The 113812-nt window shown below is 58.4% G+C and carries 92 protein-coding genes and 1 pseudogene; 35 read left to right on the top strand and 58 right to left on the bottom strand.

Annotated elements, in window-relative coordinates; genetic code table 11:
- Positions 1–952: 952 nt before the first annotated feature.
- From HNQ83_RS11440 to rfbD, 5 genes are all read left to right on the top strand, one after another.
- Positions 953–1642, top strand: coding sequence for an SGNH/GDSL hydrolase family protein (locus HNQ83_RS11440; protein ID WP_175389052.1), 690 nt, complete (start codon positions 953–955; stop codon positions 1640–1642).
- A gap of 689 nt (positions 1643–2331) precedes the next feature.
- Positions 2332–3396, top strand: a complete 1065-nt coding sequence (rfbB, locus tag HNQ83_RS11445) for a dTDP-glucose 4,6-dehydratase (protein ID WP_175389053.1) — start codon at positions 2332–2334, stop codon at positions 3394–3396.
- Positions 3393–4262, top strand: a complete 870-nt coding sequence (gene rfbA, locus HNQ83_RS11450) for a glucose-1-phosphate thymidylyltransferase RfbA (protein ID WP_175389054.1) — start codon at positions 3393–3395, stop codon at positions 4260–4262. The genes rfbB and rfbA overlap by 4 nt, the downstream gene beginning before the upstream one ends.
- A complete protein-coding gene (gene rfbC / locus HNQ83_RS11455; RefSeq protein WP_175389055.1) occupies positions 4262–4807 on the top strand; it encodes a dTDP-4-dehydrorhamnose 3,5-epimerase in 546 nt (181 codons plus the stop codon). Before rfbA ends, rfbC begins: the two co-directional genes overlap by 1 nt.
- Positions 4804–5676 (top strand): dTDP-4-dehydrorhamnose reductase, encoded by an 873-nt coding sequence (rfbD, locus tag HNQ83_RS11460; protein WP_175389056.1) that lies wholly within the window; start codon positions 4804–4806, stop codon positions 5674–5676. Before rfbC ends, rfbD begins: the two co-directional genes overlap by 4 nt.
- A 242-nt stretch (positions 5677–5918) precedes the next feature.
- Here rfbD and HNQ83_RS11465 read toward each other — a convergent pair whose 3' ends face one another.
- The 20 genes and pseudogenes from HNQ83_RS11465 to mtnA form a co-directional block, all read right to left on the bottom strand.
- Positions 5919–7034 carry an acyltransferase gene (locus tag HNQ83_RS11465; RefSeq protein WP_175389057.1) on the bottom strand — a complete coding sequence of 372 codons (1116 nt, stop codon included), beginning with the start codon at positions 7032–7034 and terminating at the stop codon, positions 5919–5921.
- 314 nt (positions 7035–7348) lie between these two features.
- Positions 7349–9907: a glycosyltransferase family 4 protein gene (locus tag HNQ83_RS11470; RefSeq protein WP_175389058.1), complete on the bottom strand. Its 2559-nt coding sequence runs from the start codon at positions 9905–9907 to the stop codon at positions 7349–7351.
- A gap of 55 nt (positions 9908–9962) precedes the next feature.
- Positions 9963–10997: an FkbM family methyltransferase gene (locus tag HNQ83_RS11475; protein WP_175389059.1), complete on the bottom strand. Its 1035-nt coding sequence runs from the start codon at positions 10995–10997 to the stop codon at positions 9963–9965.
- A 118-nt stretch (positions 10998–11115) separates the two neighbouring features.
- The gene (locus HNQ83_RS11480; protein WP_175389060.1) at positions 11116–11859 is read right to left on the bottom strand and encodes an ABC transporter ATP-binding protein; all 744 of its coding nucleotides are present in this window, start codon (positions 11857–11859) and stop codon (positions 11116–11118) included.
- 18 nt (positions 11860–11877) lie between these two features.
- Positions 11878–12678, bottom strand: coding sequence for an ABC transporter permease (locus tag HNQ83_RS11485; RefSeq protein WP_175389061.1), 801 nt, complete (start codon positions 12676–12678; stop codon positions 11878–11880).
- An 894-nt stretch (positions 12679–13572) separates the two neighbouring features.
- A complete protein-coding gene (gene cysC / locus HNQ83_RS11490) occupies positions 13573–14172 on the bottom strand; it encodes an adenylyl-sulfate kinase (protein WP_175389062.1) in 600 nt (199 codons plus the stop codon).
- A 24-nt stretch (positions 14173–14196) separates the two neighbouring features.
- Entirely contained in the window at positions 14197–15564 is a 1368-nt protein-coding gene (locus HNQ83_RS11495; protein ID WP_178131936.1) for a phosphomannomutase, read from the bottom strand.
- A gap of 127 nt (positions 15565–15691) precedes the next feature.
- A complete protein-coding gene (locus HNQ83_RS11500) occupies positions 15692–17134 on the bottom strand; it encodes a mannose-1-phosphate guanylyltransferase/mannose-6-phosphate isomerase (RefSeq protein WP_175389063.1) in 1443 nt (480 codons plus the stop codon).
- Positions 17135–17958: 824 nt separating this feature from the next.
- A pseudogene (locus HNQ83_RS11505) lies at positions 17959–18294 on the bottom strand (NAD-dependent epimerase/dehydratase family protein); the annotation flags it as partial.
- A gap of 155 nt (positions 18295–18449) precedes the next feature.
- Entirely contained in the window at positions 18450–18689 is a 240-nt protein-coding gene (locus HNQ83_RS11510; RefSeq protein ID WP_175389064.1) for a LapA family protein, read from the bottom strand.
- Between the two features lie 27 nt (positions 18690–18716).
- Positions 18717–19013: an integration host factor subunit beta gene (gene ihfB / locus HNQ83_RS11515; RefSeq protein ID WP_003369729.1), complete on the bottom strand. Its 297-nt coding sequence runs from the start codon at positions 19011–19013 to the stop codon at positions 18717–18719.
- A gap of 140 nt (positions 19014–19153) precedes the next feature.
- Entirely contained in the window at positions 19154–19432 is a 279-nt protein-coding gene (locus HNQ83_RS11520; protein WP_175389065.1) for a hypothetical protein, read from the bottom strand.
- Between the two features lie 216 nt (positions 19433–19648).
- Positions 19649–21343, bottom strand: a complete 1695-nt coding sequence (gene rpsA, locus HNQ83_RS11525; RefSeq protein ID WP_047527094.1) for a 30S ribosomal protein S1 — start codon at positions 21341–21343, stop codon at positions 19649–19651.
- 119 nt (positions 21344–21462) lie between these two features.
- Complete coding sequence (gene cmk, locus HNQ83_RS11530; RefSeq protein WP_175389066.1) at positions 21463–22152, bottom strand: (d)CMP kinase; 690 nt, start codon at positions 22150–22152, stop codon at positions 21463–21465.
- Positions 22149–24356: a bifunctional prephenate dehydrogenase/3-phosphoshikimate 1-carboxyvinyltransferase gene (locus HNQ83_RS11535; RefSeq protein ID WP_256668948.1), complete on the bottom strand. Its 2208-nt coding sequence runs from the start codon at positions 24354–24356 to the stop codon at positions 22149–22151. Before HNQ83_RS11535 ends, cmk begins: the two co-directional genes overlap by 4 nt.
- Positions 24357–24384: 28 nt before the next feature.
- A complete protein-coding gene (gene hisC, locus HNQ83_RS11540; protein WP_175389068.1) occupies positions 24385–25497 on the bottom strand; it encodes a histidinol-phosphate transaminase in 1113 nt (370 codons plus the stop codon).
- 12 nt (positions 25498–25509) lie between these two features.
- On the bottom strand, positions 25510–26604 hold the full coding sequence (pheA, locus tag HNQ83_RS11545; protein ID WP_020800126.1) for a prephenate dehydratase: 1095 nt from the start codon (positions 26602–26604) through the stop codon (positions 25510–25512).
- The gene (gene serC / locus HNQ83_RS11550; RefSeq protein WP_175389069.1) at positions 26604–27689 is read right to left on the bottom strand and encodes a 3-phosphoserine/phosphohydroxythreonine transaminase; all 1086 of its coding nucleotides are present in this window, start codon (positions 27687–27689) and stop codon (positions 26604–26606) included. Before serC ends, pheA begins: the two co-directional genes overlap by 1 nt.
- A 212-nt stretch (positions 27690–27901) precedes the next feature.
- Positions 27902–30571, bottom strand: coding sequence for a DNA gyrase subunit A (gyrA, locus tag HNQ83_RS11555; protein ID WP_175389070.1), 2670 nt, complete (start codon positions 30569–30571; stop codon positions 27902–27904).
- Positions 30572–30933: 362 nt separating this feature from the next.
- The gene (gene mtnA / locus HNQ83_RS11560) at positions 30934–32010 is read right to left on the bottom strand and encodes an S-methyl-5-thioribose-1-phosphate isomerase (RefSeq protein WP_175389071.1); all 1077 of its coding nucleotides are present in this window, start codon (positions 32008–32010) and stop codon (positions 30934–30936) included.
- A 108-nt stretch (positions 32011–32118) separates the two neighbouring features.
- Here mtnA and HNQ83_RS11565 point away from each other — a divergent pair, with 108 nt between their 5' ends.
- The 5 genes from HNQ83_RS11565 (at position 32119) to HNQ83_RS11585 (ending at position 36899) form a co-directional block, all read left to right on the top strand.
- The gene (locus HNQ83_RS11565) at positions 32119–33450 is read left to right on the top strand and encodes a TRZ/ATZ family hydrolase (protein ID WP_175389072.1); all 1332 of its coding nucleotides are present in this window, start codon (positions 32119–32121) and stop codon (positions 33448–33450) included.
- 57 nt (positions 33451–33507) lie between these two features.
- Complete coding sequence (gene ubiG, locus HNQ83_RS11570; protein WP_175389073.1) at positions 33508–34206, top strand: bifunctional 2-polyprenyl-6-hydroxyphenol methylase/3-demethylubiquinol 3-O-methyltransferase UbiG; 699 nt, start codon at positions 33508–33510, stop codon at positions 34204–34206.
- Positions 34207–34210: 4 nt separating this feature from the next.
- The gene (gene mupP, locus HNQ83_RS11575) at positions 34211–34882 is read left to right on the top strand and encodes an N-acetylmuramic acid 6-phosphate phosphatase MupP (protein WP_175389074.1); all 672 of its coding nucleotides are present in this window, start codon (positions 34211–34213) and stop codon (positions 34880–34882) included.
- A 164-nt stretch (positions 34883–35046) separates the two neighbouring features.
- Entirely contained in the window at positions 35047–35787 is a 741-nt protein-coding gene (locus tag HNQ83_RS11580; protein ID WP_175389075.1) for a YciK family oxidoreductase, read from the top strand.
- Positions 35788–35972: 185 nt separating this feature from the next.
- Positions 35973–36899 (top strand): GGDEF domain-containing protein, encoded by a 927-nt coding sequence (locus HNQ83_RS11585; protein WP_175389076.1) that lies wholly within the window; start codon positions 35973–35975, stop codon positions 36897–36899.
- Positions 36900–37036: 137 nt separating this feature from the next.
- Here the strand turns inward: HNQ83_RS11585 and HNQ83_RS11590 are convergent, their stop codons facing one another.
- Together HNQ83_RS11590 and HNQ83_RS11595 are read right to left on the bottom strand one after the other, a co-directional pair.
- On the bottom strand, positions 37037–37798 hold the full coding sequence (locus tag HNQ83_RS11590) for a TenA family transcriptional regulator (protein ID WP_178131938.1): 762 nt from the start codon (positions 37796–37798) through the stop codon (positions 37037–37039).
- Between the two features lie 78 nt (positions 37799–37876).
- Entirely contained in the window at positions 37877–40336 is a 2460-nt protein-coding gene (locus tag HNQ83_RS11595) for an EAL domain-containing protein (RefSeq protein WP_175389078.1), read from the bottom strand.
- A 214-nt stretch (positions 40337–40550) separates the two neighbouring features.
- On the opposite strand from HNQ83_RS11595, the gene HNQ83_RS11600 reads away from it, so the two are divergent.
- Positions 40551–44720, top strand: coding sequence for a hypothetical protein (locus tag HNQ83_RS11600; protein ID WP_175389079.1), 4170 nt, complete (start codon positions 40551–40553; stop codon positions 44718–44720).
- Between the two features lies 1 nt (position 44721).
- Here the strand turns inward: HNQ83_RS11600 and HNQ83_RS11605 are convergent, their stop codons facing one another.
- From HNQ83_RS11605 to HNQ83_RS11625, 5 genes are all read right to left on the bottom strand, one after another.
- Entirely contained in the window at positions 44722–46539 is a 1818-nt protein-coding gene (locus HNQ83_RS11605; RefSeq protein ID WP_175389080.1) for an ATP-binding cassette domain-containing protein, read from the bottom strand.
- Positions 46532–47134, bottom strand: a complete 603-nt coding sequence (locus HNQ83_RS11610; protein WP_175389130.1) for a DsbA family protein — start codon at positions 47132–47134, stop codon at positions 46532–46534. Before HNQ83_RS11610 ends, HNQ83_RS11605 begins: the two co-directional genes overlap by 8 nt.
- Positions 47135–47173: 39 nt before the next feature.
- Complete coding sequence (locus tag HNQ83_RS11615) at positions 47174–48115, bottom strand: rhodanese-related sulfurtransferase (protein ID WP_175389081.1); 942 nt, start codon at positions 48113–48115, stop codon at positions 47174–47176.
- A 138-nt stretch (positions 48116–48253) separates the two neighbouring features.
- A complete protein-coding gene (locus tag HNQ83_RS11620) occupies positions 48254–48553 on the bottom strand; it encodes a BolA family transcriptional regulator (RefSeq protein ID WP_052964137.1) in 300 nt (99 codons plus the stop codon).
- Between the two features lie 12 nt (positions 48554–48565).
- Positions 48566–49090, bottom strand: coding sequence for a DUF2059 domain-containing protein (locus tag HNQ83_RS11625; RefSeq protein WP_175389082.1), 525 nt, complete (start codon positions 49088–49090; stop codon positions 48566–48568).
- A 191-nt stretch (positions 49091–49281) separates the two neighbouring features.
- On the opposite strand from HNQ83_RS11625, the gene HNQ83_RS11630 reads away from it, so the two are divergent.
- Positions 49282–50676, top strand: a complete 1395-nt coding sequence (locus HNQ83_RS11630) for a class II fumarate hydratase (protein WP_175389083.1) — start codon at positions 49282–49284, stop codon at positions 50674–50676.
- Between the two features lie 103 nt (positions 50677–50779).
- Here the strand turns inward: HNQ83_RS11630 and HNQ83_RS11635 are convergent, their stop codons facing one another.
- Positions 50780–51739, bottom strand: a complete 960-nt coding sequence (locus tag HNQ83_RS11635) for a DMT family transporter (protein ID WP_175389084.1) — start codon at positions 51737–51739, stop codon at positions 50780–50782.
- A gap of 210 nt (positions 51740–51949) precedes the next feature.
- Here HNQ83_RS11635 and HNQ83_RS11640 point away from each other — a divergent pair, with 210 nt between their 5' ends.
- Positions 51950–52144, top strand: coding sequence for a DUF6316 family protein (locus tag HNQ83_RS11640; RefSeq protein WP_175389085.1), 195 nt, complete (start codon positions 51950–51952; stop codon positions 52142–52144).
- Between the two features lie 137 nt (positions 52145–52281).
- Here HNQ83_RS11640 and HNQ83_RS11645 read toward each other — a convergent pair whose 3' ends face one another.
- Positions 52282–53466, bottom strand: a complete 1185-nt coding sequence (locus tag HNQ83_RS11645) for a thiolase family protein (RefSeq protein WP_175389086.1) — start codon at positions 53464–53466, stop codon at positions 52282–52284.
- A 102-nt stretch (positions 53467–53568) separates the two neighbouring features.
- Complete coding sequence (gene pap / locus HNQ83_RS11650; protein ID WP_175389087.1) at positions 53569–55092, bottom strand: polyphosphate:AMP phosphotransferase; 1524 nt, start codon at positions 55090–55092, stop codon at positions 53569–53571.
- 209 nt (positions 55093–55301) lie between these two features.
- Here pap and mnmC point away from each other — a divergent pair, with 209 nt between their 5' ends.
- Entirely contained in the window at positions 55302–57284 is a 1983-nt protein-coding gene (gene mnmC / locus HNQ83_RS11655) for a bifunctional tRNA (5-methylaminomethyl-2-thiouridine)(34)-methyltransferase MnmD/FAD-dependent 5-carboxymethylaminomethyl-2-thiouridine(34) oxidoreductase MnmC (RefSeq protein ID WP_175389088.1), read from the top strand.
- 5 nt (positions 57285–57289) lie between these two features.
- On the opposite strand, the gene HNQ83_RS11660 is transcribed toward mnmC, so the two are convergent.
- Positions 57290–62098, bottom strand: a complete 4809-nt coding sequence (locus tag HNQ83_RS11660; RefSeq protein WP_175389089.1) for an NEL-type E3 ubiquitin ligase domain-containing protein — start codon at positions 62096–62098, stop codon at positions 57290–57292.
- Between the two features lie 295 nt (positions 62099–62393).
- Here HNQ83_RS11660 and HNQ83_RS11665 point away from each other — a divergent pair, with 295 nt between their 5' ends.
- The 4 genes from HNQ83_RS11665 (at position 62394) to HNQ83_RS11680 (ending at position 67676) form a co-directional block, all read left to right on the top strand.
- On the top strand, positions 62394–64166 hold the full coding sequence (locus tag HNQ83_RS11665; RefSeq protein WP_175389090.1) for an N-acetylglutaminylglutamine amidotransferase: 1773 nt from the start codon (positions 62394–62396) through the stop codon (positions 64164–64166).
- Positions 64167–64169: 3 nt separating this feature from the next.
- The gene (ngg, locus tag HNQ83_RS11670; protein WP_175389091.1) at positions 64170–65915 is read left to right on the top strand and encodes an N-acetylglutaminylglutamine synthetase; all 1746 of its coding nucleotides are present in this window, start codon (positions 64170–64172) and stop codon (positions 65913–65915) included.
- 161 nt (positions 65916–66076) lie between these two features.
- On the top strand, positions 66077–67267 hold the full coding sequence (locus HNQ83_RS11675) for an osmoprotectant NAGGN system M42 family peptidase (protein ID WP_175389092.1): 1191 nt from the start codon (positions 66077–66079) through the stop codon (positions 67265–67267).
- Between the two features lie 181 nt (positions 67268–67448).
- On the top strand, positions 67449–67676 hold the full coding sequence (locus HNQ83_RS11680) for a YheU family protein (RefSeq protein ID WP_110967037.1): 228 nt from the start codon (positions 67449–67451) through the stop codon (positions 67674–67676).
- On the opposite strand, the gene csrA is transcribed toward HNQ83_RS11680, so the two are convergent.
- The 3 genes from csrA to HNQ83_RS11695 all read right to left on the bottom strand — a co-directional run bounded on the left by csrA (position 67665) and on the right by HNQ83_RS11695 (position 69222).
- Positions 67665–67856: a carbon storage regulator CsrA gene (gene csrA / locus HNQ83_RS11685; protein ID WP_175389093.1), complete on the bottom strand. Its 192-nt coding sequence runs from the start codon at positions 67854–67856 to the stop codon at positions 67665–67667. The two genes, HNQ83_RS11680 and csrA, sit on opposite strands and share 12 nt — an antisense overlap.
- Positions 67857–68009: 153 nt before the next feature.
- A complete protein-coding gene (locus HNQ83_RS11690) occupies positions 68010–68342 on the bottom strand; it encodes a YnfA family protein (protein ID WP_137804459.1) in 333 nt (110 codons plus the stop codon).
- A 64-nt stretch (positions 68343–68406) separates the two neighbouring features.
- Positions 68407–69222, bottom strand: coding sequence for an SDR family oxidoreductase (locus HNQ83_RS11695; RefSeq protein WP_175389094.1), 816 nt, complete (start codon positions 69220–69222; stop codon positions 68407–68409).
- Between the two features lie 280 nt (positions 69223–69502).
- Here HNQ83_RS11695 and HNQ83_RS11700 point away from each other — a divergent pair, with 280 nt between their 5' ends.
- On the top strand, positions 69503–69661 hold the full coding sequence (locus HNQ83_RS11700) for a DUF3309 family protein (RefSeq protein ID WP_170948722.1): 159 nt from the start codon (positions 69503–69505) through the stop codon (positions 69659–69661).
- 61 nt (positions 69662–69722) lie between these two features.
- On the opposite strand, the gene HNQ83_RS11705 is transcribed toward HNQ83_RS11700, so the two are convergent.
- From HNQ83_RS11705 to HNQ83_RS11750, 10 genes are all read right to left on the bottom strand, one after another.
- Positions 69723–71822: an LTA synthase family protein gene (locus HNQ83_RS11705; protein ID WP_175389095.1), complete on the bottom strand. Its 2100-nt coding sequence runs from the start codon at positions 71820–71822 to the stop codon at positions 69723–69725.
- A gap of 371 nt (positions 71823–72193) precedes the next feature.
- Positions 72194–72799, bottom strand: coding sequence for an START domain-containing protein (locus HNQ83_RS11710; protein ID WP_175389096.1), 606 nt, complete (start codon positions 72797–72799; stop codon positions 72194–72196).
- A 42-nt stretch (positions 72800–72841) separates the two neighbouring features.
- Positions 72842–73096 carry a YkgJ family cysteine cluster protein gene (locus HNQ83_RS11715; protein WP_175389097.1) on the bottom strand — a complete coding sequence of 85 codons (255 nt, stop codon included), beginning with the start codon at positions 73094–73096 and terminating at the stop codon, positions 72842–72844.
- A 164-nt stretch (positions 73097–73260) separates the two neighbouring features.
- On the bottom strand, positions 73261–73734 hold the full coding sequence (locus HNQ83_RS11720; RefSeq protein ID WP_175389098.1) for a translation initiation factor 2: 474 nt from the start codon (positions 73732–73734) through the stop codon (positions 73261–73263).
- 98 nt (positions 73735–73832) lie between these two features.
- On the bottom strand, positions 73833–75272 hold the full coding sequence (locus HNQ83_RS11725; RefSeq protein ID WP_175389099.1) for a PLP-dependent aminotransferase family protein: 1440 nt from the start codon (positions 75270–75272) through the stop codon (positions 73833–73835).
- 211 nt (positions 75273–75483) lie between these two features.
- Complete coding sequence (locus tag HNQ83_RS11730) at positions 75484–76296, bottom strand: OmpA family protein (protein ID WP_175389100.1); 813 nt, start codon at positions 76294–76296, stop codon at positions 75484–75486.
- A complete protein-coding gene (locus HNQ83_RS11735) occupies positions 76293–76649 on the bottom strand; it encodes a DUF4398 domain-containing protein (RefSeq protein ID WP_175389101.1) in 357 nt (118 codons plus the stop codon). The genes HNQ83_RS11730 and HNQ83_RS11735 overlap by 4 nt, the downstream gene beginning before the upstream one ends.
- A gap of 9 nt (positions 76650–76658) precedes the next feature.
- Positions 76659–77483: an ABC transporter substrate-binding protein gene (locus tag HNQ83_RS11740; RefSeq protein WP_175389102.1), complete on the bottom strand. Its 825-nt coding sequence runs from the start codon at positions 77481–77483 to the stop codon at positions 76659–76661.
- Positions 77484–77676: 193 nt separating this feature from the next.
- Positions 77677–78606, bottom strand: coding sequence for an electron transfer flavoprotein subunit alpha/FixB family protein (locus tag HNQ83_RS11745; RefSeq protein WP_175389103.1), 930 nt, complete (start codon positions 78604–78606; stop codon positions 77677–77679).
- On the bottom strand, positions 78607–79356 hold the full coding sequence (locus tag HNQ83_RS11750; RefSeq protein ID WP_008017740.1) for an electron transfer flavoprotein subunit beta/FixA family protein: 750 nt from the start codon (positions 79354–79356) through the stop codon (positions 78607–78609).
- A 547-nt stretch (positions 79357–79903) separates the two neighbouring features.
- On the opposite strand from HNQ83_RS11750, the gene HNQ83_RS11755 reads away from it, so the two are divergent.
- Positions 79904–81568 carry a 4Fe-4S dicluster domain-containing protein gene (locus HNQ83_RS11755; protein WP_175389104.1) on the top strand — a complete coding sequence of 555 codons (1665 nt, stop codon included), beginning with the start codon at positions 79904–79906 and terminating at the stop codon, positions 81566–81568.
- A gap of 124 nt (positions 81569–81692) precedes the next feature.
- Here the strand turns inward: HNQ83_RS11755 and HNQ83_RS11760 are convergent, their stop codons facing one another.
- The 6 genes from HNQ83_RS11760 to HNQ83_RS11785 all read right to left on the bottom strand — a co-directional run bounded on the left by HNQ83_RS11760 (position 81693) and on the right by HNQ83_RS11785 (position 88841).
- On the bottom strand, positions 81693–83111 hold the full coding sequence (locus tag HNQ83_RS11760) for an amino acid permease (RefSeq protein ID WP_175389105.1): 1419 nt from the start codon (positions 83109–83111) through the stop codon (positions 81693–81695).
- A gap of 841 nt (positions 83112–83952) precedes the next feature.
- Positions 83953–85185: a 23S rRNA pseudouridine(2605) synthase RluB gene (gene rluB, locus HNQ83_RS11765; protein ID WP_175389106.1), complete on the bottom strand. Its 1233-nt coding sequence runs from the start codon at positions 85183–85185 to the stop codon at positions 83953–83955.
- Positions 85186–85508: 323 nt separating this feature from the next.
- The gene (scpB, locus tag HNQ83_RS11770) at positions 85509–86504 is read right to left on the bottom strand and encodes an SMC-Scp complex subunit ScpB (RefSeq protein ID WP_175389107.1); all 996 of its coding nucleotides are present in this window, start codon (positions 86502–86504) and stop codon (positions 85509–85511) included.
- 11 nt (positions 86505–86515) lie between these two features.
- Entirely contained in the window at positions 86516–87214 is a 699-nt protein-coding gene (locus tag HNQ83_RS11775; protein ID WP_170948721.1) for a ScpA family protein, read from the bottom strand.
- A gap of 120 nt (positions 87215–87334) precedes the next feature.
- On the bottom strand, positions 87335–87964 hold the full coding sequence (locus HNQ83_RS11780) for an L-threonylcarbamoyladenylate synthase (protein WP_160108930.1): 630 nt from the start codon (positions 87962–87964) through the stop codon (positions 87335–87337).
- 13 nt (positions 87965–87977) lie between these two features.
- On the bottom strand, positions 87978–88841 hold the full coding sequence (locus tag HNQ83_RS11785; RefSeq protein WP_175389108.1) for a PHP domain-containing protein: 864 nt from the start codon (positions 88839–88841) through the stop codon (positions 87978–87980).
- A gap of 87 nt (positions 88842–88928) precedes the next feature.
- Between HNQ83_RS11785 and HNQ83_RS11790 the strand changes: the two genes are divergently transcribed.
- From HNQ83_RS11790 to HNQ83_RS11815, 6 genes are all read left to right on the top strand, one after another.
- A complete protein-coding gene (locus HNQ83_RS11790) occupies positions 88929–89525 on the top strand; it encodes a septation protein A (protein ID WP_175389109.1) in 597 nt (198 codons plus the stop codon).
- A gap of 1 nt (position 89526) precedes the next feature.
- Positions 89527–89826 (top strand): YciI family protein, encoded by a 300-nt coding sequence (locus tag HNQ83_RS11795; RefSeq protein WP_175389110.1) that lies wholly within the window; start codon positions 89527–89529, stop codon positions 89824–89826.
- A 121-nt stretch (positions 89827–89947) separates the two neighbouring features.
- Entirely contained in the window at positions 89948–90361 is a 414-nt protein-coding gene (locus tag HNQ83_RS11800; RefSeq protein ID WP_175389111.1) for a translation initiation factor 2, read from the top strand.
- Between the two features lie 7 nt (positions 90362–90368).
- Positions 90369–91046 (top strand): response regulator transcription factor, encoded by a 678-nt coding sequence (locus HNQ83_RS11805; protein WP_085723408.1) that lies wholly within the window; start codon positions 90369–90371, stop codon positions 91044–91046.
- Between the two features lie 125 nt (positions 91047–91171).
- Complete coding sequence (locus HNQ83_RS11810; protein ID WP_175389112.1) at positions 91172–91621, top strand: LTXXQ domain protein; 450 nt, start codon at positions 91172–91174, stop codon at positions 91619–91621.
- A 235-nt stretch (positions 91622–91856) separates the two neighbouring features.
- The gene (locus HNQ83_RS11815) at positions 91857–93200 is read left to right on the top strand and encodes an ATP-binding protein (RefSeq protein ID WP_175389113.1); all 1344 of its coding nucleotides are present in this window, start codon (positions 91857–91859) and stop codon (positions 93198–93200) included.
- 108 nt (positions 93201–93308) lie between these two features.
- Here the strand turns inward: HNQ83_RS11815 and HNQ83_RS11820 are convergent, their stop codons facing one another.
- On the bottom strand, positions 93309–93875 hold the full coding sequence (locus tag HNQ83_RS11820) for an NAD(P)H nitroreductase (protein ID WP_175389114.1): 567 nt from the start codon (positions 93873–93875) through the stop codon (positions 93309–93311).
- A 121-nt stretch (positions 93876–93996) separates the two neighbouring features.
- Between HNQ83_RS11820 and HNQ83_RS11825 the strand changes: the two genes are divergently transcribed.
- The gene (locus tag HNQ83_RS11825) at positions 93997–95451 is read left to right on the top strand and encodes a TrkH family potassium uptake protein (RefSeq protein ID WP_175389115.1); all 1455 of its coding nucleotides are present in this window, start codon (positions 93997–93999) and stop codon (positions 95449–95451) included.
- Here HNQ83_RS11825 and HNQ83_RS11830 read toward each other — a convergent pair.
- Complete coding sequence (locus HNQ83_RS11830) at positions 95408–96469, bottom strand: AraC family transcriptional regulator (RefSeq protein WP_218585536.1); 1062 nt, start codon at positions 96467–96469, stop codon at positions 95408–95410. The two genes, HNQ83_RS11825 and HNQ83_RS11830, sit on opposite strands and share 44 nt — an antisense overlap.
- Positions 96470–96629: 160 nt before the next feature.
- On the opposite strand from HNQ83_RS11830, the gene HNQ83_RS11835 reads away from it, so the two are divergent.
- On the top strand, positions 96630–96941 hold the full coding sequence (locus HNQ83_RS11835; RefSeq protein WP_175389116.1) for an Mpo1-like protein: 312 nt from the start codon (positions 96630–96632) through the stop codon (positions 96939–96941).
- 16 nt (positions 96942–96957) lie between these two features.
- Positions 96958–97548 carry an HD domain-containing protein gene (locus tag HNQ83_RS11840; RefSeq protein WP_175389117.1) on the top strand — a complete coding sequence of 197 codons (591 nt, stop codon included), beginning with the start codon at positions 96958–96960 and terminating at the stop codon, positions 97546–97548.
- Between the two features lie 115 nt (positions 97549–97663).
- On the opposite strand, the gene HNQ83_RS11845 is transcribed toward HNQ83_RS11840, so the two are convergent.
- On the bottom strand, positions 97664–98479 hold the full coding sequence (locus HNQ83_RS11845) for a UDP-2,3-diacylglucosamine diphosphatase (RefSeq protein ID WP_047292436.1): 816 nt from the start codon (positions 98477–98479) through the stop codon (positions 97664–97666).
- A gap of 146 nt (positions 98480–98625) precedes the next feature.
- Between HNQ83_RS11845 and HNQ83_RS11850 the strand changes: the two genes are divergently transcribed.
- Together HNQ83_RS11850 and HNQ83_RS11855 are read left to right on the top strand one after the other, a co-directional pair.
- Positions 98626–99384, top strand: a complete 759-nt coding sequence (locus HNQ83_RS11850) for an AraC family transcriptional regulator (protein ID WP_175389118.1) — start codon at positions 98626–98628, stop codon at positions 99382–99384.
- A gap of 76 nt (positions 99385–99460) precedes the next feature.
- Positions 99461–100354, top strand: a complete 894-nt coding sequence (locus tag HNQ83_RS11855; RefSeq protein WP_175389119.1) for a DMT family transporter — start codon at positions 99461–99463, stop codon at positions 100352–100354.
- Here the strand turns inward: HNQ83_RS11855 and HNQ83_RS11860 are convergent.
- The 4 genes from HNQ83_RS11860 to recQ all read right to left on the bottom strand — a co-directional run bounded on the left by HNQ83_RS11860 (position 100348) and on the right by recQ (position 105279).
- On the bottom strand, positions 100348–100635 hold the full coding sequence (locus HNQ83_RS11860) for a SelT/SelW/SelH family protein (RefSeq protein WP_175389120.1): 288 nt from the start codon (positions 100633–100635) through the stop codon (positions 100348–100350). The two genes, HNQ83_RS11855 and HNQ83_RS11860, sit on opposite strands and share 7 nt — an antisense overlap.
- 152 nt (positions 100636–100787) lie before the next feature.
- Entirely contained in the window at positions 100788–102461 is a 1674-nt protein-coding gene (locus HNQ83_RS11865) for a FimV/HubP family polar landmark protein (RefSeq protein ID WP_175389121.1), read from the bottom strand.
- Positions 102462–102588: 127 nt separating this feature from the next.
- The gene (locus tag HNQ83_RS11870; protein WP_175389122.1) at positions 102589–103023 is read right to left on the bottom strand and encodes a MarR family transcriptional regulator; all 435 of its coding nucleotides are present in this window, start codon (positions 103021–103023) and stop codon (positions 102589–102591) included.
- Positions 103024–103152: 129 nt separating this feature from the next.
- Positions 103153–105279: a DNA helicase RecQ gene (recQ, locus tag HNQ83_RS11875; protein WP_175389123.1), complete on the bottom strand. Its 2127-nt coding sequence runs from the start codon at positions 105277–105279 to the stop codon at positions 103153–103155.
- 407 nt (positions 105280–105686) lie between these two features.
- Between recQ and HNQ83_RS11880 the strand changes: the two genes are divergently transcribed.
- The 4 genes from HNQ83_RS11880 to lapD all read left to right on the top strand — a co-directional run bounded on the left by HNQ83_RS11880 (position 105687) and on the right by lapD (position 109468).
- On the top strand, positions 105687–106274 hold the full coding sequence (locus HNQ83_RS11880; protein ID WP_175389124.1) for a YecA family protein: 588 nt from the start codon (positions 105687–105689) through the stop codon (positions 106272–106274).
- Between the two features lie 10 nt (positions 106275–106284).
- Entirely contained in the window at positions 106285–106680 is a 396-nt protein-coding gene (locus tag HNQ83_RS11885) for a YbaN family protein (protein ID WP_175389125.1), read from the top strand.
- A 120-nt stretch (positions 106681–106800) separates the two neighbouring features.
- The gene (lapG, locus tag HNQ83_RS11890; protein WP_175389126.1) at positions 106801–107505 is read left to right on the top strand and encodes a cysteine protease LapG; all 705 of its coding nucleotides are present in this window, start codon (positions 106801–106803) and stop codon (positions 107503–107505) included.
- Between the two features lie 22 nt (positions 107506–107527).
- Entirely contained in the window at positions 107528–109468 is a 1941-nt protein-coding gene (lapD, locus tag HNQ83_RS11895; protein ID WP_175389127.1) for a cyclic di-GMP receptor LapD, read from the top strand.
- Between the two features lie 134 nt (positions 109469–109602).
- Here lapD and HNQ83_RS11900 read toward each other — a convergent pair.
- Positions 109603–113812 (bottom strand): S-layer family protein (locus tag HNQ83_RS11900; protein WP_175389128.1); only part of this gene is annotated, 4210 nt, incomplete at its 5' end.

Raw genomic sequence — 113812 nt, forward strand, 5'->3', positions numbered from 1 at the left:
TGATGCTCCCGCTTCAATTCAATAACCGTGTTGCACTCAGATCCTGCAACCAGCCACCACCACGGCACTTTAGAATCTCACGAACGATATTAAATGAGAATGTAGAGCCACTACGCTGCATTCCACAAACAACCACAAACATTAACTATCATCCCCTGTAAAGCCGGCTCGTTATCAAGACTCACATACGAGACAGCAGCAATAACGTTATTGAGGGCACTTTGAAGCCCCCAGCTCTTCTTCCGAATCCTTAAGCACTCAACACATAAATGCCGAAAACATCACAACTTCTGCCACTGCGAGCACCTCTCAGCAGTTATTTCACACATTATAGACATAACCTTTCTGCGCTCGTTAACAAATTCGGCGCGCTATTCATAGCCTAGGCAGAACGAGTAAAGTGAGCATCCGTACCACCCATTTCCACTGCGCGCATTCGAACAGCTGCACCATGTGGCGCCTGCCGTTGATTTTGCCACCTACACCCTGAAAAAGACCGGAATCAACCTGAACATTGCCCGACCAAAACCGCGCTGTAGATACTCCCTCCTCACAATCGACCCTACCCAAACGAGGCGCAGACAATGCCGATGGCTCGCCGGGATTGCGGACGACCAAAATGCCCATCAACAAAGCCGAACCGTTCCAGCTGAGTTGCGACGAGACCTTTTTTTGTTGTATTCCTGGTTTGCTACCACCACGTGACACTGGCATGACTCATGCCTGAGCCAGACCATAAACGCTACTGGCTGTCAATCTTGAAGCGCGCCATCGGGTCATTCAGAGCCCTGAAAAATAACGACAATTGGGCCCGTGCACCGAAGAAACTACAGCTTTTGCTGCGGAAGCAAGAGGCATAACTCCCCCCAGGAACAATCCAATATCAGTTCACCCCACCGAAAAAATGATAGCATCCAGCACCCTAAAATCGTTAACAAGGCACTCATTTGGCATGAAGGAAATACTGGTTATCGGAGACTCTCATGTATCAGTTTTCAATAGCGAATACATGACCTCAAAATTCCCCAAGCATAAATTTGAAGTAATATCCGTAGGTGGAGCTACTGTCTCAGGCCTTATAAACCCTAACGCGACAACTCAAGCAATGCCACAGTACCTCGAGGCTCTAAAATCCACAAAGGCCAACACTGTAATTGTCATGCTTGGCGAAGTTGATACCGGATTTGTCATATGGTACAGATCACAAAAACACGGCACACCGGTAAACTACATGCTCCAGCAAGCACTGGACAACTACAAAAATTTTATATCAGATATTGCAAAAAAATTTACGCTAATCTGCATAAGCACACCACTACCCACCATACGGGACAATACAGACTGGGGAGAAGTTGCCAATCTTCGACGCGAGGTAAAAGCAACACAAGCCGAAAGAACCGAACTGACTCTAGCCTTCAACGAGTCAATGAAAGTTTTTTGCCTAGAAGCCGGATTATTCTATCTATCTCTGGACGAACAATCCATGGATGAAAATGGGCAATTAAAACTAAGCCTGAGAAATTCCGACCCAAACGACCACCACTATGATCCAACAGCACACGCAGCGATGATTGCTCCTTTGCTGAGCACTGCACTAAGCGGTAAACATAGATGGTACTGGCCATTCCGCTGGAACCGCTGACCTCCTCAGCACTTCAGAGCCGGGCGAGACATCTTTCTCGCCTTACCGCACCCGACCAAAAGCGCGATCCCCCCCCCCCACACGCACTTTTAAAGACGCAGCGGAAACATGCTGTACTCCCAATTCTTTTCTGGAGTCAGCCCCCTCCCCTGACGCGACCCGATGGCAAAGCCCGAAAAGTATAGCCATTTCAAGTCCACGCCAGATCAGCCTGCTCGGTGATTTTATCGACACCGAATTCGCGACTATCAAAGCCGAATATGAGGTGGCGCAGCCCGCAACAGTCGAAGTAAAAGCTAGCCGACCATCCGCCACTGTATCGGCAGGATAATTTTTGACCGCTCATGACCGCCTGCTGCGCGCTCAACTTTGGCGCAATGCGCATACAAGTGCGCCGTGCAATTACAACTGCCGCTCAATGCACTGCACGAAACCAACGAGAAGCCGGTACCCATGTGAAGTGGTAACAGCCCCGGGCAGGCACCGCCACCTCCAGGAAAAGACAATTGCGCCTAAGACACCTACAGTCATAGCAGTTCTGTCAATTTTTAGCGCATCGACGACCAGCGTGTATCCGCGAGCATCCCGAACCGAGCGCCCCGCCCCGACTTCGATACCGATTGAGTGCAATTGATGGAGCGCTTAAACTATACGGTGCAACCGCCCCCGAGCACGAGACCTTCGACACTATGCGAATTTTGATCACCGGCGGTGCCGGCTTTATCGGCTCCGCCCTGATACGCCACATGACCAGCCACACCCAGAATGAGATACTGAATCTAGACAAACTCACGTATGCCGGCAACTTGGAGTCGCTGGCAATGGTTGAGCAGCATGAGCGCTATAGCTTCCTTCAGGCAGACATCACTGACAGCCAGAGCGTGAGTCAGGCCTTGGCCGAATTCCAGCCTGATGCCATCATGCACCTGGCCGCCGAGTCCCATGTTGACCGCTCTATTGATGGCCCTGCCGCTTTCATCCAGACCAATATCGTCGGCACCTATGTCTTGCTGGAAGCCACTCGGGCTTACTGGTCGGCACTATCAGAAGACCGGAAGCAAGCATTTCGTTTCCATCACATTTCCACCGACGAGGTGTACGGCGATCTGCACGGAGTGGACGATCTGTTCACGGAGACCACGCCCTACGCGCCTAGCTCACCTTATTCAGCCAGCAAGGCGGCCTCCGATCATCTGGTCCGCGCCTGGCAGCGCACCTATGGGCTACCGGTGTTGATCACCAATTGCTCGAACAACTACGGGCCTTTTCACTTCCCCGAGAAGCTGATTCCACTGGTGATCCTCAACGCACTGGAAGGTAAGCCACTTCCGGTGTACGGCGACGGTCTGCAGGTCCGTGATTGGCTATTCGTCGAAGACCATGCCCGCGCCTTGCTGAAAGTGGTAAGCGAGGGAGAAGTCGGTGAAACCTACAATATTGGCGGTCACAACGAGCAGCGGAATATCGATGTAGTACGTGCCATCTGTGCTCTGCTGGAGGAGCTTGCACCGAACAAACCGGCAGGCCTGGCTCACTACGAAGACCTGATCACTTTCGTCAAAGATCGTCCTGGCCATGACCAGCGTTACGCCATCGACGCCAGCAAAATCCAGCGTGAGCTGGGCTGGATACCGCAGGAAACCTTTGCTAGCGGACTGCGCAAGACCGTGCAATGGTATCTGGAAAACCTCGAATGGTGCCGCCACGTACAGGACGGCAGCTATCAACGCGAACGCATGGGAGCAAATACATGAAAGGAATCATTCTCGCCGGCGGCTCCGGCACCCGCCTGCATCCGATTACCCTCGGAGTGTCCAAACAGCTACTGCCCATCTACGACAAGCCAATGATTTACTACCCGATCTCAGCGTTGATGCTGGCGGGCATTCAAGACATCCTGATCATCTCAACGCCTTCCGACCTACCGCAATTCGAGAAGATGCTCGGTGACGGCAGCCAGTTCGGCGTTCGCTTCAGCTACGCCGAACAGCCCTCGCCGGATGGTCTGGCCCAAGCTTTCCTGATTGGCGAACAGTTCATCGGCAGCGACCGGGTGTGCCTGATCCTCGGCGACAACATTTTCCACGGTCAGTCCTTCACCGAAACACTCAAGCGTGCAGCAGCCCAGCCCAAGGGCGCCAGCGTTTTCGGCTACTGGGTGAAGGACCCGGAGCGTTTCGGCGTAGTCGAGTTCGATGCCGAGGGGCGAGCCCTTTCCATCGAGGAAAAGCCCCAACAGCCCAAGTCAAACTACGCAGTGACCGGCCTGTACTTCTACGATAACGACGTGATCGAGATTGCCAAGGCGGTCAAACCCTCGCCACGTGGCGAGCTGGAAATCACCGACATTAACAATGCCTACCTAGAACGTGGCGACTTGCGCGTGGAGCGCTTCGGCCGGGGCTTTGCCTGGCTCGACACTGGCACGCATGAGAGCCTGCTCGAAGCCTCGCAATATGTGCAGACCATCGAACATAGACAAGGTCTGAAGGTCGCGTGCCTAGAGGAGATTGCCTATCATCAGGGCTGGATTAACAACGAGCAATTGCTCTCCCAGGCCCGGGCATTTGGCAAGACTGGTTACGGCCAGTACCTCTACAAACTAGCGGGAGAGCAGTAGTGAACGTCGTTGCCACCGCTATCCCCGAAGTACTGATTCTCGAACCGCGGATATTCGGCGACGAGCGCGGATTCTTCTATGAAAGTTTTAACGCTCGCGCCTTTGCCAACGCCACCGGGTCGCAGCGTGAATTTGTCCAGGACAACCACTCGCGCTCAGCCCAGGGCGTGCTCCGCGGTCTGCACTATCAGGTGCAGCAGGCTCAGGGCAAGCTGGTACGCGTCACCCACGGCGAGGTCTTGGATGTTGCCGTGGATATCCGTCGTAGCTCGGCCACCTTTGGCCAGTGGGTCAGCGTACGCCTGTCGGCCGAGAATAAACGCCAACTATGGGTTCCGGAAGGCTTTGCTCACGGATTCGTGGTGCTCAGCGAGCACGCCGAGTTCCTCTACAAGACCACTGATTACTATGCGCCCACCCACGAGCGCTGCATTCGCTGGGACGATCCCATGCTGGCCATCGATTGGCAGCTCGACGGCGCGCCCCAACTGTCGGCCAAGGACTTGGCCGGTCTGCCCCTGAGCGAAGCTGAGTTGTTTCCATGAAGATTCTGATTATCGGCCGCAACGGCCAAGTTTCCCGCGAGCTGCAACTAGCTCTGGCCGACCAGGCCGAACTGCTGATTCTAGGCCAGGACCAACTTAACCTGGCCACCAGTACTAACATCCGCGAGCGGGTAGAGTCACTCGGGCCGGACCTGATTATTAATGCCGCCGCTCATACAGCAGTGGACCAGGCCGAGAGTGAGCCGGACCGGGCCTTCGCCATCAACGCCATCGCACCCGGCTTGCTGGCCGAGGCTGCGGCACGGCTAGGCGTGCCACTGATCCACTACTCCACGGACTATGTGTTCGCTGGCGACAAGAGTTCGTCGCCCTACACTGAGGATGATGCCCCCGCCCCGTTAACCGTCTACGGCCAAAGCAAGCTGGCGGGCGAAGAAGCCATTCGCGCTGTTGGCGGCCAACACCTGATTCTACGCACCAGTTGGGTATATTCACTGCACGGCAAGAACTTCCTGCTGACCATGCAGCGCCTGTTGCAGGAGCGTGATGAGCTACGTGTGGTTGCGGATCAGATTGGCGCGCCAACCTGGGCCGGCACCATTGCCCGCACTACCGCAGAGCTGATTACCCACTGGCAAGCCGGTCGAGCAGGTCCTTGGGGCACTTACCATCTGAGTGGGCTGGGTGAGACATCATGGTTCGGCTTCGCCGAAGCCATCGCCGCACAACTGCGTCAGCAGGACAAGCCCTGCGGCCGACTTGAGGCAATCCCAAGCAGCGCGTATCCGACACCGGCACAGCGTCCGCTCAATTCACGCCTGGACTGTTCGCGACTGCAACGGGACTGGAGCGTCCACCTACCCGACTGGCACGCGGCGCTACTGGAATGTCTGAGCAGCCCGCGCTGATTTTGCATCGGACATAGTGCCCCCCTTCAGGCACATCTTACTCGAGTGTGTGTGCACCACACACTCGAGGGCCAGCTACCCGCTATACGGTAGAAGACCTTAAAGCCTTACTGCCCGGGATTGCTCGCCAGCCTCTTATGACGAATACAAACCTCACCACATACTAACAGGAAGAGGCTTTTGGGGCAGATACCGCCTAAGCCAACAGGAGTCGTCCTGGCCAGTAATAGCTGCCCTGGCAATCACGCCTGTTCCTTTTGCACTTTAAGAGTCCTTGCATTGATCATTTTGCAGAGGCTTCTTGCCACCTTGATGGAAGGCTTTTCTACCAACAGGAAAAATATCCAAGCAACCAGTATGGATAAAGCGGCCGCTGCTAACGAAGTAATAAATATTACAGGAGCAGAATGGTTACTTGTATATTTGGCCACCAGAACTATGACCGCACCACCTATTGTTCCGTGCAGCAGGTAAATCGAGTACGAGCTATCCGCAAGGCGGTGAACAAACTGAGGAACTTTTACCCTATCCTTAAAGACTAGTAGCATGATAAATATGAAGTACGCATAACTGAAATTTATCAGATACGAATTATTTGCCGGAAGAAATATCACATGTATCAACTGAATACCGGCAAGTATAGCCGCGTACAGTAAAATCAAAAGAGCAAAGAACACTTTAAGCCCAATCACCTTACTGTACAGAAAATATGTCACCTGCCCAACGATGAGATAAGGCAAATAGGCTACACACGCGGCAAATAGAAAGAACTCGTTGCCAAACTTTCCGCGCACAGCATATACACAAAATACAACCGCCACCTGGATAATTATCGCGGCACAGGGGTTATTCTTCAGAATAGGAAGCAGTACAAAGGTGAATGCATAAAAAATGATTTCTATGGCCAATGTCCATGCCACACCGAGAATCACTATCTGCGGGTAAGTCCAATAATTTGTCAGAGTAAACGCAGAAATAATTTCCCAAAATGAGAAGGTTTGGTTAGTGGTGATATATGTCATTGCGCAGGCGATGAGAACCGCAAGGATCAATGGAGGGTAAATCCGAAATATTCTCTTAACCAAGAACTCTGTCTGACTCTCGCGCATGGATACGTGAGTGATAATAAATCCAGATACTATGAAAAATATGGCAACCCCAATCCAACCAAAGTCTTGAATGATCCCCAGTGGATTATCTATAGCGGTCTGAACGAAAGAGACAGGAAAAGCGGGGGAGCCAAAGTTTTTTACTGGCACCATTGAGAAAAGATGGTCGTACACAACCATGAGACTCGCCACTGCTCGTAACAGGGTTATATTTGAGAAGCTTTCTAGATTTGCCCTGACTTGTTGCATTATTGTTCTCGTTAAGAATCAAATTAATAAATATGCGAAACTTCTCTTGGCCCGATCCAGGAGCATCACGAATGGGCTTGGTTGTTTGGTAGGTGACTGCTCCATGAGTGATAGGGACATTCATTACCCGCGCTTGGGGACATTGAGGCAAAACACACCCCTGAATTCACCAGCCTTGGAGCTAAGGGTGTAGAGGCTTACTCTTGTTAAAACCTCCATCACCCGTCGCAGACTACCTACATCAAGAGCGACTTCCCAGGCACTGGATTCGTAACGCATCCATGCCTGAGAAACATCCACACTCCCCTATGAGTCTATTTGCGAGCGTCCAAACTCGCATGAATATCAGCGCATCGCGACTCCTGAATCCTTGCGATACTTTCCGCAGAGTACATTTCCTTGATTCTCTTTGCAGCCAAAGAACCGATTCGCTCAGCAAGGGCGGGATTGCTCTGAAGTTCGACCATTTTCGCCGCTGCATTTGCCAGGTTTGGTTCGGCCCAGACTTGACCCTTCTGATATGGGCCAAAATCCCTGTCGAGTTCTACCACTGTGTAATCCACAGGCAACGAGTTCTCCTCGTCCATGAAATCCTCATTACCCGACCAACGTGTAGCGATCACTGGCTTACCCAAGTACATAGCCTCGGCAATCGGCAGACCGAAGCCCTCTGCACGATGCAGACTGACATAGCAATCGCAGTTGTTGAACAGGTTGTTTAGGGTATTACGATCAAGGTAGTCGTGGATCAGCTGGATCCTTGGCTCCTTATCCATAGCTGCAAAAATGGCTTCGGACAACATCGGCTGATGATCGAGATTGGATACCTTGATGACGAGCTTGACCTTGGCCTCGGGTTTATCTTCAAAGGCTTGGAGGAAGGCGGACACCACCCCCATAGGGTTTTTTCGCTCGGGAATGCTAAGCGCATCGGACATGTGCAGGAAGATGAAGCAGTCTTCCGGCTGATGCAGGTCCGCCCTGGTGAGGGGAGTATCAATTCGCACGTCAATGGCCGGGGGAATCACATGCACGGGCTTATTCGTGTGTTTTTCGATGGCCCGGCGGTTGTACTCAGTGGAAACCCAAATCTCGTCCACCTGCTCATAGGCGAAGTGCAGAAAGTCAGGGAATTCCGGCATCTCCCAGTACCAATAACCAATGGTGTAGCGCCCGTCAAACAGATTTTCACCGAGATGCTCGCGGGCAATCTTGCTTTGGTCCGCGTTCACATGCATCAAGTTGATGGGATAGAGGGCTTCATTGATGTGCCCTTCGATTACTTCACCCATGCGAGATATGTTACCCAATCGATAGTCGATCAGGGAAAACGGCAGCTTGGATTGCTTGAGCGCACGCAACGAGGCGCGTGCAGCCTCCCCTACCCCGCTTTCAGCATACAGGTAGCCGATGAGGTTAATACCTGCGTCGTCACTATTTGGAAGAGCCGGCGCGCGCTCGCTTGATGAAGCGTTCGCGACTGACGGACGCGGGTAAGCCTTGCGCAGTGCCCAACCGGCATAAGGTGCCAGTGCGATACGCAAGTTTAGGGGGATATGTTTACGCTTTTGCCAGGCAAATCGGAACAGGGTGCTGCTCAATCGGCCGACCAGAGTTCTGTGCTGCAGATCTGCCTGCACACGCACGCGCTCTAGTTCGCTTCGGACGGGTTGAAGGTAGATCTCACTGAAGCCAGAGTCGCGGGCAGCGGATTCCAAGAGCCACTCACCGAAGCGAGGACTGTCAATGCTTTCGACTGCAGGAAAGGCATTGCGCAGATCCGCACGGGATTCCCAGAGAGCAATTGCCAGAACGGTGAGTGCAATGCCGTCGCGGGATGGTGCGACCAAACGGTTCAACTCGGCATGAATGCGCGGGCATTGGCTGGCGTCAAAGAAATTGATGTCAGTCAATCGGTTGCTGGTACGGATCAGACGCCTTGCTGCGTCGGGTACAGGCACACCGTCAGCAAACTTGCTGAACGCATATGGGAGCCGCTTGAAACGCTCGATCCCGTTCCGCTGTAGGGCCTGCTCATAGAAAGTGCAAATATCGCGCAGGGCGGAGCTGGCATTCTTGTTGAAGCGATTCTGATGCTTGCTCAGAGTACTCGCTTCGATCGAGAAGCCGGAGAAATGGAAAAAGGTCAACGGCCGACCATCGACCGTGTAATTGCCATCCGCCAGACGCTCGAGGGTACGGTGGTTAAGGTTCCAGTAGGCGATGTTCCAGCTAGGGTCACGGTTAACGTATACGCCTTCGAACATCGACGGGACAAGGTCCATCCACTTTTGGTCCACGAACAAGTTGCGCGGTAGATCGACCACGCACTCCTTGTACAGCTTGTCCTGCCACCATTTAGCTAGCTTTAGCGTTTCCTCACAGGTGCGAAGTGCAATGTAGCCGAGATTGTACGAACCAGCCTGAAGTATCTGCAGTTCGGTTGGGGCCTTGCCATCATCCAGGATGTCGGTCAGGTGCGGGGTCAACAGTACATTGTGCTGGTCGAGCAGGGCCAGCATTTCGTCCAGTGAGCGAAAGATACGAATGTCGGGGTCGAAATAGATGACCTTGCGGTAGCCCCGCTTCATCAAAAGCTCGATGAGATAGGGCTTGATCGCGGTGTTCAACTCAAGAATCGAATATTGGTAAATGAAGGTACCCAACTGGGGAATGTCCAGTTGATCGATCGCGACGATATCGTCCGCTGCCGGGCAGTCCGTTTCTGCCGTTTTGGCGTCGCAAAGGCCAAGCACCAAGTCTGCTTGGGGGCAATGCTCCTTGAGACTTTCGAACATTGTGTTTGCATAGTGCAAGTAATTGTTCGAAACAATCGTGAAGATACAGGTGTCTCGATCTGTATTTGGCAACATATGGGTTCCAGAGTTTCTCATTCTGCTAAGGTTTTCGTTTGACGACGATACGGGGCTAGTCTTTCGAGCGTGTCAATAGCTCGATTTCGTCCAACTGTTCGTCGAATCGGGCCCGCAGTTCTTTGTAAGCGTCAGCGGCGTCTTGTAGCGCCGCATCCTTCTGTTTGAGCAGTTGCTCGAAATTTCCAATCTGTGCTTTATAACCTTCGCCCTGCTCCGACAGATACCAGTCAATCTGGCTCCGCAGATCATTGTAGGCATCAGCGGCCTTTTGAAGCGCCGCATCTTTTTGTTCGAGCAACTGCCCGAAATTCCGAATCTGCGTGTTTTTATCTTCAACCTCATCCTCTAGATGATGGCAAGCCTGCTCAACGAGATATTCTCGATAGGTCTTGAATTCATCGAATACATTGGGTGGGGTACTGCAACGCGGAATGTCCACCGGGTAGTCTTTGCGGTAATAGAAACGATTAAGGCCGTCGAAATAGAACAGGCAATAATACGCGGATATCAGGCTCTCCCATTCTTGGTGCACCGGCTCATGAGAGTCAGGATGTACCGACTCGACCAACAGAATGCGAGGATTAACCACGGCGAAATCGGCGCTGGCCAATACGTCTTTCTCGAAGCCTTCGACATCAATCTTCAGAAAATCGACGCGGCGCGAACCAACATGCTGCTTCCAGATATCGGCAAGCGGAACCACTTCGACATCAATTTCTTGAGTGACGCGACCGGTGTCCTGATAATGCCTGGCCAGAGTGCTATCTAGTGTAGATGTACCCTGATCTGCAGTGACGTAAAGCGTTTGCTTGCCAGGTTTGCAGCCTACGCAGATATTTAGGTTGGTATCTCGTTCTCGCAAGCGCTGAAATACGCCGAATAGCTCAGGCTGGGGCTCGACGTTAATGCCGTGCCATCCGCGAAGGTAGAAGTGTTGAGTGACCGAGTCATGAATCGGATGGCAGGCGCCAATATCCACATAGAAGCCGGTACTCTCATTTGCGAATATGCGCTGGAGAATGACATCTTCATAGTTTTGCGCATAGCTGATCATCTCATTGTTTTGTACAGCAGAGTCGTCAGTCATGAGGTGCTCCTGAACTGGCCGCACACGGTCAGCGGTAGACTTCGGTGAAAACGGGATCTTCACGACCCCAAACGGGCTCATCAACCCAACCTTGATGGTATGGAGGGCGGACAAGTGCTCAGTGCCCGAAATAGGCGGATGTCACGGTTTCGGGGTCTGAGTCCATTCGTATTTTGCCATGCTCCAGCCAAATAACACGGTTGCACATGTGCATCATCAGTTCTCGAGAATGACTTGCAATCACAAGAATATTCGTAGCTTTGACGAGCTCGGTCATTCGTGCTTCCGCCTTGTGCTTGAAGCCTTCATCACCCACAGATAACCATTCATCCATGATCAGGATTTGTGGCCTAACAGTCGTAGACACCGCAAATGCCAAGCGCAAGTGCATACCTGATGAGTAAGTTCTAACCGGCATATCGATAAATTCGCCGAGTTCAGAAAACTCAATGATTTCATCAAGTTTGTTTGCGATATCGCTCTTTTTCATTCCCAGAAGCGCGCCACGCACAAAGATATTTTCTCTGCCCGTTGCTTCGGGGTCGATGCCCAGGGAAATATCGATAAGTGAGCCGGTCTCACCCTTGATTTTAGCGGTTCCAGACGACGGAGAGTACACGCCACTGAGCAGTCTCAGCAGCGTACTTTTGCCCGCGCCATTATGACCCACCAAGCCAACACGGTCTCCGTCGCGGAGTGTGAACGTCAGATTTTCCAAGGCGCGCACGATAACGCGACCTTGGTCGTTTGCCCCAAGCTGACCACCCGTCGCAACTTGGATCAGGCGCTTTTTCAGCGAACGCCCACTTGCGTTGTAAATCGGAAAATCAACGCATGCATTCTCAAACTCAATAGAAGCCATAGTGTGTGTATTCTTCCATTAAAGCCAGTAAGCAATACGGCGCTTATAATATCCATAGAACATTATTGCCAAGCCCCACCCTAATACAGCCATCCCTCCGGCCACGTACCAACTTAGCGCGCTGACATCCTGACTCAGCAGTGGTGCCCTGACAATTTGCATCAGGTGGTAAAAGGGATTGAGATCGAGCAGATAACTACTCGACCGTTGTGGCAACAGGCTAGGTAGCCACATGATCGGGGTCAGATAAAAAGCAATCTGCAAAACACTCGCGATGATCTGGGCCAAGTCACGATATCGAGCACACAAGACGCTCAGAATTAGGCATATCCATGCCAGATTCAATGTCAATAGAACTAAACCTGGAATACACAGAAGTGCTTCAAGCCCTATCGTCTTTTGCACCGCCAAGAGGACCAGAGGAAAGATGACGATATTATGCCCAAGTATGATTATGTTTCGCCACAGCGTTCGCAATACGTGAACAAATAAAGGAATAGGGAGCTGTTTGATAATCCCTTCCGCGGCAATCAAACTGGTACAACCTTCAGTTATAGTTGTTGAGATAAAGCTCCAAAGGATTATTCCGACAGCAAGGAATGGAAGAAACTCGTCGATCGGAGAGTTAAATATTTGCCCGAATACGATACCAATCGTACCAATCATTACACTCATACTGATTGCAAGCCAGAACGGCCCGATCGCTGATCGCCTGTAACGCTGGCGGACATCTTGCCAGCCGAGCATACCGACAAGCGAATAACGTTTGGCCGCCGCTGCTATGTCCATCAGGGCAACGTTTATTGAGCTGTGGCGCATCTGGAACACCGAGTTATCAAACAGCCGAAGATTGTAACCTTGGATGGGGTGCTGATGTCACTTTTTTCGCGCTCGGCTCCCGCTGTGTGTTGGCGCCAACTGAAAACAGGCCCACCCCGCCGATTGAAATTGACCTAGGGTGGATTGCTGCTTTTTTTGCACCAACAGCCACGGACATGCTTCACAGCAGGGAGACGTCATGCTGGTACATACACGCATGCTCCGGATCGTCGCATCAATCCATCATTCCCATTTTTAAGCCGAAAGCCGAAGCTCGGCGTTGTGCTCTCAATACTTTTCTGGAGCCAGCCTTCCCGTGTTGCGCTCCAACACCAAAACCGGAAAGACACACTCCACCGCAAGCCCCTGGTTTTTTTTGGAAAACCCTCGCAGGCCTTACCACCCAGGAAAGATGAATATCAACGTCGTAGCGCCTGACTACACCGAGCAAAGGACGCACCACTGCGCCTGCTGAAAAGTTATCGTTGCTAAATTATGACCGATGATTCCCCCCCAACACCCTGGCCCTGCGACCGGACGAGGAGCGACTGGAGAGCATATTCATTTCACGGCGCAAGCTTGTCGATACTGAGAAGGTGCAAACCTAGGGCAAGGCTTGACTGCTCAGCAGTACACCCAAACGAGTTACCGCCGCCACCCAACCCTAAAGCCTGATCGAGACCTCCTGGATCAACGACCTGAAGCCCGATACACCATTAAACTCTGCAAAACCTTGATCGATCTGCATCTAGCGTTAGCGGCATTGATGCTTTTTATTTTTAAGATTCACGAGCAAAAGAGGTATAACTATTAATGCAACGGAGCCTTTCACTGCTAAATTCCGGAGTGTTCCTCTTTGCGCAATCAGCAGTGTGAATTTTGATGTGAACTTTCCTATCTTGACTCTATAGCCGCAATCAAAAAGTCTGCAATCTTTTCTGGCGAACTGATCGACGAGTCAATTGTTGCATTTGGCGCTTCCGGGGACTCATAGGGGCTATCTATGCCGGTCATATTTTGCAACGCCCCATTTCGAGCCTTTTTGTAAAGCCCCTTGGGGTCCCGTTGTTCACAAACAGCCAAAGGGGTCTTTACATAAACCTCGAAAAAATTTTCGACTCCAATTAGCTCTCTCGCCATTCCTCGTTCAACTTTGAACGGTGAAATGAACGCTGTAATCACAACCAGTCCTGCATCCAGCATTAATTTGGACACTTCCGCTATTCGGCGGATATTTTCGTTGCGATCAGCCTCACTAAAACCTAAATCCCTGCAAAGCCCTGAGCGAATATTGTCTCCATCTAAAATATAAGTACGCTTACCCTCAGCGTGAAGCTTTTTTTCCAAAGCGTTCGCAATAGTAGACTTCCCCGACCCTGAAAGCCCAGTCAACCAGATAACCATTCCAGCATGACCATTAAGATTTTCTCTATCCGCCCTGGTTACACAGAATGAATTTTTATATATATTACCAACTTGATCCTTTGCAACCATATAGCACCTTAAATGTCGGGCTGATTATTTTGCAGCCTCTATCAATGCTTCAATTTCCTTCAAACGCGCCCACATCAAGTCACTATCCCCCCTGGCCTCAACGTTTAGTCGCAGCAAAGGTTCAGTATTGGAACTGCGCAAATTGAATCGCCACTCATCAAAAGAAACGCTGATACCGTCAGTCATGTCCAGTACGGGGGACTGAGCCCGATAATGAGCCAACACATGCTCGATAGCTTTGGCGACATCGACTACTTTGTAGTTGACCTCCCCTGTACATGGGAACGCGGCAATACCCTTATCGACCTGCTCGGACAACGATTTCCCGGTACTCGAGACCAACCCCACCACCAACAGCCACGGAATCATCCCGCTATCACAATACGCAAAATCACGGAAGTAATGGTGGGCACTCATCTCTCCGCCGTACACTGCGTCTTCCTCGCGCATGCGCTCCTTGATAAACGCGTGCCCGGTTTTACTCTGTACTGCGATGCCGCCTGCCTGCTGGACCTGCTCGATGGTATTCCATGTCAGGCGCGGGTCGTGAATAATCTTGCTTCCCGGATATTGCTTCAACAACATCTCAGCCAAAAGCCCGACAAGGTAGTAGCCCTCAATAAATCGACCATTTGCATCAAAGAAGAAACAACGATCGAAGTCACCATCCCAGGCAAGGCCCATGTCGCATTGGTTGGCCAGCAAGGCCTGACGTGTCAGTTCACGGTTTTCGGGAAGCAGTGGATTTGGTACGCCATTTGGAAAGTGGCCATCAGGCTCTTCATTGATGAACACCCACTGAAGCGGCAAGCGAGCCGCTAACGCTCGTAACACGGGACCCGCAGCGCCGTTACCCGGGTCAGCGAGAATTTTGAGAGGCTTCAAGGCGCTGACGTCGACATAGGTGAGCAAGTGGTCTATGTAAGCGGTCTTGTCGAGGGCTTGGCGAACCTCGCCTTTTACCACTGCGATTTCGCCAAGGTTGCCCTGCTCCACGCGTAAACGGATGGCATCAAGCCCAGTGTCACCACTGATCGGCCTAGATTCGGCCTTGACCAGCTTCATGCCGTTATAACCCTTAGGGTTATGGCTGGCAGTAATCATCACGCCACCTTCGACCCTATAGTGGCTTGTTGCAAAGTAGACTTCCTCGGTGCCACAGAGCCCGATGTCGATTACATCAGCACCCGCCTCAGTAATGCCGCGCATCAGCGCCATGGCGAGGGACGGGCTTTCCAGCCTCATGTCCCGGCCGACAACGAAAGTTTTGCCTTGCAGTTCGGCTACCAGCGCACGCCCTATGCGGTATGCGATTTCTTCGTTGAGCTGAGAGGGAACCTGACCACGTATGTCATAGGCTTTGAAGCATTGCGTCACGATAGAAGGATGCATTCTACTCACTAGCTGATATGTCCAATGCCGCCCTGAGGCGGCAATGGCAAAAATGGATCACCAAGGCCTGAGCCGCTGGCGTGCAGCCCCCCCTCAAGTCGCGGGGGGCGCATCGGGTTCAGTTTCGTTAGTTGTCGACTCGACCGTAGTTGTCTTCGAAACGGACGATGTCATCCTCCCCAAGATAATCACCGCTCTGAACCTCAATCAGCACCAAATCGATCACCCCCGGGTTTTTCAGGCGATGTTTATGACCCGCACGGATAAAGGTCGATTCATTGGTATGAAGCATCAGCTCTTGCTGATCATTGACGACTACCGCGGTGCCACTAACCACAATCCAGTGCTCGCTGCGATGATGGTGCATTTGCAGCGACAGAGAAGCACCAGGCTTCACCACAATGCGCTTGATCTTGAAGCGCTCACCGTTCTCCAACGTGGTGTATGTGCCCCAAGGACGATGCACAGTGCGGTGAAGCAAGTGGACCGTGTGACTGCAGGCCTTGAGCTGATTGACGATATGCTTAACATCTTGCGCGTGATCTTTATGGGCGATCATCATCGCGTCCGGGGTGTCAATGACCAGCAGGTCCTCAACACCAACCAATGCCGTCAGACGCCCCTCACTGTTCACGTAGTTGTTACGCGAACCGTGAGACAGTACTTCACCTTCAAATCGGTTGCCGTTCTCATCAGGCTCCGTCAGTTCGCTGACCGCATTCCAGGAGCCGATATCACTCCAACCTATATCACACGGAACAGTCGCAACTTTGGACGATCGCTCCATGAGGGCATAATCGATGGAGATATCCTTAACTTCTGCAAAAGCGTCAGCGTCAAGTGCCAAGCAACGGTATTTATTAGAAGAGGTCAGCCGAGAGACTTCGATTGCTTTCCTCACCGCCTCCACGACATCTGGAGCATGTTGGCGCAGCTCTTCCAGAACTGTGCCCACCCGAAAACAGAACATTCCGGAGTTCCAATAGTAGTTACCTGCACTGATATAACTTTGCGCAGTACCCAGATCAGGCTTCTCGACGAAACGCGCCACCTTCAGACCGCCTTTCAGCGGCGAATTCTTTTCCGCCTCGACGTAACCAAACCCGGTCTCAGGGTAGGTTGGCTGAATACCAAAAGTCACCAACCAACCTTCGGCGGCAAGCTTCATGGCATTGGTCACGGCCGCGGCAAAAGCCTGTTCGTCTTGAATCAAATGGTCAGCAGCCAGTACCAGCATCTGGGCATCAGGCCCATGACTGGCTTCCAGTTGCAATGCGGCCGCAGCGACAGCAGCTGCCGTGTTACGACCGAAAGGCTCCAGAATGAACGCTTGAGCAAGCTTGTCATTATTGACTGCGCCGTACTCGTCCTCAGTCTTGAACAGGAGTTCGCGGTTGGTCACCGTAAGAATCTCCACAACACCCTCCAGGCGCGAGGCGCGAAGAAAGGTCTTCTGGATGAGATTCTGGCCATCTGGCAGCTCCATGAACGGCTTCGGATGGGCTTCTCGAGAAACGGGCCACAACCGGCTGCCCACTCCACCAGACAAAATTACGGGAATCAGTTCCATGCTCTAAATCCTTAATCCCCCTCCTGACAAGTACAGCCAGCAAGCGGGGCTCAGTTATGTTTCCAGTCATTCTTGCATCGTAACCAATGCAAAATATTGCTTGAAGCGAATGCAAAGGTGACAGCTCAATATCGATCCACACCTATCGAGTCTTCCCGAACCCGCCTCCCTGATGTCCTGCTCTACCCCAATCAGAAGCTCCTGTCTCGGCCTTTCCCCTGTGGAAACAGCTCGACATGGAAATCCTCTGTGAAGGGAGCAAGCCAATTGAGATCGAGATGCAATGCCGAACCAGGTCAGATATGTCTGCCGATCATTCTACAGGGAGTATCGAGAATTAATAACTCATGCACCGACGGGAGACAAAAAATCATTTGAGAACAAATAAACGCTCTACGAGCCATCAAAATAACATCAACTTTCACACCCCATCAAATCTCTGATCTTGGCATCTTCAGTAGCTTTTGAAAATAATCCCCATATGCAGTCTTTTCGAGGCGCCCTGCGTAAACTGACAGCTCGGTGCGCCCCTGCTGTAGGGGATTTCATCCAGACAAGCAAATTACCAACCCTGACGCATCTCAAAGGCGCACACGAAGTGACTCGCCTCAAGCATCGCCCCCGAAATACCGGTATTCCAGCCAGGCGAAACCACGACCTGGAATTTCGACCCTGAACACCTTCCGCCCCAGATGAGCAAGATTGGCACCAGTGATTTCAAGCTTGCCTCTTTCCAACAGCGTTATATTCTTGACGATCTCGACCAGCTGATTGAGATAGAAGCACAAGCCATTGACTACGAAGCTCGACTTGAGGCTGGCCGGCTTTCTCGAAACGTGACTAGGACCACAGTTGTTCGAGCAGTTGGCAATCAGCATCCGCAAGCCATAGATTCGTACCCAAGCGCGAACCAGGTGAGCGGCGCTCGCCTTGCTGATGCTTACGCAAAATGCGATCAATTTGCTCACGATCGCAGGTATCGACACGCTCGAAATATAACGCGGGTTTTGACTGACTTCAGTCAAGGACGCAAGGTTACCGGCGCAAATCAGCGTATCGACGTTGGCAGCGGAGTCGTTAGCACTGGAAATAAGATGGCGAATGACTGCCGAACCAACAAAGCCAGCGTCACACGTGACTAGAATTCCACATAAAACCATACCCCTGAGTGACTGACAGCGCCGTCAGCCTGGGGTGCAGTGCTTTTGTCAAAGCCAGAGCGAACCAAATAAACCACTCGCCGCAACTCAAGCAGCACTCAAGGCTTCATGCTGATGAGCCAAATGGATGTGGACACGCAGTGATGCACATTCAATCAAGCAAGTCGCTTGCGAGAGGCTCTGGAGATTCGTCCCAAGAACCAGCTGACAACCGGCCCAACCACCATACCAATCAGTAACGCAACAACCATGACCACCGATACCGGAAGCTGCGGCCCCGCCCAGCCAAGGAATAGCAGGGTAACGGATTGCTGATTTTCAAGAACGAACGCCAGGATCGCCAGAACCAGCAACAGGACGAACACCACGAGCAATACACGCTTGAGGTTACGCATGAGCAGCTCCTTGCAGGACGGTGACGATCAAAGTCCCTCCTCCTCGTCTTCGTTCACACGATCGCGCAGTTCTTTCCCTGGCTTGAAATGCGGAACGAACTTGCCATCGAGGCTGACGGACTGACCGGTTTTTGGATTGCGTCCTACGCGCGGGGCGCGATAGTGCAGAGAGAAGCTGCCAAAGCCGCGGATCTCGATGCGATCACCGGTGGCCAGACATTGGGACATTTGCTCAAGCATGGTCTTGATGGCCAGCTCCACATCCTTGGATGAGAGCAGCCCTTGATGGGTGACAATTCGTTCGATCAACTCCGACTTCGTCATATTTTTCCCTTCTTTTTCAAGCAGCTAGGAAAATCGCTCCAACGGTTTTAGCATGCCCCAACGAATTTGAACAGTCCAAGTTTTGACATCCCCCTGCACACCGCGCAATACCCGGTTTTCAGACCAGCGAGCCATTGCATTCACCTGCATATAACCAGCATGGTGCGCGTCAGGTATCCCGCCGGATTGAAGCCGAAGGGGAAGTCACCCTCATCCTTGGCATCATCAGACCTTGTCACAACCTTGTAGCCAGCCCCCTTGCACTCCTTCGCCGCTCGTTTGCGGCACTTCTCCCAGCCCGAACCCAATCCCGAACAATCAACCTCAATACCACTAACCCCGCGTACCGCATGAGTCTTGGCATTAGTTGTACATCCCGCCAGTATCAGTAGCGCTAGCGCAACAATGAGCCTGTTCATTCAGTTCCTTATGCCTGGCACCATGCCGAGCGGCGTTCACTTAAGGCCAAGACTAGCTGCAATTAAGGGATTGATCCCGTTAAAGAAAGAGACATCCTTTAACGGCCATTTGTTTCAAGTTCAACCGAAGCCAGGCCATACACCCTAAGACCCCGGTCAAATTCCAGGCACAAAAAAGGGCGACCTAAGTCGCCCTTTTTTACAGAAAGTCAGAACTTAGTTCTGTTTTTCCGCTTGTGCAGCACGCAGCAGGTCACCCAGAGTGGTGGCTACTGGAGCATCCGTAGCTACTGGCTTGTCGCGCAGGCTCTGGATAGCTTCTTTCTCGTCTTCAACGTCTTTCGACTTGATCGAGAGCTGGATTACACGGCTCTTGCGGTCAACGCTGATGATCTTGGCTTCTACTTCTTCGCCTTCTTTCAGAACGTTACGAGCGTCTTCAACGCGATCACGGCTGATTTCGGAGGCTTTCAGAGTCGCTTCGATATCGTCGGCCAGAGTGATGATGGCGCCTTTAGCGTCAACTTCTTTCACGATGCCTTTAACGATGGCGCCTTTGTCGTTCTCTTGAACGTACTCGGAGAACGGATCGCTTTCCAGTTGCTTGATACCCAGGGAGATGCGCTCGCGCTCTGGGTCAACCGACAGGATAACGGTGTCCAGCTCGTCGCCCTTCTTGAAGCGGCGTACGGCTTCTTCGCCCACTTCGTTCCAGGAGATGTCGGACAGGTGAACCAGACCGTCGATGCCGCCGTCCAGACCAATGAAGATACCGAAATCGGTGATCGACTTGATGGTGCCGGAGATTTTATCGCCCTTGTTGAACTGGCCAGAGAAGTCTTCCCATGGGTTCGACTTGCACTGCTTGATGCCCAGGGAGATGCGACGACGCTCTTCGTCGATGTCCAGAACCATAACTTCCACTTCGTCGCCGACTTGTACGACTTTCGAAGGGTGGATGTTCTTGTTGGTCCAGTCCATTTCGGAAACGTGTACCAGGCCTTCAACGCCTTCTTCCAGCTCAGCGAAGCAGCCGTAGTCGGTCAGGTTGGTTACACGAGCGGTAACGCGAGTGCTTTCTGGGTAACGGGCTTTGATAGCAACCCATGGATCTTCACCCAGTTGCTTGAGGCCCAGGGAAACACGATTGCGCTCGCGATCGTACTTCAGAACCTTGACATCGATCTCGTCGCCAACGTTGACGATTTCGGAAGGATGTTTGATACGCTTCCAAGCCATGTCGGTAATGTGCAGCAGGCCATCGACGCCACCCAGATCGACGAATGCGCCGTAATCGGTGAGGTTCTTGACGATACCTTTGACTTGTTGGCCTTCCTGCAGGGATTCCAGCAGAGCTTCGCGCTCGGCGGAGTTCTCGGCTTCCAGGACGCTGCGACGGGAAACGACAACGTTGTTGCGCTTCTGGTCGAGTTTGATGACCTTGAATTCCAGCTCTTTGCCTTCCAGGTGCGTGGTGTCGCGCACTGGACGGACGTCAACCAGAGAACCTGGCAGGAACGCACGGATGCCGTTAACGTCGACAGTGAAGCCGCCTTTAACCTTACCGTTGATAACGCCCTTGACCACTTCTTCGGCTGCGAAGGCTGCTTCCAGAACGATCCAGCATTCAGCGCGCTTGGCTTTTTCACGGGACAGCTTGGTTTCACCGAAACCGTCTTCAACCGAGTCCAGAGCAACGTGAACTTCGTCACCGACGTTGATGTTCAGTTCGCCAGCGTCGTTGTAGAACTGCTCCAGCGGGATCAGTGCTTCGGACTTCAGGCCAGCGTGAACGGTTACCCAGCGAGCTTGGTAATCGATATCAACGATAACACCGGTGATGATGGAGCCTGCCTGAAGGTTCAGGGTCTTTAGGCTTTCTTCAAAGAGTTCCGCAAAGCTTTCGCTCATTTTAATTCCTGTTGATGAGGGCGAAAAAAACGCCCATCTCCACATCCCAGACGATGTGGGTTAGTTTCATTTAAAAGAAGCACCACAGGACTTTGACTGGTCCCCTGCGGCCCTCTTGGTCACCCGGCGATATCGCGAATGGCGATCTCGCTCATGATGCGCTCCAGCACCTGGTCGATGGATAATTCCGTGGAATCCAGCTGTATGGCGTCAGCCGCCGGTTTGAGCGGGGCTACCGCTCGCTGGGTGTCACGCTCATCGCGCGCACGTATCTCATCTAGCAGACTCGACAGACTAACACCATCGACTTTGCCCTTCAACTGCAAGTATCGACGGCGCGCGCGCTCCTCGGCACTGGCGGTGAGGAAAATCTTCAGCGGCGCGTCCGGAAAAACCACCGTGCCCATGTCGCGGCCATCGGCCACCAGGCCTGGTGCTTCCTGGAAGGCGCGCTGGCGCTGCAGCAGCGCCTCGCGCACTGCGGGCAATGCAGCCACCTGAGAGGCACCCGAACCGACGCTTTCCGTACGGATCACATCGCTGACTTCGTCGCCTTCCAGAATGATGCGTTGCAGCTGACCGTCCGTCGCCGCGATGAATTGCACATCCAGATGAGCGGCCAGTTTTTTCAACAGCTCTTCATTGGTCAAGTCAACGCCGTGGTTGTGCGCAGCGAAGGCCAGCAACCGGTAAAGCGCACCGGAATCCAGCAGATTCCAGCCCAGGCGCCTGGCCAGTATCCCGGCTACGGTGCCTTTTCCGGAGCCGCTTGGCCCATCAATGGTGATGACCGGTGCAATGTTTTTCACGACTGAGCCTCTTGGGCAACGCGGATACCGACCTGCGCGCACAGCGCGAGGAAGTTGGGGAACGACGTCGCGACGTTGGCGCAATCATGGATGCGGATCGGCGCAGAGGCACGCAGCGAGGCAACGCTGAACGCCATGGCAATACGGTGATCGCCGTGACCGTGGACTTCGCCGCCACCGATCTGGCCGCCGTCGATGATGATGCCGTCCGGAGTCGGTTCGCACTTGACGCCCAGCGCCAGCAGGCCATCGGCCATGACCTGGATACGGTCCGACTCCTTGACCCGCAACTCTTCGGCACCGGTCAGCACGGTACGCCCTTCAGCGCAGGCAGCCGCTACGAACAACACCGGGAATTCGTCGATGGCCAATGGCACTAATTCTTCCGGAATCTCGATACCTTTGAGTTTAGCTGTACGCACGCGCAGATCAGCTACCGGCTCGCCGCCGACTTCACGCTGGTTTTCCAGGGTGATATCAGCACCCATCAGACGCAGAATGTCGATCACCCCGGTGCGGGTCGGGTTGATGCCGACGTGCTCGAGCACCAGCTCCGATCCTTCGGCGATCGAGGCCGCTACCAGGAAGAACGCCGACGACGAGATATCACCCGGCACTTCGATGTGGGTCGCGGTCAACTTGTTGCCGGACTCGACCGAAGCGGTAGCGCCATTGACGGTGACCGGGTAGCCGAAACCGCGCAGCATGCGCTCGGTATGGTCACGGGTCGGTGCAGGTTCGGTCACGGTGGTTTTGCCATCGGCGTACAGCCCCGCCAGCAGCAGGCACGACTTAACCTGGGCGCTGGCCATTGGCATGGTGTAGGTCAGGCCTTTGAGCTTGTTGCCACCACGAATGGTCATCGGTGGACGGCCTTCAGCGGCTGTCTCGATCACAGCGCCCATTTCACGCAGCGGATTGGCCACGCGATTCATCGGACGCTTGGACAGCGAAGCGTCGCCGGTCAAGGTGCTGTCGAAGTTCTGCGCGGCCAGCAGGCCGGACAGCAGACGCATCGAAGTCCCCGAGTTGCCCAGATAGATCGGGCCCGGCGCAGGCTTCAGGCCATGCAGGCCGACGCCATGGATGGTCACGCGACCGTGATGCGGACCTTCGATCACGACACCCATGTCACGGAAAGCCTGAAGCGTTGCCAGGGCGTCTTCGCCCTCGAGGAAACCTTCCACTTCGGTGACGCCTTCAGCCAGGGAGCCGAGCATGATCGAACGGTGGGAAATCGATTTGTCACCTGGTACGCGAATCCGACCGGACAGGCGGCCACCAGGTTGAGCCAGGAAAATCAGATCGTTGGAATTCATAGCGTCCACATAGGCCCTGCGGGCCAGGATTTTACTGAAATGCTCGCGGGCAACCCGGGCGCGAGTGAAAACGCCCAATAATTGGTGCCCATCCCCTGCATCGACCGCGTCGCGCAAGGCGTCGAGATCGCTGCGAAATGTATCGAGTGTGCGCAGGACAGCTTCGCGGTTAGCGAGAAAGATGTCGTGCCACATGACCGGGTCGCTTCCGGCGATTCTTGTGAAATCACGGAAACCGCCCGCAGCGTAACGGAAGATCTCAAGGTTTTCATTGCGCTTGGCCAGTGAGTCGACCAAGCCGAACGCCAGCAGGTGCGGCAAATGGCTGGTTGCCGCCAGGACCTCATCGTGACGCTCGACCTGCATGTGCTCGACATCGGCACCCAATTCACGCCACAAGCGGTCAACCACTGCCAAGGCAGCCGGATCGGTCTGATCCAGCGGTGTCAGAATCACTTTGTGGCGACGGAACAGCTCGGCATTGGAGGCTTCCACCCCACTCTGCTCGGAGCCGGCAATCGGATGGCCCGGCACGAAACGCGGCGGCATGCCGCCAAATGCTTCAGTCGCGGCGCGCACGACATTGCCCTTGGCACTGCCGACGTCGGTCAGAATTGCCCCACCCAGGTCCATGACGGCCAGTCGAGCGAGCAGTTTTTCCATGGCGAGGATCGGCACGGCCAACTGGATAACGTCCGCCCCCTGGCAAGCAACCGCCAGGTCATCTTCACAGCGATCCACCACGCCCAACTCAACCGCCAGTTTGCGCGACTGCGGATCGAGATCGACCCCGACTACTTCGCGGCAAATGCCACTTTCACGCAAACCCTTGGCGAACGAACCACCAATCAACCCGAGACCGACCACCACCAGGCGTCCGATCATAGGTTCAGCAGATTGCAACGCAGTGACATCAACCACGGGCCAGAACCTTGGTCAGCGCCTCGAGGAAGCGACTGTTTTCCGCCGGCAGCCCGATAGTGATGCGCAAGTGGTTCGGCAGGCCGTAGTTGGCCACCGGACGCACGATCACGCCTTCGCGCAACAAGCCCTGGAACACAGGAGCCGCTTCGCGCCCGACATCGACACAGATGAAGTTGCCCTTGGACGGAATCCAGCTCAGCCCTTGCTCGCGGAAACCCGCTTCCAGTTGCTGCATGCCGGCTTCGTTCAGGCGACGACTTTCAGCCAGGTACTCGGCGTCCTGCAACGCGGCACAGGCAGCGGCCAGGGCCAGGCTGTTGACGTTGAAGGGCTGACGCACACGGTTCAGCACGTCGGCGACCACAGCCGTGGACAAACCATAACCGACTCGCAGCGCAGCCAGGCCATAGGCCTTGGAGAACGTGCGCGAAACCAGCAGATTCGGATAAGCCGCGAGGAAATCCAGACCGTCCGGCAGGTCGCTGCCTTCGGCGTACTCGATGTAGGCCTCGTCCAGCACCACCAGCACATGCTCCGGCACATCTTGCAGGAATTCGTCCAGTGCCTCGGTATCGAACCAGGTCCCGGTCGGGTTGTTCGGGTTGGCGATGAAGACCACACGGGTATTGGCATCGATGGCCGCCAGCATGGCAGGCAGGTCGTGGCCCCACTCCTTGGCTGGAATCACTTTGGCCTGGGCACCCACGGCCTGGGTCACGATCGGGTAGACCGCAAACGCATGCTCGCTGAACACAGCATTCAGGCCTGGCGCCAGATAGGCGCGCGCGACCAGCTCTAGAATGTCATTGGAACCGTTGCCCAACGTCACCTGATTCAGCTCGACCCGGCACTGTTCGGCCAGCAGGGTCTTGAGCGCAAAACCATTGCCATCGGGATAGCGGGTCAACTCGGCCAACTCCTCACGGATGGCGGCCAAGGCCTTTGGGCTGGCACCCAACGGATTTTCGTTGCTCGCCAGTTTGACGATGCTGGCCGGATCGAGATCCAGCTCGCGAGCCAATTCGTCCACAGGCTTGCCCGGAACGTAAGGCGAAAGTTGTTGCACGCCCGGCTGTGCCAGAGCGAGGAAATTGCCACTCATTTGCTACCGCCCTTAGAGAACTGCTTTCGGGTAGGAACCCAGCACCTTGAGTGCCACTGCTTCCTGACTGATCTTTTCCAGCACACCTTTTACCAGCGGATCGCGGTGGTGGCCGACAAAGTCGATGAAGAACACGTAGGTCCATTTACCGCTGCGCGACGGACGGGTCTCGATTCGCGTCAGGTCGATGCCGTTGTCATGGAATGGCACCAGCAATTCATGAAGCGCACCCGGCTTGTTGCTCATGGAGACGATGATCGAGGTCTTGTCGTCGCCAGTCGGTGGCACTTCCTGGTTGCCGATCATGAGGAAACGCGTGGAGTTATCCGGACGGTCCTCGATCTTCTCGGCCAGACGGGTCAGCCCGTACAAACCGGCCGCCATGTCGCCGGCAATCGCCGCCGAGTTCCACTCGCCCTTGACCCGCTTGGCCGCTTCGGCGTTGCTGGACACCGCCACGCGCTCGACATTCGGGTAATGCGCATCCAGCCACTTGCGGCACTGGGCCAGGGACTGGGCGTGGGAGTAAATACGGCTGATGCTGTCGGTCTTGGTGTTTTCCCCGACCAACAGATGGTGGTGAATCCGCAGCTCGACTTCACCACAAATCACCATGTCGTGTTCGAGGAAGCTGTCGAGGGTGTGGTTGACCGCGCCCTCGGTGGAGTTTTCCACCGGGACCACACCAAAGTTCACTGCACCGGCCGCCACTTCCCGGAACACTTCGTCGATCGCCGCCATCGGCTTGCTGATCACCGCGTGACCAAAGTGCTTCAGGGCCGCCGCCTGGGTGAAAGTGCCTTCCGGGCCGAGGTAAGCCACTTTCAATGGCTGCTCGAGGGCCAGGCACGAGGACATGATCTCGCGGAACAACCGCGCCATCTCTTCGTTGCCCAGCGGCCCCTGGTTGCGTTCCATGACACGCTTGAGCACCTGAGCTTCGCGCTCAGGACGATAGAACACCGGCACTTCGCCTTCGGCCAGCGAGGCCATCTTTACTCGCGCGACTTCCTGGGCGCAGCGCGCACGCTCACTGATCAGCTCCAGGACTTTCTCGTCCAGGGCGTCAATGCGCAGGCGCAGTGCCTTGAGTTCTTGCTCAGACATTAGCCGTGTTCCTTCTCGAACTCTGCCATGTACGCCACCAGCGCGTTGACCGCGTTGATGTCGACGGCGTTATAGATGGAGGCGCGCATGCCGCCCACGGAACGGTGCCCTTTGAGGTTCAGCAGGCCACGTTCGTCGGCTCCGGCCAGGAAAGGCTTGTCCAGACGGTCGTCCGCCAGGCGGAACGGTACGTTCATCCACGAGCGGTCCGACTTGTTGATCGGATTGCTGTAGAGACCGCTGGCATCGATGAAGTCATACAGCGTGCGCTGCTTCACTTCATTGAGCTTGCCGATGGCTTCGACGCCACCCTGCTCTTTCAGCCACTCGAACACCAGGCCGGACAGGTACCAGGCCAGGGTTGGCGGGGTGTTGTACATCGAGCCGTTATCGGCCGCGATCTTGTAGTTGAGCATGGTCGGGCATAGGGAACGGGCATGACCCAACAGGTCTTCGCGAACGATGTTCACCACAATGCCGCTCGGACCGATGTTTTTCTGGGCGCCGGCGTAGATCATGCCGAAGCGCGAGACGTCCATCGGACGCGAGAGAATATCCGAGGACATGTCGGCCACCAGAGGAACGTCACCGGTTTCCGGGACCCACTGGAATTCCAGGCCACCGATGGTTTCGTTCGGCGCGTAGTGAACGTAGGCCGCGTCCTTGGACAGCTTCCACTCGTTCTGGCCGGGGATGGCGAAATAGTCGTAAGGCTTGGCGGTCGCGGCAACATTGACGTTGCCGTAGCGCGACGCTTCTTCGATGGCTTTCTGCGACCAGATACCGGTGTCGATATAGTCGGCAGTGCGGCCTTCCGGCAACAGGTTCAGCGGAATCTGAGCAAATTGCTGGCTGGCGCCGCCCTGCAGAAACAGCACTTTATAGTTCGAGGGGATATTCAGCAGATCACGCAGATCCTGCTCGGCCTTGGTCGCAATGGACACGAACTCATCACTGCGATGGCTCATTTCCATGACCGACAGGCCCTTGCCGTGCCAGTCAAGGAGTTCACCCTGGGCGCGCTGCAGGACAGCTTCGGGAAGCGCCGCAGGACCAGCGCAGAAGTTATAGGCTCTCTTGCTCACATCCAATCTCGCTCTGATTTGGTGATATCTGCATTCAATCAACCGCTGCAGGAGCGAGCTTGCTCGCGATGAACTTGAAGGCGCCGCGTTTAATCAGAAAACCTGCGTCATCGTTAACGTCCATCGCGAGCAAGCTCGCTCCTACAGGGGCATTCATTTCCTTCGGGACAAACAACGAGGGGGCGAATTTTCATCCGCCCCCTCATGTCCACTTACTCTTGTGGCTCTTCGTCAGCAGCGGCATCGAGTTGCTGGTCTTCGGCAGCGTCGTCATTCACGACCTCACCGACAAACCCTGCACCCTCTTCACCTTCAAAACCTTCGCCTTCGAGCTCTTCACCCTCGACTTCCGAAGGCTCCTGAACCCGCTCGAGGCCGACCAGGGTTTCATCCTTGGCCAGTTTGATCAGGGTCACGCCCTGGGTGTTACGACCCAGGCTGGAAACTTCGTCGACACGGGTACGCACCAGGGTGCCCTGGTCGGAAATCAGCATGATCTCCTCGCCGTCGAGCACCTGGACCGCCCCGACCAGACGGCCGTTACGCTCGTTGCTGACCATGGCGATAACGCCCTGACCGCCACGCTTGTACTCAGGGAACTCGGTGATCGCCGTACGCTTGCCATAGCCACGCTCGGAAGCGGTAAGGATCTGGCTGCCTTCTTCCGGAATCAGCATGGAAATCAGCTTCTGGCCTTCTGGCAGGCGCATGCCGCGAACACCGCGAGCAGTACGGCCCATGGCGCGAACATCGGACTCCTTGAAGCGCGTGACCTTGCCGCCATCGGAGAACAGCATGACTTCACGCTCGCCATCGGTGATGGCAGCCGAAATCAGCACGTCGCCTTCGTCCAACTCCAGCGCGATCAGACCGACGCTGCGCTGACGACTGAAGGACTCCAGAGGCGTCTTCTTCACGGTGCCGTTGGCGGTAGCCATGAAGATGTAGTGACCTTCGGTGTATTCCTCGACCGGCAGCATGGTGGTGATGTATTCACCGTCATCCAGCGGCAGCAGGTTGACCAGCGGACGACCACGGGCCGCGCGGGACGCTTCAGGGATTTCATAGGTTTTCAGCCAGTACACCTTGCCCTTGCTGGAGAACAGCAGCAGCGTGGTGTGACTGTTGGCGACCAGCAGGTGAGCGATGTAGTCCTCATCCTTGACGCCGGTGGCCGACTTGCCTTTACCGCCACGACGCTGGGCCTGGTACGCAGCCAGTGGCTGGGTCTTGGCATAGCCGCCGTGGGAAATCGTCACGACGCGGTCTTCTTCCGGAATCATGTCGCCCAGGGTCAGGTCGAGACGGGCATCGAGGATTTCGGTGCGACGCACGTCGCCGTATTCGGCACGGATCACTTCCAGTTCTTCGCGAATCACTTCCATCAGGCGCGTGGCGCTGTTGAGGATGCGGATCAGCTCACCGATCTGGTTGAGGATCTCTTGATACTCGGCCAGCAGCTTTTCGTGTTCCAGGCCGGTCAGACGGTGCAGACGCAGCTCCAGAATGGCTTGCGCCTGCTCTGGCGACAGGAAGTACTTGCCGTCGCGCAGGCCGTATTGCGGATCGAGGTTTTCCGGACGGCACGAATCGGCACCGGCACGCTCGACCATCGCGACCACGGCGGAGGATTCCCAAGGGGTGCTGACCAGCGCTTCCTTGGCTTCCGACGGGGTTGGCGACGCCTTGATCAGGGCGATGACCGGGTCGATGTTCGACAGGGCAACCGCTTGACCTTCCAGAATGTGGCCACGTTCACGCGCCTTGCGCAGTTCGAACACGGTACGGCGGGTCACGACTTCGCGACGGTGACGGACGAAGGCTTCCAGCAGGTCCTTGAGGTTCAGGATCCGCGGGCGACCGTCGATCAGCGCGACGATGTTGATGCCGAACACGCTTTGCAGCTGGGTCTGGGCGTAGAGGTTGTTGAGGATGACCTCTGGCACTTCGCCGCGACGCAGCTCGATCACGACGCGCATGCCGTCCTTGTCGGACTCGTCACGCAGCTCGGTGATGCCTTCGAGTTTCTTCTCTTTCACCAGCTCGGCGATCTTCTCGATCAGACGGGCCTTGTTCAGCTGGTAAGGGAGTTCAGTGATGACGATCTGCTGACGGCCACCGACCTTGTCGATGTCTTCGATGATCGAGCGGGCGCGCATGTAAATGCGGCCGCGACCGGTGCGGTAGGCTTCGATGATGCCGGCGCGACCATTGATGATCGCAGCGGTCGGGAAGTCCGGACCGGGGATGTATTGCATCAGCTCGTCGACGGTCAGCTCGGGGTTGTCGATGAGCGCCAGGCAACCGTCGATGACTTCACCGAGGTTGTGCGGCGGAATGTTGGTCGCCATGCCCACGGCGATACCGCTGGAGCCGTTGACCAACAGATTGGGAATACGGGTCGGCATGACCGCCGGGATCATTTCGGTGCCGTCGTAGTTCGGCACCCAGTCCACGGTTTCCTTATGCAGGTCGGCCAGCAGTTCGTGCGCCAGCTTGGTCATGCGCACTTCGGTGTATCGCATGGCCGCGGCGTTGTCGCCATCCACCGAACCGAAGTTGCCCTGACCGTCTACCAACAGGTAGCGCAGCGAGAATGGCTGCGCCATCCGAACGATGGTGTCGTACACCGCGGTATCACCGTGCGGGTGATACTTACCGATCACGTCACCGACAACACGGGCAGATTTCTTGTACGGCTTGTTGAAGTCGTTACCCAGCTCGCTCATCGCGAACAGCACGCGCCGGTGCACGGGCTTCAAGCCATCGCGCGCATCCGGCAGTGCCCGCCCGACAATTACGCTCATCGCGTAGTCGAGGTAGGACTGCTTCAGCTCGTCTTCGATATTGACCGGGAGGATTTCTTTGGCCAGTTCGCCCATGAGAAGCCTGATTCCTTTTTCTGGTGAAACTCCGTCACATCCATATGGGACGAACGAAGCTCGCCGCTGCAGGCTGAGTGCCATGCACCGACTTACGACAAATCAACGAGTTATGCCATGGATCTGCGCAGTAAAGGTCGCCATATCGGGCAACCCTGGAAACCGCCGGATGTTATCACAAGAGCCGCCACGCACCTATCCCCCAGATGCGCATGGAGTGTAGTTAGTTGACTGGTGGCAGGCTTGACGGGGATCAGAGGGGCTTAGAGCCGGGTTGAATGGAGAAATCAGGCTTGATTCAGGCTGATTTGTTGACTTTCAGGACCTGCTCGCGAAGACGACTTTTCAGACACTAAATGCCGTCAATGCAGACGCTTGCGGCACATCAACTGCGCCATCTTCGCCGCATCAGGGCGTTCGACGATGCCTTTTTCAGTGACGATGGCATCGATCAAATCCGCCGGCGTCACGTCGAACACCGGGTTGAAGGCATCGACTTCCGCCCCGACCCGCTTGCCGCCGACTTCCAGCAGTTCACGCCCATCGCGCTCTTCGATCGGAATGTCATCGCCACTGGCCAGGTTCATGTCGATGGTTGAGCTCGGCGCCACCACCATGAAACGCACACCATGGTGCATGGCATTGACCGCCAATTGATAGGTACCGATCTTGTTTGCCACATCGCCATTGGCCGTGATCCGGTCAGCCCCCACGATCACCCAGGTAATGCCCTTGGTTTTCATGATGTGAGCGGCGGCAGAGTCGGCATTGAGGGTCACCGGGATGCCTTCGTTGGCCAGCTCCCAGGCCGTTAGCCGTGATCCCTGCAGCCATGGGCGGGTTTCGTCGGCATAGACACGCTCGACCATGCCCTCGATGAATGCACCGCGAATCACCCCCAGCGCCGTGCCGAAACCGCCGGTGGCCAACGCACCCGTGTTGCAGTGGGTCAGAATGGCCTGGGCATTGCCTTGATGCTTGCGGATCAGGTCCACACCCAATTGCGCCATGGTCAGATTGGCTTCGCGATCACTTTCATGAATGGCGATGGCTTCTGCTTCCAGCGCCGCCAATGGATCGGCATTTTCTTTCAGGCGATCAAGCCGATCGTGCATCCGACCCAGGGCCCAGAACAGATTGACCGCCGTGGGACGGGAATCGGCAAGCAACGCGAAATCCTCTTCCAGCGCTGCATACCAGTCGCCCCCTTCAGCGATCCGGGCGCGGGCCGCCAGCACGATGCCATAGGCGGCACTGATACCAATCGCCGGCGCGCCGCGCACTACCATCGAACGAATGGCCTCGGCCACGCCTGCCGCGCTGGTGTAAGCGATCCAGGTTTCCTCGAACGGCAAGATACGCTGATCCAGCAGGTACAGGGCGCCATCACGCCAATCGATGGCCTTCACCTTCTCCGCAGCCAACAGTCGATCGCGCATCCCACACCCCGCACTCATGAACAAAAGCCGCCGATTATAGCGATCCCCCCGCGAAGACGCTCGGGTATACTTCGCCATCCTTTACAAAAGCACTGGAACCGACCCTCGATGCCGAACACTGCCGCTGCGCTCGACCTGTTATTGCTGCCGACCTGGCTGGTACCCGTCGAACCCGCCGGCGTTGTCCTCAAGGACCATGGCCTGGGCATCCGCGACGGGCGCATCGTTTTCATCGGCCCACGTTCCGCCGCACTGAAGCTTAACGCAACCGAAACCCGCGAACTGCCGGACATATTGCTCAGCCCGGGCCTGATCAATGCCCACGGTCACGCGGCAATGACCCTGTTCCGTGGCCTGGCCGATGACCTGCCCCTGATGACCTGGCTGGAAAACCATATCTGGCCCGCCGAGGCCAAATGGGTCGACGAGGATTTTGTACGCGACGGCACCGACATTGCCATCGCCGAGCAGCTCAAAGGTGGCATCACCTGTTTCTCTGACATGTACTTCTTCCCGAAGGTTGCCAGCGAGCGCGTTCACAACAGCGGCATTCGTGCACAAATCGCGATTCCGATCCTCGATTTCCCGATCCCCGGCGCCAGCACGGCGGACGAAGCCATTCGTCAGGGCATCGAGTTGTTCGGCGACCTCAAGCATCACGAACGCATCAAAATCACCTTCGGTCCCCACGCACCCTACACCGTAGGCGATGAAAACCTGGAAAAAATCCGGGTGATCGCCGAAGAACTGGATGCTTCGATCCACATGCACGTGCATGAAACGGCCTTCGAAGTGCAGCAATCCGTCGAACAGCGCGGGGAACGCCCTCTGGCTCGCCTGGCTCGCCTGGGCATGCTGGGGCCACGTTTCCAGGCGGTTCATATGACCCAGATCAGCGATGAGGACCTGGCACTGCTGGTAGAAAGCAACGCCAGTGTCATTCATTGCCCGGAGTCGAACCTGAAGCTGGCCAGCGGTTTCTGCCCGGTGGAGCGTTTGTGGCAAGCCGGAGTCAATGTCGCCGTGGGCACCGATGGTGCCGCCAGCAACAATGACCTGGACCTGCTCGGCGAAACCCGCACCGCTGCCCTGCTGGCCAAGGCTGTCGCGGGCTCCGCCACCGCCCTGGATGCCCATCGCGCCCTGCGCATGGCCACCCTCAACGGCGCCCGCGCCCTGGGGATCGAAGCCGAAGTCGGTTCGCTGGAAGTCGGCAAAGCCGCCGACATGGTCGCTTTCGACCTTTCCGGCCTGGCCCAGCAACCGGTCTATGACCCTGTTTCGCAACTTATATATGCCACGGGCCGGGACTGCGTGAAGCATGTCTGGGTCGCCGGCAAGCAGCTGCTCGAAGATCGTCGCCTGACACGCCTGGATGAAGAACAGCTTGGCGCTTTAGCGAAGGCCTGGGGATTGCGCATCAGCGGCCGCACCGAATAACGATGCCCCTGACGCAGGGGGCATCAGGATTTTTCAAGTTTTTCGAGGATTGAAACCATGAGCAACGTCGACTACGCCGAAATCGCCAAATTCGAGGCCCTGGCCCATCGCTGGTGGGACCGCGAAAGCGAGTTCAAACCGCTGCACGATATCAACCCGCTGCGGGTCAACTGGATTGACGAACGCGTCAGCCTGGCCGGCAAAAAAGTCCTCGACGTCGGTTGCGGCGGCGGCATCCTCAGCGAAGCCATGGCCCAGCGTGGCGCTACCGTGACGGGCATCGACATGGGCGAAGCACCGCTGGCGGTCGCTCAACTGCATCAACTGGAGTCCGGCGTGAACGTCGAATACCGGCAGATCACCGCCGAAGCCCTGGCCGAGGAAATGCCGGAGCAGTTCGACGTGGTCACCTGCCTGGAAATGCTTGAGCACGTGCCAGACCCGTCCTCGGTGATCCGCGCCTGCTTCCGCATGGTCAAGCCTGGTGGCCAGGTGTTCTTCTCGACCATCAACCGCAACCCGAAGGCGTACCTGTTCGCCATCGTCGGCGCCGAATACATCATGAAGCTGCTGCCCCGCGGCACTCACGACTTCAAGAAATTCATCCGCCCTTCCGAGCTGGGTGCCTGGAGCCGCATGGCTGGCCTGACCGTCAAGGACATCATCGGCCTGACCTACAACCCGCTGACCAAGCACTACAAACTGGCGGCCGATGTGGACGTCAACTACATGATCCAGACCCTGCGCGAGGAGTAAGCCGATGCGTATCAGAGCAGTTCTTTTCGACATGGACGGCACCCTGCTCGACACCGCGCCAGACTTTATCGCGATCTGTCAGGCGATGCGTGCCGACCGCGGCTTGCCGCCCATGAACGACAAGCACATCCGCGACGAGATCTCTGGCGGTGCCAGGGCGATGGTTGCCGTGACCTTCGCCATGGACCCGGAATCACCAGGATTCGAAGAGCTGCGCCTGGAGTTTCTGGAGCGCTACCTCGTGGGTTGTGCGATCCATAGCAAGCTGTTCGATGGCATGGGTGAATTGCTGGCCGACATCGAAAAGGCCAACCTGATCTGGGGCGTGGTCACCAACAAACCGCTGCGCTTCGCCGAGCCCATCATGCAGCAACTGGGTCTGGCCGAACGTTCGGCGCTGTTGATCTGCCCGGACCACGTGAAGAACAGCAAGCCGGATCCCGAGCCGCTGATCCTCGCCTGCAAGATGCTCGACCTGGACCCTGCCAGTGTGCTGTTCGTGGGTGATGACCTGCGCGATATCGAATCGGGTCGCGATGCCGGCACCAAGACTGCAGCCGTGACCTTCGGCTATATCCACCCGGATGATAATCCGCGGCATTGGGGTGCGGATGTGGTGGTCGATCATCCGCTGGAGTTGCGCAAGGTGTTGGATAGCGCCCTCTGCGGTTGCTGAGTTTTTTGCTGAGAGTGGTCTTTGTGGGAGCGAGCCTGCTCGCGAAAAACCTGAGAGCGCTATGGGCGTGTCAGGCTTGTCGCGTAATCGTTGATGACCATCGCGAGCAGGCTCGCTCCCACAGGGATAGCGCTTGACCTGAAGAATTTTTGTTGAGGTTTTTTATGTTTGATTATTCCGCCCGCCCCGACTTGCTCAATGGTCGGGTCATTCTCGTCACCGGCGCCGGTCGTGGTATCGGTGCCGCCGCGGCAAAAACCTATGCCGCCCATGGCGCGACCGTATTGTTGCTGGGCAAGACCGAAGCCAACCTGACCCAGGTCTACGACGAAATCGAAGCCGCCGGCCATCCGCAACCGGCCGTGATTCCGTTCAACCTGGAAACCGCCCAACCCCACCAGTACGATGAGTTGGCGGCGATGATCGAGAGCGAATTCGGCCACCTCGACGGCTTGCTGCACAATGCGTCGATCATTGGCCCCCGTACGCCGATCGAGCAGCTTTCCGGTGAGAATTTCATGCGTGTTATGCACGTCAACGTCAACGCCATGTTCATGCTCACCAGCACACTCTTGCCGCTGCTCAAGCTGTCCCAGGACGCCTCGGTGGTGTTCACCTCCAGCAGTGTCGGACGCAAGGGGCGTGCGTATTGGGGTGCCTACGGCGTGTCCAAGTTCGCCACCGAAGGCCTGATGCAGACCCTGGCCGACGAAGTCGACACCGTGGCGCCTGTACGTTCCAACAGCATCAACCCGGGCGCCACCCGCACCAGCATGCGTGCCCAGGCCTACCCCGGGGAAAACCCGCTGAACAATCCAACGCCCGAAGAGATCATGCCGGTGTACCTGTACCTGATGGGGCCGGACAGCACCGGTATCAACGGCCAGGCATTCAACGCCCAGTAATACCGTACGTCGCTTTTGTGCCGCGCCGACTTCCCGTCGCGGCATTTGAGCCCCCTGTTCTTATACAAAGCAGATTAAACTTGTACGAAATGTCCTACGGGACTGACGGACCAGTATGACGCGCAGCCCTAAGCCGCTCTCACCCAGCTTGTAAGACAGCCTTACTGCTCAAGGGCGCACGCCATATGAAATCACCGTCCCAGACCAACGCAATTGACTTCGATAGCGCCAAATTGCAACGCCTGGGCTTTGGTCAGCAGCAACCGACTCTGGAAAGACCCATCAGTCTTGCGAAGCTGCGCCAGCAACTGAGCATGCAGCTGCAAACCAGTCTTGAACCACAACGGATTCTCGGGTTGTTTTTCCGCGAGATTCAACGCCTCGTTCCGCTGGACGCCTTGAGCTATGAGCACAAGAGCAGCGACCTGCGCCTGGAGTTCGGCCAACGCGGCCACCACTCGATCAGCTACAGCCTCAGCCATGAGGGCGAACACCTGGGAGAACTGGTGTTTCGCCGCAACCAGCGTTTCAGCGAGCAGGAGCAGGGTAACCTCGAATCGCTGCTGGCCGCCCTGCTCTACCCGATGCGCAACACCCTGCTCTACCGCGCCGCGACCCAAAGTGCATTGCGCGACCCACTGACCGACACTGGCAACCGTATCGCCATGGATCAGACTCTGCAGCGGGAAATCGAAATCTCGCGGCGTCATCAGCAACCCCTGTCTTTATTGATGCTCGACATCGATCACTTCAAACAGATCAACGACACCCACGGGCACAGTGTCGGCGATGACGTGCTCAAAGCGGTCGCGGCCTCGATCAAGCACCAATTGCGCAACGTGGACATGGTGTTTCGTTTTGGCGGCGAAGAATTCCTGATCGTTCTGTCCAACACCCAGCGCGAAGCAGCGGCCATGGTTGGTGAACGACTGCGGCTTGCGGTGCAGGCCGAGGAATATATGGCCGAGGGCCGCTCGATCGCACTGACCGTGAGTCTCGGCTGCTCGACCCTGCTGCCCGGTGAGTCTGCCGAGAGTCTGTTGCGCAGGGCTGACAATGCGCTGTACGTCGCCAAGCGCGAAGGGCGCAACCGGTTGACGATGGCGGGTTGAGTTTTCAGTAGTACCAAATAACCAATGTGGGAGCGGGCTTGCTCGCGAAAGCGGAGTGTCAGTCAATTTGAAGTTGCCTGACGCTCCGCTTTCGCGAGCAAGCCCGCTCCCACAGCTTTTACTGCGTGATGCCGGGATCAGCTCTCAGCCAGTGCCAGTCGCTCACGGGCTACCGGCGCTCTCTCCGCATGCTCCAGTTGCATGCAACGCTCCAGGAACAAGTACATGTAGTCGTAGCTCTTGCACACCGCCTGACGCAACTCTACTTGCAGGGCCTTGCTTGGGTTCATGCCCGCCAGCGTGCAGATGATTTCCAGCGCTTCCCATGGATGGGCATCGTCGTACTGGGCGTGCATCTTCAGCCACTTCATGGCGCGCTTGCGATCTTCCTCGGGGAACGATGCGGCGTACACACCATTGGAACAGACCAGCGCCGACCATTCTCCGGTCGCCCCTTCGATGGCGTAGTTGGTGGCGGCAATGGCGACGATCAGCGAATCTGCCGAACTGGTATGCCAACACCAGTGGCTCAAGGCGTGAAGCTCCGGGGCCACCTGTTGCGCCTGCAGGTCTTCCAGGCTGACACCGTGAGCACGGCTCCAATTCACCCAGTAATCCGCATGGTTCAATTCGACGCGAATGTTGCGCATGAGCCAGCGACGCGCCATGTCTTCGCCAGGATGACGGGCAAAACGGGTCTTGGTCAGGTTTTGTGCCATGTACAACGCGAACTGTTCGACCACCGGCCAGCCACCGATCAGGTACTGACGCATGGTCTTTGCGCTGAGCTTGTTGTCACGCATGCGCTGATACAGTTCGTGTTCGACAACCCGGCGCTTGCTCTCGCTGCAATCCTGGATCAGGCGCTGGGCCCAGGCCGGATAACTTGCAGCTTCCATGAGGGGTCCGGTTCGGTTGAATGTGTCGATCACTGTCGAGCTCCTTTTGATTGTGATTGTTTTGACCGGCAAGAGACTTCAACGGAACGTGCCAGGCGCCTTGAACAACAAAGGCTGAGGCCTGGCGGGACGACTTTGCAAACTGTCGCAGGTAAACAAATGCGGGCGCTCTATGACATACCCCTGAGCGTAATCCACCCCGATCTCCAGCAATGCCTGCTCGATCTGGGGCGTCTCGACAAACTCGGCAATCGTGCGTTTACCCATGACATGACCGATGTGATTGATCACCTCGACCATGGCGCGGTTAATCGGGTCGTCCAGCATATCCTTTACGAAACTCCCGTCGATCTTCAAGAAGTCTACAGGCAAATGTTTCAGATAAGCGAATGAAGACATACCGGCGCAAAAGTCGTCCAGTGAAAAGTGGCAACCTAAGCCCTTGAGCTCATTGATAAATCTGATTGCACTGCCAAGATTGGAAATGGCGCTCGTTTCTGTGATTTCAAAACAAATCATTTCAGGCGGAATCGAATAAATTACGAACTGTTCCCGCAGAAAGTCGAGAAACGCCTCATCTCCGATGGTCGTGCCTGACAGATTGATCGCACACATCGCCAAGGGCCCTTTGCGCTTTTCGGCCATGCATTGGGCAATGATCTTGAAAACGTTCACTACGACCCATCGATCAAGGGACGTCATCAAACCGTAACGCTCGGCGGCCGGGATGAAACTGTCGGGGAGAATCATGCGGCCGGCTTCATCGTGCAGGCGCAGCAGGATTTCGATATGCCCGCCGTCCTTGTCGATATTGCCCAGCGGCGCAATTTCCTGGGCATACAGGCAAAAGCGATCTTCCTCCAGCGCCATGTGCAAGCGCTGCACCCAGGCCATTTCACCGAAACGCAGGGACAGTTCAGAGTCGTCGGGATGATAGACCTGGACCCGGTTGCGCCCTTTTTCCTTGGCCATGTAGCAGGCCATGTCAGCCGCGCGTAGCGAGGCTTCGAGGGTCGTCGGATTGTGCGCGACATGCACCAGACCGATGCTCACGGTCGTCACGAATGGCCGGCCCTTCCAGACGAAGTGCAGGTTCTGCACGGTCTGGCGCAGCCCCTCGGCTACTTTCTCTGCAGCGTCCGGCCCACAGTTCTCCAGCAAAATGCCGAACTCGTCACCACCGAGCCGGGCCAGGGTATCGCCCTCGCGCAAACCGGATTGCAACAGCGCGCAGATATGCCGCAGCAGTTCGTCACCCGCAGCATGGCCGCAGGTATCGTTGACCAGTTTGAACTGGTCCAGATCAAGGAACATCAAGGCATGCCGCCCCACCTGCCGTGTCAGGTTATGCAGCGCCTGCTCCAGTCGATATTCGAATTCGCGGCGGTTCGCCAGGCCGGTCAAGGCGTCGTGGGTAGCCTGCCAGGACAGATTGGCAATGTATTGCCGCTCCTGGGTCATGTCGTGCAGCACCAGCACAGTGCCACTGACCTTGCCCGCATTGCGGATTGGCGCACCGACCAGGGTCACAGACACCGTGCTGCCGTCCAGGCGTTGGATCAGCTTGGAATGCTCGCTGCCACCGCTGAGCTGGCCGCTCAAAATCCGTTCGATCAAGGTGAAGCCATCGGTCTGGGCGTTTTCGTCCAGCAGATTGAACAGCGCCGCAAGCGGCAGACCGGTCGCCTGTTCAGCCTTCCAGTGGGTCAACGCCTCGGCGGCCGGGTTCATGTAGGCGATGGCGCCATCGACATCGGTGGTGATCACGGCGTCACCGATCGATTGCAGGGTGATCTGCGCCCGGTCTTTTTCCAGTTGCAGGGCGTCGGCAAAGGCATGGCGCTGCTTGAGCAATTTATGGGTGCGCATCAGGGCCAATGCAATCAGGCCCAGAGCGGTAGCGAGGTTGATCAGCAGCAACAACCGAAGAATGACCCTCGACCCCTCACCCAAGGCATCGCTGAAGGCTTTCGCCGCCGGAGTCACCTCATCGTTGATCGCGAAAATCTGCACCTTCCAGCGCTGGATGTCCGCGCTGGAGGCTGGACTGGCGGCGATGTGCTGGTGCATGTCCCGCGCCACGTCATCGAGCTTGACAAGATACTCGTCACCCACGGTCCAGAGATCGATGGCCTTTTCGAGGTAGCTGAAGTGCCGGAAATTGAGGTACAGCCAGATCAGGCTGGATACGTCGCCGGGATGGTTGCCGCCCTTGAGGATCGCCGCACGTGCCGCTTCGATGTTCGGTGGCTGTTGATCAAGCGCCACACGCAACTCGTGGCCGCCCTGGGGCACGGCAATGGCGTTCTGGTACTTGTGGAAAATCGCTTCGTCGCCGTTGTCGGCATACAGATTGAGGTAATAGATGGCGTCTTTCTGGCCCTTGGACCACAGGCTTTCGCCGGCAACGTAGCCACGGACAGCCGAAAGAACATAGAGGCTGACGCCGCCCAGCAAGGCCTGAAACACCACAACGGCGATAAATGGCCAGACGATGCCCAACAACCGGGGCGTTCCGAGAGTCCGCGTTTGATTCATGAGTTCCCTTGCATTAGCACTGCTTGATCGTCTTCCGGACGAAATCGCTACCGCAAGACTAGGGGGCGATCCAGATTCCGGCAAGCGGCGGATCTCAATGCAGTGCAAGCGCCAGGCATATATATGTACCTCCAATACAGATTTCGAGGCCGATTTACTGGGTACTCCGGGTTTTCCCCTATCCGCTGCGGGAACCCATTCAAAGGAGTGCGACATGACAGATACATCTTTAGCTGCATCCAGTACCTCGGCCGACGAAGAATTTCGAGCCAAGCAGGCGCTGGGATTCGATGACGGCCCGGATATCGAAGGCTTGATTGCGCCAACCACTGCGGGTGATCGAAAGCGGTTCAACGCCTTGCTGCGTGCGAAACCCTCCCTCGCGCAATCCATGACCCTCGACATGTACAAGGCAAAACGCATCAATGCTCAAATTGCCGGGACCGTAACCGACTTCATCGCTGGCAAGCCCTCGCTGATCGCTCATCTGGGCGCCGGCGTACTGTCTCTCGCGTCCGCAGAGGAACTGCGCGCGACGCCTTCGGTATTCCTCCAGCGGATACTGGACTCGACGGAAACACAGGATCTGACAAGCCGCCTGCTGGGAAAGCTCAGGTGGTACGGTGCCAATAGCGGCGAACAGACGTCGGCGTCCGTGCGCCATCAACTGATTTGCAAAGCCATATGCCTTCACTATCACCAGTCATCGGCGGATGAATCACAAGAACTCGCCGGCTTCCGCTGGCAAGACCCGGCACATTGGGGCAAAAGCTACCAGGTCCTGCACAGCGATTTCGAACGGCACCTGCTGCACACCCACCGGGCTGCCAATATCAAAGAGGCAATACTACTCGCGCACGTATTCCAGACCCGGCTTTCCAAAGACTTCGCCGTGCCCGATATCCCGGCCGACCTTCGCTACAAGAGTTCGGTGGTGTGGGTCAACTTCATGCACGGCGTACTTCTGGCCGATGAGCTCGGCCTGCAGACGCTGTCCTTTCAACAGCTCGTCAATCTCCCCCTGGAGCGCAGCGTTGGCGCCACATCCGAGGAGCTTGAGACCATTGCGCGACTGAGGATGAGTCCTGCCCTGGAATGGGCGATCTGCGTCGGTGTCGTTCAATCACGAACGGCATCCGACTACGACGAGAAGGATATCGAGCGGGCACTGGCGGCACTGGAAAGCCATAACGAAAGCCTGGGCAAAGCCGTGATGGCACTGGACTTGCCGCACCCCGACAGACTGAAGATGGCCAAACGGGTGAAAGACGACTTGTTTGGAAGTGACGCACTCGAATCGGACGGACGAAAGTTATTGCCAGAGGAGCTACCAGACGGCGGGCGCTCCAGAACCATGCCGACATTGGCGCTGCCAGGCCACGGGTTTCTCGACCTCTATGCAGACGGGCAGTTCGATGACGGTGGAAGATGGTTTATCACCGAGCCCGACGGCAAAACGCGAACCAGGAATACATTCAGGATCGACGACAAACGAATCTTCTATTCAGAAACCAAGGTCAATGGAAGTTACAGAGAGACTTTTTCCGGGGGCATCCTCCGCACTCGGAGAGGCAGGACGTTGCCGGACATCAACGCGCAGTTTGAAACTGACTTCCAGAACTACCTCTCCACGATCAGGACGGCCTATCAGACCCTGATCGCCAGTCTGCTGGTGTCGCTACCGCTGGCTGACCGTCGAGCACTGGAACAAAGTGAAGTCGTCGTGCTGAGCCTGCGCCAGAACATTCCCAAAGACAGACAACGACAAGAGGTCCGGGCAAGGAAAGGATTCCTTTTGCAAGTGACCAGAGAAAAAGAAGACGGCGATAAAGACATCACCTATTACGAGCTCATCCCCAATGTCGGCTTCATTCGTCAACGAACCAGACTAAGGTTTTCAACAATCGATGGCGTTTTTACAGAGTTTCCATTACACGCCTCGATCCCCGGACAAACCTTCGCTCCAGGACTGAGCACCTCGCTCCTTATCGATTGGCCTGCTCATTTATATGGCAGGACGCCCGCAAACCGAGCCTCCAGCACAGCATTCGTCGATCCCGTGGGACTCATGCCAGCGGATGTATCTTCCGGTTCCGCTACTAACAACAGTGAAGTAACACCGCTGGCATCGTCACGACTGAATGCAGTGGCCCATTACATTGCATCGAATTTCCTGTACGTCGATGAACAGGAACTGCGTGTACAAGCCCGCGGGATCACGGTCTTCGACAGCATCAGGGCCAGAACTGAAAGACGGTTGGAGACTTTTTTAGCGATTGCCAAAGGCTTTGTACCCTTCTGGGGGAGTGTTGAAGATCTTTTATCGGACAATGTTCAATCAAAACTGTCAGGCGGAGTCGGACTCTTGATGGATCTGGCTTCATTTCTCTTCCCTGTCGGGAAATTCATGTCGGGTACGGTACGCTTGATGAGGCTCGGAACCGGAGTTTCAAGCATGGCTGTCAAAACAAGCCTGCCCTCTTTTTCAAGGCTGACCCGCAACCTCCTGATCACGACGGCGACGAACCTCAACCCGCTGGATGGCGTTCCGACGCTGCTGAAGACAATGGGAAGCGGCGCCGCGAAAGGGCTGCTCGCAGCGGGCCGCTTGAGTCTTGTGGGAATCAAAAAACTGGCAGGACAGGTCGACAGCTACCGCCTGGTTCACCACCTGCCCCAGTCAGTCGATCCCGGGAGCTGGAAATCGCTGACGAACAGCGATGGACTGGCAACAGTCAACGGCGTCGATAACGTACTGGTGCGCAATACCAGCCCTTCGGACTTGAATCGATTCCATCTCGTCGACCCGCTGACCTCTTTGCCCTATGGCCCGCGCCTGCGTAATGACCACCTCGTGCCAGGCCGGTCAACCTTCAAGACGCTGTCACTGAACGAATCCCACGTTCTGGCAAAACTGCCGGAAAACGCCCATGTCCGTGAAATTCTTGAGGTCGATGGTCGAACCACGATGTTGATTGACGACACTCCCTATCGCCTGGATGGCAATCAGCTGCGCCGCGCCGACCTGATCGACGATCGGTCGATGTTGAAATCATTGCCTTGTCGGCTACGGCGCACGCGGGGCTCCGAAAAATGCAGAACGCGTTACGTCACCCGTGACCCGGCGCCGACACCGGCCATTGGCAGTTACGATGAAAGCAAAGGCTGGGCGCCGTGGTTCGGAGACAGTATCTATACGCCGGCCACTGCGGATCGGATGATGCTACTTAAAACCCTGAAGAAAAAAAGCCGGCTCCCGGCCACGATGGAGTTTCAGAAAGGGATTTTCGGGAGGATCAAGGTGGAAATCCCCTACGGGACCCAGAATCGGTTTGATACGTTCCAGGCCGGCGCCACCATCGTTCCAGCCATGGACGGTTCGAGGCGCTATGTATTCACCCGATTGGACGCCGGAGCCTTTTACGTCGCCGAGCTGACTGCGGCGCAAAACCTCTCCAGCTCCCTAACATTACGTAAGGCCAATACCTTGGCCGGCGACTTGAAAAAGGAATTGATGACGGTTTACACCGGATCGCTGAATGCCAACAACATGGTAAGGATTTACGGCACAGAAACCGTGGAACGAGCGTTGAAAACCATGGAAGAAATTGCCATTCCGATTACCGGTCTCAAGAAACCGCCCGATACGCTCAAGAAGCTCAAGGTCGATACCAAGCCGGGCGAAGCGGTGCTGTTCGATCACACGAGCCGAATGATTGTCATCGAGAAGTCGAAAGGTGCGAGAAGTTGGTCGCGCAGCAAGGTCGCATCGGAAGCCTTCCGTCAAAGAACAGTGGAAATTTTCGATACATTGTTCCTTGAGCGGACCATTGTGCTGAAAAATCCAGACAGCGCCTTGAAGATCAACACCACGATGAAAAAGCTGCACAACCTTATCCCTCGGGACCAGCGTCCGTTCAATGCCAGGAACATCGCCTATGCCGAAGTAACCACCGTCACCGGGACGCGGGAGGTCTATGTGAGTGTTTCAGGAGCGCAGGGGGCGACCGGATATCTGCCCTTGTTCAGACAACATCTTGGCGCAGATCAAGTCAAGGTAGGCGAAACCACCTACTTCAATGTTGATATGAACAATGACTTTCCCAATACATCACTCCATGTGTCTGATGAAGGCAAGTTACTCGCTGTGCCGATGACAATAGTTGATGTTGAAAACTACAGACCGACACTGACTCGCAAGCCCACGTCGCTGGACAGCGAGAGCAAATTGATCAGCGTGATCCGCGAAAAATACCGCGATTACGCATCGATTGAGTCGGTCAACATCGCCACCACCATGCCACCCTGCGAATCCTGTTCGGTTGTCGTCAAGGAGTTCGGTTACGACGGCGGTGAAAATGCCCTGAATGTCCTGTGGATGTGAGCTAGTGCTGCTGCAAATGCCCATAAAGCTTGGCATACAAACCACCATCGGCAATCAACTGCTGATGGTCGCCATCTTCGGCAATTTGCCCGCCATCGAATACCAGCACCCGGTCGGCCTGCTTCACCGCCGACAACCGGTGCGCGATGATCAGCGTGGTGCGGTGGCTCAGGAACCGCGCCAGTGCCTGATGCAGGTTGTATTCGGTGGCGGCATCCAGCGCTGAAGTGGCCTCATCGAGGATCACCACTTTCGGCTCGGCCAATACCATCCGCGCAATCGCCAGGCGTTGCCGCTGACCACCGGACAAACGCACGCCGGAACGCCCGACGATGCTGTCCAGGCCATGGGGCAATTCACGAATCGTGGAATGCAGTTGCGCGATTTCCAGGGCCTGCCAGCAAGCCTCGTCGCTGCGTTCGCGACCCATGGTCAGGTTGGCGCGCACGGTGTCATTGAACAGTGCCGGGTGTTGCAGCACCACCGCGACATTTTCCCGCACGGTTTCCAGACCGATTTCCTGCTGGGTCGAACCGCCGAAGCGGATGGTCCCGGCCTGCGGCGTGTACAGGCCCAGCAGCAATTGCACCAGCGTACTCTTGCCACCGCCACTGGCACCGACGATCGCGACTTTTTCACCCGGCGCAATGGACAGGTTCATCTGGTTCAATACCAGCTCGTCGCTGTAGCCGAAACTCAAGCCCTGTACCTCGATGCCCACGGTCTCGCGCCCCGTGAACGGGTCAACGCCGTTGGGGTATTCCGGTTCATCGGCGCGGGACAACAGCTCGTTGATTCGCGACAGCGCACCACCGGCGGCGTAATAGGCGTATTGCAGGTTCAGCAGTTGTTCCACCGGACCGATCATGAACCACAGGTAGCTGAACACCGCGAGCATCTGGCCGATGGACAGGTCGGAAAACAGCACGGTGAGCATGGCCGCGGCGCGAAAAATATCGATGCCGAACTGGAACAGCAACCCGCTGGCACGGTTCGAGGCGTCGGTTTTCCATTGCGAACTGACCGCATAATCGCGAACCTCCCTGGCACGCAGCCCCAACCGGCCCAGAAAAAAGCCCTGACGGTTACCGGCACGAACTTCCTGGATGGCGTCCAGGGTTTCGGTCAAGGCCTGGGTGAAGCGCGAGGTGCTGTCGTTCTCGAGTTTCTTGAGGTGCTTGACCCGTTTGCCCAACTGCACCGTGGCGTAGATCACCAGCGGGTTGAACAACAGGATCAGCAGCGCCAGTTTCCAGTGCATCCACAGCAAAATCCCCGCAGTACCAACCAGCGTCAGCATCGCCACGAGGAATCGACTGAGGGTTTCGCCGACGAATTTGTCCAGGGTATCCAGGTCGGTGACCAGGTGGGTGGTCACCGTACCGCTGCCCAGGCTTTCGTATTCGCCCAGGGAGATCCGCTTGAGGCGTTCGATCAGGCGGATGCGAATGCGGTACACGATGTCTTTGGCCAACGCAGCGAACAACCGTGCCTGCACCACGTTGAACAACAATGCCGCGCAACGCAGGGCCAGGGTCACCAAGAGCATCAGGCCGATGTAGCCCGCGGCTTTTTGCCAGACCTCGGGGAGTGCGAGGTTCATGATTTTCAGCGCGGCATCACCATGCCCCAGCAACACTTCGTCCACCAGCAACGGCAGGAGCAACGGGATCGGGACGCTGCACAGGGTCGCCAGCACGGCCACGCCGTTGGCGATCCACAGGGACTTCTTGTGATGAAGGGCCAGACGACGGATTTCCGCCCAGCTCAGCCGGTCGACGCGTTTAACGGTAGCGGTATCGTCAGGCAGATCATGCACAGGCAGCGCGCTCCAGCCAGCGGCCGAGCAGCGGAGACAGCGCACTGAGCGGCTGATAGCCATTGGTCAGCAAGGCCAATTGACCCTTTCGTTCAGCCAGCAAGGTAGGAAACCCGGCGATGCCCAGGTCCTGGACCCAGGTAAAATCGGCAGAGGTGGCGGTGTGCATATCGGCACGGTCGAATGCGGCGGCGAATTCGATGCGCGGCAGCCCGGCCTGTTCAGCCAGTTCCACCAGAACACTGGCACGGGTGACGTCGCGGCCTTCGGCGTAAAACGCATGCTGAATCAATCCGAGCAGTTTCCACGCACAGTCCGGCGCCAGGCTGCGTGCCGTCACCAGTGCCCGGCAGGCGGGTTCGGTGTCGTAGACGAATCCCTCGGGCAAGGCTCCGTCCAGTTTGAACGGCTGGCCGGTGGCCTCGGTGACCGCCTGCCAGTGTTCGAGGATGTAGCGTCGGGTCGTCGGTTCCAGCGCCGCGCCACTGCCGGTGCGAAGGCCGCCCACCACCAGATGCACGTCCACACCCGCGGCCGCCGCCTGCTCGACCAGTGCGTTTGCAACCGGGGCAAAACCCCAGCACCAGGAACACATCGGGTCCATCACATACAGCAGGCGGCATGCAGACATGGTTCAGGCCTCGGTGGATGCTTGCTTGTAGTTGTAGCCGATCGGGTGCGGCATATTGCGAGCCTTGGCCAATTCGATCTGTTTTTGCCGATCAATGGCGCTGCGGCGGGTTTTCTCGCTCAACGTATCCCAGCAATGCGGGCAACTGATGCCGGCGACATAATGCTCGGATGCGCGGTCTTCGATGCTGACAGGTGTACGGCAGGCATGACATTGATCGTAGTCACCTTCGCTCAAGTCGTGGCGAACCGTTACGCGGTTATCGAACACGAAGCAGTCGCCCTGCCACTTGGTTTCTTCCTGAGGCACCTCTTCGAGGTACTTCAGAATGCCACCCTTGAGATGGTAGACCTCATCGAAGCCTTCGCTGAGCATGTAGCTCGACGCCTTTTCACAACGGATGCCGCCGGTGCAGAACATCGCGACCTTCTTGTGCACGGCCGGGTCGAAGTTGGCTTTGATGTAGTCGGGAAATTCGCGAAAACTGGTGGTTTTCGGATCGATTGCGCCTTCGAAGGTACCAATCGACACTTCGTAGTCGTTGCGGGTATCGATCAACAACACTTCCGGATCGCTGATCAGCGCGTTCCAGTCCTGCGGATCAACGTAGGTGCCGACCTTTTTGTTCGGGTCCACGCCTTCAACGCCCAGGGTCACGATCTCTTTCTTGAGCTTGACCTTGGTGCGGTAGAACGGCTGCTCGTCGCAGTACGACTCTTTATGGTCGATATCGATCATGCGCGGGTCGTTTTTCAGCCAGGCCAACAGCCCATCGATACCTTCGCGGCTACCGGACACAGTCCCGTTGATGCCTTCTTCGGCGATCAGCAGCGTGCCTTTGATGCCGTTGTCGACCATCGCCTGCAGCAGTGGCTCGCGCAAATCGACGTAGTTTTCCAGGGTGACGAACTTATACAGTGCCGCCACGACAATCTGTTGTGTCATGGGTAAATCTCCAGGTGGCTACCCTCGTAAGGGGTGAACCGGATGCGAAAAAAAACGCGCCGGGTTAGCGGCGCGTTTCGCATTCTATCAAAAACCCGAAGGTTAGAGGACTGGCAGATGCCTCTGTGGCACTTCAAACTAATGCTTGCTGCCACCGGCACAGGTCGGCGAAGCCGGAGCGGCATCGATCTGCGCCCATTCCTCCGGCGTGTAGGTATGTAGCGCCAACGCATGAAACTCGCCCATCAGCTCGCCCAGCGTGCCGTAGACTTTCTGGTGACGCTTGACGCGATTGAGCCCTTCGAACTGCTGGCTGACCACCACGGCCTTGAAGTGGGTCTGCAACCCGCGACTGTGCATATGGCTTTCATCCAGCACTTGCAGATGCTCAGGCTGTAACAGGCCCAGCGTCGATTCGATGCGTTGTTGCATGGTCATACCAAACTCCGCTTAAGGCTTTTTCTTGGCTGGTGCTGCTGCGTCTTTCGGCGTCAGCTCGGCTGTCATGTCAGCCAACAGCTTGTTGACCACCGGCACTGCGCTTTCGAGCTTGGCCTGGGTCATCTGGGCCGATTGCTGAGTCAGCTGCGGCATTTTTTGCAGGACTTTCTTGCCCAATGGCGACTGGTAGAACGCAACCAGGTCCTTGAGCTCGGATTCGGTGAAGTTGGTGGTGTAGAGCTTGACCATGTCCGGCTTCAGCTTGTTCCAGCCGATGGCCTGGTCCAGCGCGGCATTGGCCTTGGCCTGGTAGGTTTCCAGGACGGCTTTTTTCGATTCCGGGGCTTTGGTTTGCTGGAAGCGCTGAGCGAACATTTGCTGTACTTGCATGTACACCGGAGTGCCCAATTTGTCAGCATGCGCCAGGGTCAGGAAAGCCTCGGCACTGGCGTTGTGGCTGGCGGTATCGGCAAGAACCTGGCCGCTGGCACAAACCAATGCAACCGCGGTACAGATGGCACGAAGACGAGTCATCGAGTTTCCTTTTCTAGCAGGCGAGGTAAAACCCCAAGGACGTCCATTCTGCGCCTAAAAAAGTGTGTCACTCAACCCCAAGCCTTGTCGCGCCTGATTTAGAGGGGTTCAATGGCAGAATCGAGACTGATGGAACCCCGGCCGTCGATCACGGCCTAAACTGCGCAATCAGACCTACAGGAGTGTGACCGATGAGCCGTATCGAAACCGACAGCCTTGGCCAGGTTGAAGTCCCGGATGAAGCCTACTGGGGTGCTCAGACGCAACGCTCGCTGGTCAATTTTGCCATCGGCACCGAACGCATGCCCCTGGCGGTCTTGCACGGCCTGGCACTGATCAAGAAGGCGGCGGCACGGGTCAACGACCGTAATGGCGACCTGCCCGCCGATATCGCCCGCCTGATCGAACAAGCGGCCGACGAAGTGCTCGACGGCAACCATGACGACCAGTTCCCGCTGGTGGTCTGGCAGACCGGCAGCGGCACCCAGAGCAACATGAACGTCAATGAAGTGATCGCCGGACGCGCCAACGAACTGGCCGGCAACCCACGCGGCGGCAAGTCCCCGGTGCACCCCAACGATCACGTCAATCGCTCCCAGAGCTCCAACGACTGCTTCCCCACCGCCATGCACATCGCCGCGGCCCAAGCCGTGCAGCAACACTTGCTGCCGGCCATCGCCGAGCTGTCCGGCGGCCTGGCCGAGTTGTCGGCGCGCCACATGAAACTGGTCAAGACCGGGCGCACCCACATGATGGATGCCACGCCGATCACCTTCGGCCAGGAGCTGTCCGGGTTCATCGCGCAACTGGATTATGCCGAACGGGCGATCCGCAGCACCCTGCCAGCAGTCTGCGAACTGGCCCAGGGCGGCACTGCCGTGGGCACCGGGCTGAACTCGCCACACGGCTTTGGCGAAGCGATTGCCGCGGAGCTGGCCGCCCTCTCCGGCCTGCCCTTCGTCACCGCGCCGAACAAGTTTGCCGCGTTGGCCGGGCATGAACCGTTGACCGCCCTGTCCGGTGCACTGAAGACCCTCGCCGTGGCCCTGATGAAAATCGCCAACGACTTGCGCTTGCTGGGTTCCGGCCCACGCGCCGGTTTCGCCGAGGTGAAGCTTCCGGCGAACGAACCAGGCAGTTCCATCATGCCGGGCAAGGTCAACCCGACCCAATGTGAAGCCCTGTCGATGCTGGCCTGCCAGGTGCTGGGCAACGACGTGACCATCGGTTTCGCCGCGAGCCAGGGGCATTTGCAACTGAACGTCTTCAAGCCGGTCATCATCCACAACCTGCTGCAATCGATCCGCCTGCTGGGTGATGGCTGCAGCAACTTCCAGCAGCATTGCATCGCCGGCCTGGAACCGGACGCCGGGCAAATGGCTGCACACCTGGAACGCGGCCTGATGCTGGTGACGGCCTTGAACCCGCATATTGGTTATGACAAGTCGGCGGAGATTGCCAAGAAGGCCTACAGCGAAGGGCTGACCTTGCGTGAGGCAGCGCTGCGGTTGGGGTACCTGACCGATGAGCAGTTTGATGCCTGGGTACGGCCGGAGAACATGTTGGAGGCGGGGGCCAAGGGCTGAGATTTGTAGCGCCTGACAGTCAGTCTTCGCGGGCAAGCCCGCCCCCACAGGGTACGCGTAAACCTGTGGGAGCGAGCCTGCTCGCGAAGAACGATGACACGGTCTAACTGGCTGCCATCCGCACCTTGCGCGCCTTCAACCCGGCAATCAACGACGGCCCCAATGCCACCAGCGCCGAACCCAGCACCACCAGCACCGCCCCGCCATACCCCAATCCGTTGATGGTCTCGGCATGCACATACTCTGGCCACCACCATGCGGCCAGGGCGACAGCGCCAAAGGTCACCAACGGCGTGATCGCCAGTGTTGCGCTGACCCGCGAGGCTTCCCAATGGGCCAGGGCTTCGGCAAATGCGCCATAGGCAATCAGGGTGTTCATGCAGCACGCCAGCAGCAGCCAGCCTTGCAACGGGTTCAATTGCAGGGCTTCCAGCGGATGCACCCATGGCGTCAGCAACAACCCGCAGAACAGGTAGATCACCATCATCACCTGCAGCGAATTCCACACCGTCAGCAGCTGCTTCTGCCCCAGTGCGTAAAAGGTCCAGACCGTGGATGCCAGCAGCACCAGCAACACACCGGCGGTGTAGTCAGTCAACGAGGTGAGCAACTCACTCAGGCGTTGGTTGAAAAACAGGGCGAAACCGATCAGCAGCACCAGCAAACCAATGCCCTGTCCCAGGCTGAAACGCTCCTTGAACACAAACACGCTGGCGATCAGCAGCATGATCGGGCCCATTTGCACCACCAATTGCGCGGTGCCGGGGCTGAGCAGGTTCAGACCCATCAGATACAACACGTAGTTGCCCACCAGGCCGAGCACCGCCATCAGCACCAGCCAGCCGCCGCGCGGTCCCAGCACTTTGCGGCTCGGCAAGCGCTTGGTCGCGGCCAGGTAAATGAACAGACACCCACCGGACACCATCAGGCGAAACCAGGTCACCGTGACCGGGTCCATCACCAGCAGTACCTGTTTGAGCTTGATTGGCAGGATTCCCCACAGCAACGCGGTCAGCAAGGCCAGGAACAAACCGTAAACCCAGCGACCCGATGAAATGTGCATGCGAACCCCAAAGCCAAGTGTCAAGAACCGACATTCTAGGCGCACTGCCGTGTGGCACACAGGGACAGTTTGCGTCTGGCCGCGAATGGAACTGTGCAGGTCGCATCATTAAATTGGCGGCAGGCCGTCGATCAGATAATCAGGCACTGCAAATACTTCATGCATAAGCTGATTGGATCCATCCACAGGAACATCCCGCAGGAGATCGCCATGTACGGCATGCGCGCCCAGGACAACGCCCCCGCCCTGCACTTTCGCAGTGAGCGGTTATGTCGGGTGAATGGGGAGTTGTACTTCAGCACGCGGGAAAACACGCTGGAGGGGCCGTTTGTGAATGCCGAGGCGGCTGCGCGGGAGGTTCGGGCTTATGTTGAGCGGATGCAGTCTTTGCGGATGAACCGGTAAACCGAGGCGTCTGCATCGCGGGCAAGCCACGCTCCCACAGGGCTTGCGTCGACCACAATTTCAGTGAACGACATAAAACCTGTGGGAGCGGACTTGCCCGCGATGGCTATTCAACAGTCATTACAAATGCCAGATGTTTAGCGCACCGCCTCGAACAACCCCGTCGCTCCCATCCCGCCGCCTACACACATGGTCACGATGCCGTAGCGCAGATTGCGCCGCTGCAACTCGCGAACGATGTGCCCGACCTGACGCGAACCGGTCATGCCGAACGGATGGCCGATGGAAATCGATCCACCATTGACGTTGTACTTGTCGTGATCGATTTCCAGTCGATTGCGCGCGTACAGGCACTGCGAAGCGAACGCTTCGTTGAGTTCCCACAGATCAATGTCATCGATCCGCAGACCTTTGGCCTTGAGCAGCTTTGGCACGGAAAAAACCGGACCGATGCCCATCTCGTCCGGCTCGCAACCGGCCACCGTGAAACCACGGAAGAACGCCTTGGGCTTGAGCCCCAGCGCCAGCGCTTTTTCCAGGCTCATCACCAGCGTCATCGAAGCGCCATCCGACAATTGTGACGAGTTACCGGCGGTCACCGAGCCATCTTCGGCGAAGACCGGTTTCAACCCGGCCAGGCTTTCCAGCGTGGTGTCAGGACGGTTGCAGTCATCGCGATCAACAACGCCATCAAGGATCTGCACCTGGCCCGTGGCCTTGTCTTCAACGCGGTACTTCACCGTCATCGGCACGATTTCATCATCGAATAACCCGGCGGCCTGCGCCTGGGCGGTGCGCTGCTGGCTTTGCAGGGCATACAGGTCCTGTTCTTCACGACTGACGTTGTAGCGGCGCGCGACGATTTCGGCCGTCTGCCCCATCGGAAAGTAGATGCCCGGCACCTGTTCCTTGAGCAGCGGGTTGATCAGATGGTCGGTGTTGACGCTTTTCATGGTCAGGCTGATCGACTCGACACCACCGGCGACGATGATGTCGCTGCAGCCCGAGGCGATCTGGTTGGCGGCGATGGCGATCGCCTGCAAGCCCGATGAGCAGAAACGGTTGAGGGTCATGCCCGACGTGCCGATACCCAGGCGCGACAGCACCGCGACGTTGCGGCCGATGTTGTAGCCCTGGGCGCCTTCGTTGGAACCGGCGCCGACGATGCAGTCCTCGACGCTGGCCGGGTCGATGCCGGTGCGCGCCAGCAAGGCGTTGACGCAGTGCGCGGCCATGTCGTCCGGACGGGTCTGGTTGAACTTGCCGCGAAAGGATTTGGCCAGGCCGGTCCGAACGCTGTCGACGATCACCACTTCACGCATGGCATACCTCATTGTTGTTGTCGGTTGAGAATGGCTCGAGCATAAGCCTACCCAATTACCGACCGCGACAATCATTCACCCCGCGTATGCGTAACCATCGGTTCACTTCTTGTCTTTTTTCTCCCTGCGCCCACGTTTGTCCGACTTTTCGAATGCGTCTTCCAACGCCTGGTTGATCGTGCGCAAGACCTTGACCCGTGCCCAGCGCTTGTCATTGGCTTCCACCAGCGTCCACGGCGAGATCTCGGTGCTGGTGCGGTCGACCATGTCGCCCACGGCGGCGCGATAGTCATCCCACTTGTCACGATTGCGCCAGTCATCTTCGGTGATCTTGAAGCGTTTGAAAGGTATTTCTTCACGCTCCTGGAAACGCTCCAGTTGCGTCTGCTTGTCGATGGCCAGCCAGAACTTGACCACGACCACCCCGGCATCAGCGATCTGTTCCTCGAAATCGTTGATTTCACTGTAGGCGCGCAGCCAGTCCGCCGGGCTGCAGAACCCTTCAATGCGCTCCACCAGTACCCGGCCATACCAGGAGCGGTCGAACACGGTGAATTTTCCCCGCGCCGGAATATGCCGCCAGAAACGCCAGAGATAGGGCTGTGCCCGCTCCTCTTCGGTCGGTGCGGCAATCGGCACGATGTTGTACTGGCGCGGATCCAGTGCCGCCGCCACCCGGCGAATCGCCCCGCCCTTGCCTGCCGCGTCATTGCCCTCGAACACCGCCACCAACGCGTGGCGCCGCATGCGTTTGTCGCGCATCAACCCGGAGAACCGCGCCTGCTCGGTGATCAACTGCTCTTCATAATCATCCTTGGACAGACGCAAGGCCAGATCGAGACTATCGAGCAGATTGACGTGATCAACGCTGGGGAACACGGGCGCAGCGCTGACTTTCTCCGGGTGGATTTGCGGACGTTTCAACGCGCCTTGCAGGCCTTCAAGCAAAATCTTGCCGACCACCAGACTGCGATAGTTCGCATCCATCCCGGCGATTACGTGCCAGGGTGCATAGTCACGGCTGGTGCGCCGCAACACCCGTTCGCCGAACTTCACAAACCTGTCGTAGGTTTCAGATTGCTGCCAGTCCAGCGGGCTGATCCGCCAACTGTGCAGCGGGTCATCGGCCAATGCCTTGAGGCGCGCTTTCATTTGTTTCTTGGACAGGTGGAACCAGAACTTGAAAATCAGCGCGCCTTCATCGCACAACATCTTTTCCAGCCGCTCGGCACCGTTGATGCCCTGATCGAGCCGGGGGTCCTTGATCACGCCATGAACCCTGGCCTGCAGGATCTGGCTGTACCAGTTGCCGAAAAAAACCCCCATGCGGCCCTTGGCCGGGAGCATCCGCCAATAACGCCAGGCCGGTGGCCGCGCCAGCTCTTCGTCGGTCTGCTGGTCGAAGGTGCGCACTTCGATCAGGCGCGGGTCCATCCATTCATTGAGCAACTTGACCGTCTCGCCCTTGCCGGCACCCTCGATGCCATTGATCAGGATGATCACCGGGAAGCGCTGTTGCTGCTGAAGTTCGAACTGCGCTTCGAGCAAGGCTTCACGCAGAGCTGGCACTTCGGCTTCGTAGGTTTCTTTGTCGATGCTGTGATCGATTTCGGCGGACTCGAACATGGGCGGCTCCCTTCCAGATGTGAGCAAGACTAGCGGATTGCCCCTGCGGGAGCGAACTTGCTCGCGATGGATTCAAGAGCAGCGCGTTCATTCAGCAAGCACGCGTTATCGTTAACGCCCATCGCGAGCAGGCTCGCTCCCACAAGGTCCGGGGCGAACACCACGACGCGATCGGCTAGAATGGCCGCCTTGCCGTTGCCGAGCCTGCCATGAAACCTGTAATGCCCCACGCCCAGCTCGATTGGGACGATCAAGGTCGCCCCTATTCGCGCGTGTTCGACGATGTGTATTTCTCCGATCAATCGGGGCTGGACGAAACCCGCTACGTGTTCATCGAACAGAACCGTCTGGCAGAGCGCTTTGCCGCGTTGCCGGAAGGCGGTCGCCTGGTCATCGGCGAGACCGGTTTCGGTACGGGGCTGAATTTCCTGTGCGCCTGGCAAGTGTTCGAGCAGCATGCGGCGGCCAGCGCCCGGCTGCATTTTGTCAGCGTCGAAAAGTACCCGCTGAGCCCTGCCGACCTGCAACGTGCCCTGGCACTGTGGCCGGAACTCAAGGTGTTTGCCGATCAACTGCTGGCGCAGTACGTGGCAATTCATCAAGGCTTTCAGCGCCTGACGCTGGCCAACGGACGGGTGACCCTGACCTTGCTGGTCGGCGATGCCCTGGAGCAGTTACCGCAACTGGACGCGCAAATCGACGCCTGGTTTCTCGACGGCTTTGCCCCGGCGAAAAACCCGGACATGTGGACTGCCGAGCTGTTTGCCGAACTGGCACGGCTTGCAGCGCCCGGCTCGACCATCAGTACGTTTACCAGTACCGGTTGGGTGCGCCGCCTGCTGAACGCGGCGGGCTTCAAGATGAAGCGCACGCCGGGTATCGGCCACAAATGGGAAATCCTGCGGGGTGCATTCATCGGCTGGCCTGAAGACGTCCCGGCGCCTGCCGTGGCCAAACCGTGGTTTGCGCGCCCGGCACCGCTGGCCGGTGAACGGCGAGCCCTGGTGATCGGGGCCGGACTGGCCGGTTGCGCAACGGCTGCCAGCCTCGCGGCCCGGGGTTGGCAGGTCAGTCTGCTGGAACGTCACACCGCCGTGGCCGAGGAAGCCTCGGGCAATCCTCAAGGCGTGCTTTACCTCAAGCTATCGGCCCATGGCACGGCGTTGTCGCAACTGATTGTCAGTGGATTCGGCTACACCCGGCGCCTGCTCGAACATTTGCAGCGCGGCGTGGACTGGGACGATTGCGGCGTCTTGCAGCTGGCATTCAATGACAAGGAAGCCGAGCGTCAGGCGCAATTGGCGGCGGCATTTCCCGAAGACTTGCTGCATACGCTCGATCAAGCGCAGGCCGAGGCTCGCGCCGGTATCGCGCTGCCCGCGGGCGGCCTGTTTTACCCCGAAGGCGGTTGGGTGCATCCGCCTGCCCTGTGCCAATGGCAGGCAGCACAATCGAACATTCAGTTGCTGACGCATCACCATGTGTTGGAACTAAGTCGTGTGGACGGACGATGGCACGCGTGGGAGGGCGACAGGTTGCTGGCCGATGCGCCCGTGGTGGTACTGGCCGGCGCCGCCGAGATCAAACGCTTCCCGTACAGCAGCGAGTTGCCGCTCAAGCGCATTCGCGGACAGATCACGCGCCTGCCCCAGACGGTTGAGAGCCAAGACCTGAGCACCGTGGTCTGCGCCGAAGGGTATGTCGCCCCGGCACGCCTGGGTGAACATACGCTGGGCGCCAGCTTCGATTTCAACAATGACGACCTGACCCCCACAGCGGCCGAGCATGCGGGCAACCTGCAGATGCTCGAAGAAATCTCGCTGGACCTGGTCGCCCGACTCGGCGCGAACACCTTGCAACCTGAAGCGCTCGAAGGTCGCGCGGCATTTCGCTGCACCAGCCCCGACTACCTGCCGATCATCGGTCCGCTGGCTGACGGTGAGGCATTTGCCGAAACCTACAGCGCTCTGGGCAAGGATGCGCGGAAAACGCCGGACATTCCTTGCCCGTGGCTCGAAGGCCTGTACGCCAACAGTGGTCACGGCTCGAGAGGGTTGATTACCGCACCCTTGTCAGGTGAGTTGTTGGCTGCCTGGCTGGATGACGAACCTCTGCCCCTGCCCAGAGCAGTGGCAGAGGCCTGTCATCCGAACCGCTTCGCCTTGCGCCGCTTGATCCGAGGCAAGGCCTGAAGGGGTCAGTCCAGCGCAAAGCAAGTCTGCGACTCGTCAGCCCTGATGGCCGCCTCGGTCAAACGCCTTAACAACAGGTTCTCGGCGCGCTTGAATTCATTGGCGATACCGTCGACCTGGGGGAGATAGTCCGCACCAAGCGTCGCCTCGTTTTCTGTGGCGATCTCCATCCGCGCGTGAAAAGGGGCAGCAAGGCCAGTGAACTGTTTTTCGTGATGCTCTCGCAGAAAATCGCGCCAGAACGTGAGGTCACTCAAATAGGCCAGCAGTTCGGGGGAATTTTCTGCGGCGACGACCTTGTCGCGGGCCGTTACCAGGTCCGCCGGTTTCACGCCGCCAAGGGATGCATACCGCATATGCCGGGGCTGACCGACCAGTTTGAGTGTTTCGGCCAGGCCGGTGCGAAAAGCCAGCGCCACTTCCACCGGATCGAATTTGGGATGGGCATTGGCATGCTCCCGAGCGAGACGGTCGAGGCAATCGAGGCGGAACAGCCGTCGCCCAAGACTCAACAGCCGAGCCGCCCGGTCATGGGCATTGGCGGACTCTCGAACCACCGTGTGCAGATCCACCGCCACCTCAAGATGACTGAAGATCGTCGCGGCATCGTCAGTGCAATGGGCTTTCAACGCCATCGACAGCAGTTGATCGCGCAACGCCGAATCTGTCTGAGTCGCCTCAATCACACTCCAGACCCGCCGGGTCATGTCTTCGCGCTCAAAGCGGTTATCCGCGGTGCCTCCGACGTCTGCCAGCAACTCAAAGAATCCCTTCGAATGGGGTTCGTGCTTCAGCGCCAGCCAGGCACTGTTTCGACGGGCATAGGTCTCTTCACGCCGATCCGGCATCCACAGGTCTCGAGCCCGTTGTTCACTGAGCACCGAGGCATCATCGTCGATCAGCCCCAAGCCGATGCCGGTGTTGTCACGGAAGGTTTCCAGCTTCACCCGGCTCGCTGCGGATATCGGGTTATCCCGCAGGTTGATCGCCCGGGCGAATCGTGGAGTGACCTGGAACAACCAGTCGGGCAACTCCCGGATCTGGTTACCCCGCAAGTCCACTATGTCCAGATACGGCGGGCGCTTGAGTCCAACGGGAAGTTCCGTGGTGCGGGTATCGCGCAGGAACAGCGACTGCAAATCCAGCATTTTGCTCACGTCGATCGTAGCGCCCAGGCGATTGCCGCCGAGTCCCAGCGTTCGCAGATTGCGCAGCTCGGCCAGCTTGCGCAACGTGTGTTCGGTCAGTTGTATCTGGTTGCCGTCCAGCCTCAAGTGCTCAAGGTTGGGCATGTGCGACAAGACCTCGGGCAATCGCGTGAGTTGATTGCGATCCAGCTCCAGCGTGACAAGCCCTTTGAACGGTTTGAGGAAATACGCCAGCTCATCGCCAGCCTGCATGTCCTTGATGGAGAGGGTGCGTACATGGGCCACATCCTGCTCGGTCAACGTCGGTAATGGCCCCACCGGGTTGCGGTCCAGCGTCAGTGATGTAGCCGCCTGATTCAGGCGCGAGACCCGACGCCAGCAGTTTTCGATGGCATTGACCACCTGACGACGACCGACACGAATATCGTCGAGCCGCCCCGGCAATTTCTTCATTTGCACTTCATCGTTAAGCCAGGTGTGCAGTACCCCACGCAGTTTTTTCAGTTGCTGCCCCAGTTCGTTGATTCGATTCACCCGTGCAATCTGAGTACTGCCGGCGTTGTCGAGAAACGACGAAACCTGGGCATCCGTGAACAGCGGATAGAGTTTTCTGACTTTACGAATCAACCCCCTTGAGTAAGCACCCGCTGCAGGCGGATTCGCCTGGACACAGGCCGACAGATATTTCGCCGTTTCACTGCGCGCTCCCCGCAACACCTGTGCGGTATGCGCCGGATCGCCAGCGCCCGCCCTCGACAGCCGTGATCGCAGCGTCGGCAGGTCCAACGAATCGTCACCGGTGAACCCCATGGCGGTGCGATGGCTAGGGGGCAATGCATCCACTATCGACTGCAGCAGCGTATCGCTGGTCAGGGTGGAAGCCACGTTGCCATTGCCTTGGGTGACCTGATAGCCGGAGGTCGTCTTGACGATGACCCCATGCGAGGGCGCATCGGCTTCACCCACACTGTCGAGCAAGGTGCCAGTCCTCGATCCCTGTCGCAGTTCAAGTCGAAAACCGTCGCTCCAGCCTTGCACCCGGTCCATCAGCCCGAGCGCCAGTTTGTCGGTGTCGGCATTGCCCAGTTGCGGGAAGCGCAACCCCGTCAGTGCACGGTCCTGCCTGAGCGTGGCCTGGGCCTCGCGCACCTGCCGGGCGAGATCCGTGCCCAGGAGCTTGCGGTCACGCAGGAAAAGGCGATCCCTGCCAGAGGCGTTCTCCAGCAACTCCTGACACACGCGGGTGGGCAGGTCGGGCACCTGTTCGCGCAGCACCGCAACATCACCGGTAGCGACTCCGTCATAGGTTTTATACAGCCACTCATGCAGCGGCTGGCGATTGCTTTTGAGACTGGCGGCGATCTCCTTCGCCATCAACCGCGCTTTCGATTCAGTGCCCGTGCTGCCGATAATGGCCTCGACTTCTTTCGGGTACAGACCACTGATAACGGTATCGAGTAATTCCCCCCAATCCAGCTGCACCTGGCTGACATGCACACTGTTGATGTCATCGTCGTGGGGGGCTGTCTCGGGGAAGCGGGAAACGACCCGATCGTTCGTGTCGCGCACTTCGATAAAGCGCTCCGCTGGCCAGCCGGGGAGCCTGGGCAGTGTGAACAGTTGCGCCTGGATGAAGTCCGTGTTCGCGGTCTCGCCGCGCTCCATGGCCGCGATGAATGCGGTAATGGAGCGGTCGAGTTTCACCCGCTCGACACAGTCATTCAGCCGCTGCGGCAACTTGAGGTTGCTTTCATGCAAATAGTGCAACTGGTCGGTCGTCAGGTCGCTGATGTCGGCAACCCCATCCAGGTCAGTGCCAAGCTCGCTCAGGCGCGGGCTCGTGCGTCCCAATGCATAGGCCGTATCGTGCCATTCGTGGGCGTGCTCATAAACATGTCGCCAGCCGCCTTCCACGTTTCGTTCGACGGCGGGCTGGAATGCGTCGGTGCGTACAGGATGATCGATGGTCCATGGCGCCCCTTCGGCTTTGCGGGACACCCGATAGGGCGCGCCATCGATGACAATCGAAGTCAGCCCGGCATGTCGGTAGAGTCCTTGCGAGTCAGCTTGAACGTCGGCTGGCGGTGTCGTGGACTGCCGATAGGGTTCGAGGTCGGGTTTCCATAATCGGGCTCTGCCATCCGCGCGAGTGATGGCCTCGAATCCATCGAAGAATGCCGCCTGCTCCTTCACGCTATGGCTGATGGCGGTAACGATTTTGCCGCCCGCCGCAAACGCCGCCAATTGGGCGACATTTTCAACAACGTTCAGCACATGGGACAACGCCGCGGTTCGCTCGCCACGTGTCCAGTCCACCACGCCCTCATAGACCTCGCTGACAATGTCGACAACGGCCGCCACCAGCATCAGCTGACCGATCGCCGGCACGAAAAAAGCGGCCGCGTTCAACAGCAGCAGGCCTCCATCGAACAATATCTGGAGGGTTTTTTCCCGTTGCTGTTCATCGACATCGTCGGTCGGGACGGCAAGGAATCGCGCATCCTGTTGAGTCTTGCTGACAAAGGTATTGAAGAAAAAATCGGCAAGACAGGTGTCGGCGGGCGCGGAACTGAGCGAACCCACGGTCTTGTCCCGATCAAATTGTGCGAAGAAATCGACCTTATCGTGGCCGTGCAGGTACTGCTCGGCGAAGATTTTTCTGTAGCGAGTGCTCTGCAGATGGAGGTTGAGGTAAGCCTTGAATTCATCCAGCGAGGCATATTCGAACAGCGGTCGCCGGGGTTCGTTGGGCATGTAGACCACGCACCTGGCCTTGGGCGCGGTATCGATGGCGACCTTGGTGAACACCACTGCCCCACAGATGCAGACGTCATCAATCATCAGGCCTTGCCAAAACACCGGACCGCCATCCAACAGGGCGCCCTTGGTTTGCGCCGCTGGCAGGTCCTGTTCGAGCACGCTCAGCAGCATTGTATGAACCGCTTCGCTGATGTCCTTTTTCAGGTAGGCAATGTGCAGGGCAACCTGCATATCGAGCACCTTCAATCGCCGGATGTCCGCGGTGGAAGCCCGGTCATCGGCGGGCGCACCCTTTGGGGGTTTTGCCGGCAACGCCAGGGCCTCGCTGATATGGCGTTGATAGCGGGCCCCCAGGTCGAGCTCGCGACAGAGCGTGGCGAACTTTTCGAAGGTTATTTCAGTTCCGGACTGGACCTTGGCGTCGATGCGTATTACCGCATCCACGGGGGGCACACCGCCCTTCGCTTCTTCCTGCGTGAAGTTTTCCATGGCAGCCTGGAGCAGGCTGCGCGAGTTGACGATCACTTGAGCCAGGCTGCCGACCGGCGTGAGCCCTGTAGACGTGTACTTTTTTGTGGTGATGTCCAATGTGTCCCGCTGCACATCACATTCGATCACCCACTTGCTCCTGAGCAAGGCGGACAGTTGCTCTTTGCAGAACTCGTCCAACGGCTTGAGCTGTTCCAGTGCCGTGGTGACCTTGCCTTGGGCCAGGAAAGACTGCTCGAAAGCGGCTTTCAGGACCTGCACCACTTTCAGGTCGGCTGTCGCCAACCATTCCGGAGTGGACGCCAGCAGCACTTGGGCCTTGTCCAGATCACCGGTGTGCTCCAAAACAGCCTCGAGACGTTGCGCGGCGGTGAATGGCAATGCGCCGGGCGTGTTTTTCGGGGGTTCAGACCGCATGAGCAATATCCTTATTGCGTTGAGGGACGCTCAGTCTATGAAGCTCATCTGGCCATGAATAATTCGAATACACGGACGAATAGGCCTGCATCCAAGCAATAACTCCCATGCGTCACAGCAATAATTACCACCCCTGCAATGGACACCTGTGCTCCGTTACCCCTGTGTCCAGCAACCACTGCTTATAACTCATCGATCTAAAACTCCCACTACCGTGACAGGTCAGTTTTTGAGTACCCGCTGTTTTGGCGGGTATCGATTGACCCTCCCCAACGGAAAAACCGGTAAGGAATTTATGTGCGGATTAGCTGGCGAGTTACGTTTTGACCATCAACCTGCAGACCTTGCAGCCATAGAACGCATCACCCATCACCTGGCACCCCGTGGCCCCGACGCCTGGGGTTTTCACAGCCAGGGGCCGATTGCCCTGGGCCACCGGCGTCTGAAAATCATGGACCTGTCGAACCGCTCGGCGCAGCCGATGACCGACCATCAACTGGGTCTTTCCCTGGCCTTCAACGGCGCGATCTACAACTTCCCGGAATTGCGCAGCGAGCTGGAAAGCCTGGGCTATGCCTTCTATTCCGGCGGCGATACCGAAGTGCTGCTCAAGGGCTTCCACGCCTGGGGCGAAGCGCTGCTGCCGAAACTCAACGGCATGTTCGCGTTCGCCATCTGGGATCGTGATGCCAAACGCCTGTTCATCGCCCGCGACCGCCTTGGCGTGAAGCCGCTGTACCTGTCGCGCACCGGCCAGCGCCTGCGCTTCGCCTCGTCCCTGCCAGCGTTGCTCAAGGGCGGGGACATCAACCCGATCCTCGACCCGGTCGCGCTCAACCACTACCTGAACTTCCACGCCGTGGTCCCCGCGCCGCGCACCTTGTTGGCGGGCATCGAAAAACTGCCGCCCGCCACCTGGATGCGCATCGAAGAGGATGGCACCACCGAGCAGAAAACTTGGTGGACCCTGCCCTATGGTCCGCACGCCGATGAAATGAACCTGACCCTCGAAGACTGGCGCGACCGGGTGCTCGACAGTACTCGCGATGCAGTGGCGATTCGTCAGCGGGCGGCGGTCGACGTCGGCGTGCTGCTGTCCGGCGGTGTCGACTCGAGCATGCTCGTCGGTCTGCTGCGTGAAGTCGGCGTGGACAATCTCTCGACCTTTTCCATCGGATTCCACGATGCCGGCGGCGAGCGCGGCGACGAATTTCAATACTCGGACCTGATCGCCCGACACTACGGGACGCAGCATCACCAACTGCGCATCGATGAAAAAGAGATCATCGAACAACTGCCCGCCGCGTTCCGCGCGATGAGCGAACCCATGGTCAGCCATGACTGCATCGCCTTCTACCTGTTGTCCCGGGAAGTGGCCAGGCACTGCAAAGTGGTGCAAAGCGGCCAGGGCGCTGATGAATTGTTTGCCGGCTACCACTGGTATCCGCAGGTGGACGGTGCCAGCGATCCGTACGCGGCCTATCGCGAGGCGTTTTTCGACCGTAGCTACGACGATTACGCCGCCACCGTGCAGCCGAAATGGCTGACCGCGAATGACGCCGCGGGCGACTTCGTGAAGGAACATTTCGCACAACCCGGAGCAGAGGCCGCCTTGGACAAAGCCCTGCGTCTGGACAGTACGGTGATGCTGGTAGACGACCCGGTCAAACGCGTCGACAACATGACCATGGCCTGGGGCCTGGAAGCGCGAACACCGTTTCTCGATTACCGGCTGGTGGAGTTGTCGGCACGGATTCCGGGCCAGTTCAAGCTGCCGGACGGCGGCAAGCAGGTGCTCAAGGAAGCGGCGCGCCAGGTGATTCCGAGCGAAGTGATCGACCGCAAGAAAGGTTACTTCCCGGTGCCGGGCCTCAAGCATTTGCAAGGCGATACGTTGAACTGGGTGCGTGAACTGCTGCTCGATCCCAGCCAGGATCGCGGCCTGTTCAACCCGGCGATGCTGGACCGATTGCTGACCGATCCACAACGCCAATTGACCCCATTGCGCGGCTCCAAGCTGTGGCAGCTGGCAGCCCTGAACCTGTGGCTCAGCGAACAAGGAATCTGATCGATGAAACCTCACGCTACGGCCATCAGCCAGCGCTTGTTGCGCGGACAGGCGCCCTCTTATGAACGCTTGCAGGCGCGTCTGGCCGAAGACGGCAGCACACTTGGCGCGGCACCGATTGCGGTGCATTGCGGTTGGGGTCGGTTGCTGATCGGCCACACCTTTGCCGATGCGGCCAGCCTCGCTCAAGCGTTGCTCAACGAGCAGCCCGGCGAACGCGACATTGCGCTCTACGTCGCCGCGCCCCAGCAGGTGCTGGGGCTGGAGCCGACGCAACTGTTCCTCGACCCGTCCGACACCTTGCGCCTGTGGTTCAGCGATTACCGTCCGGCAACCCGGGTGTTTCGCGGCTTTCGCATTCGTCGCGCGCAAAGCGAGACGGACTGGCAAGGAATCAACCAGCTCTATCAAGCCCGTGGCATGCTGCCCATTGATGCCGCTTTGCTGACCCCGCATCACGCAGGCGGCCCGGTTTACTGGTTGGCCGAAGACGAAGACAGCGGCGCGGCCATCGGCAGCGTCATGGGCCTCAATCATCGCAAGGCTTTCAACGATCCGGAAAACGGCAGCAGCCTGTGGTGCCTGGCGGTCGATCCACAGTGCTCACGCCCCGGCGTCGGCGAAGTGCTGGTGCGGCATTTGATCGAACACTTCATGAGCCGTGGGCTGAGTTACCTCGATCTGTCGGTGCTGCACGACAACCGTCAGGCGAAAAACCTTTATGCCAAGCTCGGTTTTCGCAACCTCTCGACGTTTGCCATCAAACGCAAGAACGGCATCAATCAGCCGCTGTTTCTCGGCCCCGGCCCAGAAGCCCGGTTCAATCCTTATGCGCGGATCATCGTCGAGGAAGCCCACCGACGTGGCATCGACGTGCAAGTGGATGACGCTAATGCAGGGATGTTCACCCTCAGCCACGGCGGACGCCGGGTGCGTTGCCGCGAGTCCCTCAGCGACCTGACCAGCGCCATCAGCATGACGTTGTGCCAGGACAAAAGCCTGACCCATAAAGTGCTCAAGGCCGCTGGTTTGAACCTGCCGAGCCAGCAACTGGCGGGCAACGCCGATGACAACCTGGCGTTTCTCGAAGAGCACCGCCGGGTGGTGGTCAAGCCGCTGGACGGTGAGCAAGGGCAAGGCGTGGCCGTGGACTTGCAGAGCATCGAAGACGTCCAGCAAGCCATCGAAGTCGCCCGCCAATTCGACAGTCGCGTGCTGCTGGAAAGCTTTCACGAAGGCCTCGACCTGCGGATTCTGGTGATCGGTTTTGAAGTGGTCGCCGCCGCGATTCGCCGACCCGCCGAAGTCGTGGGCGATGGCCAGAACGCCATCGGCGCGCTGATCGAAGCCCAGAGCCGGCGACGTCAGGCGGCCACGGGCGGTGAAAGCTCAATTCCGCTGGATCAGGAAACCCAACGCACCTTGCGTGCCGCCGGTTACGACTACAGCAGTATTTTGCCGGCCGGCGAGCATCTGTTCGTCCGGCGCACGGCGAATCTGCACACCGGCGGGATTCTCGAGGACGTCACTGCGATCCTGCACCCGACCCTGGTGGATGCCGCGGTGCGCGCCGCGCGAGCGCTGGACATTCCCCTGGTCGGCCTCGACCTGATGGTGTCGGCCGCCGATCAACCGGAGTACGTGTTTATCGAAGCCAACGAACGTGCCGGGCTGGCCAATCATGAACCGCAGCCGACGGCCGAGCGGTTTGTGGATTTGTTGTTTCCGCATAGTCAGCCGGTTTCCTGACATTGATGTGTTGCCCGTGCCATGGCCTTCGCGAGCAGGCTCGCTCCCACATTTGACCGCAGTTCCCTGTGGGAACGAGTCTGCTCGCGAAGGCGGTCTGGCAGGCAGCGAATTTCCTCCTCATCGAAACCATCGATGCGCTCAACCCATCAGGAGTTTCCATGACCCTCCAATACCCCGAACCGGACCTGACCTACCTGCAAAAAGTCCTGCTGGAAATGCTCGCCATCCCCAGTCCCACCGGGTTCACCGATACCATCGTGCGCTACGTTGCCGAACGCCTGGAAGAGCTGGGCATTCCGTTCGAGATGACTCGCCGCGGCACCATCCGCGCCACCCTCAAGGGCAAGAAAAACAGCCCCGACCGCGCCGTGTCGGCTCACCTGGACACCATCGGCGCCGCCGTGCGTGCGGTGAAGGACAACGGCCGTCTGACCCTGGCGCCGGTCGGCTGCTGGTCCAGCCGCTTCGCCGAAGGCAGCCGCGTGAGCCTGTTCACCGACAACGGCGTGATCCGTGGCAGCGTCTTGCCGTTGATGGCGTCAGGGCACGCCTTCAACACCGCCGTGGATGAAATGCCGATCAGTTGGGATCACGTTGAATTGCGACTGGATGCCTACTGCGCGACCCGTGCCGATTGCGACTCCCTGGGGATCAGCGTGGGGGATTTCGTCGCCTTCGACCCACTGCCGGAGTTCACCGAAAGTGGCCACATCAGCGCCCGTCACCTCGACGACAAGGCCGGTGTCGCAGCACTGCTGGCGGCGTTGAAAGCGATCGTCGACAGTGGTGAAGAATTGCTGATCGACTGCCACCCGCTGTTCACCATCACAGAGGAAACCGGCAGCGGCGCGGCGGCGGCACTGCCATGGGACGTCAGCGAATTCGTCGGCATCGACATTGCACCGGTCGCACCCGGCCAACACTCCAGCGAACACGCCGTGAGCATTGCGATGCAGGACTCCGGCGGGCCCTATGACTATCACTTGTCGCGGCACTTGCTGCGCCTGGCCAGCGACCATGAGTTGCCGGTACGTCGCGACCTGTTCCGTTATTACTTCAGCGATGCCCACTCGGCGGTCACCGCCGGCCATGACATCCGCACCGCCCTGCTCGCCTTCGGCTGCGACGCGACCCACGGCTATGAACGCACCCACATCGACAGCCTTGCCGCCCTCAGCCGTCTGCTCGGCGCCTACATTCTCAGTCCGCCGGTATTCGCCAGCGATGCGCAACCGGCCACCGGCTCCCTGGACCGCTTCAGTCATCAGATCGAACATGACACGCAGATGGAGAGTGATACGCGGGTGCCGTCGGTGGACAGTCTGGTGGGGCAGCGATCCGATAGCTGACCAAGATAGGTATTGTCTGAAAAATTGCTTTCGCGAGCAGGCTCGCTCCCACATAGGTACGCGGTTCATTGTGGGAGCGAGCCTGCTCGCGAAGGGGCCGGATCAAACAATGCAAACCCGTAGGCTAGCGGCGACCTCCCATTCGCCGTAGCATCGCGCCATTGCTTATCCGAGGTGCCCCATGCTGATTCCCCACGACCAACTTGAAGTCGACACCCTGACCCGCCTTATCGAAGATTTCGTGACCCGTGACGGCACCGACAACGGCGATGACACGCCGCTGCAAACCCGTGTATTACGAGTGCGCCAGGCATTGATCAAAGGGCAGGCACTGATCGTCTTCGATCCGGAAAGCGAGCAATGCCAATTGATGCTCAAGCACGATGTGCCCAAGCATTTATTCGACTGATTTTTTCTGGCGGGTCAATTTGCGCTGGATGCGATCGTAGATTTCGGACCGGTGAACATTGACGCTCTTGGGCGCTTCGATGCCGAAACGCACGCTGTTTCCGTCGACCGCCACGACGCGTATGGAAATGGTGTCACCGATGGAAATCAATTCGCCCACAACGCGACTGAGTACTAGCATGGCCTTTGTCCTTCAGGGTTACCGGACCTTGAAGATGCCCGGCGCGCGAAGCGGCTTCAAGGCAACAGCGGCAATCCAGACCGAACTGACAGCCAATGACCAGCCCACCTGACAGAAACGTCTGACAGGTCGTTTGAATGAAGGATGGATCCTTCAGGATGCGGAAAAACGGGGACCGAACAGGATAACGCTCGCCCCGATCACGCACAGCGCCACGCCAATCCAGTCAGAGCCCAGCGGACGAATCCGCTCGACCACCGCCAGCCAGCCAATGGAGGCGATGATGTAGATACCGCCGTAAGCGGCATAGGCGCGACCGGCGTAGCTGGCTTCGATGCGGGTCAGCAGCAGCGCGAACAGGGTCAGGCTGAGCAGCGCCGGCACCACCCACCAAACGCTTTTCCCCTGGCGCAGCCACATCCAGAAGGCGAAGCAACCGGCGATTTCAAACAGCGCGGCAAGAAAAAACCACAAGTAATTGAGCATGGGAATGCCTCGCGGGGATGGCCGATGGCGGCCACCCTAGCGAGGCATTCGCTGGCGGGCAAGTTCAGCCTGCGGTTTGTTTGGCCTTGGCACGCATTTTATCGGCCATCACGGTCATTTCGTTGTAAAGCAGCTGCGGGTTCTTCTGCTTGAGTGCCCAGGCCATGCGACCCTGTTCGTGAGGCAGGATCATGAACTCGCCTTCGGCGACTTGACGGTAGATATAGTCGGCAATGTCGGCCGCCGTGATCGGCGAACTTTCCAGCAACTTGCCGACCTGTGCCTTCATGGCCGGGGTCGGGCCCCGGAACGAATCCAGCAGATTGGTCTGGAAGAACGACGGGCAAACCACATGCACGCCAATTTCCTGGTGCGCCAGTTCGATCAGCAGACTTTCGGACAACGCCACCACGCCGGCCTTGGCCACGTTGTAATTGCTCATGGCCGGGCCCTGCATCAGTGCCGCCATCGACGCGATGTTGATGATCTTGCCTTTGCTCTTTTCCAACAGCGGCAGGAAGGCCTTGCAACCTTTGACGACGCCCATCAGGTTGATCGCGATCTGCCAGTCCCAGTCTTCCAGGGACAGTTCACTGAAGAACCCGCCCGAGGCCACGCCCGCGTTGTTAACGATAATGTCGACACCGCCAAGTTTCACTTCGCAAGCCTGGGCGAAAGCGGTCAGTTGGCTGTAATCGCGCACGTCGCAACGCTGGATAAAACCATCACCGCCGGCTTCACGCACCAGCTTCAGGGTTTCCTGCAAGCCAGGCTCGCTGACATCGGACAAGGCCAGTTGCCAGCCTTCACGCGCCCAGCGCAGCGCGATTTCGCGACCCAGGCCAGAGCCCGCACCAGTGATCATCATGCGATTTTGCATAGCAAACAGCCTTGTTGTTCCGGGAAAGATGCGTCGAGTGTAGCGAAGGATATTGCCCGACCCACGCTCCATCAGATTGCTGAATGGCCCGAGCAAACCCTGGGCGCGTCGCCGACAACTAACGCCATTGGAAAGAAAATAATCACTTGTTCGAAAAACATTAAAAAAACTTGGAATTTTCTTCGATGGGCAGCAGTCGGATTTTTTAAGCAGCTCGAATTAATTGCATTCCCGCTGGCCATTAACGACTAGGTCATTCCTGAACGCTTACAACAAGGAAATAGACATGGGCACAATTCTACTCATCATTCTGATCCTGTTACTGATCGGTGGTTTACCCGTCTTCCCGCACTCCAGAAGTTGGGGTTATGGCCCGTCCGGTATCATCGGCGTCGTGCTGGTAGTGATATTGATCCTGTTGTTACTCGGCAAGATATGAAGTTTTAACAGGCAAAAAAAAGAGGCCCTTGATGGGCCTCTCTTTTCTATGGCGTCACGGTTTAGTCCGGCTTGCCGTCGACGACACCTGCGGTGTTATCGATCAGGCTCTTGGTCGCCGTCTGCAGGAACGCTTCCAGTTTGGTTTTCATCTCGGCGGTACGCGGTGCATCCGGCACCACTTCGGCGTGAGGCGTGGCACCCAGTTCGTACTGGTACATCTTCGGCGCCATGTCCTTGTCCCTTGGCAGCACCAGAATCTGGTCAGCAGTCACGATGGCCGTGGTCTGCTCACTGCCCGATGGCTTGATCACACCAAAACCGGTGTCGCCTTCAGGCAGGTTGAGCAAATCACGCCCCCAGCACTGATGGCGCACTTCCCCGCCGATCCGGCCCATGATGGTCGGCACGATGTCGACTTGAGTGCCGACCGTGTGGTCAAGCTTGCCGAACTTTTCCTGGATGCCCGGTGCGATCATCAGCATCGGTACGTTGAAACGGCCCAGGTCCATTTCGGTGATCTGGCGCTCGTTGCCAAAACCGTGGTCGCCGACGACGACAAACAGGGTTTCCTTGAAGTACGGCTCCTTGCGAGCCTGCTCGAAGAATTGACCCAGCGCCCAGTCGGCGTAACGCATGGCGGTCAAGTGTTCGTTCAGGCTGCCACGGTCGGTCACGCGCTCAACCGGCAATGGCGTCGGCAAGGCGTACGGGGTGTGGTTGGACAGCGTTTGCAGCAAGGCATAGAACGGTTTCTTGTCCTTGCCATCGCGGGCTTTCAACTCTTCCAGGCCACGGTTGAACATGTCCTGGTCGGACACACCCCAGGTCGGGTCGGAGAACACCGGGTTGACGAAGTCGTTACGCCCGATGAAGTTGGTCATGCCCTGATTGCTGAAGAAGCCCGACTGGTTGTCCCAGGCGAAGTCACCGTTGTAAACGTACACATCATCGTAGTCACGGGCGCTGAGCAGTTGCGGCAGACCAGACAGCTTATGGCTGCCTTCCGGCGTCTGCATCAGGTATTCGAAACCCGGCAGGTTCGGGAAGCACGCCATGGTGGCGAACATGCCTTGGTGGGTGTGGGTACCGTTGGAGAAGAAACGGTCAAACAGCAGGCCTTCCTGCGACAGTTTGTCGAGGTAGGGCGTGATGTTGCCCGATGCGCCCAGCGCGCCAACCGAGTGACCGGCCATGCTTTCCATCAGGATCACGACGACGTTCTTGATCGGCAGGGTCTTGTCGGCCGGAGGCATATAGTCGCGACGCACCGCCGCGGTCTCGCCGTCGACCAGTTTGTCGTCCTTCATCACCAGCATGTCACGTACGGTCTGCTGGGCCATTGGTTGTGGCAACGTGGCTTTCCAGATGTTGTCGCGATCTTCGGACATCCGGCTCTTCGCCGCCGCCACCAGGGACAGTGTGCCGTTGAGGCCCAGTTGGTTGGCGAAGTTGGAATCGGTGGTGTAGACGTCACCCCAACGCATGGGCGGGCCTTGACGCAAGGTGCCACGGGCCGCGACCACACAGATCAGCAGGCAAACCACGAACACCATGATGCGCGAATACCAGGGGGCCACCTGGCGTGTGCTGATGCTGCCACCGCTGAAGGGGCCACGCGGACGGGTAGCGCGGTCAGCGCCCTTGAATGCCAGGCTGAGGATCCAGGTGCCTACCGCCCAGGCCAGCAGGTAGCGAACCACGGGAAAACCGTACCAGAGCATGCTCATCACGGTTTTCGGGTCTTCCTTCACATATTGGAAGACCAGGCCGTTCAAGCGCTGGTGGAATTCACGGTAGAAATCCATCTCCATCAAGCCAAGGAACAGCGCGATGCTGGAAGCCACCGTCAGCCAGAGACGGAAGAACCCGCGGGCGGCCATGGCCCGGGCACTGAACAGCGCCAGCAGCAACGGAATGCTGAGGTACACCACCAGACGCAAGTCGAAACGCAGGCCGTTGGCGAACGCCTCAAGGAAGGTCGAGGCCGGTGTATCAAGGATCATTTCGCGGTTGTAGACCAGCAGCGCGAGGCGCAGCACGGAAAACATCACCATCATGACCAGTGCGCACAGCAGCGTGTAGGCCAGATGCGATTTGACGGTCGGTTGCAGCAAGCGAGTTGAAGCCCGCTGCTGACTCAGGGCGTCCGGGATTGCCATGTCGTTTTAGGACCCATTGGAAGTTGAAGTTTCAAAAATACAGCTGCGCCCTGCCCTCTAATTGCCAGTACCTGGCGCGGGGTTTGCGCGGTGTGCAAATGTTGCCCGAACGATCACAGCATTACCATTTATTACTGGTCAGCCCATCGTCAGGGGGCCAGATTGTCTTGGACACATTGTGAAAATATTGTTGAACGTGCATTTGGAAACAAATTAAAGGCTTTTACTGCGGACTCTTCATGACTGTGGGAGCGAGCCTGCTCGCGAAAAACGTCCTGACAACGCGATCATTCAGACAGACCGCATTATCGTTGACGCTCTTCGCGAGCAGGCTCGCTCCCACAGGGGTATTGCACAACTCGATGTCGCGCTTATTTCTCAGCGCGAGCCTTGAGGTTTTTCAAGGTATTGAACGGCGCATCAACCACGAACTTGTTGGCGACCATCGACGGTACGCTACCACCTGGCTCGGTGTGCACCTGATAGGTCACTTCAACCTGATCACCCTTGGGAACGAACTTCCAGAAGCCGTCGACCTTGGCAACCCGCACGAAGCCCTTTTCTTCAGGCAGGTACTTGGGCACGCCTTCGAGCTTGCGGGTCAGGCTGCCATCGGCGCCTTCGATGGTGGTGATGTGCAGCACCGAATCACGTGGAGTGACCGGCCATGGGGTATTGAATTGGGTGTAGGTCCAACTCTGATCGCCTTCGTGCTTGAGCAATTTTTGGATCTTGCATTCGTGAATCCAGGCGCAGGCGCCAGGTACGTCGTCCTGCAACGCACGCAACTTGGCCATGGTGGTTTTCATCAGGGTGACACCCTGGTAGGCCTTGTAATCGGAACCGGCCACTTCAGTCAGGGACACCTTGATGCCGTCCTCATTCTTGGCGACTTTCCAGTCTTCGGCCTGAGCGACCGAAGTGGCCAATACCGCCGTCAACCCACACAGGACAGCCATACGATGCAACGAACCCATAATCTTATTCCTTATTGTTGAAGTTCCGTTCGGTAAACGACATTACGCGGCAGTCATTTGCTCCCACCATCCCAGCAGCCGGATCGCTTCTTCGCTGCTGCTTCCACACACTTCGGGGTCGGCTTCAAATGCCGAGCACACCACGGGACGTTCCGGTTGGCCAAAAATGTTGCACAGGTTTTCGGCAGAAAGTTGCACGCAACGTTCCCCGGCGGCTTTGCCATTGGGCATACCGGGAATGGGCGAACTGATGGATGGGGCAATGCAACAGGCGCCACAGCCTTCACGGCATTTCATGACGACGAGCTCCTCGCGACGGGCAATGTGTTAAAGGACGCGGCACAGAGTAACCGCTAAAACAGTTGTTTTAAATTACCGGATCGCGGGTTTTTGCCTGCAAGCGGGCGTGACCGGGCAGTCTCCGACAAAGCGTCTGCTCAAGGCATCAGCACAGACGGGATTTACCGCTTGAACTCGAACTCCAATGCGGCGCCTTCGACTTCCCGGCGCTCTTCATTGCGCAGTTGCAACTGCATTTCGTTGTTGATCAATCGACCGTTGAGCTGAAATCCACTACTGCCGGACTTGTCGCCGAACATTTGCGGCAATACCGGATCGCGTTTGGGTATAGGCACCGTACCGACCGGTTTCAAGTCTTCGACCATGTCCTTGGGCAGGCTCAAATCCAGATCGGCCGAGGGGATTTGGGTCTTGGCCACCTCACTGGCCGGCTTCGACTTGGAGGCGATCGGCGGACGTTTTTTTACCACGGCGGCTTTCTTTTTGGCCGGCGCAGCTTTACTGGGGGGAGTGCTTTTTTTCGACGTTGTGCTTGCCGCCGGTTTTTCCTGAACGGAAGCGGCCATGACAGGAGCCGACTGGGCGCTCAATAACAGGCAGATCGACAACCAGGCGGCAGGAAAAATCGGTTTCATGGGGCCAACGGCGAACATCGCAAACGACAGAGGGGGCCATATGCTCGCTTGTTGCAGGCGCCATGACAAGCGCGGACAGGAAGAACCTGCCCGCCCCGTCACAAGCCCAGTGCCATCTCCTGGCAAAGCTGGGTCGCCAGCATGCCCAAGGTCATCAATGCGCGCTCGGCCTCGCGATTCCAGGGGATGCCGCAGTTCAGTCGAATACAGTGATTGAACTGTTCCGTATTACTGAAAATCAGCCCCGGCGCAATACTGATGCCCTGTTGCAATGCACGCACGTGCAGCTCTTGAGTGTTGACCCGTCCCGGCAGACTCACCCACAAAATAAAGCCGCCGGTGGGTCGCGTCATTTGCGTGCCTTCGGGGAAATACTGCTGCACCGCCAACTGGAAGGCGCTGAGGTTTTTGCGGTACTCCTGACGGATGTAACGCAAATGCCGATCGTAACCGCCATTTTCCAGATAGGCGGCAATGCCCATCTGCGTGACGCTGCAGGCTGAATGGGTACTGAAGGTCTGCAAACGCTGGATTTCCTGCTGGAACTTGCCGGCAATCATCCAGCCGATACGCACCCCTGGCGACAGGGTCTTGGAAAAGCTCGAGCAATAGATCACCCGGTCCAGCCGGTCATAGGCCTTGAGCGCCTTGGTGCGCCCCTGCTCGAACATCAATTCGCCGTAGATATCGTCCTCGACCACCTGGATATCGAAATCCGACGCCAGGCGCAGCAGTTGCTTCTGCCGCTCTTCGGGCATGGTGCCGCCCAATGGATTACTCAAACGCGTGGTCAGTACCAGCGCCTTGATCGACCATTGGTTAGCCGCCAGTTGCAAGGCTTCAAGGCTCATGCCGGTGGACGGGTCACTGGGAATCTCGATGACCTTGAGCCCCAACAGATCGGCCAGTTGCAGCAAACCGTAATAGGTCGGCGACTCGGCAGCGATCAGATCGCCCGGTCGGGTCAGCACCCGCAAGGACATCTGCAAGGCATCCACACAACCGTGAGTGATCACCACTTCCGACGGATCGACCACCACGCCGGCATCGCGCATGCGAATCGCCACTTGTCGGCGCAACGGCTCGAAACCGGGGCTGAACATGTAGCTGAACGCACGGGGGCTGTGAAAACGGGTGACTTTGGCCAATTGCTGATGCAGCGCCCGAACCGGCAGATAGTCGACACTCGGGACCGCAGCGCCCAAAGGGAACACACCTTCACGGCGGGATTCGACCAGTACCTGTTGAATGATGCTGCTGCGGGTCACCAGGCCAGGACGCTCGACCCGGGCGATATCCGGTGTCGGAGCGGTCAGGGCTGGCGTCTGGTGCACGTAGTAACCCGACTGCGGCCGGGCGCGGATCAGCCCTTGATCTTCGAGATTGGCATAGGCCTGCAACACCGTGGCATGACTGACATTGAGCTGCGAGCTCATCTTGCGCACCGAAGGCACGCGCTCTCCCGGTTGATAGACACCACGGCGGATGTCTTCAGCCAGTTGTTGAGCAATACGTTGGTAGAGCAAGAGATTGGTCATGACGCAGCACTCGATTTCACAGGCATTTTATTCTTGTCGGAAACGATACCGGAACAGTTTAGAAGTGTACTGGGACAGTTACCACAATAGTCGACCGTACAGTGCAGTGTCAGCAAAATCTGTACTGCTTTTATCGGAAAGTGCCGAGTATTTGCAGGCGCAAAAAAACCCGGCACTGACTGGCAGGCCGGGTTTTCCAGTGACGCAACCCTTACCGGGCGGCGCCTAGCTGGCCTTTTTCGTCGGAGAACACAATTTCCACGCGACGGTTCTGCGCGCGTCCCCGCTCGGAAGCGTTGGCATCCACCGGGTACTCATCGCCGTAACCTTCGACTTGAATACGCTTGTCGTCGATGCCCAGGTCCATCAACACATCCGCCACCGATTGTGCACGATCGCGGGACAGCTTGAGGTTTTCCTGCTTGCCGCCGGTACTGTCGGCATAGCCTTCGATACGCACCACACGCTTGGGATTGAGTTGCAGGAATTGCACGATCTTCAAGACCACGCGGTTGGCCGAGTTTTTCAGCTCCGCTTCACCGGTGTCGAACAGCACATCACCCAGTGTCATGACCAGGCCACGGTCGGTCTGGGTGGTGGCCAAAGCCACAATCTGTTCTTCGAGCCACTTGCCCTGCTGCTGCACGCTGAGCAGCTTGGATTCGCGCAGGGCCAGTTGCAGGCGCTGACGCTCCAACTCAAGCTTTGCGGCCCGCTCTTCGTTGAGCACTTGAGTCGTGTGCTCGCGAGCGATTTCGCTGTAGCGCTGGCTCAGGTAAGCGTAATGCGCCACATCCGAGCCGCTCCCCCAGTAGCTGGACAAACGGTCGGCACGTGCAAGGGATTCACCGGCGCGAATCACATCCTTGGGCGCGATGCGCAATACGTTGGAGTCTTCCTTGACCTTCTGGAAGTCGGCGCCCGCCTGCTGCAATGCCGCTTCACTGTGCTGACCGGCGCAGCCGTACAGGCTCGCGCAACCTGCCAGGATCAAACCGCCGATAACCTTGGACCCGAGGCTCATTGGGCATCTCCCAGTTGCTTGCGCAGGCGGGCGATACGGGTGTTGAGCACGTTCAATTGCGCTTCGCTCTTGAGGGTCAGGACCCGGGCTTCAGCCAGGCGCGCATCCAGCTCGGCCTGTTCGGCCCGCATGCGTGCATTCCTGAAGGATTGATCGTTCATGCTGCCCTTGGCACGGTTGAACTTGTCTTCGGCCAGCTTCATTTCCGGTACTTCGTCGGCGGTGGCGCCCACCGCCCTGGCTTGCTCGACGGCCTGCTCGGTCAAACGCATTTGTTCGTTCGGTGCCGGATCGGCTGCACAACCCGCCAGAGCCAGAACGGCCAGGGCAGCGAAAAGAGGTCGAATACTCACTAAAAATCCCTACTGTTTTGGAGTACTGACGGATTGTTTCTGCTGCGTATTCCAACGCTCGATGTTGCGTTGCAGCACAGCCTCCGTCAGTCCGGACGCGGGCAATTCTGTCATCTTTTTGGCCAGCTGTCCGCGCAACCACGGATCGTTGCAGGCCGAGTTGTGGGAAACAGCCAGAAACAGTCCTGGCTTGTCGACCGGTTGCATACGCGCAATCAGATCGTTGGCCATGCCCAATGTCTGCGCCATTGCCATGCCCGAGTAGCGGCCGGCCAGGACGAACTCCACCTCGCCCAACAGCAACTTCTGAAAGGCTTGTGTCAGATTGGATGTACGGGTCAGGGTCAACTGCTGCTCGGCGACGGTCGCAAATTCCGAGGTCAGTCGAGATTTCTCCGACAAAGCGCCGGAGTGACCGTGCAGGTCCTGCACGTCGTTGTAGACCAGCGGCGAATCTTTGCGGGTCCAGACCAGATAATCGTTTTCCAGCAATGGCGGATGAATATAGTCCAGGGACTCCAGTTCGCCGACCGTCAACGGTGCATCGGCCAATAGGTCCATGCGACCACTGCGCACCTCATCCAGGGCCTGGGAACGTTTGCCGGCGTAAAGCAGTTCGACCTTGATGCCCAACTCTTGCGCCACTTGCTGCAACAGGTCGGCACTGGCGCCAATCAGGTGCCTGGGGTTTTGTGGGTCTTGCCACAGGTAGGGTGGCGCATCCGGGCTGCCGGTCGCCACCAGGCGTTCGCATTTGCCGGCCGCATTCGATAGTGCCGGCAAGATTGTCAAACTCAGCAGCAATGACCAGCCACACATGCGGCGCAGATCCATGGCACTACACTCCCATTGAAGCCGTTTATATCTCTGTAGGAGCGAGCCTGCTCGCGATGGGCGTTAACGATGACGAGGGCGTTCTGGTTAAACGCGGCACCCTTGAGATCATCGCGAGCTCGCTCCTACAGGTACAAGGACAAAAAAAAGCCCGACCAGAAGGTCGGGCTCTTTTATAAGTGAAGCAGCCGGATTAGACCAGCTTCTCCAGCTCAGGGATGGCTTCGAACAGGTCCGCCACCAGGCCGTAATCGGCCACCTGGAAGATCGGCGCTTCTTCGTCCTTGTTGATCGCAACGATCACTTTGGAGTCTTTCATGCCGGCCAGGTGCTGGATCGCGCCGGAGATACCGACGGCGATGTACAGCTGTGGAGCAACGATCTTGCCGGTCTGACCGACCTGCATGTCGTTAGGTACGAAACCTGCGTCGACCGCGGCGCGGGAAGCACCCACGGCAGCGCCCAGCTTGTCGGCCAGGGCGTACAGGTGTTTGAAGTTGTCGCCGTTCTGCATGCCGCGGCCGCCGGAAACGACGATCTTGGCAGCGGTCAGTTCAGGACGATCGGACTTGGCCAGCTCTTCGCCGACGAAGCTGGAGATCGCAGCATCGTGAGCAGCAGCAACCGACTCAACGGAAGCCGAACCACCTTCAGCGGCAACCGGGTCGAAACCGGTGGCACGCACGGTGATCACCTTGACCGCAGCGTTCGATTGAACGGTAGCGATGGCGTTACCGGCGTAGATCGGGCGCTTGAACGTATCAGCGCTTTCTACCGAGATGATCTCGGAGATCTGGTCAACGTCCAGTGCAGCGGCAACGCGCGGCAGGATGTTTTTGCCGTTGGAAGTGGCGGCAGCCAGGATGTGGCTGTAGCCCTTGCCCAGTTCGGCGACCAGAGGAGCAACGTTTTCCGGCAGCTGATGCGCGTAAGCGGCGTTGTCAGCGGACAGGACTTTGCTCACGCCAGCGATTTTCGCCGCGGCTTCAGCCACGGCGCCAGCGCCCTGGCCTGCAACCAGAACGTGGATGTCGCCGCCGATTTTGGCAGCGGCAGCAACGGTGTTCAGCGTGGCCGGGGCCAGCACTTTGTTGTCGTGTTCAGCAATAACCAAGATAGTCATTTAGATTACCTTCGCTTCGTTTTTCAGTTTCTCGACCAGTTCAGCCACCGACTTGACCTTGATGCCCGCGCTGCGTGCAGCTGGCGCTTCGACTTTCACGGTCTTGTTGGTGGAGGCGGTGGAAACGCCCAAAGCGTCCGGAGTCAGCGTCTCGAGAGGCTTCTTCTTGGCTTTCATGATGTTTGGCAGCGACGCGTAGCGTGGCTCGTTCAAACGCAGGTCGGTGGTGACGATGGCCGGCAGTTTCAGGGAAACGGTCTGCGCGCCGCCGTCGATTTCGCGGGTCACGGCAACGCTGTCGCCGCTGATTTCGACTTTGGAGGCGAACGTGCCCTGACCGTAGCCGCTCAATGCAGCGAGCATCTGGCCAGTCTGGTTGTTGTCGCTGTCGATGGCTTGTTTGCCAAGGATCACCAGCTGAGGCTGTTCCTTGTCGACAACAGCTTTCAGCAGCTTGGCAACGGCCAGGGAAGTCAGATCTTCGGCGGATTCGACGAGGATGGCGCGGTCGGCACCCAGAGCCAGCGCGGTGCGCAGTTGCTCTTGAGCGGTGGACGGGCCTACGGAGACGACGACGATTTCAGTCGCAACGCCTTTCTCTTTCAGGCGTACGGCTTCTTCCACTGCGATTTCGCAGAATGGGTTCATCGACATCTTGACGTTGGCGAGGTCGACGCCGGAATTGTCCGCCTTGACGCGGACCTTGACGTTGTAATCCACAACGCGTTTGACAGCTACAAGAACCTTCATGGATTCCTCGTTACTCTCCGGTGAAAAGAAAGTCGCCTAGGCGAACCTGGCGGTTGATGCTCATCGGGCGCAAGGGCACCTCTAAAAACGCCGGCATACGTGTCAAGTGAACGTCGCTCACGATGTTCATGACCGTTCGTCAGTGGTGACCGACGAGTCATTCAATATCGCGGCGTGTAAACTGTGCGGCTAACCTGAACCGCGCATCACCTTGTACTGCCATCGCCCTGTCTTTAGAGGTGCTCTTGAAACCAACAGTCAGCCTACGGCGAGCGCAAAACCGCCCGTATCTTGACCGGAACACCTATTCCGGTCAATACGGCAAAATAGCCGTTCATAAGCCGCGTGACTTTGATTTCTCTGGCTTTGAGCCAATTCAAACAAACGTTTGTATTGGACCCTGAGAGTGGTGTAGATATAATGCGCCACCCAATGAGAAAGGTGGTTGATCGATTGTCCGCTCCCGACGATGCGCTGGGATTCATGGATGCGACACCTAACCTCCAAAATTAGAAAAAACTGTTGAGCCTTGAGTAGGAGATAGCCTGTGGAACGCGAATACATGGAATTCGACGTGGTCATCGTCGGTGCCGGCCCCGCTGGCCTGTCCGCCGCCTGCCGTTTGAAGCAGAAGGCCGCCGAAGCCGGTAAGGAAATCAGCGTCTGCGTGGTTGAAAAAGGCTCCGAGGTCGGTGCTCACATCCTGTCGGGTGCCGTGTTCGAACCACGCGCCCTGAACGAATTGTTCCCGGACTGGAAAGAACTCGGCGCGCCGCTGAACACGCCCGTCACCCGCGATGACATCTTCGTTCTCAAGAACGCTGAAAGCGCGCAGAAAGTTCCAGACTTCTTTGTGCCCAAGACCATGCACAACGAAGGCAACTACATCATCTCCCTTGGCAACCTGTGCCGCTGGCTCGCTCAGCAGGCCGAAAACCTGGGTGTGGAAATCTATCCGGGCTTCGCCGCTCAGGAAGCGCTGTTCGACGAAAACGGCGTGGTTCGCGGGATCATCACCGGTGACCTGGGTGTTGACCGCGAAGGCCATCCGAAAGAAGGCCTGTACACCCCGGGCATGGAACTGCGTGGCAAGTACACGCTGTTCGCCGAAGGCTGCCGTGGCCATATCGGCAAGCAGCTGATCAAACGCTTCAACCTCGACAACGAATCCGACGTCCAGCATTACGGCATCGGCCTGAAGGAAATCTGGGAAGTCGACCCGGCCAAGCACCAGCCAGGCCTGGTGGTTCACACCGCCGGCTGGCCGATGGACATCATGGGCACCGAAAACACTGGCGGCTCGTTCCTCTATCACCTGGAAAACAATCAGGTGGTCGTGGGTCTGATCGTCGACCTGTCCTACAGCAACACCTTCCTGTCGCCGTTCGACGAGTTCCAGCGCCTCAAGCATCACCCGGTGCTCAAGCAATACCTGGAAGGCGGCAAACGCGTCAGCTACGGCGCCCGCGCCATCTGCAAGGGTGGCCTGAACTCGCTGCCGAAAATGGTCTTCAAGGGCGGCGCACTGATCGGTTGTGACCTCGGCACCCTGAACTTCGCCAAGATCAAGGGCAGCCACACTGCGATGAAGTCCGGCATGTTGGCTGCTGAAGCCGTGGCCGATCGCCTGTTTGCAGAATCCGAAGGCGGCGACGAACTGACCGCTTACGTCGACAGCTTCAAGAACAGCTGGCTGTACGAAGAACTGTTCGCCAGCCGCAACTTCGGCCCGGCGATCCACAAGTTCGGCGCTATCGTCGGCGGTGGTTTCAACTGGCTGGACCAGAACATCTTCGGCGGCAAGCTGCCGTTCACCCTGCACGACACCAAGCCGGATTACGCTTGCCTGAAACTGGCGGCCGATTGCAAGAAGATCGACTACCCGAAACCGGACGGCAAGATCAGCTTCGACAAACTCAGCTCGGTGTTCATTTCCGGTACCAACCACGAAGAAGAGCAGCCTTGCCACCTGAAGCTGGCCGACGCGAGCATCCCGATCAGCAAGAACCTGCCGCTGTACGACGAACCAGCCCAGCGCTACTGCCCGGCCGGCGTGTATGAAGTGGTGACCAAGGAAGACGGCGAGAAGCGCTTCCAGATCAACGCCCAGAACTGCGTCCACTGCAAGACCTGCGACATCAAGGACCCTGCACAGAACATCACCTGGGTGACGCCGGAAGGTGCCGGCGGCCCGACTTACCCGAACATGTAAGCCGAACGCCCGAACAACAAATGCCCCGACTTGTCGGGGCATTTGCGTTTCTGAAGCCTGAAAAGTGAACACCCATAAAAAATGCCCGTATCTCGCGATACAGGCATTTTCTTTTGCTGACTGCTTATCGGGTTGCAGTACCCACTACAGCAGCACTTGCATCACGACGCTTATTCTTGATGCCGTAGCAGACCCACATGAACACGACCCAGACAGGAATCGCGTACACCGAGATCTGAATCCCCGGAATCAGCAGCATCACGCCGAGAATGAACACCACGAACGCCAGGCAGATGTAGTTGCCGTACGGGTACCACAGGGCCTTGAACAGCGGCGTCTGCCGGGTTTTGTTCATGTGCTGGCGGAACTTGAAGTGCGAGTAGCTGATCATCGCCCAGTTGATCACCAGGGTGGCCACCACCAGCGACATCAGCAGTTCGAGCGCGTTTTGCGGGATCAGGTAATTCAGCAGTACGGCGATCAGCGTCACGGCAGCCGAGGCCAGGATCGAACGCACCGGCACGCCGCGCTTGTCGATCTTCGCCAGGGCCTTCGGTGCATCGCCCTGCTCTGCCATGCCCAACAGCATGCGGCTGTTGCAATAGGTGCCACTGTTGTACACCGACAATGCCGCCGTCAGGACCACAAAGTTCAGGATGTGCGCGGCGGTGTTGCTGCCGAGCATCGAGAACACTTGTACAAACGGACTGCCGCTGTAGGAATCGCCAGAGGCATTCAAGGTGTCCAGCAGGCTGTCCCAAGGGGTCAGCGACAGCAGGATCACCAGCGCACCGATGTAGAAAATCAGGATCCGGTAGATCACCTGATTGATGGCTTTCGGGATCACGGTTTTCGGCTTGTCGGCTTCAGCGGCGGTGAAACCGAGCATTTCCAGGCCGCCGAAGGAGAACATGATGATCGCCATGGCCATCACCAGACCGCTGACGCCGTTCGGAAAGAAGCCTCCGTGGGACCACAGGTTGCTGACCGCGGCTTGCGGGCCGCCATGGCCGCTGACCAGCAAATAGCTGCCCAGGCCAATCATGCCGACAATCGCCACCACCTTGATGATCGCGAACCAGAACTCGGCTTCGCCAAAGACTTTGACGTTGGCCAGGTTGATTGCATTGATCAGCACGAAGAACGCGGCAGCCGTGGCCCAGGTCGGGATCTCTGGCGCCCAGTAGTGGATGTATTTGCCGACCGCGGTCAGCTCCGACATGCCCACCAGAATGTACAGAATCCAGCAGTTCCAGCCCGACAGGAATCCGGCAAAGCCGCCCCAGTATTTGTGGGCGAAGTGGCTGAAAGATCCGGCCACCGGCTCTTCGACGATCATTTCGCCCAGTTGGCGCATGATCATGAAGGCAATGAAGCCGCAAATGGCATAGCCAAGGATCATCGACGGCCCGGCGGATTTCAGTACCCCGGCCGAGCCAAGGAACAAACCGGTACCAATCGCGCCACCGAGGGCGATCAATTGAATGTGGCGATTTTTCAGGCCGCGTTTAAGCTCGCCCGAATGCGAGTTTTGTCCACTCATGAAAAGGGTCTCACGCAAGGTTTGATGATGTTCAGTAGACGTTGCTGCTTGGTTGCGACGTTAAGCGGCACCGATCAAACCCCAGCGCAGGCACCAGGAGTTCAGCGTATTTACAACGGTCATGCGTCACCTGTTTGTTTTTATCTGTGACGAAATCGAACCCGACACGCTCGTGACGTGGCGGAGTGAACAAGGCGGATAGCCTTGAGGTTTGCGCAGATGCGCAGGAGGTCACAGGTAAAACGCGGCGCATTGTACACCGCCAACCCCCTGCTGCCAGACACCACTGGATCAGTGTGTCGTTTGCCGGGATTGCCTGTGTCCGCCCCGAGAGGATCGGGCGGCTGCAAAAAGGGAGTCAGGCCTTTGCGGGCCATCGACAGGGACGGTGAAAGAACCGGCCCACGCTGGGAGCTGGAAACGGATTGCGGCGTTCATTGCGCCTCCTTTTTGTTATGCACCTGCACGACAGGCATGGCACGCATGACACCTTGCATGGGGCGGGGAAACAAGCGGGCTAGAGCAGTGGAATGCATCCAGAAAGACTGTTTTCGGAAGAATTTTCTTACAGTGCTGGAGTGATGACGATTTCACAGGGGCAACCCGTGGATTTCGTAAGGTTTTCTTTACAAGGCGTAACATTGATTTTCCGATCCGGACATCACAGCGCTGCCGCTGACGCCTTCGCGAGCAGGCTCGCTCCCACAGTGGTTCGCGTTCTTTCAGAGAGACATCGCCTTCTGTGGGAGCGAGCCTGCTCGCGAAAAACAACACAGCCGCGAAAGCCAGACCAAAAAAAACGCCAACCCGAAGGTTGGCGTTTTCATGATGCGCTTACCGATCACTCAGGCTTGCGACGACCGAACCCCGGACGCTGCCCCGATCCGGCTGGTGCGCCGCGACGCTTGCCCGATGGCTTGTCACCCTCGACCAGTTTGATCCCCGGACGCTTAGGCGCAGGCTTGGCCGGGCGCTTGGTCTCGACCGGACGGTCAGCCACCGGCGTACCGCGTCCCGCTGGAGCACCGCGGCCTTCGCCACGTTCGGTGCGACCGTTGGCCGGACGCGGAGTACGCGGGCCACGCTCACCATCCTGACGCGCGGCAGGCTTGCGACCTGGACGCTCGCCTTCGATCTGCGGCTCGCGGTTTGTACGCGGGCTGGTAGCCGGCGCATCGGTGGCAGGGCGCAGCGTGCGCACGCGCTCGGTCCGGGCCATTGGTCGCGATGATTTGCGCTGCATCCGCTCAAGCTTGTCTTTGCTCTTGGCGTTCAGCTGCGGCATGGCCACCGGCGTCAGGCCAACCTCGGCGCTGAGGATGTCGACTTCGTACTGGCTCATTTCGCGCCAGCGCCCCATCGGCAGGTCGGAGTTGAGGAACACCGGGCCGAAACGCACGCGTTTCAGACGGCTGACCACCAGACCCTGGGATTCCCACAAGCGACGCACTTCACGGTTGCGACCTTCCATTACCACGCAGTGGTACCAGTGGTTGAAACCTTCACCACCAGGTGCCTGCTGAATGTCGGTGAAACGCGCCGGGCCGTCTTCAAGCACGACGCCCGCTTTCAGGCGTTCGATCATCTCGTCGTCGACTTCACCGCGCACGCGCACGGCGTATTCGCGGTCCATCTCGAAGGATGGGTGCATCAGGCGGTTGGCCAACTCACCGTCGGTGGTGAACATCAGCAAACCGGTGGTGTTGATGTCCAGGCGACCGATGTTGATCCAGCGCCCTTCTTTCGGACGCGGCAGCTTGTCGAACACGGTCGGGCGACCTTCCGGATCGACACGGGTGCAGATTTCGCCATCGGGTTTGTTGTACATGATCACGCGGCGTACCGACTCGGCGGCTTCTTCGCGCTTGATCACCTTGCCATCAATGGTGATGGCGTCATGCATATCGACACGCTGACCGAGGGTCGCGTCTTTACCATTGACCTTGATGCGGCCGTGGCTGATCCAGGCTTCCACGTCACGGCGCGAGCCGACGCCGATACGGGCGAGGACTTTTTGCAGTTTTTCGCCTGCTGGGCCGATTGGCTGGTCGTCTTGCTGGTCGTTGATACTCATCTGGGCACCTCCCGGTGTGGTCTGCTCAAGATGCTCTGGGTTGAGGATCCTGACGTATTGAAAACTGTAACTTTGACGAGGGGATCGTCGAAGGGTCGCGAATCATACGCTCATGTCGGCCTTCGCGCATCAGAGACTAGCTGATCGATGCAAGGTTACTGGCTTTTCCGCCGACCGGTGGCGGGCAGCTGATTTTGATAATCCTGTGGGAGCGGGCTTGCCCGCGATTGCGGTGAGTCAGACAACAATGATGTCGACTGACACTCCGTCTTCGCGGGCAAGCCCGCTCCCACAGGGATCGTCGACGCCCGAATCATTTGCGGTCAGTCTTCGAATTGGCGGCGTTCGGCTTCGATGGCTTCGGCCAGGGCCTGCGCTTCAGCCTCTTCGTCCGTCAACTCGGGCGCTGGCTTGGGTTGCTCGAGCGCAGCAACGGCAGCCAGGAGTTTTTCACGGGCCTCGGCGACACCGAGGATGTCGTCTTCCTGCTCTGGCTCTGGCTCTGGCTCTGGCTCTGGCTCTGAATCTAACCCTGACTCAACCTGGGCAAGTTCGACCTCCAGCTCAATCTCGGCCCCCTCCGGATCAACCCCGGAAACCTCACCATCACGCAACAGGTCATCGAAGTCGGTCTTGAGCCCCTCCTCCATGCTGTCCAGCTCAAGCAGCAAGGTATGGAAGCTGGTTTCTTCCTTGGGCTCCTCCGGTTCGGCGCTGGCATCCGCCAACTCCTGCAACGCGGCCGGCACCGGCGCGTCGTCGAAATCAAGCACCGGGTCGGGTTCAAGCTCGCGCAGTTCCGCCAGTGGCGGCAAATCGTCGAGGTTTTTCAGGTTGAAGTGATCGAGAAATGCCTTGGTGGTGGCGAACATCGCCGGTTTGCCCGGCACGTCGCGGTAACCGACGATGCGAATCCACTCCCGCTCCATCAGCGTCTTGACGATCTGGCTGTTGACCGCCACACCGCGCACGTCTTCGATTTCGCCCCGGGTAATCGGTTGGCGATAGGCGATCAGGGCAATGGTTTCGAGCATGGCCCGGGAATAACGCTGCGGACGCTCTTCCCACAAACGACCGACCCACGGCGAAAACTTTTCACGAATTTGCAGACGGTAGCCGGAAGCGACTTCCTTCAGTTCAAACGCACGACCCTCACAGGACTTGCTCAAAATGGTCAGGGCTTTCTTGAAAACCGCCGGCTCCGGCCGCTCGCCCTCTTCGAAGAGTTCGAACAGGCGCTCCAGGGATTGCGGTTTTCCCGAGGCCAACAGAAAGGCTTCAAGCAGTGGCGCCAGCTCGCGGGGTTCACTCAGGTTCATGATTCAACTCGTTATTCGGCTCGGGCTCGCACGTGAATCGCTGCGAACGGCTCATTCTGCACCAGCTCGACCAAGGATTCCTTGACCAGCTCGAGGACTGCCATAAAGGTCACTACCACGCCCAGCCGCCCTTCCTCGGCGGTGAACAGCTCGACGAAGGGCACGAAACCGCCGCCCTTGAGTCGCTCGAGTACATCGCTCATGCGTTCGCGGGTGGACAACGCCTCGCGGCTGACCTGGTGGCTTTCAAACATGTCGCCACGGCGCAACACCTCGGCCATGGACAGCAACAATTCGGAAAGGCGCACGTCGGGCAACAATTTTCGCGCCCGGGCTTCCGGCGCATCGAGCTTGGGCACCACCACATCACGACCGACACGGCTCAAGCCATCGATGCCTTCGGCAGCGGCCTTGAAGCGCTCGTACTCCTGCAAGCGGCGGATCAGTTCGGCGCGCGGGTCTTCTTCCTCGTCCTCGACCGTTTCGGCCCGGGGCAGCAGCATCCGCGACTTGATCTCTGCCAGCATCGCGGCCATCACCAGGTATTCCGCGGCCAGCTCCAGGCGCACCGACTGCATCAACTCGACATAGCCCATGTACTGGCGGGTAATTTCCGCCACCGGGATGTCGAGGATGTTGATGTTCTGCTTGCGGATAAGGTACAGCAGCAGGTCGAGCGGGCCTTCGAAGGCCTCGAGAAAGACTTCCAGCGCGTCCGGCGGGATATACAGGTCCAGCGGCATCTCCATGACCGCCTGGCCATAGACCATGGCGAAGGGCAGCTCTTGCTGGGCTCCGGCCTGACTGTCGACGGGTTCTACTGCAGACATCTAGGCCTCGGCCATGAACGGCGCAGGGTCGCCGCAACCGGCGCGGATGACTTCCGGCTCACCGTCGGCGAGGCTGATCACGGTAGACGCCTTGATACCGCCGAAACCGCCGTCGATGATCAGGTCGACCTGATGTTCGAGCAGCTGGCGCATTTCATAGGGATCGGTAAGCGGATCTTCATCGCCGGGCATGATCAGGCTCACGCTCATCAGCGGCTCACCCAACTCGGCCAACAACGCCAGGGCGATCGGATTGCTCGGCACCCGCAGGCCGATGGTGCGTTTTTTCGGGTGCAACAACAGCCGCGGGACTTCACGGGTGGCATTGAGAATGAAGGTGTAGGGCCCCGGCAAATGGGCCTTGAGAATACGGAACGTGCCGGTATCGATCTTGGCGAACAGCCCCAGTTGCGACAGGTCGCTGCAGATCAACGCAAAGTTGTGCTTCTCATCCAGTTGACGCAGGCGTCGAACGCGTTCCACGGCGACCTTGTCACCGATCTGACAACCAATGGCGTAGGACGAGTCTGTGGGATATATCACCACCCCGCCGTTGCGAATGATCTCGACAGCCTGTTTGATCAGGCGCGCTTGCGGGTTTTCCGGATGAATCTGGAAAAATTGACTCACATTCTCTACCTGTTCAGACGGCGGCAATAATTGGGTCATGTTTGAACCGACACCACAGTGGCGGCAGATCATCCGGGAGCGGGCGGTATTCACCGATCTCGGACCAGCCTCCAGGGCCATGAAAATCACTGCCGGCGCTGACCAGCAGACCGAACTCGCGGGCCAGAATGGCCAGGCTGCCCACTTGCTCGGCAGGCTGATGGCCATTGACCACCTCGATCGCGTGGCCCCCTGCTTGAATATAGTCGGCAATCAGCCGGCGACGCTTGCTGCGGGTGAATTCATAGTGACAGGGGTGCGCCAGACTGACCCAGGCCTTGGCTGCGCGCAGGGTTTCGACGGTTTCTTCCAGGGTGGGCCAGTGCTGCTTGACATCCCCGAGCTTGCCAGCGCCCAGCCATTTGCGAAACGCCTCGGCGCGATCCTTGACGAAGCCTTCGCGTACCATCCAGTCGGCGAAGTGCGGCCGGGCCGGCGCGTTACCGCTGTCGCCCAGTTCCTGCTGGATTTCCCGGGCGCCTTCCAGAGCGCCGGGCATGCCCTTCAATGCCAGCTTGCGACTTATTTCTTCGGATCTAAGCCAGCGACCATCGTGCAATTTGGCAATCGCCTCGACCAACGGCGCGGCATTGACGTCGAAACCGTAGCCGAGCACATGAATGGTCGCACCGCCCCAGGTACAGGACAATTCGACGCCATTGACCAGATGCATCCCCAGCGCACTCGCAGCGCTGCGTGCCTCTTCGAGGCCCTCCAGGGTGTCGTGATCGGTCAAGGCCAAGACCCGCACGCCGTTCTCGAACGCACGCGCAACCAGAACCGCAGGCGCGAGAGCGCCATCGGAGGCCGTGCTATGGCAGTGCAAATCAACATTCACTAGGCTTTGTAACCTCAAATCAGCTGGCGCTATCGCGCGCCCATATGTTTGTTATTATGCCGCCACATCCTGCTTCTGGCTGCCACTGTGAAACAATTCATCGATTTCATCCCGCTCCTGCTCTTTTTCATCGTCTTCAAAATCGATCCACGGGTCGTCGACATTGCCGGCCACGAGGTAACTGTAGGCGGTATTTACAGCGCTACCGCGATGCTGATCATCAGTTCGCTGGTGGTCTACGGCACGCTGTTCATCAAGCAGCGCAAACTGGAGAAAAGCCAGTGGCTGACGCTCGTCGCCTGCCTGGTCTTCGGCAGCCTGACCCTGGCCTTCCACAGCGAAACCTTCCTGAAGTGGAAAGCCCCGGTGGTCAACTGGCTGTTTGCCCTGGGCTTCATCGGTAGCCATTTCATCGGTGACACCCTGCTGATCAAGCGCATCATGGGCCACGCGCTGACCCTGCCGGAGCCGGTGTGGACACGCCTGAACATCGCCTGGATCGTGTTTTTCCTGTTTTGCGGTGCCGCCAACCTGTTCGTCGCGTTCACCTTCCAGAGCTACTGGGTCGACTTCAAGGTCTTCGGCAGCCTGGGCATGACGCTGATATTCCTGGTCGGCCAGGGCATCTACCTGTCCCGCCATCTGCATGACACCGATACCACATCGCCTAAAACCGAGGACTGACATGCTTTACGCAATCGTTGCCACAGACGTCGCCAATTCCCTGGAAGCCCGCCTGGCCGCACGGCCTGCACACCTTGAGCGCCTGCAAGTGCTCAAAGGCGAAGGTCGTATCGTACTGGCCGGTCCGAACCCGGCGATCGACAGCAACGATCCGGGCGCGGCGGGTTTCACCGGCAGCCTGATCGTCGCCGAATTCGATTCCCTCAGCGCCGCACAGGCCTGGGCCGATGCCGACCCGTACATCGCAGCCGGCGTCTACGCCAACGTTTCGGTCAAGCCGTTCAAGCAAGTCCTCCCGTAACTTTCTTCTCGCAATTCCCCTGCGCGGTGAACCTTATTGGTTCATCGCGCTCTCAATCGCTCATTATTCTCGTTTGCCGGCCGACAACTTCCCAATACTCGTATTGGAATCAGGAGTCGCGATGCGCAAAGGTCCGTTGTGTCTGATGTTGGTCACGTTGTCGATCGTGGCCCCCGCCCACGGTGAAGAACACGCCGAGGGCGCGAGCTCCACGCCTCTGTCCCTGAGCGCCGGCAGCCAGATAAACGAGTTGCAGCAGCGTTTGAAAGAAAGCGAGCGGCAGCGGGAGGAATTGAGCAAACAACTGCAGAATGTCGATGGCGAACGCGAAAGCGCCCAACTGGCCCGGTTGCGCCAGGAAAACCAGCGCTTGAAGCTGCAACTGCGCGAAGCCCAAGCGGGAAGTTCGACTCCACGGTGGCTGACTGATCAGCAACAGTGGTTCGTCATCGGCGCCGGAGTTGCGCTATTAGCCCTGCTCTGCGGTATCTTCGCCAGTGGTGCAAGTCGAAAACGTCGACAATGGCTAAATTGAGTGAGTCATGAGCGAGCTGTTACTAATTGATGATGATCAGGAGCTGTGTGAGCTCCTGAGCAGTTGGCTGGGCCAGGAAGGCTTTCAGGTGCGCGCCTGTCACGATGGCCAGAGCGCCCGCCGTGCATTGGCCGAAACCGCCCCGGCCGCCGTGGTGCTGGATGTGATGCTGCCGGATGGCAGCGGCCTGGAACTGCTCAAGCAGTTGCGCAGCGATCACCCGGACTTGCCGGTGCTGATGCTTTCGGCGAGGGGTGAACCACTGGACCGCATCCTCGGCCTGGAACTGGGTGCCGACGATTATCTGGCCAAACCCTGCGATCCGCGAGAACTGACAGCCCGTTTGCGCGCCGTATTGCGCCGCAGCCACCCTGCGGCAGTCTCCAGTCAGATGGAACTGGGCGACCTGTGTTTCAGCCCCGTACGAGGCGTCGTCAGCATCGATGAGCAGGAGTTTACCCTCACCGTTTCCGAAAGCCGCTTGCTGGAAGCCCTGCTCAAGCAACCTGGCGAGCCACTGGACAAACAGGAACTGGCGCAGATCGCCCTCGGTCGCAAGCTGACCCTGTACGACCGTAGCCTCGACATGCACGTGAGCAACCTGCGCAAGAAAATCGGTCCGCATCCCGATGGCCGTCCGCGCATCGTCGCCCTGCGCAGCCGCGGTTATTACTACAGCCTGTAGGTTTTGTCAGGTCCGCGGAAAATCATCTTTACCCAAGCTTTACGCTTCGCTGACCGCCGCTGACCTTGATCTCCGTAATCTGCACACATCCGGAACGTACCGGGAATGAGACAAGGAGATTCACCATGCGCAAGACTCTTATCGCTCTGATGTTCGCCGCCGCCCTGCCGACCGTTGCCATGGCCATGCCTGAAGGCGCCGGCCCTATGGGTGGCCCGATGGATGGAGCGCGCCACGGCGGTCAGATGCACGGCATGCACGGTAAAGGCCCGTACAGTCAGCTGGACCTGAGCCGCGAACAGCGCGAGCAGATCCGCAAGATCATGGGCGAGCAGATGCACGAGCGTAAGCAAGTCGTCGACAAATACCTGGAGAAACTCTCGCCAGCCGACCAGAAAGCCATGAAAGACGAAATGGCCGCCAACCACAAGAAAGCCGAAGCCGATGTACGGGCTCTGCTGAAACCGGATCAACAGAAGAAATTCGACGAAATCCAGAAGAAGCAGGCTGAGCGTCGCGCTGAATGGGCCGAGTTCAAGGCGTGGAAAGCGCAACAGGCGCAAAAAGCGCAATAATGGCCTAACCCTGACCCAACGGCTGAACACCGTTGGGTCTGATGCCACTCGAATTAATGTGGGAGCGAGCCTGTGGCGAGGGGATTTATCCCCGCTCGGCTGCGAAGCAGTCGTAAATCCTGACAACACGATGTGGCTGCAGGAATGCTGGGGCCGCTTCGCAGCCCAACGGGGATAAATCCCCTCACCACAGGCCGCTCCCACAAGGATTTGCATCGGTTTTAGAGGAATTTCTGTGCGCTCATTGTTCTGGCGTATCCTGGCCAGCTTCTGGCTGGCCATCGCACTGGTTGCAGGGCTGTCGATTTTGCTCGGGCACATGCTCAACCAGGATGCGTGGATTCTCAGTCGTCACCCGGGCCTCAACACCCTGCCCGAACAATGGACGCAAACCTACGAATCAGAAGGCGAAGAAGCCGCCCAGGACATTCTGGAACAGCGCAAACGCCAGTATCACATCGACGTGCAGGTGCTCAACGAAAGTGGCGATCCTGTGGTGCGCGGCACCTTCCCTCGCCGCGCGGCGGCCTTCGAAGCGCGGCAGAACAATGATGACCGGCGCTTGCCATGGCGGCGTCTGACCGCTGAATACACCAGCGAAAAAACCGGCGACACCTACCTTCTGATCTACCGCATTCCCCACCCGGAACTCGATGCCTGGCATCGTGAAAGCCTGCTCTGGCCATTGAGTGCGCTGGGTATCGCCCTGGTGGTGCTGACCTTGTTCAGCCTGTTGGTGACCTTTTCCATCACCCGTCCGCTCAGCCGTCTGCGCGGCGCGGTGCATGATCTGGGACAGACCACCTACCAACAGAACAGCCTGGTCAAACTGGCCAATCGCCGAGACGAATTCGGGGTACTGGCCAACGACTTCAACCGTATGGGTGCGCGCTTGCAAAGCCTGATTGGCAGCCAGCGACAGCTACTGCGAGACGTGTCGCATGAACTGCGTTCGCCCCTCGCCCGACTGCGCATTGCGCTGGCCCTGGCGGAGCGAGCTACACCCGAAGAACGGCAAAAACTCTGGCCACGCCTGACCCGTGAATGTGATCGGCTCGAAGCCTTGATCAGTGAAATCCTGGTACTGGCGCGGGTCGATGCCGATAACGCCAGCGCCGAAGAGGTCGATCTGAACGCCCTGCTCACAGGGCTGCAACGGGATGCGCAGCTGGGTTCGCCCGAGCAGAACGTTCGACTTGAGGCCGAGCCGCAACTGAACCTCAGGGGCTGGCCAACCATGATCGAGCGTGCCGTGGACAACCTGCTGCGCAACGCCCAGCGGTTCAACCCGGTGGGCGGGCAACCGATCGAAATGCAGGCAATGCGTCAGGGTGAGCGGGTTGTGGTGACCGTTCGCGATCATGGTCCGGGGGTCGACGCCGAACATTTGAATCAACTTGGCGAGCCGTTCTACCGGGCGCCCGGACAAACAGCGGCCGGTCATGGCCTGGGACTGGCCATTGCCCGCCGTGCGGCGGAACGGCATGGCGGCAGCCTGGTGCTGGCCAATCACCCGGAGGGCGGGTTTATCGCCAGCCTGGAATTGCCGTTGGTGCCAGGGGCCATCACCCAACCCTGACTCCTTGTGGGAGCGAGCCTGCGCGCGAACAGGTCAGCACATCCGACATCTATGTGTCAGACCTACCGCTTTCGCGAGCAGGCTCGCTCCCACAGGGGAATTACGGTGTCAGGCATTGCCCGGCCAGGTGCTGACAAATTCCGCCAGATCCACCTTCTCCGCCACACGCGGTTCTTTCAGCGGCGTGCCGAGGTAAAGGAACGCAATCACCTTCTCCCCTTCCGCCAGCCCCAACCCTTTGGCCACATGCGGCGAGTAGGCCAGATCACCGGTACGCCACACCGCGCCAATGCCTTGCGCATAGGCCGCCAGCAAAATGCCGTGCGCCGCGCATCCAGCCGCCAGCATCTGCTCGGATTTCGGGTATTTGACGTGATCCTGCAACCGGGCAATCACCACGACGACCAATGGCGCGCGCAGTGGACCGTTGCGCGCCTTGTCGATGGCCGCCTCGGTCACTTCGCCCTCCTGCAGCTTCGCCGCTTCAGCCAGCAACTCGCCCATTTGCTCACGCGCCGCGCCTTCGACGGTCAGAAAGCGCCAAGGCTGCAAGTGACCGTGATCCGGCGCGCGCATGGCCGCGGCAAACAACACGTCGCGCTGCGCTTGAGTCGGTGCCGGCTCGACCAGTCGCGGGACGGAAACACGGTTGAGCAAAACGTCGAGAGCCTGCATCGGCCACCTCCAGAAAAAAATGTGCGGCTATTCTAGCTGTAACTACCAAGGCAGTGCCGGTTTACATGCCCTGCCCCGCAGGTAGAATGGCGCCCTTCCCTATTGCAGCCGAGCGGATTTCATGGCGTTGCCGACCTTACGTCTCATTGGATTCATCATCGGCATCTTCCTGATAACCCTGGCCATCGCCATGGTCGTGCCCATGGCCACGCTGGTGATCTTCGATCGCACGGGCGATCTGCCGTCGTTCCTCTGGGCCAGCATGATCACTTTTGTCGGCGGCCTGGCCCTGGTCATTCCCGGACGTCCCGAGCACGTACACCTGCGGCCACGGGACATGTACCTGCTGACCGTCAGCAGCTGGCTGGTGGTGTGCATCTTCGCCGCGCTGCCGTTTTTGTTGACCCAGCACATCAGCTACACCGACTCGTTCTTCGAAAGCATGTCCGGCATCACCGCGACGGGGTCGACGGTGCTTAACCACCTCGACGACATGTCCCCCGGTATCCTGATGTGGCGTTCGTTGCTGCACTGGATCGGCGGCATCGGCTTCATCGGTATGGCGGTGGCGATCCTGCCGCTGCTGCGTATCGGTGGCATGCGGCTGTTCCAGACCGAGTCGTCAGACCGCTCCGAAAAAGTCATGCCCCGCTCGCACATGGTGGCGCGGTTGATCGTGGCGGCCTACGTCGGCATCACCATTTTCGGAAGCCTGGCGTTCTGGTGGGCCGGGATGAGCCCGTTCGATGCGATCAACCATGCAATGTCGGCCATTTCCACCGGTGGTTTTTCCACCTCGGACCAGTCCCTGGCCAAGTGGACGCAACCGGCGGTGCACTGGGTGGCCATCGTCATCATGATTCTCGGCAGCCTGCCTTTCACCCTGTACGTGGCGACCCTTCGTGGTAACCGCCGGGCGCTGATCAAGGACGAGCAGGTCCAGGGTCTGCTCGGCATGCTGCTGGTGACCTGGCTGGTGCTTGGCACCTGGTACTGGTGGACCACCAAACTACATTGGCTGGAGGCGCTGCGCCATGTGGCGCTGAACGTGACCTCGGTGGTGACGACCACCGGCTTCGCGCTGGGGGACTACAGCCTGTGGGGCAACTTCTCGCTGATGCTGTTCTTCTATCTGGGTTTCGTGGGCGGCTGTTCGGGCTCCACCGCGGGCGGGATCAAGATTTTCCGCTTCCAGGTGGCCTACATCCTGCTCAAGGCCAACCTTAACCAACTGATTCACCCGCGCGCGGTGATCAAGCAGAAGTACAACGGTCACCGTCTCGATGAAGAGATCGTGCGTTCGATCCTGACCTTTTCGTTCTTCTTCGCCATCACCATCTGCGTGATCGCGCTGCTGCTGTCGCTGCTCGGCGTGGACTGGATGACCGCCCTGACCGGTGCGGCCAGTACGGTGTCCGGCGTCGGCCCGGGCCTGGGCGAAACCATCGGCCCGGCCGGCAACTTTGCCTCGCTGCCGGACGCCGCCAAGTGGATTCTCTCGTTCGGCATGCTCTTGGGCCGACTGGAGATCATTACGGTCTTTGTGCTGTGTATTCCGGCGTTCTGGCGCCACTGATCGACGCAGGTATTTGCAACTGCCGCGCCCGGTACTCACCAGGTGTGGTGTCGAACCAGCGACGGAAAGCGCGGAAGAAGTTACTCGGATCGGCGAAGCCCAACAGGTAGGCAATTTCCAGCAGAGTCATGGTGGGCTGCGCCAGATACTGCTCGGCCAGTTCGCGCCGGGTATCGTCCAGCAACGTCTGAAAACTCGTGCCTTCTTCCTGCAAGCGCCGCTGCAAGGTGCGTTGCGACAGGTGCAGTGTCTGCGCCACGGCATCGCGCTTGGGTTCGCCCTGGGGCAACAAGCGGCACAACACCTGGCGTGCCTTGTGGGTCACGCGACTCTCGGAAAACCGCGCCAGGTACTCACCGGCAAACCGGTCATGCAGCAGCGCCATGGCCTCGTTGGCGGTCGGCAGCGGTGCTTCCATGTCCGCCCGCTCGAAAATCAACGCATCGTATGGCGCGTTGAACACCAGCGGTGCGTGGAAGGCTTGTTTATAGGGCTCGAGATTGACGGGTTGATCGCCCTGCACCAGCACCTTGCGCGGATGCAACGTGCGTCCGGTCAGCCAGCCGCACAGCGCCAGGGCGCACGCCAGCGAGGCTTCGGCGCTTTGACGGGTCGGCGGCAAATGATCGCCATGCACCGTCAATATCAGCGCGTAGCCCTCATCCAGCAGGCGAAAACTCAGATCGGCACTTTCGGCAATGATCCGCTGGTAACGCACCAGGCGTTGAAAGCCTTCGGCCAGCGTCCGGCTGGACATCAAGGCGTAACCCGCCACATGAAACTGTGCCGGTCGCACTACCTTGCCCATGTTCAGGCCGATCGCGGGGTTGCCGGACAGCTCAACGGCGCGTTGCCAGAGTCGTGTCATGGAATCTTGCGGGAAGCGTGCATCCGGATCATCCAGTGCCGCGTAGTCGAGCCCCAGTTGTTTGAACAGAACCCGGCAATCCAGGCCGTCCATTTCCAGTGCTTTGACAATCCCCATCGCCCAGCTTGCAGAAGTCGTTCGTTCACTCATGTCGGGTTCTTACATGATGAGCCGCATGTTACGGCCAATTTCCGAAGGATACTAAAGTGGCGCCGATTGTCACTGGCTGACGCCTATGATCACTCTAGACTTAAATAAGCTACCCGCAGAACAACTTGCTGTCAGAACAATAACCACAGAGATCGCAGTCGTGGAAAACATCAGACGATTCAACAGCTTTGCTGAGTTCTACCCGTATTACCTCAGCGAACACAGCAACAGTACCTGCCGCCGCTTGCACTTCATCGGCACCACGCTGGTCATATTCATTCTGGCAATGACCATCGGCCGAGGCGCCTGGATGTTGTTGTGGGCCCTGCCGCTGGCGGGTTACAGCTTTGCCTGGGTCGGGCATTTCTTCTTCGAAAAGAATCGTCCAGCGACCTTCCAGCATCCCTTCTACAGCCTGCTCGGCGATTTCGTCATGTATCGGGACATGATCCTGGGACGCGTCCCGTTCTAGAACAAGAGGATTGCCGATGAATGCCAATGCCCGTTTCACCCACATGAAAGATGGCACGCAGGAAGACTGGGCGATCATTGCCGCGGACTTCAGTGCCTACGCCCGACAACTGCCCTCAAGGATCGCGGCGCACCTGAAGCTGCTGGAGGGTGACTTCGGCGGTTTCCCGGTGGATCGCCTGACCCACTCCTTGCAAACCGCCACCCGCGCCTGGCGCGATGGTCGCGATGAGGAGTACGTGGTCTGCGCCCTGCTCCATGACATCGGCGACACCCTGGGTTCCTACAACCACCCGGACATTGCCGCGGCGATCCTCAAGCCGTTCGTGAGCGCCGAGAATCTGTGGATGGTGGAGAAGCACGGGATTTTCCAGGGGTATTACTTCTTCCATCATCTGGGGATGGACCGGCACCTGCGCGAGCAATTCAACGGCCATCCGCAGTATCAGGCGACCATCGAGTTTTGCGCCAGGTACGATGCGGCGGCGTTTGATCCAGCTTACGACACGCTGCCGCTGAGCTTTTTCGAACCGATGATGGAGCGGTTGTTTGCCCAGCCGAAGAACTCGATCTACAAGGCGGCGATGGAAGAACATTCGCCAGCCTGATAGATCCCTCGGGACCGCTGCGCGGTCCATTCGCGAGCAGGCTCGCTCCCACAGTCGAGAGATAATGTGGGAGCGGGCCTGCCCGCGAAGAGGCCAGTCCAGAACGCCGTAACTTTCAGGCCAACTCCGCCACCTTCGCCGCCTTCAACTGCGCCTCCCGCGCCTGAGCATCTGCCAGCCGATACAGCTCGATCGTGCCGTCCCAATGCTCGATCAGTGCCGTGCACGACTCCACCCAATCGCCGCAATTGAGGTAATCCACCTCGCCGACCTTGCGAATCTCGGCATGGTGAATATGCCCGCAGACCACGCCATGCAACTCGCGCTTGACGCACTCATGGGCGATAGCCTCTTCAAAGTCGCTGATGAAGCTGACCGCGGTTTTCACCTTGTGCTTGAGGTACGCCGACAGCGACCAGTAACCGTAGCCATAACGGGCGCGCCAGTGGTTGAGCCAGCGGTTGAGGGTCAGGGTGAATTCGTAGGCCGAATCACCGAGAAACGCCAGCCAGCGGTGGTAGCGGGTAATCACGTCGAACTGGTCGCCGTGGATCACCAGCAAATGCCGGCCATCGGCGGTCACGTGAACCGCTTCGTCCACCAACTGGATGTTGCCCAGTATCAGCTTCGAGTAGCGGCGCAGGAATTCGTCATGGTTACCCGTGACGTAGATCACCTCGGTGCCGCGCTTGCTCATGGTCAACAGGCGCCGGATCACGTTGGTGTGTGCCTGTGGCCAGTACATGCCGCCGCGCAGTTTCCAGCCGTCGATGATATCGCCGACCAGGTAGATTTTGTCGGCGTGATAACCCTTGAGAAACTGCGACAGGTGCTCGGCCTGGCAATCGCGCGTGCCCAGGTGCACGTCGGAAATCCACAAGGTCCGCACACGTTGCTTACGGCTGGGTCTGGCGAGCTCGGCGCTGGTCATGGGCAACCCTCAGGACAATTTTTGGCAAGCTTGCGCCAGTCGGGTTAATCGACCATGACAGCGGCAAGTCAGTCCCGTGACAGCGCACCCATGCCATGCCGGTGTAGACTGCGACCTGACTCATCAAACCTGCCATGAGACCCGCGATGAGACCGATTCTCACACTTCGCCAGTACACGCACGACCTGATCGTTCACAGTCACGAGCACGCGCAACTGGTGTTCGGGCTCTCGGGTGCGCTGGATTTCGAGGTCGACGGACGCGGAAGTCAGGTCGTTCAGCAGAGTTTCGTGGTCGTCCCTTCCGGGTTTCATCATGCGTGCGGGAGCACAAATGGCAGCCGTTGCCTGGTACTGGACGTGCCCAGCGATCAATGGGTTTGTCAGTCCCTGGGCGAACATGCCGAGGCCAGTCGCCGTTTGCTCGACAATGCTGGCCGGTTGTCGCTCGATGCCGGGCAAAGCCAGTTGGTCAGTTGGCTGGCCAACAGCCCGGTCGATGACCCTGTGATTGCGCAACAAGGCGCCGTGCTGTTGTTGGCCAGCCTCAACAACGCCAGGCCCGAGAGTGTTGGCGGACGACGCCTGCCCTATGCGGCGCTGAATGCGCACATCGACCAATACGCCGCCTACCCGTTGCAAGTTGCCGATCTGGCCCGCGTCGCCGGTCTTTCCAGCGCTCGTTTGCATGCGCGGTTCGTGGCCGAATGCGGGCAGACACCGATGGATTACATCCGCAGCCGACGCCTGCACAAGGCCGTGGGATTACTGCGTAACTCTGCCCTGCCCATTGGCGAGATTGCCTCTCGCGTCGGCTACAGCTCCCAGAGTGCCTTTGCCGCCGCGGTGCTGCGTGAGTTCGGCGCCTCGCCCGGTAAATTGCGGCGCGAGGCTGGCGACAAATAACGCGAGCCTGGCGACAGACACAACGGCAGCGGGCGCGGTTAAATGGCCGGGTTCATTACGTTTACCAAGGATTGCCATGACTCCCCGTACCGCCCTTGGCGCCCTGCATATCGGCGCACTGATGTTCGGCCTGACCGGTGTGTTCGGCAAACTCGCAGCCGCTTCACCGGCCATTATCGTCTTCGGCCGGGCGGCGTTCGCGGTGCTGGCGCTGGCGTTCTTTGCACGATTCGCCAGCGCGACCCGCTGGCAAAAGCTCGAAGCCGTGGATTGGCGCCGACTGTTACTCAGCGGCCTGCTGCTGGCGGGCCATTGGGTGAGTTTTTTCATTGCGGTGAAAGTCGCCGGCGTGGCCATCGCGACCTTGGGCTTTGCCAGTTTTCCGGCCTTTACCGTGATACTCGAAGGACTGATTTTCCGCGAACGGATTCGTGCCAATGAAATCCTGTTGGTGGCATTGGTGAGTATCGGGCTGGTCCTGGTTACACCTGAGTTCGATCTGGCCAGCGGCGCCACCACCGGCCTGCTCTGGGCGGTGGCTTCCGGCTTGCTGTTCGCCCTGCTGTCGCTCACCAACCGCGCCAGCTCCGGACGCATCCCGCCGGTGCAGGCAGCACTGTGTCAGAACGTGGTTGTCGGATTGTGCCTGCTGCCGGTGGCGGCACCGCAATTGAGCGAGGTACGCGCCATCGACTGGCTGTGGATCGCTTTGCTCGGCATCTTCTGCACCGGCGTGGCCCACAGCCTGTTTGTCGCCAGCCTGGCCGTGATCAAGGCACGGACCGCCGCCGTGGTCTTTGCCCTGGAGCCGGTGTATGGCATCACCGTGGCCTGGCTGCTGTTCGATGAAAACCCGACCCTGCGCATGCTGCTCGGCGGCGCCTTGATCATCGTCGCGATCGTGGTGTCCAGCCGGCTCGCCGGCAGCTCAAGCAAAAAAGCCATTGCCGCAGAAGCCACCTCTCACTGAATACGATCGTTGTGTCCCAGATCGCGGTCCGGATCGATTCGGTCACGGACCCGCTGTTTGAGCACTTTCGCCTCGGGGAAGCCACCGTCGGCCTTACGCTCCCAGATCTGCACATCGTCGCAGAAAATGTGAAAGACCCCGCCGGTACCCGGTACCAGCGACACTTTGCCGAGGTCGTCGCCAAAGGTACTCAACAACTCCTGGGCCAGCCATGCGGCGCGCAACAGCCACTGGCACTGGGTGCAATAGGTGATGACGATTTCGGGTTTGTGGGTGGTCATGGGCGGTGGAATCCTAAGGGCGACAGGCGCCACAATGATAACCAATGTGGGAGCGGGCTTGCTCGCGAAGGCCGTGTTTCAGTCGCAATGAATTGCCTGACACGCCGCCTTCGCGAGCAAGCCCGCTCCCACACTAGATCCTCAGGGCGGCACTATCGGATGCCGGCCAATAGATTGCGAGCCGTCTGTTTCATCTGCTCATCGGCTTCCTTGAGCAACTCGTTGAGCAATTCGATGGCGCTGTCCAGGTCGCCGTCGTCGATACAGGTCTGGGCTCGTTCCAGTTTGCCTGCGTTATTCGGTTCGGTCGGTTCCAGGCTAAGGGGTTCAAGCTCGAGCGAGGGACCTGGTTCGCTGAGTTCATGGAGAAAGCTGTCGTCCAGAGACCGGGAGGCCGGTTCGATTTCCCATTCAATCTCGGGATCGGGCAGTACCGGTTCGCTTGATGGGTGAGAGGTGGATGGCGAATGCTCCAGGGGTTCGATCAGATCCCACCTCGCATCCATCGACAGGTCGTCCAGGTTCAACTGGAATTCATCCGTAGGCGTCGGATCCGGTGTCATGGGCGGAATCACCGTTGGCGCAAGAGCAACCGGTGCAACAGCGCTCAATTTCGGATGGCGTGCACGGATGTCCTGAAGCCTTTGCGCATCAAACCCGGCAGTACGCAGGCTATTTTCCTGTGCCTCGTAGCCCGCGACATCCCCCTGCTTGCCGAGAACCTCCAACAGTTGCACCGCCAGATCCGTCTGCTGTGGCGCCTTGGCCATCGCCTCTCGCAACAAGTCGGCTGCTTCGGCATAGCGGCCGTAAGTCAGGTAGATCGCGACGGCTTCCAACGCATCGCTCACAGGGGCCACTTCATGGTGTGCATGTGTCGGTTGAAGTGCCGCTTCTGTCGTGCGACTGCCCGACGGTTCTGGCGGCGATGGCTGACCCTCTGCTGGTTCGAACATCCCCTGAGCTTGCTGCCGTTGACGACGAATCCATGCCGCCAACAACCCCAGAACCAGCACCAACAATCCGCCAATCAACAGCCCGTTCGGTCCGGATTCTTCTACGACCACCGGTGCGGGAGCCACGGTCTCGGGCGCAACGGGTTCCGTCGGTGCCTGCTTGATCTCGGCCATTTGTGCCTGCAGGTCCGTCAGTTGCTTTTTCTCACGGGCGATATGCTCGTCCTGCGCCTGAAGCTTCGCGTTGAGTTCATCGACGGTTGCCTGTAACTGCTGGTTCTGCAAAACGCTGGTAGCCAATTGCTCGGCAAGAGGATCCGGCGCGGCTGCGGCGGCAGGCTTTGGCAAGGGATCCTTGGGTGCAGGCACGGGTGCGACGGCAGGCTGGACACTCGGAAACGCAGACTCTGGACGACTGGCCAAAGGCTCGTCACTGGCTGGCACAATGCCTGGCGTTCCGGGAAGATCAATCAAGACCGTGTACTCGCGCAGCAAGCGGCCGTTGGGCTGTTTGAGCTGCACAAGAAAATTCAGGAACGGTTCATTGACGGGTTTACTGGAGGTCACCTGAATCAGATTGCGGTTGCCCCGCAGGACAGGTGTGAATTTCAGGTCGTTAAGGAAGAACACACGCTCGACACCCGCACGACTGAATTCCTCCACCGACGCCAGGCTGACCGAGAGATCGCCCTCCTCCAGACCGGCGACATCCAGCAAGGCAATGTCGGCGCGTAGCGGCTGATTCAGCGCCGAGTGCAGGGTGATCTCACCCAGGCCCAGCGCCGACGCCAATGCCGACCAAGTGACAGCAGTGCCGGCCAGCAGCCACCTGACGCAACACCGTACAACGACTCGCCGACTTTCAAGCATGAGCATCCCTTAGGTAACCAGAACCAACTTGCACGTGTCCGCACATCCGGTACGAACACGATATTGCCAAGTAGTTCTTATAGTCTGCTCAATGCGGCAACTCAAAAACCGGACGCGGGGCAATGCCTCAAGATTTTTCCAGATTGGCCAGGATGTGCCCGTGAACCCGCATGCAGACCGCCAAATCCGCCTCATCGACGCCTTCGAACAACTCGTGGCGCAATTGGTTGGCAATGGTTTCAATTTGTTCGATCAGAGGACGCGCCGGGGCGCAGAGGACAATTTTCTTTGCACGACGGTCTTCGAGGACCGATTGGCGTTGCACCAGGCCCTGGCTTTCCAGGCTGTCGAGTAAGCGGGCCAGGGTCGGCCCTTCGACGCCGACGCTTTGCGCCAGCTCGCGTTGGGTCGGGGCTTCATCGAAACGCGCCAGGTGCAGCAGCACCAGCCAGCGAGCCTGGGACAATCCGAGGCCAGCCAGACGGCGATCCAGTTCGGCACGCCAGCCGCGGGACATCTGGGCCAGTTGCATGCCAAAGCGGTGTTGTTCGGTTAACGGCATAAAACACTCATGATCAGACTGAAATAAAGAAAAACTAATTATTAGTCAGCTAAGCATGAGCCTCGGCCATAGGCAAGGCTTGTTCTGTACTGAATCGTTACATCAGTGGGATGGGCTTCTCAGAATGTCTCAAATCTCGAATTCGGACTGCAGCGCCGCCCGAACACAGTACAAGACCCCCTCCGGCACTCGTCCTGAAAATAACGCGGAAATCTCCGAAACGGGCGGCAACTCGCCTTCACCGTCAAGAAACGCATCCTGGACTTCACCCATCAAGTCTTCGGGCAGATCCAGAGCCTGCTCCAGCGACAACTGCTGCTTGCCAATGGCCTCGGCGAGCATTGTGTAGACGTTCTTTTCCGAGCATTGCAACTGTCCGGCGATCTGCAGCGGCGTCATGCCGGCCCGCGCCAGCGTGATCAACTCGTGACGCACGTCGGCCACCGGCTTCGCCGCTTCGACCTGACCGCCGAGCACTTCGAGGAAGGCCTCGCCGTAACGTTCCAGCTTGCGTGCGCCAACACCGCTGACCCTGGCCATTTCCGCGAGCGAGGTCGGTTGGCTGCGCAGCATTTCCAGCAAGGTCGAGTCGGGAAAGATGACGTACGGCGGCACGCCATGCTCTTCGGCGAGCTTGCGACGCAGGGCGCGCAACGCCTCCCACTGTTCGCGTTCTTCGCCACGGACCAGCTGGCTGGCCTGGCTCTTGCTGGTTTTCACCGTGGTTTGCGCTTTGAGATCGCGGCGCAGTTCCAGGGTCACTTCACCCTTGAGCAGTGGTCGGCACGTGTCGCTCAGGCGCAGTCCGCCGTAGCCCTCATGATCAACGTCGGCCAGGCCACGGGCCACCAACTGGCGGAACAGCGAACGCCATTCGCTCTCTCCCAGCGCCTTGCCGACACCGTAGACCGACAGGTGCTGATGACCGAAGCTGCGCACCTTTTCGTTATCCTTGCCCAGCAGTACATCCACCAGGTGACCTACACCGTAGCGCTGGCCGGTGCGGAAGATCGCCGACAATGCCTGGCGCGCAGGTTCGGTGGCATCCCAGGTCTGCACACCATCGACGCAGTTGTCGCAGTGGCCGCAGGGCTCGGGCATGTCCTCATCGAAATAGGCCAGCAGCGCCTGGCGGCGGCAGCGGGTTTCTTCGCACAGCGAGAGCATCGCATCGAGCTTGTGCTGTTCCAGCCGCTTGTGGCGCTCGTCGCCTTCAGAGTTTTGCAGCATTTGCTTGAGCATCACCACGTCTTGCAGGCCGTAGGCCATCCAGGCGTCCGCCGGCAGACCGTCACGGCCGCCGCGACCGGTTTCCTGGTAATAGGCCTCAAGGGATTTCGGCAAATCGAGGTGCGCGACGAAACGCACGTTTGGCTTGTCGATGCCCATGCCGAACGCCACGGTGGCCACCATGATCAGGCCTTCCTCGTTGAGGAAGCGTTTCTGGTGATAGGCGCGCAAATCGTTGGGCAGGCCCGCGTGGTAGGGCAGTGCCGGGAAACCTTGTTCGGTGAGGAATGCAGCGACTTCCTCGACCTTTTTGCGCGACAGGCAATAGACGATGCCGGCATCGCTGCGCCGCTCGGCCAGGAACGCCAGCAACTGCTTGCGCGGCTGCTCCTTGGGCACGATGCGGTAAAAGATGTTGGGGCGGTCGAAGCTCGACAGGAAGCGCTCGGCGTTCTGCAGGTGCAGGCGGGTGACGATTTCTTCCCGGGTACGCTTGTCGGCGGTAGCGGTCAGGGCGATGCGTGGCACGTCGGGGAACATTTCCGCCAACTGGCCCAGTTGCAGGTACTCCGGGCGGAAGTCGTGGCCCCACTGCGACACGCAGTGCGCTTCGTCGATGGCGAACAGGGCGATGTTCAGCCCTTGCAGGAAGGACAGCATGCGCGGCTGGACGAGACGCTCCGGGGCGAGGTAAAGCATTTTCACCTCGCCACGCCGGATGCGGGCCGCCAGATCCCGTTGCTGTTCGGCGCTGAGGGTGGAGTTCAAGGCCGCCGCGGCGACACCCAGCTCTTCAAGGGTGGCAACCTGATCGTCCATCAAGGCGATCAGCGGCGACACCACAACCGCCAGGCCTTCGCGCAACAGCGCAGGGACCTGGAAACACAGGGATTTGCCGCCACCGGTAGGCATCAGGACCAGGGCATCGCCGCCGCTGGCCACGCGCTCAATGATTGCACCCTGGCGACCACGGAAACTGTCGTAGCCGAAGATGTCCTTGAGGACGCGTTGAGCCTGTTCGAGCATAGAAACTCCAAAAATCACCGAAACATCCCTGCACAGGCTGGTTCAGAACCCGCAATGCTGCTCCGACAAATCGTAAGTGCGCATTGCATGACGCTTCACATTTCAGCCGTGACGCCAGCAGGGCATCACAAAACGCGCGAGTATACCCGAGCCCTGTCCGGCAAAGGGTGCCGCTGAGAAGACACCTGAACGCCATTGCGATGCAAAACCTGTGGTAGCGAGCCTGCTCGCGAAAGCGGTGGGTCAGTAAACATTGATGTTGAATGTAATGCCGCCTTCGCGAGCAGGTCGAGTCGTCGCACCGTCGCTCCCACAGGGAATACGGTGCAAATGTGCCGCGCGGCTGGCCCAAGCGCTCAAGAAGGCCTAGAATTCCCGCATCGAATATTCCCCAAGGTAGTCCTTTAATGTCCTTCGCTGAGCAACTAACCCGCCTGCAAGTCTTCCTCGACGCCGATGAACTGCATGACGAGGCGCTGGACTACGTGGCCGCCCACGGCTACCTCACCGCGCTGTCCATCTGTTCCGAAGTCGTTCCCGATCGTGAATGGATCGACGCCCTGTTCGCTGAAGAGCCGCATTACAGCAGCGAAGCCCAGCGCGAAGAGATCGAAGCAACGCTGATTGGTCTCAAGGCCCACATCGCCCGCCAACTGGCTTCCGATGAAGAGTTCGAGCTGCCGTGCGACCTCGACCTGGGTGACGATCCGGACGATTCCGAGCTGCGCGGCTGGTGCATCGGTTTCATGGAAGGCGTGTTCCTGCGTGAAGAAGCCTGGTTCGAAACCGCCGAAGACGAAGTCAGCGAAATGCTGCTGCCGATCATGGTGGGTTCGGGTCTGTTCGACGAGCAACCGGAGTTCTCCGACATTGCCGCCGATGCCAACCTGATGGACGACATGATCGTGCAGATCCCGGAAGCCCTGACTGCGCTGTATCTGCTGTGCAACGCACCAGACGAAAAACCGGCGATCCTCAAGCCTCGTCACCACTAAGGTCCCGCCTATGGACAACCCCATAGGCAACCGCCCCCTGATGTTGCGCTATGTGCTGCTGGCCATCGGCTGGCTGAGCGTAACGCTGGGGGTGATCGGGATTTTCCTGCCGGTGCTGCCCACCACACCTTTCCTGTTGCTCGCAGCCGCCTGTTTCGCTCGCAGTTCGCCACGCTTCTACAACTGGCTGGTGGAGCACCCACGACTCGGGCCGTGGATTCGCGATTACCTCGATGGCAATGGCATCCCGCTCAAGGGCAAGGTCTACGCCATCGGCCTGATGTGGGCCAGCATCCTGTTTTCCTGTTATCTGGTGCCGATGCCTTGGGCACGCGGGTTCATGTTGACCAGTGCGGTGCTGGTCACAGTTTATATTCTCAAGCAAAAGACGCTGCGTAAGTCCTGATCAGCCAGCCTCCCACAGTGAGACGGCGAACATCCTCAACAAACGATTTCGCCGACGACCAGCCCTCCCCCAACCCAAACACCACCTAGACTTCACAAATCTGCATCCGAGCAGCCCGATATGCCCCGTAGTCCGCGTAGTCCAGGATGGCCAACGCCCCGGCTTCGGTTCGGCGGATGGCTGCTGAGCGGTTTCCTGCTGGCCGGGTTGTGCAGTGCCTGGGCTGACTGGAATTTTACGCAGATCCTGCAAACCGCTGAAAAACGCTACGGCCCCCTCGGCCCGGCGCGAGGACGTATCGAGGCCTGGAATCAAATGCTGCAAGGCGAGCGCGACGCACCTGAGCGCGACCAGTTGAACGCGGTCAATCGCTTCTTCAACCAGCAACTGAATTTTCAGGACGACACGCGCATCTGGCGTCAGACCGATTACTGGGCCACGCCTGTCGAATCCTTGATCAAGGGTGCCGCCGATTGCGAGGACTACGCCCTGGCGAAGTATTTCAGCTTGCGCGAGCTCGGAATTCCCAGCGATAAGCTGCGCATCACCTACGTCAAGGCGTTGAACCAGAACCAGGCTCACATGGTGCTGACGTTCTATAGCAGCCCCACCGCCGACCCGCTGGTGCTGGACAACCTGATCAGCGACATCCGCCCCGCCTCGCAACGCAAAGACCTGCTGCCGGTGTACGCCTTCAATGCCGAGGGCCTGTACCTGCCAGGAGCCAATGGCGGCAAACGCAGCAGCGACTCGAAAAAACTGTCCCGCTGGCAAGACGTACTGCAAAAGATGCAGGCCGAGGGCTTTCCCGTGGGCGACGGCTAAAGACTGCAGCAAGGAGCGTTCGATGAAACTGCGTAATCAGTTGTTTCTTGCCATTTGCCTGTTTCTGCTGGTGGCCTTCAGCGGCAGTTTTTTTGTCAGCCTGGAAAGCTCTCGTGAACAAACGCTGGGTCAATTGCGCTCCCACGCCCAGGACGCGGCCACCGCGCTGGGCTTGTCGCTGACCGCGCAGATCGATGACCCGGCGATGATGGAATTGATGGTCAGCTCGATTTTTGACAGCGGTTACTTCAGCAGCATTCGCATCATCGATGTCGAGGGTGAGCAGGTGTTAGTGGAGCGTAACGCGCCAGCGCGGATCGAGGGGGTGCCGGGCTGGTTCGTCAATCTGGTCAACCTGCGTCATCAGGGCGGTGACGCGTTGATCATGCGCGGCTGGGAGCAGGCGGCACGGGTCGAAGTGCTGAGCAACCCGCAATTTGCCCTGGCCAAACTCTGGGACAGTACCCTCGGCAGCCTGATCTGGTTGCTGGTGTGCGGCCTGCTCAGCGCGGTGCTCGGTGGTTGGTTGTTGCGCCGCCAGCTCCGGCCTCTGGAAACCCTGGTCAAACAGGCCGAGGCCATCAGTAAACGCGAGTTCCTCAGCCTGCCAAAACTGCCGCGCACACCGGAATTGAAACGCGTGGTGCTGGCGATGAACCAGATGGTCGAGAAGCTCAAGGCGTTGTTCAGCGAAGAGGCGGCGCGCAGTGAAAAGCTGCGCAGCGAGTCCTATCAGGACAGCCTGACCGGGCTGGCCAACCGGCGCTTGCTGGATGAACAACTGGCGGGCCAGTTGCTGATCGCCGAACAGCATTGCGACGGCCATCTATTGATGTTGCGGATCAATGACCTGAGCGGGCTGAACCAGCGCCTCGGCGGCCAACGCACCGATGCATTGATCAGCGCGGTGGGCGAATTGCTCAAGCGCTTGACCCAGCTTCCCGAGCGACGCACCTGGCTGGCGGCGCGCAACCGCGGAGGTGAATTCAGCCTGCTGACCCCGGGCCTCAATACCGAGGACGCCGCACGCCTGGCCGCCGAAATCAGTACCACCCTGGAAAACCTTCGCCAGACCGGTGCCAGTGACTGCGTGCCGGTCGCGCATGTGGGCATCGTTGCCTACCGGCCCGGCGAACCAGCCAGCGACGTACTGATGCGCCTTGATCAAGCGCTGACCGAGGCCCGACAAGACCCCGATCACCCCTGGGTGCAACTGAGCCACGGCCAGGGCGTTGCCAACCACTCCCAGCACGATTGGCGCCTCTGGATCGACGACGCCCTGACCCAAGGCAAATTGCAGCTGTACTTTCAGCCGGTGGTGCAATGCGCCGACACCAGTCAGGTGCTGCATCACAAAGTCCTCGCCCGCCTGCTCGACCCGCAGGGGCAAGCGATTGCCGCCAGCCACTTCCTGCCATGGATCGAGCGTCTGGGCTGGTCGGCACGCTTGGACCTGGCCATGCTCGAAGCGACCCTGGACTACCTGGCCGTCAATCGCTGGCCGCTGGCGCTGAGCCTGTCCGGCAGTACCTTGCGCGATCAGCCGCAGTTGCAACTGATCCTCGACATGCTCGAATCCCTGCCGGAACTGGCGCCATTGTTGATCCTGGAAATCGACGAACGCCAACTGCCGCCTCCCGACGAACTGCATCGGTTGAGCCATAGCCTGCTCGACACCGGCTACCGCATCGGCCTGCAGCATTTTGGCGGCAGCTTCAGCCAGATCGGCAACCTCACCCAACTGGGCCTGGCTTATTTGAAAATCGACGGCGCCTACATCCGGCGTATCGATGAGCAGCGGGATAAGCGTCTCTTTATCGAAGCCATCTTCAGGGCGACCAACAGCATTGATTTGCCGTTGATTGCGGAAATGGTCGAGACCCGGGGGGAATTGGAGGCGATCAGGGAGTTGGGGGTATTCGGGGTGATGGGACGGTTGATCGGGCCGCCTGAGCCGATGTGAGTGCATCAGTTAGACCTGTGGGAGCGAGCCTGCTCGCGAAAGCGGTGGTTCAGTCAACATCCTTGTTGAATGTGAAACCGCTATCGCGAGCAGGCTCGCTCCCACAGGGGATTTGCGTGAACCAGACCTTCAGGTCACACGGTATCCACCTTCAACGAATGGTCATTGAGCATGCCATTGATGATGGTGGCCGAGTCCGCACCGGAGATCACCCCGCCCGCCCCCGGTGTCACACCGTAATGGCTGGCCAGGTTAACGCCGGCCAGATCAATGGTCTGGTTCGGTGCCGCGCCGGCCATGGCGCTGACATCGATGCTGGTCACCAGTGACGCCCCGCTGCCGCTGACGGTGAAGTGCAGGTAGTCATCCAGTGAAGCCGCGGTGCTGCTCTCGCCTTGCAAGAGTTGCGACAGGTCGAGTTTGTCGGTGCCCGGCGTGAAGTCGGTGATCACGTCATGACCGCTGTTGCCCTTGAGCCACTGGAAGGTGTCGGCGCCGCTGCCGCCGGTCAGGGTGTTGTTGCCCAGGCCGCCGATCAGGAAGTCGTCGCCGCCCTCGCCCTTGAGCACGTCGTTGCCCAGGCCACCGGTGATGATGTTGCTGTTGTTGTCGCCGGTCAGGCTGTCGTTGAAGTTGGAGCCAACGAGGTTTTCGATGCCCGTCAGGGTATCGGTGCCGGCGCCGAAGGTGTTTTGCGCTCCGGTGACGCCCAGGTTGACCGTGACACCAGCGGTGGCATGGGCGTAGCTGGCGGTATCGTTGCCGGTGCCGCCGTCGAGCCAATCCGTGCCTGTACCACTGAACAGCAAGTCGTTGCCGGCCCCACCATGCAACTCGTTAGTGCCGTTGCCTGCGGTGAGAATATCGTTGCCATCCCCGGCATTGAGGATGTTATTGCCGTCGCCCGCCACCAGCGTGTCGTTGCCAGCGGTACCGGTGAGGGTGTGGCCGTCCTGATAGCTGATGCTCACATTGGCGCTGTCGCTGCCGCCATGATTGTCGCTGGCGGTGTAGGTGCCGTGGTAATCCGGGGTGGTGTCATGGGCCCCGGAATAGTCCAGCTTCATCGTCAACTGGTAGCTTTCGTTATTGCCCGCGCCGCTGCCGCCGCCGGCGTTGGTGATGTTGGTGACGTGGATCTGGTACACACCGTCGGACGCCGCGGTGATGGTCTGGCCATCGGCCAGGGCAATCCAGGCGCCGCCGTTGATGGAGTACTCCATGGAGATACGGCCGGCGGCCAGGTTGTGGTCCAGGTTGAGGGTTTCGCCCTGTTTGAGGTTGACGGTGATGCGGTCCTCGTCATTGGTGTTGGCCGCAGTGACCGGCCCCAGGTAACCACTGATCACCAGCAGGGCCGTCATCGTTGCGGCATTGGCCGCGAAGGCGCTGCGCACATTGTCCAGGTTCTGGTTGCTGGGTTTGACGCCGCTGCCGGAGAAGTCGATCGCGCCTGTGCCGGTAAAGTCCGCCGCCTTGCTGACCCAGCCTGTGTAGTAGTTGGACGGCGATGCGGTCAGCGGATCGCCATCGGGATCGGTGTCATTGGCCAGCAGCAACTCGCCCGGCACCGTGATGTTGCCCGACATCACGTTGGTGATGATGTGATCATCGGTGGCCACCGGTGGCGCATTCGGAATGACCTTGACCACCAGGGTCGAGCTGGCGAGGTCGCCGTCGTTGTCACTGACGGTGAAACCGATGTTTTCGGTAAGCACCACCGACGTGGTTTTCTGCGACACGTAGCTGTATTCGCCGGTATCAAGGTTCACCACCAGGGTCCCCTTGTTGTCGGTGGCGATGCTCAGGGTGTTGTTGGCGGTATTGAAGGTGCCATGGTTGGCCCCGCCGCTGAAGCCCAGCGAGCCTTCGTTGTTGTTGCCTTTCGGATCATAGGTGTAGGTGGTGCCATCGACGGTGATGGTTTTGATGAAACCGCCATCGGCACCGAACGTACCGCCCTCGCCCAGCAGCGAACCAGTGACAGGCGCGCCGATGACGGTGCCCGACAGCACCGAGTTGAGCTGGCCGAGATCGGTGACGATCACCGCGTTGGTATTGGTGCCCGTACCGGTGCCGTCATACGCCAGTGGATCGAGGGCATCGTTGTCGACGCCTTTGCCCAGGCCGATCGCATAGCTCTTGACTTGATTATCGGTGAGGAATTCTTTCCAGTCCGCCTCATCCCCTCCGCCAATGGAACCTTCGTTAGGTTTGCCGTCGGAGAAGAAATAGGCGACGTTCTGTGCCCCTGTCAGTTTGCCATTGGTGTTGAACGCGTCTTGCGCGACCTCCACCGCTGCGTCGTAGTTGGTGCCGCCACCGGCTGTCAGACCGGAAATGATCGACTTGGCCGTCGCCACGTCCACCCACACCGACGTCTTGTCGGCAGCGTTGCTGCTGAACGTCACGATCTGCACTTTGACGTCGCCCAGGTCGTCGTACTTGTCGAGCAACGCACTGATTGCCTGCTTGGCCAGTTCCAGCCGCGAGAGGCCCGGTACGCCGGACGCGTCAGCCATACTGCCGGACACGTCGATGATCAGCAGCAGGTTGGAGTCGATCTCCACCGCAGACACCGCCCGCTCCGAAGCCACGGCTTTGGGCACGTCATCGACGATGTTGACCACGATGGTGCTGGTGGTGCTGTTGCCCCCGGCATCGGTGGCTTTGTAGGTGAAGGTTTCGCTCAGGGTGTTCGGGCCATCGTTGGCACCCGGCGAGGTTTTCGGCGCCGACGTCAGGGTGTAGGTGTAGGTGCCGTTGGGGTTGAGCAGGATCTGCCCGTAAGTCCCGGTGGCGCTGCCAACCAGGGTATAAGTGATCGCGCCCGAAGCGCCGCTGACCGAGCCGACCAGCGTACCGCTGGCGGTTTCCCCGGTATTGCCCGGTTCGCTGCCCGTGACGGTACCGGCCGCCAGATCCTGGCCGTCCTTGCCCAGGTCCAGGGCTTTTTCGTAGACCGTCACGTCGGTGTCGGTAACGGCCTTGATGTTGCTGTTGCAGACATCGATGGTGATGGTGGTGGTGCTTTGATCGCCATCGGCATCGCGCACGGTGTAGGTGAACGTGTCGGTAGCCCCCGCTACCCCGACCGAGTTCGGGTTGCTGTGGTAGACCGCGTTGCCGGCCGCATCCAGGGTCAGGTAGCCGTAATTACCATTGATTTGCGTGTTGAGCCCGCCCACCGCCGCTGTCGACGTATTGCTGCCGGCGCGCACGCCGATCACCGCCGCCAGGCCGTCGGCACCGCCGATGTCGTTGTCCAGCACATTGCCGCTGACGGTACCGCCCTCAGTCACCGAGTTGGCGTCAGCCTTGGCAGTCGGCAAATCATCGACGATGTTGACGTTGATCTGCCCGGACGCCGTGCTGCCGTCGGTGTCGGTCGCGACCACATCGAAGTTCTCGGTAATGCTGTTGGCACCGTTGGCATTCGGATGGGTCTCGTTATCGACCAGGGTGTATTTGTAGCTGACCACGCCTGTAGTCGGGTCGTAGCCGGTGATGGTCAGGGTGCTGCCCAGCGGTGTGGTGACGGTTTGCGGGAAACCGGCGGCCACGCCCCCGGTGACCACGGCGATGCCGCCGACGGTCAGGGTTTGCAGGCCATCCAGTGCGGTGACGGTGAAAGTGCCGCTCTGGGTCAGTGCTGGCCCGTTGGGATGGGTGCCGTCGCTGAGGTTCTTTTCGTAGACCGTCAGCTCGCCACAATCGACGTCCAGTCCCTTGATGATGACCAGGTCGTTGTTGTTGTGGACGTTCAGCACCAGATTGGCGGTGCTGGTATCGCCATCCGAATCGGTCAGGGTATAGGTGAAGGTTTCCGTCCCGTTGCCGCCACCGTGCAGGGCTTTGAAATCGGCGTCATTGGTGTTCAGGGTATAGGTGTAAGTGCCATTGGCATTGAGCACCAATGTCCCGTAGGTGCCGACAAAGGTACCGGGGGTGATCGGGCCGCTATTGGGGCCGGTTGCCACGGCATCGGCACCTTGCACGTCATTGCTCAGCACGTTGCCATTGAGAGTCAGCAACGACTCCGACGCGGTGTGGTCGTTGCTGTCATACACCGCCTTGGGCACGTCATCGACGATGTCGACCACGATGGTGCTGGTGACGACGTTGCCCAGGGAGTCGGTAGCCTTGTAGGTGAAGGTTTCGTGCGTGACATTGGCGCCGTCATCGGCATGAGGCGTGGTGCTCGGCGGTGTCGTCAGGGTGTAGGTGTAGGTGCCGTTCGGGTTCAGATGGATTTGTCCGTAAGCCCCGGTGGCGCTGCCGACCAAGGCGTAGGTGATCGCCCCGACCGCGCCGCTGACCGAACCGACCAACGTACCGCTGGCG

It is taken from the genome of Pseudomonas sp. C2B4, from assembly GCF_013359695.1.
Taxonomy (GTDB): Bacteria; Pseudomonadota; Gammaproteobacteria; order Pseudomonadales; family Pseudomonadaceae; genus Aquipseudomonas.

Coding starts and splice junctions, on each gene's coding strand:
- mupP (WP_175389074.1), top strand. CDS start 34,211: ATGCGTATCAGAGCAGTTCTTTTCGACATGGACGGCACCCTGCTCGAC.
- HNQ83_RS11510 (WP_175389064.1), bottom strand. CDS start 18,689: ATGCGTAACCTCAAGCGTGTATTGCTCGTGGTGTTCGTCCTGTTGCTG.
- mtnA (WP_175389071.1), bottom strand. CDS start 32,010: ATGCGCGATCGACTGTTGGCTGCGGAGAAGGTGAAGGCCATCGATTGG.
- HNQ83_RS11665 (WP_175389090.1), top strand. CDS start 62,394: ATGTGCGGATTAGCTGGCGAGTTACGTTTTGACCATCAACCTGCAGAC.
- HNQ83_RS11720 (WP_175389098.1), bottom strand. CDS start 73,734: ATGAAACCGATTTTTCCTGCCGCCTGGTTGTCGATCTGCCTGTTATTG.
- HNQ83_RS11870 (WP_175389122.1), bottom strand. CDS start 103,023: ATGCCGTTAACCGAACAACACCGCTTTGGCATGCAACTGGCCCAGATG.
- HNQ83_RS11580 (WP_175389075.1), top strand. CDS start 35,047: ATGTTTGATTATTCCGCCCGCCCCGACTTGCTCAATGGTCGGGTCATT.
- HNQ83_RS11500 (WP_175389063.1), bottom strand. CDS start 17,134: ATGGAACTGATTCCCGTAATTTTGTCTGGTGGAGTGGGCAGCCGGTTG.
- HNQ83_RS11675 (WP_175389092.1), top strand. CDS start 66,077: ATGACCCTCCAATACCCCGAACCGGACCTGACCTACCTGCAAAAAGTC.
- rfbA (WP_175389054.1), top strand. CDS start 3,393: ATGAAAGGAATCATTCTCGCCGGCGGCTCCGGCACCCGCCTGCATCCG.
- HNQ83_RS11465 (WP_175389057.1), bottom strand. CDS start 7,034: ATGCAACAAGTCAGGGCAAATCTAGAAAGCTTCTCAAATATAACCCTG.
- lapG (WP_175389126.1), top strand. CDS start 106,801: ATGCCCCGTAGTCCGCGTAGTCCAGGATGGCCAACGCCCCGGCTTCGG.
- csrA (WP_175389093.1), bottom strand. CDS start 67,856: ATGCTAGTACTCAGTCGCGTTGTGGGCGAATTGATTTCCATCGGTGAC.
- HNQ83_RS11635 (WP_175389084.1), bottom strand. CDS start 51,739: ATGCACATTTCATCGGGTCGCTGGGTTTACGGTTTGTTCCTGGCCTTG.
- HNQ83_RS11850 (WP_175389118.1), top strand. CDS start 98,626: ATGAGACCGATTCTCACACTTCGCCAGTACACGCACGACCTGATCGTT.
- HNQ83_RS11475 (WP_175389059.1), bottom strand. CDS start 10,997: ATGACTGACGACTCTGCTGTACAAAACAATGAGATGATCAGCTATGCG.
- rluB (WP_175389106.1), bottom strand. CDS start 85,185: ATGAGTATCAACGACCAGCAAGACGACCAGCCAATCGGCCCAGCAGGC.
- cysC (WP_175389062.1), bottom strand. CDS start 14,172: ATGGTTGCAAAGGATCAAGTTGGTAATATATATAAAAATTCATTCTGT.
- HNQ83_RS11645 (WP_175389086.1), bottom strand. CDS start 53,466: ATGCGTGAAGTGGTGATCGTCGACAGCGTTCGGACCGGCCTGGCCAAA.
- rpsA (WP_047527094.1), bottom strand. CDS start 21,343: ATGAGCGAAAGCTTTGCGGAACTCTTTGAAGAAAGCCTAAAGACCCTG.
- HNQ83_RS11565 (WP_175389072.1), top strand. CDS start 32,119: ATGCCGAACACTGCCGCTGCGCTCGACCTGTTATTGCTGCCGACCTGG.
- HNQ83_RS11440 (WP_175389052.1), top strand. CDS start 953: ATGAAGGAAATACTGGTTATCGGAGACTCTCATGTATCAGTTTTCAAT.
- HNQ83_RS11480 (WP_175389060.1), bottom strand. CDS start 11,859: ATGGCTTCTATTGAGTTTGAGAATGCATGCGTTGATTTTCCGATTTAC.
- HNQ83_RS11640 (WP_175389085.1), top strand. CDS start 51,950: ATGTACGGCATGCGCGCCCAGGACAACGCCCCCGCCCTGCACTTTCGC.
- pheA (WP_020800126.1), bottom strand. CDS start 26,604: ATGTCTGAGCAAGAACTCAAGGCACTGCGCCTGCGCATTGACGCCCTG.
- scpB (WP_175389107.1), bottom strand. CDS start 86,504: ATGAACCTGAGTGAACCCCGCGAGCTGGCGCCACTGCTTGAAGCCTTT.
- HNQ83_RS11695 (WP_175389094.1), bottom strand. CDS start 69,222: ATGCAAAATCGCATGATGATCACTGGTGCGGGCTCTGGCCTGGGTCGC.
- HNQ83_RS11745 (WP_175389103.1), bottom strand. CDS start 78,606: ATGACTATCTTGGTTATTGCTGAACACGACAACAAAGTGCTGGCCCCG.
- HNQ83_RS11705 (WP_175389095.1), bottom strand. CDS start 71,822: ATGGCAATCCCGGACGCCCTGAGTCAGCAGCGGGCTTCAACTCGCTTG.
- HNQ83_RS11590 (WP_178131938.1), bottom strand. CDS start 37,798: ATGGAAGCTGCAAGTTATCCGGCCTGGGCCCAGCGCCTGATCCAGGAT.
- HNQ83_RS11495 (WP_178131936.1), bottom strand. CDS start 15,564: ATGCATCCTTCTATCGTGACGCAATGCTTCAAAGCCTATGACATACGT.
- HNQ83_RS11885 (WP_175389125.1), top strand. CDS start 106,285: ATGGACAACCCCATAGGCAACCGCCCCCTGATGTTGCGCTATGTGCTG.
- HNQ83_RS11800 (WP_175389111.1), top strand. CDS start 89,948: ATGCGCAAAGGTCCGTTGTGTCTGATGTTGGTCACGTTGTCGATCGTG.
- HNQ83_RS11680 (WP_110967037.1), top strand. CDS start 67,449: ATGCTGATTCCCCACGACCAACTTGAAGTCGACACCCTGACCCGCCTT.
- HNQ83_RS11630 (WP_175389083.1), top strand. CDS start 49,282: ATGAGCCGTATCGAAACCGACAGCCTTGGCCAGGTTGAAGTCCCGGAT.
- HNQ83_RS11690 (WP_137804459.1), bottom strand. CDS start 68,342: ATGCTCAATTACTTGTGGTTTTTTCTTGCCGCGCTGTTTGAAATCGCC.
- hisC (WP_175389068.1), bottom strand. CDS start 25,497: ATGAGTGGCAATTTCCTCGCTCTGGCACAGCCGGGCGTGCAACAACTT.
- HNQ83_RS11865 (WP_175389121.1), bottom strand. CDS start 102,461: ATGCTTGAAAGTCGGCGAGTCGTTGTACGGTGTTGCGTCAGGTGGCTG.
- lapD (WP_175389127.1), top strand. CDS start 107,528: ATGAAACTGCGTAATCAGTTGTTTCTTGCCATTTGCCTGTTTCTGCTG.
- HNQ83_RS11725 (WP_175389099.1), bottom strand. CDS start 75,272: ATGACCAATCTCTTGCTCTACCAACGTATTGCTCAACAACTGGCTGAA.
- HNQ83_RS11825 (WP_175389115.1), top strand. CDS start 93,997: ATGGCGTTGCCGACCTTACGTCTCATTGGATTCATCATCGGCATCTTC.
- rfbD (WP_175389056.1), top strand. CDS start 4,804: ATGAAGATTCTGATTATCGGCCGCAACGGCCAAGTTTCCCGCGAGCTG.
- HNQ83_RS11845 (WP_047292436.1), bottom strand. CDS start 98,479: ATGACCAGCGCCGAGCTCGCCAGACCCAGCCGTAAGCAACGTGTGCGG.
- HNQ83_RS11620 (WP_052964137.1), bottom strand. CDS start 48,553: ATGACCATGCAACAACGCATCGAATCGACGCTGGGCCTGTTACAGCCT.
- HNQ83_RS11710 (WP_175389096.1), bottom strand. CDS start 72,799: ATGGGTTCGTTGCATCGTATGGCTGTCCTGTGTGGGTTGACGGCGGTA.
- ihfB (WP_003369729.1), bottom strand. CDS start 19,013: ATGACGAAGTCGGAGTTGATCGAACGAATTGTCACCCATCAAGGGCTG.
- HNQ83_RS11625 (WP_175389082.1), bottom strand. CDS start 49,090: ATGACTCGTCTTCGTGCCATCTGTACCGCGGTTGCATTGGTTTGTGCC.
- HNQ83_RS11595 (WP_175389078.1), bottom strand. CDS start 40,336: ATGAATCAAACGCGGACTCTCGGAACGCCCCGGTTGTTGGGCATCGTC.
- HNQ83_RS11585 (WP_175389076.1), top strand. CDS start 35,973: ATGAAATCACCGTCCCAGACCAACGCAATTGACTTCGATAGCGCCAAA.
- gyrA (WP_175389070.1), bottom strand. CDS start 30,571: ATGGGCGAACTGGCCAAAGAAATCCTCCCGGTCAATATCGAAGACGAG.
- HNQ83_RS11795 (WP_175389110.1), top strand. CDS start 89,527: ATGCTTTACGCAATCGTTGCCACAGACGTCGCCAATTCCCTGGAAGCC.
- HNQ83_RS11855 (WP_175389119.1), top strand. CDS start 99,461: ATGACTCCCCGTACCGCCCTTGGCGCCCTGCATATCGGCGCACTGATG.
- HNQ83_RS11535 (WP_256668948.1), bottom strand. CDS start 24,356: ATGATCGGACGCCTGGTGGTGGTCGGTCTCGGGTTGATTGGTGGTTCG.
- ubiG (WP_175389073.1), top strand. CDS start 33,508: ATGAGCAACGTCGACTACGCCGAAATCGCCAAATTCGAGGCCCTGGCC.
- HNQ83_RS11730 (WP_175389100.1), bottom strand. CDS start 76,296: ATGAGCCTCGGGTCCAAGGTTATCGGCGGTTTGATCCTGGCAGGTTGC.
- HNQ83_RS11760 (WP_175389105.1), bottom strand. CDS start 83,111: ATGAGTGGACAAAACTCGCATTCGGGCGAGCTTAAACGCGGCCTGAAA.
- HNQ83_RS11880 (WP_175389124.1), top strand. CDS start 105,687: ATGTCCTTCGCTGAGCAACTAACCCGCCTGCAAGTCTTCCTCGACGCC.
- rfbB (WP_175389053.1), top strand. CDS start 2,332: ATGCGAATTTTGATCACCGGCGGTGCCGGCTTTATCGGCTCCGCCCTG.
- HNQ83_RS11840 (WP_175389117.1), top strand. CDS start 96,958: ATGAATGCCAATGCCCGTTTCACCCACATGAAAGATGGCACGCAGGAA.
- HNQ83_RS11715 (WP_175389097.1), bottom strand. CDS start 73,096: ATGAAATGCCGTGAAGGCTGTGGCGCCTGTTGCATTGCCCCATCCATC.
- HNQ83_RS11520 (WP_175389065.1), bottom strand. CDS start 19,432: ATGAACAGGCTCATTGTTGCGCTAGCGCTACTGATACTGGCGGGATGT.
- HNQ83_RS11810 (WP_175389112.1), top strand. CDS start 91,172: ATGCGCAAGACTCTTATCGCTCTGATGTTCGCCGCCGCCCTGCCGACC.
- HNQ83_RS11820 (WP_175389114.1), bottom strand. CDS start 93,875: ATGCAGGCTCTCGACGTTTTGCTCAACCGTGTTTCCGTCCCGCGACTG.
- mnmC (WP_175389088.1), top strand. CDS start 55,302: ATGAAACCTGTAATGCCCCACGCCCAGCTCGATTGGGACGATCAAGGT.
- HNQ83_RS11750 (WP_008017740.1), bottom strand. CDS start 79,356: ATGAAGGTTCTTGTAGCTGTCAAACGCGTTGTGGATTACAACGTCAAG.
- HNQ83_RS11740 (WP_175389102.1), bottom strand. CDS start 77,483: ATGGATCTGCGCCGCATGTGTGGCTGGTCATTGCTGCTGAGTTTGACA.
- HNQ83_RS11470 (WP_175389058.1), bottom strand. CDS start 9,907: ATGTTGCCAAATACAGATCGAGACACCTGTATCTTCACGATTGTTTCG.
- HNQ83_RS11485 (WP_175389061.1), bottom strand. CDS start 12,678: ATGCGCCACAGCTCAATAAACGTTGCCCTGATGGACATAGCAGCGGCG.
- HNQ83_RS11660 (WP_175389089.1), bottom strand. CDS start 62,098: ATGCGGTCTGAACCCCCGAAAAACACGCCCGGCGCATTGCCATTCACC.
- ngg (WP_175389091.1), top strand. CDS start 64,170: ATGAAACCTCACGCTACGGCCATCAGCCAGCGCTTGTTGCGCGGACAG.
- HNQ83_RS11610 (WP_175389130.1), bottom strand. CDS start 47,134: ATGTGTTCCTGGTGCTGGGGTTTTGCCCCGGTTGCAAACGCACTGGTC.
- HNQ83_RS11600 (WP_175389079.1), top strand. CDS start 40,551: ATGACAGATACATCTTTAGCTGCATCCAGTACCTCGGCCGACGAAGAA.
- pap (WP_175389087.1), bottom strand. CDS start 55,092: ATGTTCGAGTCCGCCGAAATCGATCACAGCATCGACAAAGAAACCTAC.
- HNQ83_RS11615 (WP_175389081.1), bottom strand. CDS start 48,115: ATGACACAACAGATTGTCGTGGCGGCACTGTATAAGTTCGTCACCCTG.
- HNQ83_RS11860 (WP_175389120.1), bottom strand. CDS start 100,635: ATGACCACCCACAAACCCGAAATCGTCATCACCTATTGCACCCAGTGC.
- HNQ83_RS11830 (WP_218585536.1), bottom strand. CDS start 96,469: ATGAGTGAACGAACGACTTCTGCAAGCTGGGCGATGGGGATTGTCAAA.
- recQ (WP_175389123.1), bottom strand. CDS start 105,279: ATGCTCGAACAGGCTCAACGCGTCCTCAAGGACATCTTCGGCTACGAC.
- HNQ83_RS11805 (WP_085723408.1), top strand. CDS start 90,369: ATGAGCGAGCTGTTACTAATTGATGATGATCAGGAGCTGTGTGAGCTC.